This is a genomic window from Niabella aquatica (assembly GCF_054779315.1).
The window spans coordinates 348,098-430,825 of record NZ_BAAGYM010000038.1 but is presented as its reverse complement, the minus strand read 5'-3'; the positions used below and the strand labels follow the sequence as shown (position 1 = coordinate 430,825).

The 82,728-nt window shown below is 43.3% G+C and carries 56 protein-coding genes (1 of these 56 running past the window's edge); 14 read left to right on the top strand and 42 right to left on the bottom strand.

Going from position 1 to position 82,728, the window contains the following annotated elements; translation table 11 throughout:
* Nucleotides 1-400 precede the first annotated feature (400 nt).
* Nucleotides 401-3,316 carry an aminomethyl-transferring glycine dehydrogenase gene (gene gcvP, locus ACYVBM_RS21495; RefSeq protein WP_460687760.1) on the bottom strand — a complete coding sequence of 972 codons (2,916 nt, stop codon included), beginning with the start codon at nucleotides 3,314-3,316 and terminating at the stop codon, nucleotides 401-403.
* A 207-nt stretch (nucleotides 3,317-3,523) separates the two neighbouring features.
* Between gcvP and ACYVBM_RS21490 the strand changes: the two genes are divergently transcribed.
* Nucleotides 3,524-4,450: a sterol desaturase family protein gene (locus tag ACYVBM_RS21490; protein ID WP_460687759.1), complete on the top strand. Its 927-nt coding sequence runs from the start codon at nucleotides 3,524-3,526 to the stop codon at nucleotides 4,448-4,450.
* Nucleotides 4,443-4,922, top strand: a complete 480-nt coding sequence (locus ACYVBM_RS21485) for a YkgJ family cysteine cluster protein (RefSeq protein WP_460687758.1) — start codon at nucleotides 4,443-4,445, stop codon at nucleotides 4,920-4,922. Before ACYVBM_RS21490 ends, ACYVBM_RS21485 begins: the two co-directional genes overlap by 8 nt.
* A gap of 90 nt (nucleotides 4,923-5,012) precedes the next feature.
* Here the strand turns inward: ACYVBM_RS21485 and ACYVBM_RS21480 are convergent, their stop codons facing one another.
* The gene (locus ACYVBM_RS21480; protein ID WP_460687757.1) at nucleotides 5,013-6,311 is read right to left on the bottom strand and encodes a class II aldolase/adducin family protein; all 1,299 of its coding nucleotides are present in this window, start codon (nucleotides 6,309-6,311) and stop codon (nucleotides 5,013-5,015) included.
* A gap of 284 nt (nucleotides 6,312-6,595) precedes the next feature.
* Between ACYVBM_RS21480 and proB the strand changes: the two genes are divergently transcribed.
* From proB to ACYVBM_RS21455, 5 genes are all read left to right on the top strand, one after another.
* Nucleotides 6,596-7,633, top strand: coding sequence for a glutamate 5-kinase (gene proB, locus ACYVBM_RS21475; protein WP_460687756.1), 1,038 nt, complete (start codon nucleotides 6,596-6,598; stop codon nucleotides 7,631-7,633).
* Nucleotides 7,634-7,686: 53 nt separating this feature from the next.
* Nucleotides 7,687-8,928 carry a glutamate-5-semialdehyde dehydrogenase gene (locus ACYVBM_RS21470; RefSeq protein WP_460687755.1) on the top strand — a complete coding sequence of 414 codons (1,242 nt, stop codon included), beginning with the start codon at nucleotides 7,687-7,689 and terminating at the stop codon, nucleotides 8,926-8,928.
* Between the two features lie 123 nt (nucleotides 8,929-9,051).
* Nucleotides 9,052-10,029 carry an acetyl-CoA carboxylase carboxyltransferase subunit alpha gene (locus ACYVBM_RS21465; protein WP_460687754.1) on the top strand — a complete coding sequence of 326 codons (978 nt, stop codon included), beginning with the start codon at nucleotides 9,052-9,054 and terminating at the stop codon, nucleotides 10,027-10,029.
* A 199-nt stretch (nucleotides 10,030-10,228) separates the two neighbouring features.
* Nucleotides 10,229-11,113 carry a 4-hydroxy-tetrahydrodipicolinate synthase gene (dapA, locus tag ACYVBM_RS21460; protein ID WP_460687753.1) on the top strand — a complete coding sequence of 295 codons (885 nt, stop codon included), beginning with the start codon at nucleotides 10,229-10,231 and terminating at the stop codon, nucleotides 11,111-11,113.
* Between the two features lie 185 nt (nucleotides 11,114-11,298).
* Nucleotides 11,299-13,059 carry an AMP-dependent synthetase/ligase gene (locus ACYVBM_RS21455; protein WP_460687752.1) on the top strand — a complete coding sequence of 587 codons (1,761 nt, stop codon included), beginning with the start codon at nucleotides 11,299-11,301 and terminating at the stop codon, nucleotides 13,057-13,059.
* A 133-nt stretch (nucleotides 13,060-13,192) separates the two neighbouring features.
* Here the strand turns inward: ACYVBM_RS21455 and ACYVBM_RS21450 are convergent, their stop codons facing one another.
* The 5 genes from ACYVBM_RS21450 to ACYVBM_RS21430 all read right to left on the bottom strand — a co-directional run bounded on the left by ACYVBM_RS21450 (nucleotide 13,193) and on the right by ACYVBM_RS21430 (nucleotide 17,284).
* Entirely contained in the window at nucleotides 13,193-13,822 is a 630-nt protein-coding gene (locus ACYVBM_RS21450) for a hypothetical protein (protein WP_460687751.1), read from the bottom strand.
* Between the two features lie 211 nt (nucleotides 13,823-14,033).
* Nucleotides 14,034-14,561 (bottom strand): hypothetical protein, encoded by a 528-nt coding sequence (locus ACYVBM_RS21445; RefSeq protein ID WP_460687750.1) that lies wholly within the window; start codon nucleotides 14,559-14,561, stop codon nucleotides 14,034-14,036.
* Nucleotides 14,562-14,572: 11 nt separating this feature from the next.
* Entirely contained in the window at nucleotides 14,573-14,809 is a 237-nt protein-coding gene (locus tag ACYVBM_RS21440; protein WP_460687749.1) for a hypothetical protein, read from the bottom strand.
* A 79-nt stretch (nucleotides 14,810-14,888) separates the two neighbouring features.
* Nucleotides 14,889-15,467, bottom strand: a complete 579-nt coding sequence (locus ACYVBM_RS21435; RefSeq protein WP_460687748.1) for a DUF922 domain-containing protein — start codon at nucleotides 15,465-15,467, stop codon at nucleotides 14,889-14,891.
* A 122-nt stretch (nucleotides 15,468-15,589) separates the two neighbouring features.
* Complete coding sequence (locus tag ACYVBM_RS21430; protein ID WP_460687747.1) at nucleotides 15,590-17,284, bottom strand: hypothetical protein; 1,695 nt, start codon at nucleotides 17,282-17,284, stop codon at nucleotides 15,590-15,592.
* 158 nt (nucleotides 17,285-17,442) lie between these two features.
* Between ACYVBM_RS21430 and ACYVBM_RS21425 the strand changes: the two genes are divergently transcribed.
* Together ACYVBM_RS21425 and ACYVBM_RS21420 are read left to right on the top strand one after the other, a co-directional pair.
* Complete coding sequence (locus tag ACYVBM_RS21425) at nucleotides 17,443-18,804, top strand: dihydroorotase (RefSeq protein ID WP_460687746.1); 1,362 nt, start codon at nucleotides 17,443-17,445, stop codon at nucleotides 18,802-18,804.
* 49 nt (nucleotides 18,805-18,853) lie between these two features.
* Nucleotides 18,854-20,173 carry a MutS-related protein gene (locus tag ACYVBM_RS21420; protein WP_460687745.1) on the top strand — a complete coding sequence of 440 codons (1,320 nt, stop codon included), beginning with the start codon at nucleotides 18,854-18,856 and terminating at the stop codon, nucleotides 20,171-20,173.
* 3 nt (nucleotides 20,174-20,176) lie between these two features.
* Here the strand turns inward: ACYVBM_RS21420 and ACYVBM_RS21415 are convergent, their stop codons facing one another.
* The 3 genes from ACYVBM_RS21415 to ACYVBM_RS21405 form a co-directional block, all read right to left on the bottom strand.
* On the bottom strand, nucleotides 20,177-21,256 hold the full coding sequence (locus ACYVBM_RS21415) for a DUF4856 domain-containing protein (protein ID WP_460687744.1): 1,080 nt from the start codon (nucleotides 21,254-21,256) through the stop codon (nucleotides 20,177-20,179).
* Between the two features lie 224 nt (nucleotides 21,257-21,480).
* A complete protein-coding gene (yihA, locus tag ACYVBM_RS21410) occupies nucleotides 21,481-22,137 on the bottom strand; it encodes a ribosome biogenesis GTP-binding protein YihA/YsxC (RefSeq protein WP_460687743.1) in 657 nt (218 codons plus the stop codon).
* 186 nt (nucleotides 22,138-22,323) lie between these two features.
* Nucleotides 22,324-23,349: a GntR family transcriptional regulator gene (locus tag ACYVBM_RS21405; RefSeq protein ID WP_460687742.1), complete on the bottom strand. Its 1,026-nt coding sequence runs from the start codon at nucleotides 23,347-23,349 to the stop codon at nucleotides 22,324-22,326.
* 418 nt (nucleotides 23,350-23,767) lie between these two features.
* Between ACYVBM_RS21405 and ubiE the strand changes: the two genes are divergently transcribed.
* On the top strand, nucleotides 23,768-24,511 hold the full coding sequence (ubiE, locus tag ACYVBM_RS21400) for a bifunctional demethylmenaquinone methyltransferase/2-methoxy-6-polyprenyl-1,4-benzoquinol methylase UbiE (protein ID WP_460687741.1): 744 nt from the start codon (nucleotides 23,768-23,770) through the stop codon (nucleotides 24,509-24,511).
* Between the two features lie 5 nt (nucleotides 24,512-24,516).
* On the opposite strand, the gene ACYVBM_RS21395 is transcribed toward ubiE, so the two are convergent.
* Together ACYVBM_RS21395 and ACYVBM_RS21390 are read right to left on the bottom strand one after the other, a co-directional pair.
* Entirely contained in the window at nucleotides 24,517-25,632 is a 1,116-nt protein-coding gene (locus tag ACYVBM_RS21395) for a formylglycine-generating enzyme family protein (RefSeq protein WP_460687740.1), read from the bottom strand.
* 303 nt (nucleotides 25,633-25,935) lie between these two features.
* Entirely contained in the window at nucleotides 25,936-28,194 is a 2,259-nt protein-coding gene (locus ACYVBM_RS21390) for a tetratricopeptide repeat protein (protein ID WP_460687739.1), read from the bottom strand.
* Nucleotides 28,195-28,507: 313 nt separating this feature from the next.
* On the opposite strand from ACYVBM_RS21390, the gene ACYVBM_RS21385 reads away from it, so the two are divergent.
* Complete coding sequence (locus ACYVBM_RS21385) at nucleotides 28,508-29,389, top strand: AraC family transcriptional regulator (protein WP_460687738.1); 882 nt, start codon at nucleotides 28,508-28,510, stop codon at nucleotides 29,387-29,389.
* Nucleotides 29,390-29,452: 63 nt separating this feature from the next.
* Here ACYVBM_RS21385 and ACYVBM_RS21380 read toward each other — a convergent pair whose 3' ends face one another.
* From ACYVBM_RS21380 to ACYVBM_RS21325, 12 genes are all read right to left on the bottom strand, one after another.
* Entirely contained in the window at nucleotides 29,453-30,871 is a 1,419-nt protein-coding gene (locus tag ACYVBM_RS21380; RefSeq protein WP_460687737.1) for a sialate O-acetylesterase, read from the bottom strand.
* A 96-nt stretch (nucleotides 30,872-30,967) separates the two neighbouring features.
* A complete protein-coding gene (locus tag ACYVBM_RS21375; protein WP_460687736.1) occupies nucleotides 30,968-31,954 on the bottom strand; it encodes a nucleoside hydrolase in 987 nt (328 codons plus the stop codon).
* A gap of 6 nt (nucleotides 31,955-31,960) precedes the next feature.
* Entirely contained in the window at nucleotides 31,961-32,995 is a 1,035-nt protein-coding gene (locus ACYVBM_RS21370; protein ID WP_460687735.1) for a sialidase family protein, read from the bottom strand.
* Nucleotides 32,996-33,007: 12 nt separating this feature from the next.
* Nucleotides 33,008-34,630 (bottom strand): RagB/SusD family nutrient uptake outer membrane protein, encoded by a 1,623-nt coding sequence (locus ACYVBM_RS21365; RefSeq protein WP_460687734.1) that lies wholly within the window; start codon nucleotides 34,628-34,630, stop codon nucleotides 33,008-33,010.
* 25 nt (nucleotides 34,631-34,655) lie between these two features.
* Nucleotides 34,656-37,622, bottom strand: coding sequence for a SusC/RagA family TonB-linked outer membrane protein (locus ACYVBM_RS21360; protein ID WP_460687733.1), 2,967 nt, complete (start codon nucleotides 37,620-37,622; stop codon nucleotides 34,656-34,658).
* A 22-nt stretch (nucleotides 37,623-37,644) separates the two neighbouring features.
* The gene (locus ACYVBM_RS21355) at nucleotides 37,645-39,768 is read right to left on the bottom strand and encodes an exo-alpha-sialidase (RefSeq protein WP_460687732.1); all 2,124 of its coding nucleotides are present in this window, start codon (nucleotides 39,766-39,768) and stop codon (nucleotides 37,645-37,647) included.
* 35 nt (nucleotides 39,769-39,803) lie between these two features.
* Nucleotides 39,804-40,802: a GRP family sugar transporter gene (locus ACYVBM_RS21350; RefSeq protein WP_460687731.1), complete on the bottom strand. Its 999-nt coding sequence runs from the start codon at nucleotides 40,800-40,802 to the stop codon at nucleotides 39,804-39,806.
* A 41-nt stretch (nucleotides 40,803-40,843) separates the two neighbouring features.
* Nucleotides 40,844-41,755, bottom strand: coding sequence for a ribokinase (rbsK, locus tag ACYVBM_RS21345; protein ID WP_460687730.1), 912 nt, complete (start codon nucleotides 41,753-41,755; stop codon nucleotides 40,844-40,846).
* Between the two features lie 206 nt (nucleotides 41,756-41,961).
* Nucleotides 41,962-42,993 (bottom strand): LacI family DNA-binding transcriptional regulator, encoded by a 1,032-nt coding sequence (locus ACYVBM_RS21340; protein WP_460687729.1) that lies wholly within the window; start codon nucleotides 42,991-42,993, stop codon nucleotides 41,962-41,964.
* A 148-nt stretch (nucleotides 42,994-43,141) separates the two neighbouring features.
* Nucleotides 43,142-44,062, bottom strand: a complete 921-nt coding sequence (locus tag ACYVBM_RS21335; protein WP_460687728.1) for a dihydrodipicolinate synthase family protein — start codon at nucleotides 44,060-44,062, stop codon at nucleotides 43,142-43,144.
* 189 nt (nucleotides 44,063-44,251) lie between these two features.
* The gene (locus tag ACYVBM_RS21330; RefSeq protein ID WP_460687727.1) at nucleotides 44,252-46,027 is read right to left on the bottom strand and encodes an L-fucose isomerase; all 1,776 of its coding nucleotides are present in this window, start codon (nucleotides 46,025-46,027) and stop codon (nucleotides 44,252-44,254) included.
* A 47-nt stretch (nucleotides 46,028-46,074) separates the two neighbouring features.
* The gene (locus ACYVBM_RS21325) at nucleotides 46,075-47,640 is read right to left on the bottom strand and encodes a sodium:solute symporter family protein (RefSeq protein ID WP_460687726.1); all 1,566 of its coding nucleotides are present in this window, start codon (nucleotides 47,638-47,640) and stop codon (nucleotides 46,075-46,077) included.
* A 618-nt stretch (nucleotides 47,641-48,258) separates the two neighbouring features.
* Here ACYVBM_RS21325 and ACYVBM_RS21320 point away from each other — a divergent pair.
* Nucleotides 48,259-50,067 (top strand): hypothetical protein, encoded by a 1,809-nt coding sequence (locus ACYVBM_RS21320; protein ID WP_460687725.1) that lies wholly within the window; start codon nucleotides 48,259-48,261, stop codon nucleotides 50,065-50,067.
* Between the two features lie 492 nt (nucleotides 50,068-50,559).
* Here the strand turns inward: ACYVBM_RS21320 and ACYVBM_RS21315 are convergent, their stop codons facing one another.
* The 3 genes from ACYVBM_RS21315 to aspS all read right to left on the bottom strand — a co-directional run bounded on the left by ACYVBM_RS21315 (nucleotide 50,560) and on the right by aspS (nucleotide 56,940).
* Complete coding sequence (locus ACYVBM_RS21315) at nucleotides 50,560-51,981, bottom strand: SLC13 family permease (RefSeq protein WP_460687724.1); 1,422 nt, start codon at nucleotides 51,979-51,981, stop codon at nucleotides 50,560-50,562.
* Nucleotides 51,982-52,186: 205 nt separating this feature from the next.
* A complete protein-coding gene (locus tag ACYVBM_RS21310) occupies nucleotides 52,187-54,919 on the bottom strand; it encodes a family 78 glycoside hydrolase catalytic domain (protein WP_460687723.1) in 2,733 nt (910 codons plus the stop codon).
* A 194-nt stretch (nucleotides 54,920-55,113) separates the two neighbouring features.
* Nucleotides 55,114-56,940 carry an aspartate--tRNA ligase gene (gene aspS / locus ACYVBM_RS21305; protein ID WP_460687722.1) on the bottom strand — a complete coding sequence of 609 codons (1,827 nt, stop codon included), beginning with the start codon at nucleotides 56,938-56,940 and terminating at the stop codon, nucleotides 55,114-55,116.
* 374 nt (nucleotides 56,941-57,314) lie between these two features.
* Here aspS and ACYVBM_RS21300 point away from each other — a divergent pair, with 374 nt between their 5' ends.
* Entirely contained in the window at nucleotides 57,315-58,352 is a 1,038-nt protein-coding gene (locus ACYVBM_RS21300) for a DUF2157 domain-containing protein (RefSeq protein WP_460687721.1), read from the top strand.
* Between the two features lie 26 nt (nucleotides 58,353-58,378).
* Here ACYVBM_RS21300 and ACYVBM_RS21295 read toward each other — a convergent pair whose 3' ends face one another.
* From ACYVBM_RS21295 to ACYVBM_RS21280, 4 genes are all read right to left on the bottom strand, one after another.
* Nucleotides 58,379-58,999, bottom strand: coding sequence for a hypothetical protein (locus ACYVBM_RS21295; protein ID WP_460687720.1), 621 nt, complete (start codon nucleotides 58,997-58,999; stop codon nucleotides 58,379-58,381).
* Between the two features lie 182 nt (nucleotides 59,000-59,181).
* Nucleotides 59,182-60,126, bottom strand: coding sequence for a glycosyltransferase family 2 protein (locus ACYVBM_RS21290; protein ID WP_460687719.1), 945 nt, complete (start codon nucleotides 60,124-60,126; stop codon nucleotides 59,182-59,184).
* Nucleotides 60,126-60,620: a DUF4199 domain-containing protein gene (locus tag ACYVBM_RS21285; protein ID WP_460687718.1), complete on the bottom strand. Its 495-nt coding sequence runs from the start codon at nucleotides 60,618-60,620 to the stop codon at nucleotides 60,126-60,128. Before ACYVBM_RS21285 ends, ACYVBM_RS21290 begins: the two co-directional genes overlap by 1 nt.
* The gene (locus ACYVBM_RS21280) at nucleotides 60,621-61,889 is read right to left on the bottom strand and encodes a dihydroorotase (RefSeq protein ID WP_460687717.1); all 1,269 of its coding nucleotides are present in this window, start codon (nucleotides 61,887-61,889) and stop codon (nucleotides 60,621-60,623) included. It abuts the gene before it with no gap.
* Between the two features lie 267 nt (nucleotides 61,890-62,156).
* On the opposite strand from ACYVBM_RS21280, the gene ACYVBM_RS21275 reads away from it, so the two are divergent.
* Nucleotides 62,157-63,002: a universal stress protein gene (locus ACYVBM_RS21275; RefSeq protein WP_460687716.1), complete on the top strand. Its 846-nt coding sequence runs from the start codon at nucleotides 62,157-62,159 to the stop codon at nucleotides 63,000-63,002.
* A gap of 68 nt (nucleotides 63,003-63,070) precedes the next feature.
* Here the strand turns inward: ACYVBM_RS21275 and ACYVBM_RS21270 are convergent, their stop codons facing one another.
* The 11 genes from ACYVBM_RS21270 to ACYVBM_RS21220 all read right to left on the bottom strand — a co-directional run.
* Nucleotides 63,071-63,973 (bottom strand): Rpn family recombination-promoting nuclease/putative transposase, encoded by a 903-nt coding sequence (locus ACYVBM_RS21270; protein ID WP_460687715.1) that lies wholly within the window; start codon nucleotides 63,971-63,973, stop codon nucleotides 63,071-63,073.
* Between the two features lie 47 nt (nucleotides 63,974-64,020).
* On the bottom strand, nucleotides 64,021-66,408 hold the full coding sequence (locus ACYVBM_RS21265; RefSeq protein WP_460687714.1) for a DUF4982 domain-containing protein: 2,388 nt from the start codon (nucleotides 66,406-66,408) through the stop codon (nucleotides 64,021-64,023).
* A gap of 99 nt (nucleotides 66,409-66,507) precedes the next feature.
* Nucleotides 66,508-67,404, bottom strand: a complete 897-nt coding sequence (locus tag ACYVBM_RS21260) for a serine hydrolase (RefSeq protein WP_460687713.1) — start codon at nucleotides 67,402-67,404, stop codon at nucleotides 66,508-66,510.
* 370 nt (nucleotides 67,405-67,774) lie between these two features.
* The gene (locus ACYVBM_RS21255; RefSeq protein ID WP_460687712.1) at nucleotides 67,775-70,669 is read right to left on the bottom strand and encodes a sugar-binding domain-containing protein; all 2,895 of its coding nucleotides are present in this window, start codon (nucleotides 70,667-70,669) and stop codon (nucleotides 67,775-67,777) included.
* Nucleotides 70,670-70,686: 17 nt separating this feature from the next.
* Nucleotides 70,687-71,505 (bottom strand): rhamnogalacturonan acetylesterase, encoded by an 819-nt coding sequence (locus ACYVBM_RS21250; protein ID WP_460687711.1) that lies wholly within the window; start codon nucleotides 71,503-71,505, stop codon nucleotides 70,687-70,689.
* Between the two features lie 19 nt (nucleotides 71,506-71,524).
* Nucleotides 71,525-72,463 (bottom strand): glycoside hydrolase family 43 protein, encoded by a 939-nt coding sequence (locus ACYVBM_RS21245; RefSeq protein WP_460687710.1) that lies wholly within the window; start codon nucleotides 72,461-72,463, stop codon nucleotides 71,525-71,527.
* Nucleotides 72,464-72,466: 3 nt separating this feature from the next.
* Nucleotides 72,467-73,477 (bottom strand): glycosyl hydrolase, encoded by a 1,011-nt coding sequence (locus tag ACYVBM_RS21240; protein WP_460687709.1) that lies wholly within the window; start codon nucleotides 73,475-73,477, stop codon nucleotides 72,467-72,469.
* A 19-nt stretch (nucleotides 73,478-73,496) separates the two neighbouring features.
* Nucleotides 73,497-75,107, bottom strand: a complete 1,611-nt coding sequence (locus ACYVBM_RS21235) for a family 43 glycosylhydrolase (protein WP_460687708.1) — start codon at nucleotides 75,105-75,107, stop codon at nucleotides 73,497-73,499.
* 6 nt (nucleotides 75,108-75,113) lie between these two features.
* A complete protein-coding gene (locus ACYVBM_RS21230; protein ID WP_460687707.1) occupies nucleotides 75,114-77,975 on the bottom strand; it encodes a glycosyl hydrolase in 2,862 nt (953 codons plus the stop codon).
* A gap of 260 nt (nucleotides 77,976-78,235) precedes the next feature.
* Nucleotides 78,236-80,338 (bottom strand): RagB/SusD family nutrient uptake outer membrane protein, encoded by a 2,103-nt coding sequence (locus tag ACYVBM_RS21225; protein ID WP_460687706.1) that lies wholly within the window; start codon nucleotides 80,336-80,338, stop codon nucleotides 78,236-78,238.
* Nucleotides 80,339-80,392: 54 nt separating this feature from the next.
* Nucleotides 80,393-82,728, bottom strand: the 3' portion of a protein-coding gene (locus ACYVBM_RS21220; RefSeq protein ID WP_460687705.1) for a SusC/RagA family TonB-linked outer membrane protein. It continues 832 nt past the right edge of the window; only the last 2,336 of its 3,168 coding nucleotides appear in the window; its start codon lies off the right edge, out of view; it ends in the stop codon at nucleotides 80,393-80,395.

The following is an 82,728-nucleotide window of genomic DNA, read 5'->3' as shown; positions in this document are numbered from 1 at the left end:
TTGAATATTGATGTATTGAAAATTGATTATTGAATATTTCCCTCTTATGTATAGCATATCCGAACACTCAATATTCAATGCTCAACAATCAATGTTCAATTTCACCGGGATTGGCCATGAACTATGAACCACTAGCCGGATCAAGTATCCAGCTACCAGCATGCAGCGTAAAAGCCGAAGGCTAAAAGCAGAGAGCTCTCTTTATTACGATTGAATATTGATGTATTGAAAATTGATTATTGAATATTTCCCTCTTATGTATAGCATATCCGAACACTCAATATTCAATGCTCAACAATCAATGTTCAATTTCATCGGGATTAGCCATGAACTATTAGCAGAATCAAGCATCCAGCATCCGTTCACCTCCGGCTCCGGACTTCTCCCCTGTCTCAAAGAGTTACGCTTCGGCGTACATTTCTACCGGTTCGCAGGTGCAAACCAGGTTGCGATCGCCTGCCGTGTTATTGACTCTTGCAACCGATGGCCAGAACTTATTCAGCATCACATAATGCAGCGGGTAAGCCGCCTCCTGCCTGCTGTAAGGATGATTCCATTCGTTGGCAGTAACTACAAGCTGCGTATGAGGTGCATTTTTTAATACATTATCGTTCCTGTCCGCTACTCCTTCTTCAATCGCCCTGATCTCGCCGCGTATGCTGATCAACGCATCACAGAATCGGTCCAGCTCTGCTTTATCCTCACTCTCGGTAGGTTCTATCATAATAGTTCCGGCAACCGGGAAGCTCATAGTAGGTGCATGGAAACCATAATCCATCAAACGCTTTGCGATATCCTCTGCTTCTATTTGCGCTGTCTTTTTAAACGGGCGAAGATCTACAATAAACTCATGCGCGCACAAGCCGCTATTGTTTGTATAAAGAATATCATAATGCTTAGCCAGCCTCGAGCGCATATAATTAGCGTTCAGTATAGCATACTCCGTAGCCGTTTTAAGCCCTTCTGCACCCAGCATTACAATATAGGCGTACGAGATCAGCAGTATGGATGCCGAGCCATAAGGTGCGGCAGAAACAGCCCCGGCCGCGTCCCGTCCTCCTTCAATGGGAAAAGTATTAGCACCACTTTCATCTTCTGAAAACCGGGAAAATACATGCCCCGGCAAATATGCTGCCAGATGGGCCTTTACGCAAATAGGACCAACACCAGGTCCTCCGCCCCCATGTGGGATCGCAAATGTTTTGTGCAGGTTGAGATGGCAAACATCAGCACCGATCAAACCCGGCGCCGTAAGACCTACCTGCGCATTCATATTAGCACCGTCCATATACACCTGTCCTCCATGCGTGTGAACTATTTCAGTAATTTCTTTCACTGTTTCTTCATACACTCCATAAGTACTGGGGTATGTGATCATAATACCTGCAAGCGTGTCTGCATATTGAGATGCTTTTGCTTTCAGGTCTTCCACATCAATATAGCCATTCTCCAAAGCCTTAACCACCACCACTTTCATTCCTGCCATTACTGCCGATGCGGGGTTGGTACCATGCGCTGAAATAGGGATCAGCATCACGTTACGATGACGGTTCCCCTGTGCTTCATGATACGCCTTAATAGTTAACAGCCCTGCATATTCACCCTGTGCCCCGCTATTAGGCTGCAGGCTGCAGGCATCAAAAGCAGTGATCGCACAAAGATATTTACTTAGATTTCCTGTCAGTTCCTTATATCCTCCTGCCTGCTCCAATGGCGCAAAGGGATGTATATTTGCCCAATGCGACCAGCTGAGCGGGATCATTTGTGTAGCTGCATTCAGCTTCATGGTACAGCTGCCTAAAGAGATCATAGACGTATTCAAAGAAAGATCCTTATTCTCCAGATATTTAATATAACGCATCATCTGGCTTTCGCTATGATGGGTATTAAACACAGGATGGACAAGATAAGATGAGGTTCGCACCAGTCTTTCAGGGATACGATAGGTGCCTTCATCTGCATTGATATCAAATGCAACAGGATCGGTATCATTTTCAAAGCAGTTGATGATATCAAAAAGATCTTCTACAATAATCGTTTCATCAATAGAAATGCCAATAAGATGTTCCCCTATATACCTGAAGTTGATCTTTTGTGCTTCAGCCTTTTTCCTGATGCTGCCGGCATCATTTACCTTTACAACCAGCGTGTCGAAAAAGTTTTCAGAAACCAGCTCAAAACCGCGTGCTTCAATTTCCTCCGCAACGGTTTGTGCATATACTGCAATCCTTTCTGCAATAGCTTTAAGCCCTTTTGGCCCGTGATATACTGCATACATAGCCGCCATATTCGCCAGCAAAGCCTGTGCGGTGCAAATATTGGAAGTAGCTTTTTCCCTTTTAATATGCTGCTCACGGGTTTGCAGTGCCATACGCAAGGCACGATTTCCCTGTGCATCTATGCTTATACCTATAATACGGCCGGGCAGCACACGCTTAAATTCATCTTTGGCAGCCATAAAAGCTGCGTGCGGCCCCCCATATCCTAAAGGCACGCCCAGCCGTTGTGCGGAGCCGATCGCTACATCCGCGCCCAGCTCACCCGGAGACTTTAATAAAGCCAGTGCCAGCAGATCAGTAGCCATTGCTACAAAGCCTCCTGCGTTTTGAACATTGCTGATAAAGTTTCTGTAGTCTTCAATACTCCCCAGGTTATTAGGATATTGAACCAGGGCTCCAAAATACGTTTCATCAATATCAGCTGTTTTATAATCGCCTTCTGTTACCTCAATGCCAAAAGGTTGCGCTCTTGTATAAACCACATCCTTTGTTTGAGGAAAAGTTTCCGCATCCAGAAAAAACTTAGGCCTTTCAATACGGTCTGTTTTGTTTTTAAGATGAAAAAACATGGTCATGGCTTCAGCAGCAGCAGTAGCTTCATCCAAAAGAGAAGCATTGGCCAGTGGCAGCCCGGTCATATCGCTTACCAGCGTTTGATAATTCAATAAGCTTTCCAGGCGGCCCTGCGAAATTTCTGCCTGGTAAGGCGTGTATTGTGTGTACCATCCCGGGTTCTCAAAAATATTCCTCAAAATAACCGATGGCGTTATGGTACCGTAATACCCCTGCCCGATATAGTTTTTAAAGATTTTATTCTTTAAAGAAATATTTTTTATATGCCTGAGATATTCATATTCGCTCATGGCCCTGGGGATATTCAGGGCGTTTTTCATCCGGATACCCGAAGGAACCGTTTTTTCCATCAGATCTGACAGGTTATGGAAACCTGTTTCGTGCAACATTTTATGTGTGTCAGCTTCATTGGGACCGATATGCCTTTTTGTAAACTCCTGGTAGCCGAGCTCTAAAATACTCATAGTATGGTAGAAATTAAAAAAATTGTATGAAAGACCCCTTCGGGGAATATGCAAAAATAACGGTTATTGACCAGCTTGTTATGCGCAAGCGATTGTACAGTATAAAATATGTGTATAACTATCCCGCCTGCGTGAAAAATATAAGCAAGCTTGCTGCCCGGTTACATGAAGTTGATAAACCCGGATTAACTTTCTATTTTTGCCGCTATGGATACTGCAAGAGAGCAACTATTAATACTGCTTACAACGCCTCTGTACATTGTGGTAATCGGTGCAGAAATCATCTTAAGCCATTTACGCAAACAGGATACCTATTCGCTGAAGGATACCTTGCAAAATGTGTATTTTATGCTGCTGAACGGCGGCATCGACCTGCTGTTCAGGGCCATTTATGTGGGTGTGATCCTTACTTTCTTTTACGATCACCGCATAGCAACACCCATTGCCAACCCCGTAATTTACTGGCTGGTACTGCTGCTTTTCGAGGATTTTATGTACTACTGGCTGCACCGTGTAGATCATTATTGCCGCCTGTTCTGGGCCACCCATTTCACCCATCACTCCTCTTCCAAATTTAATCTTACGGTAGGTTTTCGTTCATCCGTACTGGAACCGCTTTACCGTTTTGTGTATTTCATACCTATTGCGTGGCTGGGGTTTCGGCCTATAGATATTATCTTTATTTATGCTGCTACACAAATATGGGGCATTTTAGTGCACACCGAAAAAGTAGGAAAGCTGGGAATGCTTGAATACATCCTGGTTACGCCCTCCCATCACCGGGTACATCACGGTTCCAATCCTAAATACTTAGATAAAAATATGGGCATGTTCCTGATTATCTGGGATAAGCTCTTCGGAACGTTCCAGAAGGAATTACCTGCCAGCGACTATCAGCCCATAAAATACGGTCTTACCTCGCCTATTCCCAGGGAGAATGCCTTTACGATCGTATTTTATGAGTGGATCAATATTTTTAAGGACCTGAAACGAAAAAACCTGACCTGGAAACAAAAACTGGGCTATATTTTTGGTCCCCCAGGCTGGAGCCATGATGGCAGCAGGCAAACCAGCAAGCAGATGAGAAAAACAGAGCAACAATACGAGCTCAGCAATCGCCAAACAGATGAGTAAAGACATTTTATATAACTGGGAAAAAAAATCGAAGGAACATCGTAAACAATACCAGCAATTTTTAAAGCGGGCTGATAAAAATAAGGTTTTGAAGCAGCTGCCCGTGCTTGACGAAGAAGCTTACGAAAAAGTAGATTGCCTTACCTGCGCCAATTGCTGTAAAAATTATTCGCCCCGCTTTAAAACGCCCGATGTAAAGCGTATTTCAAAATATCTTGGAATGAAAGAAAGCGTTTTTATCGATACTTATCTACGCGTAGATGAAGAGGGCGATTTCGTGGTAAAATCATCCCCCTGCCCCTTTTTGAACCAGGATAATACCTGCTCTGTTTACGAGCAACGCCCTTCAGACTGCGCAAGGTTTCCTTATACCAATGAAGACGTTATAGTGAAACGCCAGGCCCTCACTCTAAAAAACAGTGAATTTTGCCCCATTACCTATTATGTGTTGGAAAAATTGCTGATGGGCTGACTGAAGTTAACAGGTTTACATGTTGATAAACCAACAGGGAGCAACAACCTCATTTCAATTTATCAGCCTGCCGACTTTTTAACATACTACCTACCCGATAAACTTCTTCCTCAGATCTTCCACCTGCTCATCATTTATAGGGATCAGCTCGCCCAGCGCAGCACCCATCACCAGTGATTTGGCGCTGAATTCGGCCACTTCCAGGTAATCGAAGGTTTGCAACAGGTTTTTACCGGTCACAATGTAAGAATTGTTGCTGATGATCACAGAAGGACGTTGTTGCAGCTCAGCCAGGATCTGTTCTTCCTTATTAATAAGTGTATGAAACGGTAAAGCCTGAATATCCTGCAGGAATATCCAGCTCTCGGGAATGGTACGCACATTGAAGGTTTTACCTGTACAGCCAAAAGCCATTACATAATTGGGTTGCGAAACAATAATGGAGTTAACATCCGGGTTTTGCTCATAAATTTTTTGATGTATCAAAGTCATACGGCTGGGCACTTTACCAGGCTCGCGTTTTCCGCCTTTGATCTGTATGATATCATTAGGCTGAAACTCCCAGCGCGATTTATCTTTTGGCGTTATTAAAAAATCGTTGCCCTTCAAACGGGCCGAAACAATACCATAAGAGCTGATCATCAGTCCCTGCTCGCAGGAACGGCGTACTATTTTGCAGATATCTTCACGCAGGTTCAGTTCTTCCGGCAAATGCTCCACCTTATCCAGTTCAGGCAAATTCATCGCCTGCGTTTTATCGTGATACTCATGTATCTCATTTTCACTCAGTGGTTTACTTTGCCCTAAAGCGCCTGCATTTAATAAGGTAACTGCCACCGATTCGAGGGTTTCAAATCGCTGAAAAGCATTATCCAGGTCAGTTCCCCCCACTACAGTGCCGTGGTTTTCCATGATCACAGAATCAAATCCTTTCTCAAATTCACGAGCGATTTCTTTCCCCAGCGCTTCGCTGCCCGGTAAAGCATAAGGCGCATACCCCACCGCACCACAGGAGAATTTAGCCTGGGACAAAGTATTGGTGTCGGGTATTTTTCTCACTATACTAAAAGCTACCAATCCCGGCGGATGGGCATGGATAACAGCTTTAATATCAGGTCTGCGCTTGTATATAGCACGGTGGAACGGGTATTCGGAAGAGGGTTTATGCTTCCCCTCTATACTGCCATCGGCTCTCACACACATAATATCCGATGGTGTTAAAGAACCCTTGTCCACCCCCGAGGGTGTGATCCAGATGTTCCCGTGATCGTCAATTACCGAAATATTCCCCCCCGATGTAGTTGTAAGCCTTCGCTTGTAAATACGATTAATAATCTCTACAATCTGGCTGCGGGGATGCATTGTAAGCAGGTCTGCGTATTCTAACATAAAATTTAAGTTTAGCAATCAGTTGTAAAACTACGGTATAGCCTTATAAAAGTGTCCTGTACTTACCTGCTGATCGCAGATGTCTTAGCTTCCGGACCCCGCTATACTGCCTGAAAATAAAACAACAGGCATTGCCAGGTGATCATAATCATACCTGCAACTGCCCAATATCATACGGCAGTAAGGTGGTGTGTACAATTCTTGATGACCTGCCAGAATTGTTAAAGGCCGGATGGTTTTTTGTTTTAGAAGAGTAAAGCTAAATTTGCATACATTTTTATTTTATGAGGCATAAGGTTTTAGTGATAAAATTAGGCTCGGCCGTAATTACCAACGCAAACGGCAATATTAACAAAGCTGTTATCAAAAAGATAGTAGAAGATATTGCTGCCCTGAACCAGCATTATAAGATCGTTTTGGTAAGCAGCGGCGCTGTAAGCAGCGGTAAAAAATATATAAAGGATTACAAAGGCGCTCTATTACAACGTAAGGTAGCGGCAGCCATTGGTAATCCTATACTCATTCAGCTCTATCGCCATTACTTTCAAAAAAGGGGCCTTACGGTAGCCCAGGCTTTATGCGAGCGTTCACACTTCAGTAACCGTAAACAGTTTTTACAGTTGCAGGATACCTTTAAAACATTCTGGCAGCATAACGTTATCCCTGTAGTGAATGAAAATGATGTGATCAGCGACCTGGAGCTGAAATTCTCAGATAACGATGAGCTGGCTACCCTGCTGGCCATTGCTTTTGATGCGGAAACATTGGTTCTATGTACATCAATCGGAGGGTTTTTAGATGATAACAAAAATATCATCAGGGAAATAAAATCTATTAATGCCGACGTATTATCGTTGGTGAAGAAAGGCGAAAAATCAGAATTCGGACTGGGCGGCATGCTGTCCAAACTTACTTTTACAAGGCTGGCCACCAACCTGGGCATTAATGTAATCATGTGCGGCCTGCAATCTGACATACCCATCAGCGATGCGCTTCATAAAAAAGCAGGCAGCTTTTTTTACGCGCAAAAGTCCAATTTAAAGAATCGCCAGAAATGGCTGGCCAGCGGGTCCATCACTTTAGGAAATATGAAGCTGGATAAGGGCGCCGCCAAAGCGGTTACTGAACGCAAAAGCCTGTTAACTGTAGGCATTGCAAATATCGAGGGCCATTTTGAAGTAGGCGAAGTAGTACAGCTGATGAACGATGAAGGAGTGATCATAGGTGTTGCAAAAGCAAAATTGGGAAGCAGCGAATTAAAAAAGCATTTAAAAGAAAAGAACATGATAGCGGCTCATGCGAATGATATAGTTTTGATATAAAACCGAACCCGAGATCCCTTCCTAAAAAGAGGAGCACAATTAAATAAAAAATTATGATGTCTATACAAGCCTCGCTTATAAAAGTTAATAAAGCAAAAATCGCGTTACAGCGACTGTCCGAAAAGCAATTAAAGAGCTTATTAAACGCTATTGCAGACGGTATCATCGCTGGTGAAGCAGCTATTATCAAAGCCAATAAAAAAGACCTTGCGGCTAAAGACCCCAACGATCCAAAAAATGACCGCCTGATGCTCAACCACGACAGGCTGAACAATATTGCCGCCGCAATCAGGAACATAGCCAACCTGCCTGATCCTACCGGGGAAGTGCTGGCCGAAAGAGTATTGCCTAATGGCATCAAACTTAAAAAGATAGCAGTATCCTTAGGGGTGGTAGGCGCTATTTACGAAAGCCGCCCTAATGTTACTTACGATATTGCAGCGCTTTGCCTGCGCAGCCGTAATGCCTGTGTACTGAAAGGCAGCAGCGATGCGCTGCATACCAACAAAGTATCTGTAAGCATTATTCAGAAAGCTTTAAAAGCTGCCGGACTGGATGTCCATACCGTTTGCCTGCTGCCGCCACAACGCGAAGTAGTACAGGAAATGTTTACCGCTACCCAATACATAGATGTCCTGATTCCACGCGGTTCGGAAGGATTGATCAATTTTGTGCGTCAAAACAGTCTGGTACCTGTAATTGAAACCGGCGCCGGTGTTTGTCATGTATACATCGAAAAATCTGCTGATCTTCAGAAAGCGGTTGATATTGCCGTTAATGCAAAAGTAAGCCGCCCCTCTGTTTGTAATGCGGCAGATACGATTATAGTGGATGAAAGTATCGCTCCCCGATTTCTACATTTGCTGAAACCTGAATTTGAAAAACACGAAGTCGAGATCTTTGCTGATGCACCATCTTATAAAAACCTTAAAGGATATCCCCTTTTGCAGAAAGCCAAAGCAGCAGATTTTGGCCGCGAATTTCTATCGCTGAAATGCGCCATTAAAACTGTAAAAAACATAGATGATGCGCTGGAACATATTGCAGCTCATTCTACCAAACACTCTGAAGCGATCGTATCAAAAAACAGGAAAGCCTGTGAGCGGTTTATAACCGATGTGGATGCTGCAGCCGTTTATACCAACGCCTCTACAAGATTTACCGATGGTGAGGAGTTTGGATTGGGCGCTGAAATTGGCATCTCTACCCAAAAGCTGCACGCCCGCGGGCCTTTTGCTTTGGAAAAATTAGTTACGGAAAAATGGGTACTGGAAGGAAACGGTCAGGTGCGGTAATCTGAAAATTGTAGTTTAAATCTGTTACATATGAATTCTGCACCTTATACACATATATTTTTTCCTGTTTCTCTCATTCGCCAATTATTCATTAATTTAGCCGCCACATAAAAGCATATAATTATGCCCGAAGTTCAAAACAGGCAATTTCTTGATTTTGAGAAACCGATCAAAGATCTGTTAGACGAAATTGAGTTAACCAACGAGCGACAAATAAAAACGAACATTGATCTAAGCGCCCAGATTGAGCAGCTCAAGAATAAGGTAGACGAAACGCGTAAGACCATTACCCATAATCTTACAGACTGGCAGCGTGTGCAGTTAAGCCGGCATCCGGACAGGCCTTATACCCATAAGTACATAGATCTGATGACGAAAAACTATACCGAGCTGTATGGTGATCGTAATATTAAGGATGACAAAGCAATGGTAGGTGGTTTTGCATCGTTAGACGGGCAGACAATAATGATCATCGGCCAGCAAAAAGGATCCAATACTAAAAAACGGCAGCTCCGCAATTTTGGTATGGCCAACCCCGAAGGATACCGCAAAGCATTACGCCTGATGAAGCTGGCAGAAAAATTTAATAAGCCCGTTGTTACATTAATAGACACACCCGGCGCCTATCCTGGTCTCGAAGCGGAAGAGCGTGGCCAGGGCGAGGCAATTGCACGTAACATTTACGAAATGATGCGTCTTAAAGTACCGGTGATCTGTGTGATCATTGGCGAGGGAGCAAGCGGCGGCGCTTTGGGTATTGGCGTGGGAGACCGGGTATATATGATGGAAAATACCTGGTACACCGTTATTTCACCCGAAAACTGCAGCACTATTCTGTGGCGTAGCTGGGATTATAAAATGAAAGCGGCTGAACAGCTCAAACTCACCTCTACCAAAATGAAAGAGTTTGGCCTGATAGATGGTATTATTCCCGAGCCCGACGGTGGCGCCCATTGGAATTATGAGCAGTCTGCACAGAATTTAAAAAAGCAGATACTGGCAGGGCTTGCTGAAATGAAAAATATGAAACCCGAAAAGCGGGTGGAAGCGCGCATAGAAAAATTCAGCAAAATGGGATTCTGGGAAGAAGTGAATGGTTAGCTGGCTGTTCGCAGATGACAGTTGAGCGTATAATTGTTCCGGGCTTCATTGCTGCTATCACCTTCCTTGCGTCGCACACTTGTGCTAAACAATATATCCCGGCAAACATGTACGATGTTAGGTATACGCCGTAAGTGCTGCTATCTACCATCTGTCATCCAAATCTAATATCTATCATCTAATATCTATCATCTAAAAAATGTCCTTACAACAAAAACTTACAGGTACCGGTATTGCAATTGTAACACCGTTCACTTCTACCGGCGATTTTGACTGGCCCACATTGGAAAATTTAATCAATTTCTGGATCAATAACCAAGCAGAATATTTAGTAGTAGCCGGAACTACCGGGGAAAGTGCTACTCTTACGCGGGAAGAAGAGCAGGTGCTTTTTGATTTCGTAAAAGAAAAAACTGCGGGCCGCGCCGGGCTGGTAGCCGGTATTGGCGGCAACGATACCAGAGAAGCCCTACAGGCACTTGCCACTATGAAACTGGAAGGGTATGATGCTATTCTGTCTGTTTCGCCTTATTACAACAAACCGCGTCAGGAAGGTATTTACCAGCATTATAAAGCTATTAATGATGCTGCACCCCTGCCTGTTATTATGTATAATGTGCCGGGTAGAACCGGTATGAGCGTCAGTGCAGAAACAACTGTACGTATTGCCCGTGATTGTAAAAATATTATTGCTACCAAAGAAGCTTCCGGCAATTTTGACCAGATCAGCTATATCATGAAAAATAAACCGGCAGACTTTATGCTGATCAGCGGCGATGATGGTATTACTTTACCGATGATCGCCCTGGGGGCAAAGGGGGTTATCTCTGTTGTAGCCAATGCCTATCCCGGCGACTTTTCTGAAATGGTTCGCCTGTGTCTTGCAGGTAAATTTGCCGAAGCACTGCCGCTGCATTTAAAATATACCGACGTGATTCTTTCTATGTTCACCGAAGGCAGTCCGTCCGGGGTAAAAGAGTATTTAAAGCAAATGGGGTTATGCAGCACCGATTGCAGGCTTCCGGTAGTACCAGTCAGCGAAAAGCATGCAGCTTATATTAAGCAATTAATGCAGGGATTGTAAATACCCGTTATCTCTTTTCAAAAAGGCTGTATCAAAAATATGCTGATAAATTTTATACCGCTTGTGTACCCGTAATACATTGCCCAGAACGGCAGTATCACCGGCGTTACCCAGTGTATCCCGATCTATTGCGTATCCCCTACAAATAATCGGAGGGTCTAAAATAAAAATCTGTTGTGTATTAGATGAATATTTCGCATACTGTTTTGGCAAATGCCAGTCAATATCCTGATAAACCGGCTGTTTTTTTCAGGAAAAACAACAAATGGGATCATTATACCTGGGCCAGTTTCCGGGATAAGATTTTTCAAACCGCCAACGCCTTAAGAAAGGAAGGCATCAGGGAAAATGATCGCGTTGCGATCTATTCGGAGAATAGTGCAGAATGGGTGATTATGGATCTCGCGGCGTTAAGTGTGGGTGCCATTTCGGTGCCCGTTTATGCTACCAATACCCCGGCGCAGGCGCTCCATATTCTCCGGGATGCAGCAGTAAAAATTGTGTTGGCGGGTAATCAGCTCATTTACGATAGCTGTATTCAAATCATCAATGAAGCTCCGGCTTTGCAGCGCATTATAATGGCATCCCCACATATCAAATCCGGGGATCACCGGTCCGTTTATTTTAATAATTGGATTGCAGATCAGCCCCAAACATTTGAAATGGCAGACAGGAGTGAAGATGATCTGCTCACGCTGATCTACACTTCCGGCACTACAGGCAGTCCAAAAGGCGTAATGCTTTCGCACGGCAATTTCCAGGCAGTAATCGAATCTCATATTTCCTTCTTCAATTTCACCAATCCTAACCAGGAAACCTCACTGGCCTTTCTTCCCTTAAGTCATGTGTTTGAACGCGCCTGGACCCTCCTTATGTTATCACTGGCCACTACGGTTTACCTGCTGGATAACCCACAGGATATTGCGCCCGCTTTGAGAGAAGTAAAGCCCACTATGATGTGTGCTGTTCCCCGGTTATACCAGAAAGTTTATAACGGTGTAAATGATAAAATAAAAAAAAGCAGTACACTTCAGCAAAAAATATTCCACCAGGCTTTAAAAGTTGGTACAAAATACGCTGCTTATTTGAAGGCCGGTAAAACGGCGCCCGCCTTGCTTCGATGGCAATACCAACTCGCGCATCATGTGGTTTTTAAAAAGATTAAAGACCAGATGGGAGGAAAATTATGGTTCATGCCGGTTGGCGGTGCAGCTCTTTCCGAACCTATTGAGCGGTTCTTTGATGCGTTGGGCATTCATCTGACCTTGGGTTACGGCCTTACAGAAACTTCGGCTACCGTATGCTGCCATCCGCTAAAAAATTATACCTACGGTACAGTGGGTATTCCTATGAAGGGCGTAAAAGTAAAAATCGGAGAGAACAATGAAATACTGGTGAAAGGCAAAACGGTAATGAAAGGCTATTACGGCCTGCCCGAAGAAACTGCCAGTGTATTTACAGCAGATGGCTGGCTAAAAACAGGAGATGCAGGAACTATAGATGCGCAGGGAAATATTATTATTGAAGACCGGATAAAGGATCTTATGAAAACCGCTACCGGCAAATATATTTCTCCCCAGCAGATCGAAGGCCAGTTTGCGCACAATCCTTATATCGACCAGATCGTAGTGATTGCCGATAATAAACCTTTTGTATCGGCCCTCGTTGTTCCCAACTTTGAACAACTGAAAGAATGGGCCATAAGCAAAGGTTTAGAGCTATCTGACAAAAAGCTGTTTGTTACTTTGCCAGAAGTGCAGAAACTTTACAGCGACCTTATTACAAGCGTTCAAAAAAGTATGGCCAGGTTCGAGCAGATCAAAAAGATACATTTGGTTTATGCAGAATTTACACAATACTCGGGAGAAATAACCCCCACGCTGAAAGTGAAACGTAAACTGGTAATGGAGCGGTTTGAAAATGAAATTGCACGCATGTATCTTTAACCAGTTTACCAAACAGAAACTTGTGAGCTTTGTGCTTTTATACCGAAGCATTCTCATATATAAAACTCAACAAAGACGTTATCTCAAGATAGTAACCTGACTACCTTTATACCAATCATTAAAATATCAAGCCTTACCAATTCCGGCTCTTTCTAAAGTTTATTATTTTGTCAATATGCTTAATGTATTTCCTCACCTTCGCCTCCCGAAACTCTTTGTAAAAAATAAAAATCTCAAAACAAAATGCATTGTTCCTTTGCATAAAAACAACATGTCCTTTGGAATAAATACCCAGGTATTTATGAAATAAATTCAAGCTATACTCACCGGAAATATTTACTCCCAATTTATAAGATGCAAGAGAATCGTAAAATTTTACTTCATCAAATGAGTTTACTTTATGCTTAATAGTCAACAAATAGTTATTATTCACTTTTCTGCCGGGGAATAAAGCCTGGAACATTCTTGCAGTATCATTTCGTGGATTGAGAGGTGCATAATTAATTCCAATAAAAATGCTTGAATCAATGCTGATGTAACCATAATCCATGTTTCGGAGGAACTTTTGCTTTAAATTGCTATTTAAAGAATCAGGACCAGAGAAAAAATAATAATCCGATGATACAGAAATCTCAACAAATTCTTGGGGCATTGAAAGCTCTCCTCCTAAATTAGCGATTAGCTGTTTAAAAGTGACTGGTTGGGCAAATAAACTGTATGCCAGAAGAAAATAAAAAAGTAAGAAGTAAATTTTTTTTTCCACTTTTATAATAATTTTATTATGCACTTACTCGGTTATTTTAAACTTTCTGCAATACTAAATTTCCTCAATTCTTTAACCAATCTATAGCTTTTCCAAAGCATACGGTCTGACTAATGTTTTTAATATACTAGTATATCCTTGCTTTGACCTCCCGACGCTTAGTGTAAAAAATAAAATCTTGTTCGCCATCTCATAATAAGCAACTTTTATATTATTCATTAAACCTTATGCCATTAACTTGAAAGGTGTAACCTTGCCATATTTCAGATTCAGATATAGTTTTGACGCCATTTGCATCTTCATAAGTGTATTTCCCTATATTTGAATCCCAGCCTGTTATTACTATTGCGTGCATAACTCCGGATCCCATATCTTGCAAAGCTAAAATTGGACTATTACCCGAAGCATGCGTAGCACTACACATATCCTGTACGCTAATAAAACTCATATTGAAAATTCCTTGAGTAAAGTTGTATGGGTCGGAAAATCCTGAAACACCACTTATACCTGAAGCTCCGATAAAACTACTGTAGCCATAAGTTGATCCATAGGTATTCATAAATGCACTGACCGAAATCCCTCCGGAAATATAGTACCTACTTATAATATTCAAGGCTTCAAAATAACAAAGACCATCAATTCCGGAGCCTGCAAACACGTTAGCAGAATCTTCCTCGCTAAGAATATCAAATTCGTCTTGAAGCGATTCAAATTTCAAGCGTTTTAAGGATTTTTTCATATTGATTGAATTTAAAAATTACATATACTTATAACCGCCTTTATACCTTTTTCAAAGTTCACAAATCCGTTTAAAATGGAAATATCCGCCAACCCCTTTATTTCATTAGTTATGTTGGAGATAAAATAGCTCCTTATAAGAACTCTAGTTTTATCAAGCTCTTTATGGGAAAAAAACTCATCAATCCCAAACAACTCATTATATTTCAAAAACATATAAAAAAGCTCTGCAATATTTTCTTCATCCAATAAAAAACTTTTTACTCGAGACCATATCCTACTGATTGAGTGATTGTTTGACAATCTAAAATATGTGCTGAATAAATAACTATAACCTCCTTATCACCACTTTCTTCTTATACCGATCCAGCTCCATGAGCTGGCCGGCGATCTTATCGTCCCATTCATCCTGGGCGGCAAAATCTTCACCGTTCTGGGTATCTGCATCATACAGGCGATGGTACGCTTCAGCAGCTTTAAATTTTGCATTGACAAAGTCTGCAATTTCTTTTTGGTAGTTTTGGGTAAGCTTTAAAGTTTGCAGCTCCCGTGCCGCCTGGCGCGCAAATATTTCAGAAATATCAAAGTGCCTTTGCTCGTGCAGCAGCAAACGATGCTTGACAGAAGGCGTATAATCCAGCACGCGTTCTTTTATAAAAGTATGCTCTTTATGTACAGTAGCCTGCACTGTTATACGAATGCTGACGGGTATACCATTTACTTTTTCCGTGGTAAGGTAATAGGTAATGCCTGTTCGAGTGAGGGCCGCCACATTATCAGCCACCGCTTTTGTGCTGTCGTTCACTACCCTAAAATCCTGCAACTGCAGTTTCTTGCCCTCAGTCCAGAAAATGATACGGCTGCTATTGCCTCCCTGGGCCAAAGCAGTAATGCTAAAAAACTGCATTACTGCCAGTATATATAAACAGGCTGTTCTTATAAGTCGAATTTTGCTATTCAGCATTGCTGCAAAGGAACAGAGCGCTGTATATGCAGAGCTATGAAGTTCGATAGCAGTGCTGCAATTGATTAAAAATAAAAATCCCTTCTTCCAATGTTCCAGCGTAAGCCTACATTAAAAATCGTACTTTTTTTGGTAGGCACCACAGGATCAAGGTATCGTTGTCTTCGGATCATCCCCATCAGCTCCAGGAACAGATTCTCTTTTAACTCATAGGATAAAAGCAGGCTGGCCATGGCTGTATTGGTCTTCCAGCCGCTCCCCACATCATGACCATAATCGCCGGTGCGGGTAGCATTTGGCAAAAACAGGTTGCTTCCAAAGTTTACATTACCGGTGCTATCCAGCCCCTGCGTGTAATACATAGCACGGCCCTCGATCATCCATTTAGGCGCGGGCCTGTACCTTGCCACTCCTATCCATTCATTAAAGTTGGCCATTAAAGGATGTGCCAGCGGCTGATTGTAATGCGAATAGTTGGCTACAGAATCATAATGAGAATAGGTGTAGGGCCTCACCCGGTTCAGCTCCAGTTGCAGATCAAGATCCTTAACAGTGAATGCATCTATATACTTCGCTCCTACCTGGTACCCGAATTTATTAGCCCACCAGCCGTTACCGGCTGTTAATTCCGACAATTTGAACTCATCAAATAATAGTTGCCCGTACAATTGCGCCGTATGAGCCACATTGGCTTTAAAGTCCATACCCACTACCGCATTATCGGGGCTGCCCTGGTCGCGCTCTACGGATCTGTAAAAAATCACAGGCACCAGGTAACCCAGTTCAAAGCGATTCTTACGGCCAAATATCACCCCTTCAAACACTCCTAAGTTTAACCATTTTGTAACATTAATGTCCAAATGGTGCATGGCAGCGTATTTCTTTCCTAATAAATCATCATTAGGATTACTTTTATAGGCATTGGTCAGTTCCATAAACAGGTTCTGGTAATTGAATTTCCAGATGCGCGTATTCAGTTTCAGGAACAGGTTATTATTTCCGAAATCACTCAGGAATAAGCTGCGTTGCCCGTTGCCAATAAAATTTTTATCATAGCCAAAAGTTACATCCACGTATTTGGTAGCGCCGAAAGTAATATAACCCCTGGCATCAAAAAAGTCGCGCCCGCCGGCAGCTTTGAAATCTTTATAAAATCCCGCGCCTGGAACAGCAGTACGTTCCGCCATCCAGTCCTGCACATAAGTTGGGTAACGTTCCTGGTTATCGGTAAGCGTGGAATAAAAGCCTATTTTCTTCGCAATACGTCCGCGTATGGTAATGCCCCTTGTGTTATAAAACAGGTTCTGGTCATTATCCTTTTCATTCATATAGCCGATATTCAGCACCGGGTTGATCACCAGGTCAAAATCTTTACTATGCGTTTCAAACAGGCCTGCCGGGTACTGGTAAAAAGTATTGCCCACCAGTTTTTTGCTCATATAAGCATCCCGTTCCTCCTCGGGTACCCATTCCAGGTTATTAGCCAGCAGGCTTTTAATATAATATTTATCTGCATTCGTAAGATGGGCATCCAGTGCAGAGTCTGCCTGCAGGTAGCTTTTTACCGCCGGCACAAAAAACTCCCGGCTGTAAGGTTTGGTTTTACTTAGATTAAGCAGCGGGTCTTTCTGTGCCTTTATCTCCAGCCGGTCTAAAATAATTTCCTGCTTATCGCCCCTGGGCAGATAGGTTGTTTGCGCCCAGCCTATAAGCGGGGATAAAACAACGGCAAGTGTAGGCAGGTATTTCTTAAATTGCATAGTTTATGAATAAGGTTTAATTAAATTTATTTTTATAACACCGGCTGTTTTGCTACTATCAGCGTATTTGCGTCGCACACTTCAGCTGTGCTGCACAAATTAACTTTAAAACTGACAGGCTCAATGCAAACATCACGGTCAGCAAAAAAACAAAAACCATGCAAATATATCTTTTAAAAAATATCCAGGTAGTAAACGAAGGAAAAACTGAGATAAAGGACATTCTTATAAAAAACGGTCGTATAGAAAAAATAGACACCGGGATCCATACCACTGAAAACACCATAGAAATAAATGGAGAAGGGAAATACTTACTTCCCGGGATAATTGATGACCAGGTACATTTTCGTGAGCCGGGCTTAACCCATAAAGCGAGTATCTATACAGAAGCAAAAGCAGCTGTTGCCGGCGGCGTAACCAGCTTTATGGAAATGCCCAATACCGTGCCTCCTGCATTTACACTCGACCTGCTGGAGAACAAATATAATATCGCGGCCCAAACATCACTGGCTAATTATTCTTTTTATATGGGCACCAATAACACCAATGCTGCAGATGCCCTGTCTGCCAATGCATTTAAAGACCGCATTTGCGGCATTAAAATGTTCATGGGCAGCAGCACGGGCAATTTACTGGTAGATAATCCCCTGGTGCTGGAAAAAATTTTCAGCGAAAGTGAAATGCTGATCGCCACCCATTGCGAGGATGAAAAGATCATTAAAGCCAATATGCAAAAAGCACTGGATTCGGGGCGCGAGCTTACCGCGGCCGATCACCCCGTTATCAGGAATGAGGAAGCCTGCTTTGAATCTTCCTTTTACGCCGTTCAGCTGGCTAAAAAGCACAACGCAAGGCTGCATATCCTGCACATCAGCACAGAAAAAGAATTGCAGCTTTTTTCCAACATGCTGCCCCTGAAGGGAAAAAGGATCACTGCAGAAGTTTGCGTGCATCACCTGCACTTTACAGCAGATGATTATGTGCAGCAGGGTAATTTTATAAAATGCAACCCGGCTATTAAAGCGGCGCCCAATAAAGAAGCTTTATGGAAAGCCTTGCTTGATGATCGCCTGGATGTAATTGCCACCGACCATGCCCCGCACACTTTCGAAGAAAAAAACGGGCCTTATCTGAAGGCCCATGCCGGGCTGCCATTGGTACAGCACTCGCTGCCGCTCATGCTGTACTATTACAGCCAGGGGAAAATATCGCTTGAAAAAATTGCAGAAAAAATGAGCCATGCAGTAGCAGACTGCTTCTCTGTAAAAGAAAGGGGGTATATACGCGAGGGATATTTTGCAGATCTCGTAATTGTCGATACCCGGGCACCGTTCACCGCAGGAAAAGAAAATATTTTATACAAATGCGGCTGGAGTCCATTTGAAAAAGCCGGGGAGGGCGGCAGTGCCTTCACTTTCCCGGCAAGTATTACCCATACTTTTGTAAACGGGCATTTAGTTTATGGAAACGGGCAATGGGATGAGTCTATAAAAGGAGAAAGGCTTTTGTTTGAGCGATAGTGGTGACCGGAGCCAGGGAACCAGCAACTTGTAACCAGCAACTTATACTATGCAGATAGACGATATTTCTTTTAACGATATTTCTATATTTCACCAGGAAGAAAGCTACTCTATTTTTCATAAGCTCAACTTTACACGTACAGAAGGAGGCAAAGAGTGGCTTCGCCATTTTTTCTCCTCTCCCTTCAATGATATCAAAAAGATAACCGGCACCCAAAATGTTCTTAAAAAACTGATAGGGCATGTGGATGAGTGGCCGGAGGAAATCTCTAACGGAACCGTGCTGGTAATGGTCAAGTTCCTGGATTATGCTTTAGATACTATCGGTGATCACCCATCGGGCGTGGATGCGTTTATGTACCGCTTGCTGCACAGCGCGGATTACTCGATGGCTAAGTTTTCCATTAAACATTTTACAGATTTTTTCAGGGGGCTTAAAAAGATCGAAGCTATATTGACCGGGGTAGAGATGCCGGCCTATTTTAAAATTTATATAGACCGCATCAGCCATTTACTTGGCAATATTGAGCCGTTCAGGCAAATGGCCGGGATGGGCAAAGATGAGATGATTTCCCAGCACAAAACCCTGTACTTTGCTACTAATGTGCGCGGCAGCTATAAAATAGAAGTACAGGAGCTGATAGATCTTTACAGCAGGCTGGATGCCTGGTACTCCATGGCATTTGCTGTAAAAAAATACAACCTGCAATTCCCCGAATTTATTGAAAGCGAAAATCCTTTAATTGAAGCAAAAGGCCTGTATCACCTGCTACTGCACAACCCTGTTCCTTATCATTTGCAAATGAGCCCGGAACAAAATTTCCTTTTTTTAACCGGGGCTAACATGGCAGGAAAGAGTACACTGATCAAATCAGTGGGAGCCTGTGTATTTTTAGCCCATATTGGTATGGGAATACCGGCCACGGAAATGAGGCTGACCATGTTTGACGGTCTGATCAGTAATATTAATGTAATGGATAATATCGTTAAAGGAGAAAGCTTTTTCTTTAACGAAGTGCAGCGCATTAAAAATACCGTTCAAAAGATCAATGATGGTAAAAAATGGCTGGTACTGATAGATGAATTATTTAAAGGTACTAACGTAGAAGATGCCATGCGCTGCTCTTTGGCAGTGATTAAAGGTCTGGTTAAAGTAAAAACCTCGCTGTTTATCCTCTCTACCCATTTATATGAAACAGGCGAAGCGCTCAAAGCACTTCCTACTATTGCTTTCAAACATTTTGAAACAACGGTTACAGATGACGCCTTGTATTTCAGCTACCAGCTTAAAGAAGGCATCAGCAAAGACCGGCTGGGATACCTGATCCTTAAAAGGGAAAAAGTAGTAGAGCTGCTGGAACGTTTATAACCGCTATAGGCCGTATACACCTGTGAGCAGTGCCATTGCGGCATTTATACTTTTATAAGACGGATCCTGTACCAATGTATAAAAGTTCTCATCATCAAAGAAGCTCCTGAGCAACCAGTAATTTTCTGCGCTCAGCAGGCTGATGGTATAACGATACTTTAATGCGATGATAAACCCGTAAGCTTTAGAAAGCTCATTGAGCTTGCCGGCGATATCCGTATATTTTTTTGCAGCATCCAAATGAACGGCAGCAGCAGCGGCCAGGCCTCTTTCCAGGTTAAAATAAATAATACCGATATCGGTTCCCGCGATCCGCGAATCGCCTGCATACAGGGCTGTTTTTCCTCTCCGGAAACTTTCATATATTTTACTGCCAAGACGCAGTGAATCCGGCACTTCTGAAAAGCAGCCGGCTATGCTTAAGGGCCTGTCCCGGGGTATGGGCGCTGTTTCATAATTCTTAGCAGGGTCATAGTTCATGGGAAACCCGGTATAATCATACGCCAGCTCCCAGGTTTTACTGGCCGCTGCACTATTCAATTGAGCAAACACCCCCTTTAAAGCCATGGCACCCAGCATGGCATTGGCCCAAACCTCTTTATATGCTTTTCCATCTTTACTAAAAAGCCTTTTAGCAGATACAGGAGTAGTTTGCATTTGCCAGCCAGCCATACCATTGCTCCCTGCAACAGCATAATACCGGCTGTTGGCTACCACCGAATCGGCATACGCTTTAATAGAATCCGCATCAGCTGTTGCCGCCTGCAGGGTGACATTTGTCATCCTGTTCAGGATGCTATCGGCATAAGTAAAATCGGGGACCATTACTTCGGTAAAAGGCTTTCCCCTGTTAGCCCATAACGAATCAACAATATCCTGGTTTAACGTAGTATTAACCGATGTAGCCAGGTAATGCTGCATACCGTGCATCATAATAACTCGGGCTTTGGCAGATGAATCGGTATTTTCATATGGAAAAACTTCAGGTACCGAATAAGCCTTTAAGAAAGGTTCATTCTTCACACAGGATGCCATTCCCAGCGACAGTAAAAAAATACTTATTAATTTAAACAATATATTCATTGGACAATGCTTTGGATAACGGAAAACTTTTCAAAAATACCTGTTTTCTTTAATGAATAGAGCAATTAGGATATCCCTTACGGGAAATTGTAAACCGGCGCTATTTTTACTTAAGAAACATTTCCCGTTGTGACGGGGGAGAAAAAGACTGCATACAGGTATATCGCTTTATTTGTTCACAGAGGTTGCTTTGACAACCGAATAATATAAACGCTCTAAAAGCCTCATATCTTCCGCCCCTTCACCGATTCAAAATCCTTATTCATATCATTGATAAAATCAAGCACTTCTTCCCTTCCATCTCCTCTGATGGCCGAAGTAATAAAATACGGTGGCAGGTCTGCCCAGTTCTCTTTTAATGCTTCTATAAATTGCTGAACATTATTGATAGTAGCGCCCGGTTTGTTCTTATCCGCTTTTGTAAATACAATGGCAAAAGGCACCTGCCACTCCCCTAACTGGTTAATAAACTCCAGATCTATTTTCTGCGGCTCGTGCCTGCTGTCGATCAATACAAATAAATTACCCAGGTTGGGGCGTTTCAGGATATAATCCTCGATCATAGAGGTCCAGCTTTTACGCTGCTTTTGCGAAACCTTTGCATAACCATAACCCGGCAGATCTACCAGGTACCAGCTTTTCCCGGTTTTGGCCTTAGCCCCGCTTTTAGCAATATCGTTTATAATAAAATGGTTGATCAGCTGTGTCTTTCCCGGCGCTCCAGAAGTTTTAGCCAAAGCTTTTTTATTACACAGCATGTTTATTAAAGACGATTTACCCACATTGCTCCTGCCAATAAATGCATACTCCGCCTTATCTGCCGGCGGGCATTGTGTGTATACGGCACTGCTTTTTATATATGATGCGGAAACAATTTGCATGGAAAATATAGAATATTAAATGTAAAATAATGAATGTTGAATTTTAAATGTCGTTACTGGTTTCTGGTTACAAGTTACTGGTCACTGGGTTTCTGGATACTGGACGCTGGATGCCAGATTCATCATTTATTTCCATTAACTTTCTAACTTTTAAACCCTTCAATTTTTCACCCTTCCTCCTATCATCTAAAGGGAAGGCCTCAGCCTCAGGTAAAAAGGGATTTCTACCTGTTTTCTTTTACCTGCTAATATAAGCTGGGCCGCCTGCCTGCCCATTTCCTCAAAATCGGTAGAAATGGTAGTAATACCCTGCAATATCAGCTTTTTAAGGGGGGTTTCGTTATAGCTGATCACCCCGATATCCTTGCCCATTACAAGCTTTGATTCTTTTATTTTTTCTATCAACGTTACCAGGTCGTCTTCCATCAGACTGATATAGGCCGTACCGCTGCTTATTTTCTCCCTGCTGATGTCGTTGACCACATAATCCGAAAAGGCATACTGATGACAGAACCGCTTAAAGCCTTTTGTTATTTCGTTAGGAAAATAAGTGTGTGAAGGCACTATTATTTTAAGATGCTCATATTTCTTTAAACTGTCCAGTGCCTTTTCCAGGGCGCTGTAAATATCTTTTTCAAAATTCTCATATACCGCACTAAAATCGCCATCCACACCCGATACCAGCTTATCCAGCAGGATGAGCTTTTCCTTGGATATCGTATTCAAAATTTCATAAGCATTCTCCCCGCTCTCTATAAAATGAGTTACTACCACATAATGCGAATAATGCTTGCCCGCATTGGTAAGCAGGCGCTTAAAGAAATTAAAGTCATTATTATAAATGTAAAAATCAATGGCGGCATTATCGCCCAGGGTTTTAACGAAGGAGTCGTAAATAATTTTTTTATGAGCGCTTAGTTTATTAAAAAGCAAAAATACTTTGATGTCATTTTTTACATTGGTAGTTTTTACAAAAAAACCTTTTCCCGGCACCGACCCCAGCACGCCCAGCTTTTTCAGGTATTTGTAAGATTTTTCGGCGGTATCCCTTGATATGTCGAACTCAAAGCTCATTTCGTTAATAGACGGCATTACCTCATCGTTCCTGATCTTGCCTACAGCAATTGCCTTTATTACTGATTGAGCTAATTGCAGGTATTTCGGCGTTGACGAAAGTTCGTCTAACTCAATATTCTTAAAAAAATCCTTCATTAGCGTACAATTAGATGCCTAAGTTATGCAAATATAGGCAGGGGGAGCGGAAGAAAGATGACAGATCACGGATGACAGTTGACAGGTAGAAAAGTTGAAAGGTTTATAGTTCCAGGTTCCAGGTTTCAATTTGCAAGCATTGATCATCAGCTAAACAAAATAGCAACTATGTGTCCGGAATGTGATTAACATTAAGCATCAAATGTTGATTATTTGAGTATAGAATTTCTATATCATCTATTTGACTAAGTTTAAAGTTTGAGGCTTCTGTGCAAACAAGCGGCAGTAACCAGTATCCGTTCACATATCTTCACTTTTCCTCCGACTTCCGGATCTATGCGAACTTCCCTACTATTTTACATTCAATATTTAAAATTCTATATTCTACATTTCTAGCCTACCTCTTATCTTTGTGCCCATGCCGGCACAACCACACGACCATATTATACCATTCAGCGAATCTGGTAAAACCAAAAAAGAGCAGGTTGCTGAAATGTTTGACAAAATTGCAGGGAAGTACGATTTCATGAACCGTTTCCTCTCAGCAAGAACCGATGTGCGCTGGCGTAAAAAAGCGATCAACTCCCTTAAAAAGCGACAACCGCAGCATATACTGGATATTGCCACCGGTACGGGTGATATGGCCATCCGCGCCTGTAAGATGCTTCATCCCAAACAGGTTACCGGCATTGATATTTCTGCTCAAATGCTGGAGGAAGGAAGAAAAAAAATCGGGAAGCTCGGCCTGAGCGGACAAATACAGCTGGAAAAAGGAGATTCGGAAAACCTGCACTTTAACGATAACAGCTATGATGCTGTAATGGCGGCCTTTGGAGTACGTAACTTTGAGAACCTGGAAAAAGGCCTGTCGGAAATGCTGCGCGTTATGAAGCCCGGCGGACAATTATGCATCATAGAATTTTCGAGGCCCAGGCCCGCTTTTATCAACAACATTTACCAGATTTATATGAGCATTGTAGCCCCTCAGATTGCCAGGGCTTTTAAGCAGGATAAGCAGGCATATCAATATTTGAACAAATCGGCAAGGGCTTTCCCCGAAAGAAAAGACTTCACTTCGATACTGGATAAGGTAGGCTTTAAAAATTCACGCTATCAGGCGCTAACCTTTGGCATGTGCTGCATTTATTCGGCCACAAAATAAAGAGCTTATTGCGCATCTTTTACACACCTGAAGCCCGTGTGCTCCAAACCCGTATCGGGGCTGCTTTTCATACGGCGCGCTACCCGGTAACCGCTGCAATAGCTGTCATTACATAAAAAGCTGCCACCCCGCAGGCTGCGTTTTAACGTGTAGGGTTCCTGCGGATCGTATGATTTTTCCGGCCCTTGCGGATTTACCGTAAGATTTCCGGCAAGCTGTTTGTAATAATCATGGTTGTATAAATCGCTGCACCACTCCCACACATTTCCTGCCATATCATACAGCCCGTATCCATTCGGGGCAAAGGACTTTACAGGCGCTAATGTGAAATAACCGTCTTTTTCTTCATTCAGATAAGGGAACCTGCCTTCCCAGCTATTGGCCTTGGGAATGCCCTGGCTGATATGCTCATTACCCCACGGATAAATATTATTGATCAACCCTCCCCGTGCGGCAAATTCCCATTCGGCTTCTGTAGGTAAACGCTTGCCTGCCCATTGGCAATAAGCCTGGGCATCGTCCCAGCTTATATGTACTACAGGATAATGATCTTTTCCTTCTATGCTGCTGCCGGGTCCGTGAGGATGCTTCCAGCTGGCGCCCCTCACCCAACTCCACCACTGGCTATTATCGTTCAGGTCTACCGGTCCTTTCGATGGTATAAATACAAGGGAAGCCGCCTGCAGCACACTATCTGGTGGTTTTGGTGTACCCGGCGGAAGGGTCTTTTTTAACTCCTCCCAGTCAGGTTTACGCTCGGCCGTGGTGATATATCCTGTAGCCACTGCAAATTTTTTAAACTGTGCATTTGTTACTTCTGTGATATCCATGTAAAAAGGAGATACCTGCACTTCATGTTTCGGGTACTCATCTTCACTGGCCTGGTCGTTATCTGCCCCCATAGCAAATACACCGCCGGGAATAAGCACCATTCCTGCAACAGAAGTGTCACCGCTAAAAGCGATCCCGGAGGTATCTGCTGATCCAAAACGAGCCGGCACCTTCATACAGGAATGCGAAGCGTCTGCTTTCTGCTGCGCGTGATTATTACTGTTGTTTTTACAGGAGCCCAACAGAAACAATGCAACTGAATATAACAGGATTTTATTTACCGATACCATCTGGTAAAAATAGGCATATTTTTATTCTTATACAGAAGCCTCTACCTTCAGAGATATGGCCACCCTTTTATTTGTTATATGTGTACAGGGAGCAGCGATCCACACCTTCATAATATGCTGTTGTATAGAAAAAGCAGGCTACTGTCATGTCAAGATAAAGTTGCCTGTTATCTTCTTCCGATCACTATCCTAATGGTGTGGACCAATTTCCGTGAATCATCCGTCGGTTGAAGAGTAAGGACAGGTAGGTAACGCGAAAAAATGCACCCTTCACCGAGGGGCTGGCAGCAGGCCGGGAGGAGGTTACTGAACCAATCCTAACTGCTGGTATAGTTGCATAAACCTGCCATCTGCCGGATAGTATTTGCGTAGTGTTTGAGCATAAGGGATCGCATGCTGCGGCTGATTTTGCTGCAGGTACAGTACACAAAGGGCAAAGTTAATATCAGCATCGGCAGGATCTAACGCCAATGCCTGCTTGTAAAGCTTTGCCGCTTCATCGGGTTGCTGGCGCTGTTGCAGCAGCACGCCGTAATTATAATAAACACGCGGATTGGCTGATTTTAATGCAATAGCCTGCTTGAGGGATTTCTCTGTTTGTTCTGTATGGCCCATTTCATTATAAAGCAGGGCCATATTAAAATAAATGCGATCGTTTTTCGGATCGGTCTTCAGGGCATCCTGCAATACCCTGAGGGCATCGTTATTTCTTCCCATTATATTGTACAGGGTTGCGAGGTTCAAACGGGCATAGTTCATCACTGTATCTTTTTGCAGGCCGCGCAGGTAAAAGCTTTCTGCTTTTTCATAGTTCCTCAATTTCATAAAGTAATCAGCAGCCATCACATTACCTGCTGCAAAATCGGTTTGATACATGATGTAGTCATTCAACTCTGCCGAGACTTTGGAGTAAGCAGGGCCATAGTCCTGCTGCATTTGGGTACCATCTGCAGTAATTAAGGCATTGGCTGCCGCAATCCGAACAGCCCTTACTTTATCGCCCAGCAATGGTATAACACTGCCCCGCCATTTATTGGGATCAAAGCTTACCAGCCCTGTAATAGCCCGGTACCTGACCTGGGCATTTTCATGATCCAGCTCACCTAATAATATTTGCAGGCTGGCATCATTGCTTATGCGAGCCATATAATGCACCGCCGTAGCCTGTATAATAGCGGGTGTTGCGGTGTCTTTTATTAATTTAATCAGATGAGCCTGTGCCTGCCCGTCCATCCTGCTTCCCGGAACCAGGTCTTCTGCAAAATGGTATTTACGACCGGGACCATACCATTGATCAACAGCCTGTGCTGCCCAGGCTGCTGTTTTATCTTTATGACAATCATTACACGCATTAGGAGTTCCATTCTTTACAGATAAATCAGGACGCGGCACCCGGAAAATATGATCATGTCTCAAATCATTACCCATATAATACTTGGAAGGCATGTGGCAGTTTTTACAGGCAGCGCCATCTGTATTAACGGCATGAAAAGTATGAGCAGGAACATCATATTTTTCCTTCTGATGGCACTGGCCACAAACCCCGTTCCCGGTTATGAGCAGCTTACCGCTATGCGGGTTATGACAGTTGCTGCATTTTACACCATGCCTGTACATTTCGCTTTGTAAAAATGACGCATAAGTATAATCTTCATCATCCACCTGGCCATCGGCATGGTAATATTCTGTGCTGGGAATTTCAGGAATGAAATTATCCATAATTTCACCGGACTGTATCATGTGTGCACTAATATTACCCTTCCTTGCATGACAGGGAAAGCAGGCTTGTATTTCAGCCTGCTGCGTGCTATACCTTGCCAGGAGCATGAACGACCCGTTATGATTTTTCTTTTGGGGATCGTAGGCTTTGCTGCTCACAAAGTCAATATGGGCTTTGGCCGGGCCATGGCAGCTTTCACAGCTCACTGTTAAATTACTGAAGGTAGTCTTATAGCTGTCGGTTTCAAAGTCATAGTTTTTTTGCAGATTGGTGCTATGGCATTCGGCGCACATCGTATTCCAGTTCTGGGCATTGCCTGTCCAGTGCAGCCAGTCGCCTGCAGCAATTTTCTGACCTGCATACTGATGAAACCATTTATTGAGCCGGCTGTCCCAGCTCTGGCGTGTAACCTGCATGCGTCCCCTGTCAAACACTACCAGGTATTGCTGTAACGGGTAATAGCCGAATGTATATTTGATCTCATAGTCATGGTTTTTACCATCTCCGCCCTGGGTATTGATATAGAACTTCCCGTCTTTCTTAAAAAACCTGGAAGTAATACCATCCGCAGTATAGCTGCTGTTATTAAAATCACCTAATACCGTAGAATCGTTAGCCACCTGCATCGCCTTAAAATGATCTGAGATACTCCACTCCCGGTACTCCTTTGCGTGGCAACTGGTGCAGGCCTGGTCTCCTGCGTATTCATTACCGGCAACAGGCGTCTCTTTTTCCGGCTGCATACAACGCACGCTTATCAGTCCGGCTATTACAAACAAGCTGACAGAAAGAATAACATAAAAGTAAACAGGCCTTATAAATCCAGCGCCAATCATTAGCATGCAAATGTAGTTATTTGATACATCTATTGCTATACCACCATTTTATTATATGACTTCGATCAACATCACCCTAAATCATAAAAACTGATCCGCTGCATACATTCAAACAAGTGAACAGTTCTTTATTTATTGTACGATATTATCCCGGGCAGTCTACGCCCTTATGTTCCGCTTTATGCATTCCCGCTTATGTCATTCCTTACCAAATACAGGCATAGTCTGATTTATAATGTAAATAATTTTTCAAAGAGGTCCCTTTCAGGCAAAAAAATTGACAATAAAATCGTACATTGCCTTTCTCTAAAAGAAACGAATGAAGCCTCATTTTCACAAGGTTGCCGTACCTGTTCAGGATTCTTTTTCGGTTAGACATGACCAGATCAATGGCTTTGGAAAATTACTGCATTATCACCCTGAATTAGAATTGCACTATATTATACGTGGCGATGGCATCCGCATTATCGGGGATAATGTTTCTCATATTAATGCAGGCGAAGTAGTATTACTGGGAGAAAACCTGCCCCATGCCTGGCGTGAGAAGGAATTAAAAGAACATTCACCAGGCGAGATGTTTCAAATTGAAGCGATCGTAATACAGTTTACTCCATCATGCCTGGGAAAAGGTTTTTTTCTATTACCGGAGGCCTATCTCATGCCAAGATTATTTGAACTGGCCAAAAAAGGTATTCTTATAAATGGCTATACTGCAGAAAAAGTAAAAACTTTAATGAGATCGATCGTCAATTGCAGCAAATTTGAAAAAATAATAACGTTGCTTCAAATACTACAGGTGATCAGTGAATCGGAAGAAATAACATCTATAGCCAAGGCATACGCTTACTATAAGGCCGACGAATCTGAAACAGACCGCCTCAATACGATAATCGCTTATACACTCTCCAACTACAACAAGGAAATTAAACTGGAAGAAGTGGCTGCTTTATGTAATTTCAGCGAAACCTCTTTCTGCCGTTATTTTAAAGGCATTACACAAAAAACCTATTTTGATTTTTTAACAGAAGTGCGTATCAGCAATGCGTGCAGAATGATCATAGAAGATAAGTTCTCCCTGTCGTTTATTTGTGCCGAATGCGGCTTCAATAATGTTTCTAACTTCTACCGGCATTTTAAAAGGATCATGTTTATGACACCTTTGGAATATAAACGGAAATATAAAAAGCAATATGCGGCATAAGCCTAAGCTCCGCAACCGGCAATGCCCCGTTATACAAACAGGCAAAAACAACTATTCGTGCAATCACCACTCATCGGTGCGGAATGGCAATGCTGCAATACCATAGCTATTATACAGGTTTCCGTAAGCGTAATTCTTAAAGCAATACCTGGCTGCTACAGGCCGGGCAATATTTTCATTCCATATGGCCACTTCACCATTTTTACTTCCTTTAATGATTGCTGCTCTGGCAGGATAAAATTTTTTATCGCTGCCCGCTATCTCAAACCCTTTCAATCCCATTCCGTAATCTGATAAGCCAAAGCCGGGGTCGGACATTGCAATGATCATTTTTTCATTATCTACCCTCGCTCCAACTAACTTCGGAGCTGCCCCCTTTATAGCATGTATACCGTATGTATCGGACAGGGCCAGAAAAGCCAGCCTTTTCGCCACCGTACGTTTTTCGGGAGGATGGATCGTTGTTTCGGAGCCTATATCAACTGTTGAAACGATAGCCGAACCGGGTATTTTATCCAGGCACTTTTCCTGAACCTCCCGGAACCTGGCTACTTCTGTTCCGTCTGCATGCCAGCCCATGTTTGTATAACCCCAGGGGGCCAGCTGCACATAGTAAAAAGGGAAATCATGATCAAATAACTTTCTCCAGTCAGCCACCATTGCCGGGAAGAGGTTCCCGTATGCCTCGGGCTTTTGTACATTTGCCTCGCCCTGGTAAAACAGCGCACCTTTGAACACATACCTGGCCAATGGAAACAGCATGCCATTATACAACAGCGTTGAGGCCGTATTGGCGTGCATGTAATTTAAAGATTCGTCTTTTATCACCACCTGTTGAAACGGGGAAAGCGCCTGCTCACTCATCCAGGCTTCCACTTTAGAACCACCCCAATAACAACCGATCAAGCCAACCGGTACTTTTAAAGTCTTACTGATTATTTTTCCGAAATTAAAACCGACGGTGCTGAAGGTTTCGACAGACTCAGGCGTAACGGTTTTCCAGCTACCCTTGCTTTCTGCCAGGGGTGCAACACTGAACATTCTGGGTATAGCAAAGAACCTGATGTAAGGATAATCTGCATCGATGGTTTCTTCTGCCGCGTTATACAGGGGCTGATTGGCAAAGCCCCGGGGGCTCATTTCCATGTTCGATTGCCCTCCACATAACCATACTTCACCCAATAGCACATTTTTAATAATTATTTCTTTACCATCGCTGATCTTTATATCGTAGGCAGTAAAGCTGCCGGCTGTTGTTTGCACCAGCGATTCCCATTTGCCTGATGGATCGGCCCAAACAGTGTACCGCTTTTTATCCCATCCTGTTTGAATTTTCACCCAGGATCCCGGATCGGCCATTCCCCATAAACGTATGGTAGTATTTTGCTGCAATACCATATTATCATTAACCAGGGAAGGCAGCCGAACGGCCGCAAATGCAGTGTTGCATAGCAGCAGTAAAAAAAATAGCGTATATTTCATGTAAGTTTTGACGTGCTTATTATTTATGGCCACATAAAATTGCTACAGTAATCCTCGGGGTATTGAAAATCTTATAGTTCATTCATCAAATCATGCTCAACGCATCATTAAGGATTCAATTTCCTTACTTAACTTTCCCGGCGGCATTTTCATTGTAAAATAAAAATGGCTTCCATCCGGCATATTGATCCATCCGTTCCTGCCGTTTTCCAGCATCACCATCCTGCCTGCCACCAAATCGAAATAGGAAGCGCTCCCTCTTACGCCTGCTAACACTGCCGTCTGATCCCAGCTCATTCGTCCCAAAGAATCCATGGGGGCCATAGGTATGCACAGGGCATAAACATCCTTCACCGGGCTGTTTTTTAATTGAGCATTACGGATGACGTTCAACCCGGTTCTTATTTCATTGCCTATTTCCCACCCGCTAAAATAAATCGGGGTGGGCCAGTGGTTAATAACCTGACTTGCCGATAAAACATCTTTGTAAACATTATACTCCCGGCCAACCGGAAACCTCCCGGCCATCGAAACCAGTTTCTTTACTTTTTTCTTAACCAGCGCTGTTCCGGTCATTGAACTTATTTTATCTGCCGGAGAATTCAACAAATCTGACAGGTTGGTCAAAAAGCCAATTGCTATGATTGTAATACTTGAATCTTCAGCCTTAGCAAGAAGCTCGCGATATAATTGGATGGCATCCGGCAACTCATCGTTGGAATTGTAACGATGCGGATAACGATTCATTAATAGCTGGGGCCATTTTTGCGGCGCTCCCATACTTACAGCCAGCAACCGGGGAACACCCACCGGGATACCGGGCCGCTTAAAATAAGTATTCAGCAACTGGATAGTGGGGCCGGTTAAATAATGATGATTGCACGACATCGTAGCCAGTATTTCTGCCTCGCCTTTATCTGCTAAAGCATGTAAAACAGCTATGGCACCCACATCATCATAATCCGGGCCCATATCTGTGTCGAGTATAACTTTAACAGGCCCCTGTGTATTCCCTGTAAAAAACAAACCTCCCATAAAAAAAAGTAACCCCATGCAATGCTTTGCAAGATCTTTGACATTCATATCTTTTTACAATTTAGCAGGATCAACAATCGCAAACTTAATATTCTTCCTGTTCCAGGTATAGGAGATATATACCAACCCGTCTTTACCCTGGATAATGGCAGGATAAGAGAACTCTCCATTTTCACTTTCAAGTGTAAGCACGTTTTTCCAGTTTACACCATCTTTGCTTATAGCAAGATTCAGGGGCGAACGTTTGCCACCCCATTGGTTTCCTGTTTTTCCTACATGATTATAAATCAACAGCTGTGTTCCGTTTCTAAGTGTAACAGCATCTGTTCCCGAATTAGGATTGGGCAAAACCTCTTTTTCTAACTTTGACCACGATACACCGTTATCATCGGACCAGCTGCTTACTACGCCATCATCTTTGCTCCTGGCAAGCAATTGTAACCGGCCGCCTTTATGAAACAGCACACTGGGCTGAATGGCATTGATTGCGGATGCTGTATCGATTTTTTCGGTAATGCTCCATGTTTTACCCCAATCTTTCGTCATCTCAAAATGCATACGCCATCCATTACCGGAAGTCACTTCGGTACTTGAAGGACATAACAACGTACCATCTTTTAATAAAACAGGTTTATTTTTGATGGGACCCAGGATATCTTCCGGAAGGCGCCGCGGTGCAGACCAGCTTTTACCATTATCCTTTGAGGTGATCAGCTCACCCCACCATGTTTGCGGGCTTGGTCCTACTTTATAAAAAAGCAACAACGGCCCACCGGGAACCTGGTATAAAACCGGGTTCCAGCAGGGGTACCTTTTCTTGGTATGCTGTATCCCGTTGGCCACAGACACGGGTGCGGTCCAACGATTGTTCACCCTTCTTTGCACCCATATTTCCACATCAGGGTTCTGTTCTTTGGTGCCGCCAAAATAAGCAATAACCAAACCTGCAGGCGTGTACGCTATTGTTGAAGCATGACATTCTTTAAATGGCGCTTTATCAAATAAAAACTCCTGCTTTAGCACGGCTTTTTGCTGGGCCTGCACCAAAGACGTAAAGAAAAATAAAATAATGATTGTTGTAAACTTCATAAATATTGGATTTTAATAGCCAAGGTTCTGTTCCAGCTTAACGGAGAAATTAGCATCAATAGCGCCCTGGGGAATAGGATATAAATTATGCTTTTCGGAAACGCTGTTACGGGTTTCAGGTTTCATGTTATATTTCTTTACTCTTTCTGCCAACATACCCATCCTGCATAGTGTACGCTTCCTGGGTTCTTCTGCCATTAACTCACGGCCCCGCTCATCCAGGATATAATCTAACGTAACATCTGCCGGCAATACCGGTTTGGCATGTGCCCGTTCCCGTACTACATTAATACTCGCAGCAGCATTTGCTTTATCTCCCTTTCTCAGGTACGCTTCTGCCCTTAGCAAATACGTTTCGGCCAAACGGTATATGATCATATCCTTGCCGCTTCTCCCGTTATTTATATCGTTTTGCCAGGCCTTACCTTCTACTTTCCTTACATAAGGATAAAGGCGCTGCATAGTATCCAGTGGCGTTGTCCTGGCTTCTACCTTTTTACCGAAATAAGCTGAAGCAGGGTTATTATACCAGAACTCTCTTTTTATATTATACCTGGAGTTCCTCATATCATTGTCCCAATCGCTTAACCACAGATCATACAGGAAATAAGGATTGGGTCTCATTACAGCCACCCCGCGAAGCAAACTATCTTTATTTAATGAAAAACCTAATTTTCCCGCAGGGTCTGTGAACTGCACCATGAAAGGCATCCAACCCCTGGGCTGGTGATTGCCATTCAGGCTTCCGCCACCGCCAGGCGTATATTCTTCAAACTGCCAAACCCAGATAGATTCCATATTCCCGGTGCTCCTGTTTTGATTTCCCTGTATGAACAGGTCTGAAAACACATCGCCCGGCTTGTTCTTATCTACACCAAATCTTTCTGTCATCAGCCGGTAAGTACCTGAATTAATGACCCTGTTTGCTGCCTCAATGGCCTTATCATATTCGCCAAGACTTATGTAAGCCTCAGCCAGCAAATGATCGGCAGCGCCTTTTACTATACGGCCTTCTTTATTTTTAGCAACTGTTACCGGTAGCCATTTTGAAGCAAACTCCAGGTCTTCCGCAATCAGTTTATAAGCATCTTTACGCGGCGACCTTACAAAATCAGTTTTAGGTTCTTTATAAAACCGGTCCATTATACAAATATCACCATAAAGATTGGCCAGTATATTATGGCCATAAGCCCTGAAAAATTTAGCTTCGGCAATTACTGCACTTTTTTGCGCCTCTGATGCAAAAGCCGATGCATTTTCGGGCTTGGAAGCCTCCTCAATAATCAGGTTTGCATAGGGTAAAATAGAAGTATAGCACCAGTTATAGGTTCTCGATGCAGCGGCTGTAGCAGGAGTTAAATAGGTTTCGTAATTTACAAATTGGGTTACTGCCAGCTGGCCTGAAGTGCAGAGATCTGTTCCGGTAAACATATCAAAATAGCGGTATACATCGTCTCCGGTGAGCTCGTCTCTTGTGTAGTAATGTAAAGACGTAATTAAATTTTCGTAACCGCTAAAATCCTTTAAAACGTTTTCAGGGCTCAGGTTCGATAATGGCGTTTCTTTCAAAAAGGCATCTTTATTACAGGAAAAGAGTAATAAACATCCTATACAGATAGTAATATAACTTTTCATATTCATCAGTTTAACTCGTTTATTTTTAAAATCCAAGATTAAGGCCAACAGATACAGTTCGTGGCATCGGGTATAAGCTGGTTCTTGCCGTTTCTCCGCTTTCAGGATCAGCTCCTATCCATTTAGTGAAAGTGTGCAGGTTTTTACCAGATACAATCAACTTCAAATTCGATATTCTAAGCCTGTCTAACATGGCTTTAGGAAAGTTATAGGTAAGGGCAACGTCCTGTATCCTTACAAAATCTCTGCTTAAATAGTAATTGTGGCCATATTTGTTTTCATGAAACAGGGAAGGGCGTGTTTGCGATTTATTTTCGGGTGTCCACCAGCCATAGTCGATAAAATTCAGTGAACGTTCCACGGGACCCCTTCCTATTAATCCAAAATCAGAGATCCACCCCTGCATAGCATTTAAAAACACCGATAGCGTAAGCCCTTTATAAGCAAATTCGTTCAGCAAGCCCCATCTTACTTTTGGCTGTTGCCCCTGGCCTATGATGGTTCTGTCTTCTGCGGTAATAGCGCCATCCCCGTTCACATCCTTAATTCTCACATACCCGGGCTTATATCCTGCCGGAATATCGGTATCGCCTTCCTGGTAGATTCCGTCGAAAACATAATCGAAGTATGAATAAATGGGTTGACCAATAAACCACTTATTCCCTATATCGTCATCTTCCTTTCCATCACCATTGGTATCCGATCCATACAGGTGCACGATCCTGTTCTTATTACTGGAAAACGTAAACGATGATCTCCATTCAAAATTCCTGGAGCGTATGTTGGTTGTGTTCAGCGTTATTTCTATACCGCTGTTATCTACCTGGCCCAGGTTGGTCCATACACTGGTAAAGCCCGTCATCCTGGGCAGATCTCTTGTAACCAGCAGGTCTTTCGTTTTCATATAATAATACTCAACCGCACCTCCGATCCTGCCTTTTAACAGCTCGAAATCGAGGCCGATATTAGAGCTGTAAGTAGTTTCCCATTTCAAATTATTATTCGACATATTGCCGGGATAATATGCCAGGCTGGTGGTTCCGCCATCACCAAAAACATATCGTTGTGTTCCTATCCGGCTCAGGGATTGATAAGCGCTTATCGCCTGGTTGCCTACCGCACCATAGGATGCTCTTAATTTTAACAGGCTAACAAACGGACTGTTCTTTAAAAAGCTTTCCTCGGAAACGATCCAGCTTAATGCCGCGGAAGGCAATGTTGCATATTTGTGATTTTCTGAGAATACGGAACTGCCATCTCTGCGGATCGTAAACGTAGCCAAATAGCGGCCCAGCAACCGGTAATTTAACCGCCCCATATAGGATACACCCTGGATCCTTGATGCTGAAGACGATACAGTCTGCGTTTCACCCAGCCCCAGGTTGTTCCATCCTAAAACATCGGTAGACATTAACGAGGCATTAGCCCCTGTAGCTTCTGAGAACTGGGAATTACGGGAATAAAGGAGTGTGACATCTATGTGGTGGGCTGCATTGATCTGTTTATTATAATTCAGGATATTCTCAATCATCCAATCATAATAATTGGTGACCGATTTACTGGCTGACCTGGTATTGTTAGCCAGGCTGGTATCCTGCCTGACAGCATCGTAAGCATTCACCCATCTTATATTAGGACTGGCATTGATGCGGTACGACAGCCCTTTTAAAAAGGGCGCCTGCAGCACCGCATAAAAATTTGCAAACAAATTATTCTGCACCCGCTGGTTAGACCTGTAATAAGGGTTGTACATTGGATTACCTGCTACATTTTCTCCATCCACAACAAACTGGCGCGGTGAGCCGTCTTCTTTATAAATGGTGGCATAAGGGCTTAACTGGTAAAAATAATCCAGGTTAGGCAATACGCCAGAAAAATCCCTCCTTCCATACATGGTATGGGTACCGGCAGTAAGCCAGCTGGTAATTTTATTTTCAAGATTGATCCGGAAAGTAGTGCGCTTCTGGCGATCATTTAAAATAATCCCTTTTTCATCGGCAAATGAAGCAGATATAAAATAATTGGTCCTTTGGGTTTTACCGGCCATATTGATGTCAATTGACCGGATGCCCGCATCTTTCTGGGTAGCGATATCATAAGGGTCTACCGTTCTGCCGGCCAGGTAGTTTTCCGCCTCGTTAGGAGCCATATAGCTGGCTACTTTTGCAGGATCTGCTTCCTGTCCCAGCTCTCTCCTCGCATCTAATATTTTCTGAACATACCGTTCGGGGCTCAGCAATTTAATTTTATACGCGGGAGAAGAAGTACTGGTAAAAGTATTAACGTTAATGGCAGGCTTTTCCGACACACCTTTCCTCGAAGTGATCAATATAACCCCATTTGCAGCCCGTGATCCATAAATGGCCGAGGAGCTTGCATCTTTCAGGATCTCCAGCGACTCAATATCATTCGGGTTAATATCTGACAGCACCCCATTGTAAATAATCCCATCTACAACAATAAGCGGGTTATTCCCTGCGCTTAACGATCTGGGGCCACGGATCAATATCGTTCCATTCTGTCCCGGCCTGCCGTTATCGGTAAACTGAACACCGGCCACTCTTCCGCGAAGAGATTGTGTGATACTTGTATTGGGTATATCCTTCACAATTTCGGCTTTGGTAACGGCACCGGTTACAAATTTTCTCGATTGCTTTCCATAACCTATTACCACTACCTCATCCAGTTTTGTATCGGCCGGAAGCAGGGTAACATCCATTACGCCACCGGCCATAACCGGCAGGGTTTTTTCCTGGTAACCCGTCGCTGAAAAGATCAGCGTATCTGTACGCTGCACACTGATAGAATAAGCGCCATTGTTATCTGCAACAGCAGAAACAGCCCCATCTTTTACTGTAACCGTAGCCCTGGCCAGCACTTCTCCCAAATGATTGGTAACTGTACCTTTTAAGCGTACTACATCTGTTTGCGCATAAGCACCTGTTCCATGCAAAATCAACACCAGGAGCATGAATAAATAATCTCTTTTCATATAACTTGCTTTGTTTTTACTTTTATTTATTTACTACCACCACTGTTTTAGATATTTTTGATGTGCCATCTTTATCTACCTGCACCATTCGCAGGTATAGTTTTGCACGATCCCCTATGTCCGGCGCTATATTCTTCCGGCAGGAAAAAGGAACCATACTCCATACCAATAGCACCGATAGCAGCATCAGCATCTTTCTTCGTTTGAATATAAAACTTACAGCCACTGAAAAACCTAACAGGGAAAGCGACAATGCCGGAATATTGTTCAGCGGGAGTATAAGCTCATAATTCAGCTTAACACCGGAAAAACCATTTTCTGCTTTACTGATCACCCTGCCTGCCTTTTTAAAATTCCGACCGTCCTGAGATAATTCTATATCATAGTAAGCGCAGTTTTGCTCTGTCAAAGTTTCCCAGCGAACATTTATCTGGTTTTGAGACATATCGGCCGCCAGGCTTCCAAACTCAACAGGTAAACTAGCATTCAAAGGCTGATAAGCGCCTGTAAGATCATAAGATAAATAATCAAGATAGGCCTCTGTTGTTGCTGCTGCATTAGACTTTCCGAACAAAAGCTGAACAGAATTCAGATTATCGCTACGATTAATAGTACGAATAAAATTCCCATCAATAAAAAGATACATCTGCTTTTCACTGCGTTTTACTGCCAACCTATAAGTATGATACTGGGTTGCATCAAGATAGTAAAAAGCGCTGCCCCCATTTAGAAAAACTCTATTTGTATCTATACAAAGCAATGTATGAGCCGATATCCCATCACGTGTATAGATATCTATGCCACGACCATTATTTTGTGTTACGCGTAAACGGAATTCTATGGTATAATCTCCTGAAGGATTAAAAACAGCAGGGCTGGAAGGTGTTGCCTGAAAGGTGTAGGATTGTCCTGAAGTACAATTAATGCGGATCTCTCCGTTAGTTGTAAGTGTTCCTGACGCAGGGTCACTAATCAAGCCCTCCAGCCAGCCAGCGTCTAACGGTAGCTTAGTCCCGTCCAGCTGGGGGCTTAAAGAAAGATCTCTTTCTTGCATTCCTACACTACTATCTAACTGAGATAAAGCAAACCTTATAACTTCAATTTTTTCTTTACGTCTTGAAACAACAACATACATGGTATCGTCCTTTATGATAGAATAAGGATAACCAAACTGTCCACCCTTGGCGCGGCCGGAGCTATATTGTATTTGATAAAAATCGTTGGCGATAATGTAGTTCTTATTAAAATTAAAGCCATCATGCGAAGTAGAAAGAACAAGTGGCGTACGATTGCCAAAGGCCAGCGTATCGGGTGTACCTACATAGTAATATTTCCCATTTGGGAGCTTTCCAAAGTGTGCCTTAGTATCATCATTTGTAAACGCAGACTTAATGGGGCTCGACCAGGCCGATCCGTTCTTACTTGATTCCTGCCACATCCACCTTTTGCCGGCATCTCTGAAAAGTGTATAAATGCTATCATTATGCTCCAAGATAGCACCTTCTACCAGACTTGCGGACTGCCCAGGCAGAAAGGGCGAATTTGTTGCCAATGTCCAGCCCGAAAGTCCTGTAGGATCATCGCTGTAATAGAAATTTCTATTACCGGTCAACAGTAGCCTGCCCGATGATAAAATGCTGGGGCGATGACAGGGAAAAATTGAGATGCCAAAATCTATTGGTGTTGACCAGTTAAGACCGTCTGTTGAGCTAATCGCATGTAGCCTCGAGTTTGGATGCGAAAAGTCTGCAGTCGAATCATGCTGTGTATAATATGCGACAAGCAAGTTGCTGTTAGCTACCAGCAAACCTCCAGGAGTTAATTCATAAGCGATACCCAGATCTCTCAATGCAGCAGAAGTAGTCCAGTTCAGAAAATCTGTTGATGCTGAAATTGCCACTCTTTGTCCTGGTTCATCCTCTCCTTCGATTCCATTACTAAATATACAAATAAATCTGCCGTTAAAATAAGCTATTGATGGATGATGTGAGTAGTGATAATCTGTAGGTCCCGGCATATATACCGAAGCTCTTTGTACGTTAAGCCTCGGCGCATCAAAAGGCTGTGCCATATAATTATTGGAAAAAAGCTGTGCCTTAGAATCTGCACATAGTAAAATAAAAATAGTAATCGTTAATACTCTCATAAGTATATTATTTAAAAATGATTATACTGTTTATGTTACCGGCCGGAAAGGATGATAAGTATTAATCCCGTAACAAATAACAGAAACATTAAGGCAAGTTTATTTTTAACGTTGACACCACTGTCTTTAAACTCCTTCCATATAAACACCCCCCACAGTGCGGCGACCATTGTAGCACCCTGGCCCAATCCGTAAGAAATGGCAGCGCCTGCTTTGCCGGCGGCTATTAAATTGAGCGAATTACCCAATCCCCAGAAGAGCCCCCCTAAAATCCCGGTAAGATGTGTGGAAAAACCACCTTTGAAATAATCCCTGTATGAAACGGGTGCCCCTACAAATGGTTTCTTCATCAGCAGCGTATTAAAAGCAAAATTGCTTACGAATATCCCGGTTGAAAAAATGAATACTGCTGTATATGGGGTCATTTTACCGGCTTCCGGAGACTGAAAATTATCCAGGTCCATGGAAGCTGCTATAAACCGGTAGAAGAAAGCCATCAGCACGCCGGCAACAACCGAAATCACAATTCCTTTCGCGGAACTTTTTTGCGCACCACCTTTGGATTTATAAGCTAAGGCGTTCAATACAATGGCCACAACAATAAGCCCTACGCCCAGGAATAAAAACAAAGGATCGCCTTTTTGTGCCCCTATATAATTCACAACAACACCCAATACCAATGCTATACCTACGCCCACAGGAAAAGCTACCGACATACCGGCTATGGCTATGGCTGCAGACAACAATATATTAGAAGCATTGAATACAATACCGCCGATAAATGCGCTAAGGATATTGCTGCTATCGGCCTGACCCAGATCGGCCAGGAAGCTTCGGCCTTCGTTTCCGATACTGCCTAAAGTGAAAGCCGCAACTGTTGAGAACAGTAGTACACCTATAACATAATCCCAGTAAAACAATTCATACCGCCAGGACCTGGCAGCCAGCTTTTGTGTATTGCCCCATGAGCCCCAGCACAGCATAGTGATACAACAAAACAGTACGGCAAGCGCATAACTATTTACAATAAACATGGCAAGTCAATTTTATAATTTGTAGTTTTAAGAAAAAGCGTTTACGCTAACACATCAAGCTCACTCCGGTAAGGCACAGATTTTTGGGCGCCACGCTTTGTTACAGAAACAGCGGATGCATGGCAGGCAAATGTTACCGCATCCACAAGGTCCATACCCTCGCTCAGCGCTACCACCAATGCACCGTTAAATACATCACCTGCGGCAGTAGTATCTACTGCGTTTACAACAGGAGCCTTAATATGTGTAAAAGTAAGCCCATCATAAAGCAAGGCACCTTCTCTTCCCATAGTAATAATAACAACAGCAACTCCTTTATCGGCCAACGCCTTTGCAGCCTTTCTGGCACTAACGGGGTCAGTAACCGCTATGCCGGTAAGCACAGCGGCCTCTTTCTCATTGGGGGTGATAATAGCAACCATTTTGTAAAGTTCATCCGGAAGTGCTGCAGCAGGAGCAGGATTCAGCACTACAGGCACTTTGCTTTCAAAAGCAATCTTTGTGGCGTACATTACTGTGTTCAGGGGAATTTCCAATTGCATTAATACATATCCTGCAGATAAAATGGGTTCACGGGCTTCGTCAATTTGCGCCTCACTTAGCTGTGCATTGCTACCTGGTGCGACAACGATAGTATTCTCTCCGGCATTATTCACGGTAATAATCGCTACTCCTGAAGCTCCTTCGCACTCCGTTTTTATATAAGAGGTATCGATGCCCTCTTTAGTTAATAACCGTACGGCATCTTCCCCAAAAACATCATTCCCTGTTCTGCAAACGAAAACCGCCTTTCCCCCCAGCCGTGCCACAGCAACCGCCTGGTTAGCACCTTTCCCGCCAGCATTCATTAAAAAATCGCTACCAATAACCGTTTCTCCGCGTGCAGGAAAACGCGGTGTACGGATCACCATATCGGTATTGGAGCTGCCAATTATAACAATCGTTTTACTCATGATAAAAGCTATATTTTAAAAAGTGATTTTGTAATTGCGATAACGTTAGCGCAAATTAGTAATATTTATCACAAAAAATAAAGGAGCATACCCCTGTAGTTAAAATCAATAATCCAACTGATTGATTACCAAAATCTTAATATATCAACATTGTCAATATCCTATAAACATTTGAAAATTTTGTATAATGCGCCTGGGGTCTTTCGCTAATTCAAAACACGCACCGATTGCCTGTAAACTGTGCTGGGATTGATCAATAGCTTCATTTGCTGTAGTTTTGTTCCGTTACTACGGGCCTTTATAGTGTCAAGCAATAATTTGATGGAAATATTAGCTATATCATTTACAGGCTGCGCTATGCTTGTCACAGGACACGCTAAAAAGTCAAGATAAGAAGAGTTGTCAAATGTAACCAGGGAAATATCAGAAGGGATTACCAGATTTTCTTCTGCGAGTGCTTTCAAGGCGCCCAACATAATAGTATCGCTTAAAGCAAAAATGGCGCTGGGCCTTTCTTTTTTCTGTATCAGCAATTTTGTCTCTACATACCCGTTCTCCTGCGTAAAACTATTGCCCACTATCTTAACCACTGCTTTTTTATTCAACGCCATCGCATCTTTATATCCTTTCACCCGCAAGTTATTGGCTATAACAGAATGGCTTCCCTGAAGACAGGCTATTTTCCGGTGTCCTGCTTTAATAAGATACTCAGTCATGCTAAATGCCCCCGCATAATGGTTTGTGGCAACATAAGAAACCGGTATATCCTCATAATAGCGGTCAATACAAACAACCGCGATCTCTCTTTTTAGCAGGATATTTATATGCGCGCTCTCCATTCCCGAAGGAATCACAATAACCCCTTCCACGTTCTGTGCCGCCAAAAGCTTAGCAGCCTCAATCTCTATGGTTTCGCTTTCATCACAATCCATCAATACCACGGCATATCCTTTAGCTTTCAGCGAGCGGCTCACAATACTTGCTATATCAGCAAAAAACGGGTTGGAAAGTGTAGGAATAACCAGCCCGATAGAAAAACTGCGGCTCAATCTTAAGCTTACAGCAGCCTGGTTTGGAGTATAGTGAAGTTTTTTAGCAGCTTCCAGTACCACGCGCTGCGTATCTGCGCTTATCCTGTACTTCTTTGCCGAACCATTTAATACCCTGGAAACAGTGGTTAATGACAGTTTTGTAACTTCTGAGATCGTTTTAATGGTAACATGCTTCAATTGCGACATCGTTTGTGCAAAAATAAGCAGAAAGTGCTGGTATCTGTCTTCCCGATGGCAGAATGGTCATAAAATCTTACTTAAAGCTATACACTAAAAAATCAGTCCCGCAATAACGGGACTGATGCACAAAAGATATATGCAGCAGATAAGATTATTATTTCAATATCTGAGCAATGCTGCGATACCTTAAAGCAAGATCATCCATCGCCTTTTTTACCGCCTCAGGCACTTCATTGCTGTTTTTACCTCTTACATAAGCGGCTACAGGCAGCCCGGCTTCCTGTAAAAAGTATTTAGCTGACTGCGGATAATAACGGTGCATCACTTCCATCTCATCTATAAAGAACTGCTGCACCATTTGAACCTGCTCCTGCAATGCAGCGTTGTTATAATGATCACATAACCACACCACCAGTTCGGGGAAGTAATTACCCTGGATACAGGATAATCCTGCCGATCCTGACCTTAACGACTCAACAGCATGAACCATGTAAGCATCATACAAGCCAAAACCATTTATACCGGCACAAAGCCTGTTCTTTTCTCTTACCTGTGCTATATCCAGGCAGGTATCTTTATGATAGGTAACCCTGCCTGTTTGTACTAATTTTCCCAGCAGCTGCGGCGGTAAAACTCTTTTATAAGGAACGGGGCACTCATAAAATCCCAAAGGTATATCACCTGTAAGGGAAAGGAGCTCATTAATACGCTGTTCCAGTATATCATCCCCTTCGCTCTCATTAGCCAGAAGCCCCGTTAATATGATCACGGCACTCACGCCAGTATCATGCACCTGCTTTACAAACCCTGCCTGCTCCCGGATCGTATTTCCAAAATTACCCGCTGCTACAACAGGCACTTTGGCCTCTGCAACCTTAATTACATGAGCAATGATCCCGATACGTTCTTCAGGACTCAGATCAAACATTTCACTGGACTGACAATTGGCAAACAAACCTTTTGCCCCGGCATCCAGGTAAAAATTTGTCAATAGGGTTAATCCGCCAAAATCAATATTCCCGTCTTCATGAAACGGTGTTAACATAACGGGCACAAAGCCTTTTTTCTCTCCCATCTTTTATACTATTTTAATACATTTCAAAAACTGAATCGCTTTATTTCATCATCATTTACACTATCAACGAAGCAAAGCCATATAAAAACAGCCCTCACAGAAACCGCAGACTTATAAATAAAAAATTCTGTGGTTTCTATATCTTCCGGGAGATAATATATTTGTATGCTTTCGTCTTAAACAGTCACATCATTTATACAATGGCCCATAAGCCATACAGGCCCTGTAATCAGCCCCTTCTTTATCCATACCATAAGCATCCCAGGCAGAAGGCCTGAATATATTGCTTTCATCCACGTTGTGCATACATACGGGAATACGGAGCATGGCAGCCAGGGAAATAAGATCGGCGCCAATATGTCCGTAACTGATAGCGCCGTGGTTAGAGCCCCAGTTAGCCATCACACTATATACATCCCGGAATGGCCCGTTGCCTGTAAGCCTGGGTGCAAACCAGGTAGTAGGCCATATCTTATCGGTACGTTCATCTAATATCTTATGCACGTTTTCAGGGAGATCAATAGTATAGCCTTCCGCGATCTGCAGCACCGGTCCCTGCCCTTTTACAAGGTTCACCCGGCACATGGTTACCGGCATTCCACCTTTGGTGAGAAAGGTGGAGGAATAGCCTCCGCCCCGCATATAATCGCGGTTAGAGGGATGAAAGGTGGTAGCCTCCAGGCATGCAGCGGCTTCCTCCCCTGTTATCTCCCAGTAAGGTTTCATAACCGGATGGCCCTCTCTGGTTTGTCTTCCCGTACCATCCAATGTTGCTGAACCGGAATTGATAAGGTGTATGAACCCCTCTTTTGCCATACCTTCCGGTTTCCAGCCGGATACTCTTTCTGTGGCTTCTGCACTCCAGTAGGTACGTACATCAGCAAATATCTGGGCTGTATTGGTGAGCAGATAATTAAACAACATCGAAACGCCATTCAGGCAATCGTTTTCGGTAGCTACTATATAAGGGGCACGTACTCCATTCCAGTCGAAAGAAGAATTTAATAATGCTTCCGAAAAATCCCCATCGGGTAAAAAATCAGTCCATTGCCTTTGCCCCTGAAAGCCCGATAATATTGCATGATGCCCCAAAGCCTCTTCGGCAAATCCCTTTTGAGCCAGCCTGGGATTGCCCACCATCATATCACGGAATATCAGGGTCATTTTTGTTACAAACTCCCAGTCTTTATCCTTGTCTTCTCTTGATTTTATTTTTTCGGGGCGGTTATAATCGGGACCTTCCTTACAATTTTTTCTTATCCATTCAATCGCTTTCTGATATTCTTCCTCATCATAGATCTTTTGTTCTATACGGCGCAGTATTTCAGAGGAATCTACGTATTCATTACGCATGCCCAGATACTCCTGGAAGAAATCGGGATTCACCACAGAGCCTGCAATACCCATCGACACAGAGCCAATAGCCAGGTACGATTTACCTTTCATCAAGGCCACGGCCAGCCCGGCTTTTGCAAAGCTCAGCAATCTTTCTTTTACATCACCGGGTATAGCCTCATCTCCCATATCCTGCACCTCTCTTCCATAAATGCCAAAAGCAGGCAAGCCCTTTTGATTATGTGCGGCAAGGGTTGCAGCCAGATAAACAGCGCCCGGTCGTTCTGTACCGTTAAAACCCCAGATAGCTTTGGGAAGCTGGGGGTTCATATCCATCGTTTCCGAGCCATAACACCAGCACGGAGTAACAGAAAGTGAAACACCAACATTTGAACCGGCAAATTTTGAAGCGCAATCCGCTGCCTCTTTTACACCCCCGATACAGCTATCCGCAATCACGCAAATCACTGGTGTTCCATCGGGATATTTTAAAGTATCTGAATACAGCTTTGCAACCGCCATGGCCATATTCATTGTTGTTTCTTCCAGCGACTCCCTGATACCGCCTAAACGCCCGTCAATAATGGGCCTGATACCAATACGGGGATATTTTGACTGATTTGCATCCATTGTACAGCATATTTTATTGAAAAGAAAATAATTGATATTTTGTTCCATCAGTTTTTGGCTGGCGCACTGCTTTTACTTTTTGTAAACAATACCCCTACCAGGAAGATCACTAAAGTGCCTACCACAATGATCATATTTGCATGAAGCGGATTTCTTAAGAAAGCATATTGTTCGGGAATCAGGTAAGAAAAGGTCATCCAGAGAATTACCAGTATACCTGTAATGGTCCCTGTCAGGGCTGCATTATTGCCCGATCTTTTTGAAATGATCCCCAGCAGGAACAGTCCCAGCATGCCCCCTGCAAAAATGCCTGAAAGCTGCCACCAGATATCCAGCACGCTTTTGATACCGATCATCATTACACCAGCGATCATTCCCAGCAAACCAAATACCACAGTGCCTGTATGCAGTAAGCGCAGACCCTGCCTGTTGTTCAGGTGGTTATTTATATAACGTTTATATACATCCTCTGCAAACACCGTAGCAGATGCATTCATGCCCGAACTGATGGTACTCATTCCGGCAGACAGTATAGCAGATATAATAAGACCTAAAATACCGGCAGGTATCATGGTTACCATAAAGTGAGGCATCACTTTATCACCAAAATCCTCGGGTTTTAACGAAGCCGCGAGCGCGTTCAGTTCAGCTACAGGAGCACTGCTTCCCAGTCGCTCTACAGCAGCCTGCATGCGAACGGGCTCTAACAGCTCGGGGTTGAGCTGGTAATACGCATACAGGCAGGAGCCGATAACAAAAAACAAAAAGGATGCGGGAATGTATATCCACACACAGAGCCAGATGGATTTGGCCGCCTGCCTGGGTGAAGTGGCCGTATGATACCGCTGCACATAGTTCTGGTCCATACCAAAGTTATTCAGGTTGATAAAAAATCCATACAGCAATACCACCCAAAATGTCGATGCCGTAAAATCTGGCGCCAGGTCGCCCAGGCTGAATTTGTTATCCTTTATGCCAATATCGATAATCTTTCCAAAGCCACCATCTACATGTGATACTACGAGGTATACAATCAATACAGCACCTACAGTTTTTAAAATACCCTGCACTACTTCTGTCCATATCACCGCTTCGATGCCACCCATTACAGTATACAGTATAATACAGGCACCTGTAATAAACATGATCATTTTCATATCATAACCGGTGAGCGCCTGAATGGTGAGCGAAAGCCCAAAGAATATAGAGCCCATACGGGCAATCTGGGTTAAAATAAAACATACAACCGCATAGGTCCTGGCCCAGGGGCCAAAACGTTTTTCGAGGTTGGTATAAGCCGAAACTTCGCCCGTACTCCGGTAAAACGGAACAAAATATTTCGCGGCCACCCAAGCAGCCAGTGGCATGGAAAGACTGAATGCAAATGCGTTCCAGTTAGAACCAAAGGCTTTTCCCGGCACACCCAGAAAAGTATTGCTGCTTAAAAAGGTAGCGTAGATAGACAGACCGATAGCCCAGCCCGGTATACGCCCGGAGGCTTTTGTAAACTGGTCCTCACTTTTATTTTTCCTGGAGAAAAAGTAGCCTACATATACCATTGCTATCAGATAGAATATAATAACAACAACATCTATTAGTGGCAAAGCATTCATTATTACTTTTTTTATAAACGATACCTGGTATTATGAAAAAACAAACCTATATCATCCTTCAGAAACCTGGTTATGAAATTTTTCCAAACCATTGTACTATCTTAACAACGTAGCTTTAGTTATACTGCAGCCTACAAGAAACGGAACAGCAGGAATATGCTAAAATGGGAATATCACATATAAAAATCATCCTTTTTATGTAAGGAATAAGTAAATGACCTGATCATATCAGAGCAATAAATACTTAAAATTATACGCTATAAAGAGCTCATTAACGTCTACATTAAAGTAGATTTCATATCTCATTTATTTTGAAGCAAAAAATATTAAAGACGTCATTTTGATGACTTTGAGCTGCAAATTACCTTACCACCGGGCAGTATGACGGGAATAAAAAGGGATTATTGCTACAAAATCACATAATTGCCGATCTTCCCTAAAACAGGTTATTTTTTATAGTTATATAGTATCCATTCAGGTATACTTTTTCCATCTGAATTCACAAGCCGGATAATGTAAATATTCATAAATATGCGGATACTTGATTTTAATCATATACTTTATAAATTTAAAACCCCATATTCGCAGGCACTTTAACGCATAGTTACCGAAAATATCATGATACATACAAAGCATCCGATGCATTCCTTTCATATACCCGTTATGGGATTGGCCTATACAATTGATACTCCTATCAAAGTAGCGCCGTTCGGCATTTCCTCAGTATTATCCATTTGTGACGACGAATTAATAGAAAAGATGAGGGCTTTTTATAGCAGTAAGTTTGAATTACCGTATGAGGAGATTTCCCGGAAGATACATGATTATCGTGCAAAGCGAATTACACAGTATCTGAACATGGTAGACATCATTGTAAAGAAAAAATTCCAGATTTTTAAAAAGGAATTAACAGAAAGCAGAAAGGCATTGGAGCATTATATTGCTATGCTATCTAACAAATCTGAATTTAAAAAATGCATTCAGAACTTTATTAAAGACAGCAAAACGCTTAAGGAGCAGATTGAAAACTATATCGAGGAGCATTTATGTCCCGGTAAGATCGACGTAAATATCATGACCAAGGTAGATAAGGATAATTTTGAAAATGATAAACAATTACCAATCATCTATAATGATGCTCATGCATCACTTCGCGGCTTTGCCAATAGTACTTTAGACGCATCTGTTGTACTTTCTGCAGGCATGAATCCACGGCTATACAGCTATTTCGAAAATTTCGGGGATTTCTATCCGGATCAAAATGACCACCTCAAAAAGAAGATCACTTTAAAGGTAAGCGATTACAGGTCGGCCTTTATCCAGAGCAGCTTTTTAGCAAAGAAAGGGCTTTGGGTTTCGGAGTACCGCATTGAATCAGGGTTGAATTGTGGCGGTCATGCCTTTGCTACGGAAGGATTGCTGATGGGGCCTATATTAAAAGAGTTCCGGGAGAAAAAGGAAGAGCTGATCTTATCTGCTCACCGTTTAATGACAAGCGCCTTAAAAGATAAAGGTCTGCCGGTACCCACTTCACCGTTACCATTAAAGATCACTGCACAAGGCGGGGTGGGTACTGCGGCAGAACATTCATTTTTACTGGAACACTATAAGCTGGACAGCATAGGATGGGGTTCCCCGTTTTTACTGGTACCGGAAGCGACCACGGTAGATGCAGCAACCCGCGAACTTCTTTGTAACGCCCGGGAAGATGCTTTTTATTTAAGCAATATTTCGCCCCTGGGCGTACCTTTTAATTCTGTAAAAGGCGTTAGCAATGATTTTTGGAAACAAAAGCGCATCGATGACAATAAAGCAGGAAGTGCCTGCCCTAAAAAATTCCTGTCCTTAAGTAAAGAATATGGAAACCAGGGAATCTGCACGGCATCTAAAAAATACCAGGACATCAAACTGGCAGAGCTGGAAACTGAGAAGAACCTGATCCCAGCCACTGAATACCAGAAAAGAAGGAAAGCCGTTACGGACAAAGCCTGCCTTTGCGTTGGGTTGGCTAACGCCGCTTATATGGAGAACAATATAGATATCAAAGGACAGGCACAGGGAGTGGTTATTTGTCCGGGGCCCAATCTCGCCTACTTCGACAAACAGGTATCCTTAGCTACCATGACCAGGCATATTTACGGCAATACCAATGTATTGACTGTAAAGAACAGGCCGCATATGTTTATAAACGAGCTGAAAATGTACATCGATTATTTCAGAAAAGGCGTTGCTGAATTACAGGAACACCCGTCCGCTTCTCAAATAAAAAAATGGAATACTTTTAAAAACAACATGCTGAATGGTATTGCTTACTACAAATCATTGTTTAGCTCTGCCAACTATGCCGATGCTGACAGCAGTTTGCTGCTCGAACAACTGGAAAATAACCAAGTGGAATTAGAAAAAGTTAACGGAAGGTTTCTATAACCGGTTTTAAACCCTTTAAATGGAAGTAAGCTTACTTTTGCCTGTTTTTACAGATAACTCGTCGTCTTTCTCCTTTTTAAGACAAGCTCAAAATAAAAAAGGTCCTTCCGTAGAAACGGACTGACCTCTAACGATTGCTTGCCATATGAAAAAACTTAAAAACTATTTTTATTCAACGCTTCTGATCCTGTGCCTCTTTTACTTAAACATGCTCTCCAGCCTGTTTTGTTACACAAAGATAATTGTAATTTATACTGTTATAAAGCCAATGTTTTGTTATTTATATGTTACCCAAAACCCGAGTTATTGTTAAAAACTGTTTAAAAACAATTATTTATGAATATATAATTCGTATGTTCAACACATAAAAACCCTATGAATAACGTTTCTCCGGAAGGAGAATAAGGAGCTTCTCCGGTAATATCACCAATAGGCCGGCCGGCACCTCTTGTTTGAAGGAGAGGGCCTGATAATTACAGCCGTAATATTTTTCTAAAAAATAATGAACATCAGTACCGCTATAATTAAAGGCGCAATTCCCCCCAGCAAAAAGCCTATGGGCCTGAAGTCGGAAGCGTGCAAAATACCGGTTCCATAAGCCATTGCATTGGGCGGAGTGGAAATGGGCAATATCACTGCTGTAGAAACGGACAGCGCTATTAATGTACAAACGGCAACGGTATGCTCCGGCAACAACGTAGCCCCGATAGGAATAAGAATGCTGGCAGCAGCTGTAGTGCTCATAAAATTAGATACCACACTGCAGATATAAGCCAGGATAATAAAAATAACCAGCACCGAAGCGGATCCGAAATTAATAGATTTTACAAAATATTCTGCCAGTCCGGTATTGGTTACTGCCATACCCAGCGTAAGACTACCGGCTACCAGTATCAAAGTATCCCAGGGAAGCTTGGGTATATCTTCGGCAACAATAATACCTGTAGCGGTATAGCAAACAATAGGCAGGAAAGATATCACTGCCAACGGTATATTGATGTAGCTGGAAAAGATCCACAGAACAATTGTGGCAAGTGTTGTAAGAATCGCAACGCTTTGCCTTAAAACGCCTTCACTATCAAGCGGTTTTTCTTTATTCACTGCCAGCAGCTCATCAATATTTACATACTCGCGGTCTGAACGGTACATATATTTCAGAAATACCCAGAGCAGGTACACAAAGCCTACACTGAGTGGTATTCCAAAATACAGCCATTCCGAAAAACCCATGTTCAGCCCTTTAGACTCAATGACACCTGCAGCAATAAGATTGGCGGGAGTAGAAATAACCGTACCCATACCGCCAATGGCTGCCGTAATAGCCACCCCTAAAACCAACGACCTGGAGAGGGGATCTGACTTTCCCAGCTTATCGGTTAAAGGAGTTACGGTCATTAACATAAGTGCGGCTGTTGCCGTATTGGACATAAACAGGGAAAGAATCAAGGTAATAAGCATTACGCTGAACAATACCCTGTCGGGCTTTTCCCCAAAGCGTTTTAATACATTCCGGGCAAAGAGCTTATCAAGCCCGGTATTGGCAGCGCCCTGGGCCAGGAAAAAGCCACCCATAAAAAGCCACATCATAGGGCTGGCCCAGGTGTTCACATATTCCTGCCAGTGGCCTTCTGTATTTTTATCCGCTACAAAAGCTACAGCAAAACCCATTATCAGCAGGCTTACAGCAAACGGAGGAATAGCTTCCGTAACCCACAGCCCTGTGGCCAGTATTAAAAGAAACAAGGCGTTTCGGGTTTGCAGGGGCAGATCGGTAAGATTCAGCAAAAAAATGGCAAGCGCTGCAAACAGGCTTATTTTAGCAAGATTGTAGATATTTCGTCTTAAGGGGGATTTCTTATGCTTCCTTTGTATATACTTCCAGCTTTTTTTTAGCGATCTAAAAACGTTAACCATGGCCAACTATATTCATTTGGCAAAATATACTATGCTTCTTCCACATAACCAAAATTATACAGCAATTCAGGGAATAAGGAGCTTTTTGCATAAAATCCGGGCTATGGTTGAGACCGGAAAATAATCTCCATTTTCATTCAACAGTCATTCGGCAGGCCCAAAAACAACGACCTCAATGACCTTTGGAGACTGCAAGACAAACAGATTAAGGATGCGCTCCCAATACATAGTGCCCTGGCTGAAGTTCATATACTATCTTTCCATGCTCAGTGGCCCGCTTCTTTATTACTCCCTGCTGCTCTGTCACGATCCCGGAATCTTCCGGCGGCAATTTTAACAGGCATACACTATTAGGAGGAACGGTTATAGATAACGATAACCGGCCATTATTTCTTTTCCAGTTATTTTTTATAAGGCCAACGGGAGCATCCAAACCGGCATCTACCCATTCAACACCCGTTTCCTTTGCTGCGGGAGGCTCAATAATGAACCGCGTATATCCCGGCTTATCCGGTTTTATCCCGGCAAGCCCATCCATATACCATGCTCCCGGGTATAAAAAAGAGCTATGCAGCATAGAATGCCCGGGAAGGTCTTTCTCCCACATTTCCCATAATGTGGTAGCGCCGTTCTCTTTCATGAACCCCCAGCCCGGATAAGTGGTCTTTGAGGTCATACTATATATCAGGTCATTCCTGCCCTGCTCTCTGAGCCACCTGAATAGTAATGCCCCACCGGTTATACCGGCATGGATATGTCCTTTCCGGTTCACCAGGATTTCGGTTTCCAGGCTTTTCATTACTTTTCCCCGGTCAGCAGCCGGCACTACATCTGCTAATAAAGCGGTTGCCAGGTTTGCCATAGATCCATCTGCATATATACCAGTTTCCTTATTATAAAAAGTTCTGTTGATCGCAGCAGCAGACCGGTCGGCCTGGCCGTTCCATTTTTCTGCCTGTTCCATATCTCCCAAAACTCCGGCTATCCTGGCTGCTGTTCTCAGGTTAAAGACCCGGTAAGCATTATTCAGGCATAATGTTTCTGGCTGATCATTGTTCATACCTTCGGCAGTGGCATTAGGCCACAGCCAGTCTCCCAGGAAATCCCAGGTACCTCCAAATCGTTTCATCAGGTCATTTTCCACATGGGAATCCAGGAAGGTTAACCAGTCTTTCATCATTTGATAATTATCGGCCAGTACATTTTTATCGCCATAGTGCTGGTACATGAACCAGGGCAAAGTAATCACAATACCTCCCCATGCAGGGCCTCCCCCGCCCCAATAGGTAGGCGCTGTATGAGGCAGGATACCGTTATTAAATATCCTGCCGCTTGTTACCACTTTGCGGGCGTAATTGGTATCGCGCATATTACCCACCATCGGTTCGGTTCCCTGCACGTCCCGCCAATCCTGCATCCATTTGGTGTAAAAAGCCCCCATGTGATAATTGAGCAATCCTGTTTCACTGGTAGCATGTGCATCTCCACCATATCCCATACGCTCCCGTTGCGGGCAGTCAACGATCATACCACCAATGGAAAGATTTTCAAACGTCCACTTCACCTTATTATATATCCAGTTTTGCAGCGTATCAGAACTCCTGAAGTGGCTGGCATTCTCATAAGCCGTGCGTACCATCCAGCCTTTAATATCGCTGAGAGCAGGCTTTGTTTTCAAACCTTTGATGGTGATCCACCTGCCTGAGCTATAATTGAACCTGTTTTTAAAAGTCCCTTTCCCGGTTTTGCCTATAATAAAAGCACTGCGAAGATTAAAGGTCATTTCGTCCTGCGCTCTTTCGGAATAATAAAACTCAACGCGATCGCCGGGGTTTCCCGTCAATTTCACTTCTGTCCATCCGGCAAAGTTCACTCCCATATCCACCCGGAATGAGCCATCCGGCCGCTCTTCTATACGCACAGGATTAATTTCTTTGATCAGCCTGTTGCCTTGTATATTTTGCGCAGACAAACGTAATTCAGCAGGATAAATGGCCGCATGCTGCCAATGGCCGTCATCCAATAATGGACTTGCCCAATTATCCATTGCCTTATTATCATCCCACAACTCCCCGCCCATATTTCTGAAATCCCATGTACCTATGAGCTTATTGGGACTTGCATAATATTTCCATGAACCATCGGTTACCAGCGACAAGAAAGGCCTGGATAGCGCTGGGTTTTCTTCACGGTACATATCTACCTGTGCTGTAACCATAGGAGTTAAAGGTCGTGAACCGTTTACATCATATCCTGCAAAAATGGACCAGGAGGCTCCCAGCCAGATGCCGATTACATTTTTTCCCTTTTTCAGCAATTTCTCAATATCATAGGCTATGTATCTGGCTCTTTTGGTATGATCTGTGGCTACCGGTGCCAGCACTTCATCCCCAACACGTTTACCATTAACATACAGCTCATGATACCCGATAGAAGCCACAAACAGGGTAGCTTTCTTCGGCACCGACTTTAAATCAAATTCTTTTCTCAGCCAGGGGTCCCAAATGTTATTATCTCCTGAAACCGGGTTAAAAAGCTCGTTCCCGCCAATCCACAGGCCTTTCCATTGATTGAAGATTCCAGTACTCCATCTTGCCACAGTGCTCCAGTCCGACACCTTATTGTCCTGGTCTTTGATGGCCACTTTCCAGTAATAGGTACGATCTGAAAGCAAAGGTGCTCCGGCAAACAAAATCTGGTTCATATCAGCTGCACTCACCCAGCGTGAATCCCACACATCGCCAACCTCTTTACTGATCAGGCTCTGAGTGCTTGCTACCATAATTCTATATGCCGTCTGACTTTGGGCAAAGGCTCCTTTATGCTTCGCTTCCAATACCCAGCTAAAACGCGGTATTTTAACATCCAGCCCCTTCGGGTCAACCCGGTATTCTACTTTTAACTTAACCGGAATTAAATCAGATTGGTCTTGTGCCATGCAGATAACCGGCAGAATTAAGAGAGAAAGGATTACAGCTATTTGTTTCATATTGTCCTGACAAATCGTTTACAAAAATATTTAAATAGCCGTGGCGCCGGTACTCCATTCCGGACCGTATATGGTAGTTCCTTGCCGGGCATTTATAGTTCAGCTGCCCCAACTAATAAATCCACTACTATGAACTATAAGCGCTACTTCAGGTCCAGCTTTATCTGCAGCTCTGCAAATTGTTTTTCATCAATTACAGCAGGTGCATCTAACATTACATCACGGCCACTATTGTTTTTGGGGAAGGCAATAAAATCGCGGATGCTTTCGCTGCCACCTAAAATAGAGCAAAGCCGGTCTAAGCCAAACGCAATACCCCCGTGAGGCGGCGCGCCATATTCAAATGCCCCTAACAGGAAACCAAATTTGTGCTGCTGCTCCTGCTCATCCATTCCCAGTGCTTCAAACATTTTTTGCTGCAGCTCTTTTTGATAGATACGGATGCTGCCACCGCCGATTTCGTTACCGTTCAGCACCATATCATACGCATTAGCTTTGATATTAGCATACGGATGCTTCAGGTATTCGGCAGCGTTTTCAATAACCGGGTTATTATTGATCATCGTATCAATATCCGACGGTTTGGGCGATGTAAAAGGGTGATGCCTTGCTACCCAGCGATTCTCTTCTTCCGCATATTCAAATAACGGGAAATCTAATACCCATAACAGTTTAAACTCATCATCTTTTCTTAAGCCTAAACGCTTGCCCATTTCCAAGCGCAGCTCGCTGGCAGCTTTACGGGTGCGTTCTTCTGCACCCGCCAGTATGAGCACTAAATCGCCGGCTTTTGCGCCTGCTGCATCTGCAATAGCTTTTAATCTTTCTTCGCTGTAAAATTTATCTACACTGCTTTTGTACGATCCATCTGCGTTACACTTGATAAACACAAGACCCTTCATACCTATTTGCGGGCGTTTTACCCACTCTGTCAGCTCATCGGTTTGCTTGCGGCTGTACTCGCTGCAGCCGGGAACTGCAATGGCCACTATTGTTTCGGCGCTATCAAATACCTGGAAATCAGCGCCACCTACCAGGTGCGCATTCTCTTCTCTCTCGGCAAAAACATGTTTAGGATATTTGATATTGAGCAATTTTATCCCAAAACGGATATCCGGCTTATCGTTGCCATATTGCCACATGGCTTCCTGCCAGCTCATACGTTCTACAGGCTCATTATAATCTATGCCCTTAACCGCCGTGAAAATATACTTGATCATGCCCTCGAACATAGCCAGCACATCTTCCTGCTGTACAAAAGCCATTTCGCAATCTATTTGTGTGAACTCCGGCTGGCGGTCGGCACGCAGGTCTTCATCCCTGAAACATTTTACGATCTGGTAATAACGGTCATAGCCGCTCACCATCAGCAATTGTTTAAAGGTTTGTGGCGATTGCGGCAACGCATAAAATTCACCGGGGTTCATGCGGCTGGGCACTACAAAATCCCTTGCCCCTTCAGGAGTTGATTTTATCAGGAAAGGAGTTTCTATGTCCATGAAATTTTGCTGGTGCAGGTAATCGCGCGTAGCACGGTTTACTGCATAGCGCAGCTCCAGGTTCTTTTTAACAGCATTACGGCGCAGATCCAGGAAACGGTATTTCATGCGCAGGTCATCTCCTCCGTCTGTATCATCCTGAATGGTGAAAGGGGGCGTAATACTTTTATTTAAGATGCTAAAGCTTTCTACCAACAGCTCTACTTCACCGGTCGGAATATTTTTATTTTTATTACTGCGCTCGTTTACCTTACCGGTAGCCTGCAATACGAACTCACGGCCCAGCGGGTTTTGATCCAGCTGTGCATTTAAAGATTCTGAAAACAATAATTGGGTAATGCCATAACGGTCGCGCAGGTCCACAAAAGTGATGCTTCCGAATTTACGGACGGTTTGTACCCAACCCGCCAGGGTTACTTCTTTATTAACATCCGAGATTCTTAACTCGCCACAGGTATGCGTACGAAACATAAAAAAATTTGAACTTTAGAATTTGGAATTCATTTTACGGGCTGCAAATATAACCATGATTGGCTGATTTGCAGCTTTTACGTTACAGGTAAAATATTGAATATAGAATATTAGATTTTAATGATGCAAAGGCCGGAAGCCAAATACAAAAGACCGGATACCTGTTCCAGGACTTGAGCTGGTTTTTTATGCATCATACATCTACCTTCGGCTTCGGGGATTTCGTTCATTTTTCCTGAATATGTATTATTGCCCGGCCGGCAGGGACTTTTGATATTCTGCCTGTAGAATTCCCCTTCTGTTTGTGTAATTTTGGCCTGAAAAATGTAATGATTGCTTGGATAAGCATTATTTATGTAGTATCTTGAATATTCATGCGAGTTAACAAAAAAGAAGCCCGGTTACTGGAAGAAGCTATTGAACAATGGCAAAAGGATGAGCTGCTGGATGAACAGAAGGCGGATCAGCTTAAAAGATCGGTTTCTTCTTACAGGAATGAATTTGATTCTGTGGCTTTTTATGCTGCTATAGCAGCTGTATCCTGCGCGTTGCTGGCCTTTGGGGCCCTGGTACTGGATGAAAAATGGATTGAGCGGCTAAGAAAGCTTTTTGCTTTTTCTGAATTTGTTATTGGTTTTATTTTTGGAGCAGTGGCTGTTTTTCTAACATGGATCGCTAAAAGAAGAAAAAAGAAATTTCCTTATGCCTTACTGGCTAACGAGAGCTTTACCATCCTAATTGCGCTGGCCACAGGTATTTCCATCGCATATTTTACCAGGAGTTTTACTACAGACTATCATTATTACGGCCTGGGTATATTTATTACGGCCTGCATTTATGGCTTACTCGGTTTTTACTTAAGCTCGAGGCTGCTGTGGACCTGTATGATACTGGCACTTATCAGCAGCTGGGCCACTCAAACATACGCCTGGTCGGGCGATGCGTCGCAATCTTACTTTCTGGGAATGAACTATCCGCTGCGTATGGTGTTATTTGGGGCAGTAATGGTAGCAGCTTCTTATTGTTTACAACGATGTCCGGCCACTCAAAAATTTTATCCGTTATCATGGTACAGCAGCTGGATATTTTTTCTGTTATCCGGGCTTTTTTTATCAGTGTCAGGTAACCTCAGCTATGATGTATGGGCTGCTATAAAGCAGGGCAAATTATTGATGTGGGCTATAGCTTATACGCTGTTGTTAATAGTCATTCTGATCTATGCAATAAAACAAAAAGATGAGGCCCTGAGAGATATTGCTATTGTTTTTTTCTTACTCAATATTTATACCCGTTATTTCGAATATTTCTGGGACAGGACCAACAAGGGTTTGTTCTTTGCATTACTGGCACTATCCTTTTGGCTGATAGGGAAAAAAGCAGAGCAGCTTCGAAAAAGTGCGCCGCCGGAATAGTTTTTTTATTCCTGTTTTTTCACTCATCAAAACATAAAACCCAGGCCCACATTAGCTCCGAGAGCCGTATTATCACCAAAACGCTGGGCATTAAAATTAAGCGAAGGCAAAAAGGAAACGGTAGAACCTAAAGGAACCCGGTAAGCTGCCCCAAGTTTTACCAAAGCGCCCCCGTTGAAGCTTACCTTATCAAACTCATTTTTAATTTTAAGAAGTGGTGCATAACCCACATCCAGAATAAACATGAGACTATTGTTAGACCCGTTGGGGTAGTACCTGAAATCTGCAAATATGGGCAGTAAGGTCATGCTATGGCGGTCTTCAAAATAACCTGCGGGAAAGGTACTGTCGGGTGTAAATGAGGCCGGACGCGCTTTGTAGCCGGTAAACTGTATACCCACGCCTAAACCTACAGATAAACTGGGATTTAAAAAATATCCGTTAATAGTGCTTAACGAGAAGCCAGCCGTTTTTATATACGCGGTGGCAAATTGCAAATCGGATGAATCTATGGACTGAAGGTATTGGGGTTCGGCTATATTGGTTATATTAAAGTAGCCTTTTCCTTCTTTTGCCCTCAACTGGGCGAACAATAAATGGCCACTTAAAAGCAAACAGCATAGAAACGCGAGCTTGTATATTTTCATTAAAGGAAATGATTTTAAACAGTTTTGACAACCCTTTAAAGTTACAGCATTTTATTGAATAAAGACAGCGAGCAACCCATACACGTTATATTTTTGTACTTTATGAAACACCTGCCGGTGCCAGAACCTGTTATACTCCGACTTTATCCTTGACCATTTTTACTTCCTCGCCGTTACAGCCACTACTCCAAACCTATACGGTCTTCTACCAGATAGGCATTGCGGTTGACTGAGTTGCGTGAAATAAGCTCGCTGAGGAAACCAGCCAGGAATAATTGCACCCCAATTATAATAGCAGTAAGCGCTATATAGAAAGTAGGGCGATTGGTAATAGCATACTCGGGAACAATGATTTTGGAAACAATCAGTATCACAGAGGTAATAAACCCGACCAAGAAAAATATCATGCCCATCAAACCAAAGAAATGCATCGGTTTTTTGGAGAACTTTCCTACAAAAGTTATGGACATCAGATCCAAGAACCCGTTAATAAAACGGTCCCAGCCAAATTTGGTAACGCCATATTTACGCTTACGATGCTCTACCACCTTCTCTCCTATTTTCCTGAACCCTGCCCATTTGGCAATTACAGGAATGTAGCGGTGCATTTCCCCATACACTTCTATGCTCTTCACTACCTTTTTGTTGTAAGACTTTAGGCCACAGTTGAAATCATGCAGCTTTATCTTTGATATACGGCGGGTGACCGCGTTAAAAAATTTGGAAGGAATGTTCTTGGTGAGCGCATTATCGTAGCGTACTTTTTTCCAGCCGCTTACCAGGTCGTATTTATCTTCTGTGATCAGCCTTCTCAATTCGGGTATTTCATCGGGGCTGTCCTGTAAATCGGCATCCATAGTGATCACAACATCACCCTGCGCCGCTCTGAATGCCTCATTTAAAGCAGCAGATTTACCATAATTACGCTGGAACCGGATGCCCTTTACGTTTTCATTTTTAGCCCTGAGCTGCTGTATAACACTCCATGAGCCATCGGTACTGCCATCATCTACATAAATAACCTCGTAGCTGAATCTGTTATCCCTCATCACGCGCTCTATCCACTCTGTAAGTTCGGGTAAAGATTCTTCTTCATTTAGCAAGGGTATAACAACAGATATGTCCATTATGATTTTTTGTTACGCAAATATAAAGACCCTGCCGTTGCCATTGTAACAACCACCCCGATAAATAGGTACTGAAAGATGGCTCCTGAAGCGGCCATTAAAGGAAAGTTCTTTTTGCCGGTTTCAATCATAGCATCTATTTCCTGCGGTGTACGGCTGGTTTCGGTTTTTAAAAGCTCCTGCCTGGTGAGGGCTGCTTTTTGTTCAATGAGGCCGGTATTGGCTTTATAAAAAATAAAGGTGTACAATGCCATAATAAGCGTTACTACCATAAAGCACCTGAAGCCCTGGTTGAACAATTGGCTAAACGTAAGCGCCCCTTTTTTCTGTGCTGCAAAGGCCGCTATGCTCCATACGATACCAATGCCGTAAACAAGGTACCCCGCATATTGTATCGCAGACCGCTCATCCGCCTTACCCCAAAACAGGCCCAACCCCACAGCAACCATCAGCAGCCCGGTTATTAATCCTTTTATTGTAGATGATACTTTCAATTAATGTTTATTTAACGTGAGGGTGTTTTTATGATAAATCCCTAAAGGCCTGCCGGTAAATGGCTTATCAATAAACGGTGAATTTTTACTTACCGATAAAATGTTCTTTCTTCCAAAAGTCCATTCCTGCCCCGGCAGGAACAGGGTAAGCGAAGCTTCATTACCTTCTGCAATTGTTGGAACATCCATGTTTAAAATACGCCTGGGGTTCACACATAATAGCTCTACCCAACGTTCCTGCGGCACTCCGGGCAAGGTACTATTGACCGCAGCATAAGTGGTTTGCAGGCTGATCATACCATTTTTGGCATATTCAAACTCCACCATTTTATGGTCTTTGTCCTGTGGTATGTGGTGTGACGCTATACAATCTACTGCTCCCTCTGCCACCGCCTTCTGCAAGGCCTTCCGGTCTTTTTTGTTTCGCAAAGGAGGATTTACCTTCAGGTTCGTATCGTAAGCGGTAACATCCTCATCACAAAAAACGAGGTTATAGGGGGTTACAGAACAGGTTACTGTGGTTTTTTTCTGCCTTGCCTCTTTAATTAATTTTAAAGAAGCCTCTGTGCTCACTCCTGTAAGATGCAGCTTCGATTCTGCATAAGCCGCCAGCTTAATGTTTGAGGCTACAGCGATCTCTTCGGCAATTTCCGGACGGCCGGGCAGTCCCATTTGGGTTGAAGTAATGCCTTCATTCACCAGACCATTCGGACTAATACTTTTATCATCAGGCACCTGTATCAATACCCCGTTAAATGACTTGATATATTGCAGCGCTTTTACTAAAATACCGGCAGACTGCAAGGGGCTTTTACCATCGCTGAAAGCTACTGCCCCGCTAAGCCTCATATCGTACATTTCGGCCAGCTCCTTACCTTCCGAACCACGGGTAATGCTTCCTAACGGATGGATTGTTACAGGCAATTGCCTGGATTTTTGCACGATATATTCAACTACCGATTTTTGGTCAATGGCCGGCATGGTATTGGGTACAATGCACACATCGGTAAAGCCACCGGCCGCAGCCGCGTTTGCACCGGACTCAAGGGTTTCCCTGAACTCAAAGCCCGGATCGGCAAAATCTGCAAAGATATCTATCCAGCCGGGAGATACATGCAGCCCTTCTGCTTCAAGGCTTTTTACACCTTTAGCCGAAATATTTTTACCAATTGAAATAATTTTGCCGCCGGCAATATGTATATCAGCAATCTGACCGTTGTAAGGCGATGTAGGGTCAATAATTTTTGCCTGCTTAATGATGATGTTCATTAAGTTGCGAAGATAAGGTATGGAAATTTATGATTGACTATTTATCGTTTAAGATTTGATGCAGCATCCCTTTTTTACGAGTCTTTTGAATATATAAGAGCGCTAAAGGGGTAACTAACTGCTGTAAAAGCGGCACTGAAAAAGATGGCCTGCTTTTTTCGATAACACGTATCGCAATATCAGCTGCAGCAGCATCTTATCCTGACCAAAATCAGCTCTTTCTGGCTAAAAATCAAATATCTTTAGGGTATAATACAACCATCCAATATGAAAAATATAATGGTTCTGACAGATTTTGGAGCAGTTGCCCGGCACGCTATCGATTATGCCTGCCATTTATGCAATGATGTACGTATAGAAAATCTATACCTGCTCAATACGTTCGAAGCCATTCCTTTATACGATGCCAGCGAAGCAGGAGTACTTGCTTTAAACGCCGAACAAACCGAACAGGTGGAAGAAAGCCGCCTTGAAAATCTTAAACAGCTAAAAAAGGAAGTGGCGCTTTGGCTGCATACTACCCATATCATAAGCTTAATAGCTACCGGCGACCTGATCGATACAGTAAACGAGATCTGTAAAGAAAAAAACATAGACCTTGTGGTTATAGGCGTAAAAGCTAAAGAAATGCTGGAAGAGGTGTTTTTTGGCAGCCATACTTATAAGGCTATCGAACATATCCATACCCCTGTTTTGGTGGTTCCGGCACAGGCTGCTATCCAATCGCCTGAAAATGTATTACTGGCAGCTGACTTTGATAACCTGGGCAGCAGCACTACCATGCAAAAGGTTAAATCTTTTTTGGAAGGATTTAAAACTCAAAAACTGGCAGCAATACACAAAATTGCTGATAGCGGCAATGCCGGGCGTACCCGCAAACATGCCGAAGACCTGGAATCTTATTTTAAAGATCATCAGTGCGAAGTGAACCTCATTGATGAAGATACATATTTGCCTAACGCTATCAACGATCATGCAAAGAGAAGCAATGCTTCTTTAATTATTACCATTCATAAAACAAGGGGATTCTTTTCGGGCCTTTTTCATAAAAGCATGACCAAACAAATTGCCTGGCACAGCACGTTGCCGGTTTTGGTATTTCATGTAAAATAAAGATTTATAGATTTTGAGAACCTATAAAGTCTATAAGGAGAACGTTCGAAAACGGGAAAAAGCGGATTTTATTTTTTCTTCTTTAGTGAAGCGCGGATCTTCTTTACAAAACTTACAGGAGTTTCGGCAATACGGGCCACCTCCTGATCTTCAAGTCCAAGTTCAATGATCAGGTTTTTTACTATTTGCTCCTGCATTTCTTCCCTGCCTTTTTCCATACCCCTTTCCTCCGCAGTTTTTAATACGGAGTACTCTGTCCACTTATCCAAAAGGTTTTTCTCGTATAACATATATTCTTCCTTTTTTAAATTCGCTACTTCAGCTATTTTAAATAGTTTTTGAAAAATCCTCTTATTCAAAATTACAGGAATTTTCTCCAATTCCCCCATATTACGCAATACGTATAGCCAACGTTCAAGATCGGTTTTGATATCTTTTTCTTCCAGCTTAAAGTTCGGCAGTTCTAAAAAGATGAAACCCAATTTATCATAAAATACGCGACCGGTTTCCTCTTCCATCAGCTGTACCCAATGCAGGTATTTACCAGGCTGTGTATCATCGAAATTAAAGTCCATCAACCCAATAAAATAGGTTTCTTTCAAACGAAAATCCCAATCTCTTTTACCCTTCGGCCCTTGTTCATACAATTTACCGGAAGTATAATAGATCGCCCTCTCGGTAAAATATTTTTGATCAGCGCGTTGCATCTCTATAATAAAGGTTTCGCCATCAGCCCCAGTACACGTAAGATCAAAAATAGCTTTTCGATAATGCTTCACGGGGCCATTATTTTCCTGTGGATTATATACCAGATCGCGGATCACTTTACGGCCTTTGAAAAGCTCATTAAGGAATGCAATAAGCAAATCTTTATTGGGTTCTGTTCCGAAAGTCCTTTTAAACCCAAAATCGGTTAGCAGGTCAATATACCGGCCAATTGACAGAGCGGTACTCTGTTCTGTGTTTTTCATAATCAAAGGTAGCGTTAAATATTACCGCCCTTATAGGTCTTGAAAGTCTATAAAAGCGTTACTGTTTTCAAAGCGATCTTGCCGGCCTTCAGTCCTTTGCCTGTAACGCTCAATTCAACAGAGCCTTCTGCTGTATCGGATTGTACCAATACGACCAGCTTTCCGCTAAAGGTTTTCATCGTGGGCAGGTGAAACCGATCTAACGAAGTGGCATCGCCATTGCAGGCCGCCCTGAAAATACCATTTCCCTTAACACTGAATTTTAATTGTTCAGCGGCTGTGGGACAAAGATTACCGTTTTTATCAACTACAGAAACGGTAACAAAACTGATATCTTTTCCATCTGCCTTGATAGTAGCTCTGTCCGCTTCTAACTGCAGCGCATAAGGTTTACCGGCAGTTACCACCGTCTTTACAGCCGCAGGTTTTCCTTCTTTATCGTAGGCTATTACTTTTACAGTGCCGGGCTCGTATTTCACATCCATCCACATCAGCCGGTACCGGTTCAGATTGGATTCCTTATGTTTTTTTTGCACGCCCATACTTTTTCCGTTTATAAACAGTTCGGCGCTATCGTAGCTGGTGTAAACAAATACGGGTGTAATTGCGCCTTCACGGCCCTGCCAGTTCCAGTGCGGCAATATATGCAATGTAGGCTCCTGCGTGTTCCACCTGCTCCGGTACAGGTAATACCGGTCTTTTGGCAGCCCTGCCAGGTCGTTAATACCGAAATAGGAGCTGCGGGAAGGCCATTTTTCGTCATAGGGTGTTGGTTCGCCCAGGTAATCAAATCCTGTCCATACAAATTCTCCTATCACCCACGGCTTGTCATCCTGCCAAACAAAATCATCATCCGGCAAATTAGACCAGCTGCAATACTCCAGATCGTAAGAAGAAGACTGATGATCGTCGTATTGCTTTTGAGCAGCTTTTATAACCGGGAATTTATAAACGCCCCTCGAACTTACAGTGGATGCCGTTTCTGATCCCAAAAGAAATCCCTGGGGAAATGTTTTATAAGCCTCTTCATATAAAGGCAGCCTGTAATTAAGGCCCGGAATATCCAGTACAGCCCCAAAGCCATATTTCATGGCATTCTGCACCTGGTCCATCCCTACCGTAACCGGCCGGGTCGGATCTTCCCTGTGAAAGATGTCCTGTATGCGCTTTGCTCTTTTAGCGCCTTCAAAACCCCACTGGTCGGGCACTTCATTACCGGCGCTCCACATTACAATACAGGGATGATTACGTGTGGCACGTACCAGGTTTGTCACATCTTTCTCCATATCGCCGGCAAAATAGCGGTTATACCCATTTTTTACTTTGGGCCGTGCCCATTCATCAAAGCTTTCTGCCAGAAACATGAAGCCCATTTCATCGCATAGCTCCAGCTGTTCCATAGAAGGCATATTATGTGAGCTGCGGATCGCATCGCATCCCATATCCTTTAATATCTGTAACTGACGACGTAATGCCGCTACGTTAACAGCGGCGCCCAAAGGCCCGAGGTCATGATGCAGGCAAACACCTTTAAATTTCCGTGTATGCCCGTTCAACCGGAACCCATTTTCAGCACTATAATGGATCTGCCTGATACCAAAACGCGTGATGACTTCATCCTTCAGCTGCCCACCTACATACAGCCGCGACACCGCTTTATAAAGATGAGGGGTTTCGGGACTCCACAATTTGGGATCGGTTACCGCAATGTTCTGATCGAACTCATTGCCAAACATCTCCTGTATGGAATCAGCAGCTACTCTTTTACCTGTATTATCGAATATGTCTGTAACCAGCATAGCATCAGATGCAGACACTTTGGTCTTCACATTTACTTTTGCTATTTCATCGGTAATAAACGGCGTTGTGATCGTAGTGCCCCATTGCTCAATGCTTTCCCTGTCTTTTACAATAATACTCACCTTACGGTACAAACCAGCCCCGGGGTACCACCTTGAGGAAGCCTCCCTATTATTAAGATGTACTGCCAGCAGATTCTTTTGCCCGGCTAACAATGCGTCTGTTATATCAAAATAAAAATAGCTGTAGCCATAATTCCATTCCCCGATCTTATTACCATTCAGATACACTTTAGGTTCGCTCATAGCGCCTTCAAACAGCAGGATGGCTTTTTTGCCTGGCTTAAAACCAGGTAATGCAAATTCCTTTCTGTACCAGCCATCGCCCGTATAAGGCAAAGCCCCGGTACGCCCGGTTTTTTCGGTGGGAATTTTTTCCCCGTTCTGCTCTATGGCTATTACCTGTTTATCGATCTCTTTGTCAAAAGGTCCGTATATGGCCCAGTCGTGCGGCACAGCAACCATCTGCCACTTACTGTCATCAAACGCTGTTTCAAAGGCACCCGGCTGCTCACCACGGGCGAATTTCCATCCGTCAGTTAATACATCCACTGTTCTGGTTTGAGCGAAAGACATAGAAGAAATAATACAAAATGCAGATAATAATAATACACTACTGATACTTTTTTTATACGGTTGCATTGGCAGAAAACAGATAACAGATTCAGACAAAAATTAATTAATAGCAGGATAAGCCACAAACGGATGCCTGTGCTCATAATGATTCCAGATCAGCCCTGCAATTTTTCTCGTAAGCACTTCGGCTTCGTTATTATCGGTCCAGCTTTGATCTTTATTATTTTTGGTAAGGATACAAAATACGATATCGCCTCCCGGAGCATTTACGAGCACTACTTCTCCACGGGCAGCGTCTACCGACCCTGTTTTGGAAATAGTGGCTACAGTGGGCGGAAGCTGAGATAAGGAACGTCCATTATAAAACTGGTTTTTGAGATAACGATACATTTTGTCGGAGTAACGCGCGTCAATTACTTGTCCCCGGCGGATCAATGTAAACAGTTTGGCCATTTCGCGGGGCGTAGTCTGCCCCCAGCCATATTTTTCCCATATCTGCCGGCGTCCTTCTGTACGCGAATTTACTTTTGTATTTACCAACCCAAACTCATCCATCAACCGGTTAATGGCAGCACCGCCGCCACTTAGCTCCTGCAGCCAGATGGAAGCCACGTTATCGCTGTAAGTCAACATCAGGGAGATCATAGTGGAAAGATCTGTTTTTGCACTGTCCCTGTAAAACTGCATCAATCCTGAACCGCCATATACCCGGCCTGTATCATACACCAACTCCTGGGAAAGCTTTAATTCACCCCTGGAAATTTTATCAAATACACCCACCAGTATAGGTACTTTCACTATGCTGGCTGTAGGAAAAACCGTATCGGCATGAATAGCAACCATTTTGTTTTTGCGGAGATGGTGTACATAAATACCTATATCCCCGTTAAAGCCTGCTATTTCTTTTTTTATAGCTGTTTCCAGTTTATAATCCGTTTTCTGACCAAACAAAGAAAATGTAATAGTAACAAGTAGTATTAAAAAAACAGGTCTCATAAAAAATAAGTTAAGGGTCATCTCCTCAAAGATAAAAGTTAATAGCCAACTGTGATACTGCATAGCATTTTTGAGGATGTATATTTTACCACAGAAAAAGCGGAGCAATACGCAGCGTATGCCAGGGCCATCTCCGACTAAAAAAATCTGTGTGTATTCTGTGGCTTCAGTGAGCACCATTCAGGATATTCCCAATTCCTTTGGCTCTCACAGATTATACGAAAGATCACAGTATTACAGTATAGCCTCAGTGAACCCTGCGGTTCTTAAATGTTATGTGTGCTGTTACAAATCGGCCCTCCCATTTATTTTATTAATCGCACAATAGTTCGAGGCGGGCCTGACCCGAACAGCGGCAGCTCATTATATCTTACAATCTTTGTCCTCCCGGCTTCAGCTCATCAGGGCTGTCTTTTGTATAAGCATCAAAAATAAACTTAGACGGCGAAACAAAAATATCGTTTATCACACCAAGATCTATTTGCTGTTGTGGGTTGAACGCGTCTGATCGCATATAATTTATTAAGCTGTGCCGGAACTGCCTCGCTGCTATTCTTTTATCCAGGTCTCTATTAAGATCAGCGCTTGTTACCATCAGCTTTCCTTTGCCCACCTTTGCCTCAAAAACCAGCGCCAGCCTGCGGTTCATAAACCAGGTGTCTATGGGTTGTACCAATGGCCTGAATCCTTTCGGAAAATCTTCCAGGTGCATCACCCGGGCATTGTTAACAATTTCCCACCATTGCAGATCGCTGTGGTAAGCCGTAGGAAAATCGTGAAATGCCGGATGCCGGGGATCTGCCAAAAACCCTAATGTATGAGGGGGTCTCATTTTAAACCAGGAGGTGTTCCAGAATACCGGCAAAAATCTTTGTACCACTTCCTGCCCTTTCACTACTTTGTCCGCAGCCTGCAAAAAAACCTTGCCCCCGTTATTCAATATATCAACAGCTTTTGCATCCAGCGTATCCGTTTCATAAATATCATTTTCAGGAACAGCAGGCAGAACCGACGGGTATACCCAAAAGTCCCATTCATTGTTATACGCTGTTCCTTCAACCCAAACTTTTAAAGTAAGTTGGGCCGGATATTTGATAGAAGCCAGATCATAATTTATCCCCCCTGCTTTATGCAGACTTCCTGTTCCATATATTCTTTTATCAAATTTGCCTCCTGCTATAACGTTATGACCATTCGTAACGATCTGCCAGCTTACGGGAACATTCAGCTTATACGGCCCATAATTAAATAATTCAACGGCAACAGAAAGCAACTCATTATTGGTATAAACAAATTTTTTAAACCTTGCCAGAGGTACCACCCGGTTATTAAACCGGCTAAATTCCCGGGCATTGCCATAGCCTTTCTCTTCATAAAAAGCATCCAGCACCCCTACCAGTGCCGTCCCCTGACCGGGAAAGTCCTGCAGGCCTAACAACTGGAACCCGCCAAGACCTGGTGTTCTGAGCGACCGTTCTATTTCATATTTATAACAAAGCCATTGCAGCTTACCGGAAGCCAGCATAAAACTATCGGCTAATGTACCCATGCCCTGCGATTCCAGATCAGCTTTAAAGATTTCAAAATTGGTAGCCCTGTAAGCTCCTGTGTACTTCTTTATTTCTTTAAAATTGGGAAATACGCACCATTGCCCCTGCTCGTGAGTAATATAAGGTACGGTGAAGTTTTTTATAGCATCAGCATAATCATCATCGGAGGATGGCGGCCTGTCGTTCCAGTTCAAATTACGCGCACCAGACTTGATCATATACTCATTGGCAGGGATCAGGGGCCAGCTCATAGCTACAGCAGCTCCAGTGTAAATACGCCTCGGGTCTTTTTCTTTCCAATAATTAATAAACCCTGTAAGATAAGGCACCTGCTTGCTGCTGCGAGGCTCATTGCCCGCTGCCAGCATAGCATAAGAGGCATGATTACCATACCAGTGCTCCATACGATTGGTTTCCTCATAAATATACCCGTCAATGAACTTTCCTTCACCCAGAGAGGTAGAGTGGTTAGGCCATGTAGGGCCTTCGGGCTGGAGGTAAAACCCCGTTCTATCAGCAGCGGTAAAAGCCGCTTCGGGCGGGCACCAGGAGTGAAAGCGTACATGATTAAATCCATACGATTTCATTTTCAGGAATATCTTTTCCCAGTGCTCCACCTCCATGGGAGGGAAGCCGGTTAGCGGAAACTCACAATTATTGAGGTTCCCGCGGAGAAATACAGGTTGTCCATTCACCAAAATCTGCCTGCCGTACACCCCGATTGCTCTCATTCCGAAAGTAGTTACCTGCTCATCGGCTGAAGCACGACCGTTGCCCAATCTTGCGGTCAATCTATACAGCGCGGGAGTAAATTCGCTCCACAACTGCATCTTATCGCCTACAGGCACCTTTACATCTACCCAGGATGTATCACAGGCGGCTACTGCAATATTCGCGGTAACGGGATTTACAATATGCGACAAAGGGGTATTAAACGAAGCCGCGTCGAGCCTTATTGTACCTCTATATAATTTTTGACCACTGTTAACTACAGCCACTTTTACACGGGCGCATTTTTGCTGAACATCAGGATAAACTTTTATATTGCCGATATGAGCATCTGGCAAAGCCGTAAGCGCTATACGGCCGATAATACCATTCCAGTTACCCTGGGTGTGATCTGACACACTATGCGCATTAGCGCCTACATCGGTATCCTTAATACTGTTATCTATACGTACTGTGATTGTATGCTTGCCCGGTTTTAAGCCTTTTACCACATAAACATGCGGCGCTACCAGTGAGTTTTGCTGTGTGCCTGCTTCTATACCATCAATCCATACGCGGCTCTTAATATGCACCCGCTCCAGGAAAATTTCGATCATCTTATTTTCCCAGCCAGCAGGCAAAACCACCTCTTTCTGATACCATGCTGTTCCTACGTAGTGCTTATCGGGCATGAGCCAGAAAGGCACTTTAAAATTACCCGGCTGCCGGAAGCGCTCAAAGCGGGGCTGAAAAAAATAAGAGCTGTCGTAAATACTGGCCGTCCATTGCGTATGCATACCAGGCTGATCCCCTTTCCCGTTGCTGTTCATAGAACCCGGCAGCATAATAGTTTCATCCAGGCGCTTTAAGAACCATCTTTGAGTAACCCCTTCATTGTTCCTGTCAATAGCAAACCGCCATTCACCTGCCAGCGAAATCTTCTCCCTGCTAAAGCTGCACAGTAGCAGTATAAGCAACAAATACAAAAGGTTCGCGCTATATTTCATTATTCCTGTCATTATTTTTATCTGGCAAATGCATCTGCCACTCCTGATAAATCCGGCTGTCCCTTTTTCAGAAAAGACTTTAACTGGCATTTTCGAAGGCTTTTAATACCTGCTGCTACTTTACCTGCATTTAATTGAGACCCTTCCAGGTTGGGATGTGTATGATCTTTAGGAAAGAATGTCTTCACCGCATCTTCGCCCATTTTATCATACGCATCTGCAACCAGTGCATTCAAATCAATAAAGTAAGCTCCTGTTTGCTGTGCTACCTGCTTTGCCCAAAGACCATAGCTTTTATCTTCTCTGGCTACGCTACCATTCCTGAAATTATTTCTTGGAACAGGTGAACATATAACAGGTATTGCTCCTCTGGCCTTCGCATCGTTTACATATTTGCGCATATAGTAACCATAGGTATACACGGTTTCATTTATTTTCCTGATCGGATTGTAAATGTTCCGGCTTTCGCTTCCTATGCCTTTTATAGTGCCCCGTGCCCGTGCGGTATCATCTAACGGCCCTCCATCATTATGACCAAACTGCATGATCACATAATCACCTTTTTTCAGCGTTTTTAATATAGCATCCCATCTTCCTTCTGTAATAAAAGTGCGGCTGCTGCGTCCCCCGATAGCATGATTGCGGATACTGATCTTTGTGGTATCAAAATAAGCATCGATCAAACTACCCCAGCCCCATAGCTGGTCGGCGCCGTTTCCGCTTCCGTTCTTAACGGTGGAATCACCGATAATATACAGTACCGGCTTTTGCTTTAAGTAGCTGAAAGAAAAGAGCACTACAGAAACAAACAAAAGCGTATAAGTGATTTTTTTCATTCTATTTTTTGATTTAAGATTATTGTAACTGATCCAATTCTTTTTGTGTAATGGTAAAAACAGTGCCATGCCGTAAGCCTGGGGGCATACTGATCTTTTCAGAAATATCTACCCATGATTTAAGATCGGTGGACGAGAGGGCGCCGTATTTATGGTCGCGGTATTTATCAAAATACACAATCCACTCTTTTCCTTTTTGCAGCACCGTAGGGCCTTCTGCCCAATAATTACCGGTTATAGGCGCTGAAGCATCCGTATATTTTTTATTCATAAATTTACTGGTAGCAATCTTCAGATTTTTTTCGGGCCTGGGCAATTTGGTCTCGTCTTTCAGGAACATAACATACCGCCTGCCATCCTGTTTTATAGTAGCATCAATTACGATAAAGCCTTTATCGTACAGGATTCTCGGCCTGGTGAAAGTTTTAAAATCTTTTGTAAATACATAATACATCCGGTGGTTGTAATTCCCATCGCCTGAAGCATCCGTTCCGGGAAATTTCCCGGGGATGGTAGAGGCCCAGTAAATCATATACCTTTTTTTCCGGGCATCATAATTTATTTCAGGTGCCCAGCAGTTCAGGGCATTTTCATGCTCCATTAACGGGATATATTGCTGTTCGCTCCAGCTCACCAGGTCTTTTGACGAGGCATAGCCAATACCCTTTTCATTCCAGCTTACCGTCCATACCATGTGGAACAGTCCATCGGGTCCTTTAATAATACAGGGATCGCGCATCAGCTTATCCTTACCTGCTGCGGGCGTAAGGAATGAACCATCATTTTTTAACGCCTGCCATTTCAGCCCATCGTTGCTATAGGCCAGGTGCAGCCCATCCTGCCCGTTATTTTTAAAATAACTAAACATGTAAACAGGCGCCTCGCTTTGCGCAAAGACATCGCAGCTGATACATACAACTATTAATACGCCAATCCAATAATTCACCTTCCTGCTCATCTTTTATTTTTTAGTTTTTGGACGCTTTAGCTTCAGATATACCGGCTGATCCCTGTTGCAGATTATCTCACCGTTTTCATGCTTTAATTCAGCTATCTGTATCACACTTCTTTTATGTCCGAAAGAACCCGGAGCAGCTGGTTTATCTTTGTCTCTGCCGGGATGTGTAAAATAATAAATATATGCCCTGTCCCCGTTTACCACTACATCGCAATGTCCGCCAATAGCCTGATCATCGGTTCCTTTGCCCGGATACTCCAAAATACGATTCGCCTGTTTTTTCCAATGCAGCAAATCATCGCCTGAAAAAACCTCCATTCCCTTCCAGGCATCTACAATCATAAAATATTTATTTTTCCAGTAAAAAACTTTAGGTCCCTCGCCTCTTGTTGCAAGGGCTTTTCCTTTATCTTCCCAGTGATACAGATCCTTGCTATCGGCATAATAAATACTTTTGCCATCCCGCTCATTATTATACCACATACGCCAGAGTGTATCAGTGACCTTGTACACAGCAGCGTCTATTACTTTATCATTTACCAGCTTTAGCACAGACTGGTATTGCCAGTCTTTCAGGTTACTACTAGTTAAATGCACGATAGACCGTGGATGATTCCAGTCTTTGAAGGTTCCCGGCACATACGTCAGGTACATGTGATAGAGTCCTTTTTCTTCTATTACATCCGGCGCCCAGAAAGTATATCCCTCATCAGGACGATAACTGATATTTGCCGTGTCTACATATTTCCAGCTTTGTCCATCGCTGCTTTCTGCAATACCAATGCGGGTTCCATGCACCCATTCTACCGTAGTATCATTTACAGCCGCACGCCTGTTGGTGTACAACATCCACCAGCATTTTTTTTGGTTGTTGTAGACAATTACCGGATCGGCTGCCCCATGATAAACCGGATCGTCAAACAAAGGCTTAGGCGCTGCCTTCTTTTGCGCGCCGGCAGTTACAGCAATACCGGTTGCCGCTGCCAGCAGCACCATTGCTTTCAAATATCTCATCTTTCTAAACATATCTTTATTATTCTCTTACCAGTGTTACATCATCTATATAACAAAAAGCATCCGCCTTTCCTTCGGCATTAAAACCAATTTCCACTTTACCTTTTGTTATATATATCTTTTGTATTTTAACAGGACGCCAATTATAATTTTCCCCGATCACATCTATACAGGATGTTTTACCATTGCTCTCTGCATACAGGCTAAGCCGGGAAAAGCGGCTGCTGTTCTTTACCATTGCCGTTAATGCATAATACCCGTCTTTTAACGCTACATACGGCGATGAACAGATCACCTGTGATACTTTTCTTTTGAAAGGGATCTTATCTGTTATATACAGGCTTTTCTCGCCTACTACCCATTTCCTGTCAGCTTCAGTATTAAAGTGATTCAGCACAGGAGATGTAGCGCTGTCTAAAGAAACTGCGTTTCCTTCCAGCACTTCTGTATTCCACCCCAGCAGTTTTGTTTGCACAGGCTTTATATGACTTGGAATATGATTACGATCTGCTTCAAAGCTGCCGTTCCTTGCATAGTTATTATCATCAGCCACTTCCCATTCACCGGTTACTGCATCCAGGTTCCAGGAGCTTAACGAATTAAAATAAGGTATATCTCCGTCAAATGATAAAGGGAGCCACTGGTTATAACCCCATCCATTTCCGGCAAAATTGGCCCACCTGTCTCCGCAATAGATAACCGTCTCCCGGCGGATCCCTTTTACATTCACAAAAAAGCCGGTTTGCGTGACATGCGCATAATCATTTTCAGTTCCCTGCATGACCAGCATATCATCAGCCGGGCGATAAGGCCCGCGGATATTGTCTGCCACCATATAATAAGCATAAGACGCATCCCAGCCATAAATATTGGAAGCCGCCATATAATACCTGCCCTTATATTTAAACATGCAATTGCCTTCGCGGCTGGCTCCTTTAAAAACCTGGGTACAGTCCAGCAATCCCACCTTTCCGTCTTTTACCCCGATTTCAGAAACATAGATCCTGTTCCTGCCTTTCCCGTAAGAATACACCAGGTAGGACCTGCCCGTATCTTCGTCTGTAAATACGGTCTGATCGCCGGTATTGGTGGTACCAATCATCGGCTGCATATTGATACGCTGGTGCCATGTAAATGTTGCGGCCGGCGCATCGGACAAGGCTACCAACACCTGGTTGCCGAACTGTACAAACATAGCATATTGCTTCAGCTTCTTTATATAAGCCACACCCAAACGTCCTACCCAGGTTACACGCATACTCTTTTCAAGATCAGCTCTTGTCAATACATCTCCCTCAAAAGTCCAGTTAACCAGATCGGTAGAAGTATAACAGGTTACGGATTGAAAAGTATCGTGCGCGTAAGTTACAGAAGGATCAGCACGATATGCCTCCGCTTCTTTATAATAAGCGCCATACCAGTAATATTTTTCAATACCTGTAACAGGATCTTTAAACCTGGAAATGCCACCGCCCTGGCTGTAAACAGGCTGCCCGTCTTTCGTGTTCCAGAACTGATCATTCTTTATATTTTGCATCTGTGCACCTGCAGTATAAACGACACATGCTGCTACCAGGCTAAATATCATCAGCCTGAAAGAAAAAAAATAATATATAATTTTGTTTATCATTATTATTTATTGCAGGGGCGTTAAAGTAACAGGCCCCGAAAGCCCTGATGCGACCGGTTTCCAGTGCGATGCATCAAATAAGCCATTCTTCACATTCTCCGGCTTTCGTGCCGGCATATTGGTATTGTAAAATATTTTCCAGGGGATATGATTCCTGTCCATATAGGATATCCTGTTGGCCATTAAATTAGCCACTACGATTTCCAGCTTATTCTTTGGCTGAAAGGCTGAAGCAGGAATAGTAACCGTAAACGACGGACCGATCAGTATACCTGCCTTTTTACCATTTAATACTATTTCAGCCGTTTCATGCACATTACCGAGGTTTAGCAGGTACGCTTTAGCCGGATGCGGCTTATCAAATTCATATGTATATTTAGCTATACCTGAAAAGTTCTTAACCGCTTCCCCTTCCAGCGCTGTCCACGGGCCGGGTTTGTCAAGCAATACTGAAGGAGGTAATGCCGGGCCTCCTTCCATAAAGTCAAGCTTCCATTTACCATTTAAAACCACCGCTTCCCCAGCAGGAGACTGGTAAGGATAAAGCGAACCTGTTTTCCTGGCATGATAGGCCTGCACAATTAACGATGCGTAAGGTTCTAATTGCACCCATACTTCTATACCTCCGTTAGCTGCTTTCCTGGTTTTTGCTATTCCTTTCTGATCACTTGCAGGATCGAATAAAGCCACGGAAGCCGCATGATCCGCCAGCCTTATCCACTCTTCAACCTTATGATCCGTACGGTTATTGATAAAATAGAAATGTCCCTGCTGGTTTTTGCGGCGCAATACATATACGGATCTGTCACCGGGTTTTTCAGCCCTTGCATTCGCATAGCGCATTAATGCTTCGGTATCTCCACTTATAAATATTTTTCCTTTTCCAAAAGCAGCTTTAGTGGCGATACCTTCTTTTTGAAGATTCAGCTGAGCTAAAAATGTGGTCAGCTTTTTCCGCCGTTCGGGCACGTTATTCAACCCCGGAACATCAGCAGGAAAATTTTTATACACCAGCAAGGTAGCGCCGGCCTGCACCAGCTTTATTATTTTGTCGAGAGATGCGTCATTGATCAGTTGATTACCCGGCAACAGTATAGCCTTGTACGCATTGCCGCCAGTAATTATTTTACCACCAGAAAAATTAAATTGCTGCAGTTGCCTGTCTGAAAAGAAATCGAAGCTATATTCTTTCTCTGTCATTTCCCGGGATACGTGCTCAAAACCTGTCTGTTCAAAATTCTTCTCCATACCATCAAAGTGCTGCAGGAGGTCTTTGCCCGGCCGGGCATACCGATCGGTAATGGGATAATACAAAAGGATATCATTATCAGGTTTCCCGCTTTGTAAAAAAGACTGCACCCTTGCCACATATTTATTCAGCGCATGAAAGTGACGCCATTGAGGGTTTTCGGGCTGAAAATGAACTGCGGCATAAAACAACCAGCCGGGCCATGCGGCCTCTTTGGGCGAATATTCCGTACCGTGATAAAAGATATGGTTAACACCTCCCAGAAAGAAAAGATCCAATGCCTTTTTTACATCGCCCCAGGATGACAAGAAATGTTCGTTCAGCCATGTTGCCGATTCTGACGAGACCAACTGCTTGCCGGTAACATTGGCGGCAGATGTGGCAAACTTAAAACGCAGCACATCATTGCCTTCTGTTTCGGGAATATCGACCACGCTATACAAATCTAAAGTATTAGCAGGTGACCCATGACTTTGATTGCGCAGCATTTTACCTTTACCTCCGGCCCATTTTTTCCATTCAATTGTAAAATGTTCCAACAGCAGCTCGTCAATTACAGAACGATAATCGTAAATAACACGGCTGTTCCTTTCGGCATCGGAACGCCCGAATAAAGCCGGCAATTCGTTCCGTAAATCGTAGCCCCTGCGGTTTTCAAACTCCTCAAAAAAAGCAGGGGTCCAGTTCGCATCGCCGCGGGCATCATCCACTTCGTAAGAATCATTAAAGAAAGATCGCAGGTAGCTGATGTCATATCCTTTAAAAGCTTCATCGAAGCGCTTAAAATAATGCTGCGCTGCCTCCCTGGAAAAATGGTCGATGGCATAGCCCTCTCCGCCCGGCGCTGCACGTTCTACCATTTTACCATGTAATCCTTCAAATAAAGCATACAATGTCCATTCCGGCGAAGTAGCAGGAGCCACCCACTGCAGTTTCCCCGCAGCATCTACCTTATCCGTAAGATTGATCGCTTTGCCGCACTTATCATAAGCCATTAAAGCCACAAGCGGCAGCCTGCCCGGGAACTGAACCTGGTCCAGCGCCAGCTCCTGTAAATTTGTATTTTCAGTAAGCGGATTTTTTACCGTTTCAACATTCACGCGCCTTCCATTAGCCGTTCGAACAAATCCTTCCCGTTCAAACACCACCGGTTCTTTTAGCTGCTGTCCTGCGTCTACAGTGGACACTTTATTAAAGATACTCTTACTGGCATCAGCATCTTTTACCCAGGGGCCACCAAAAGGCCAACCGGTTCCATTGGCCAGGTCTACACCCAAACCAAGCCGCTTACTTTCTTTAAGCGTATAAGCAAAAAGCTGCATCCAGCGTGGTGACAGAAACGGTACAAAGTTTTTTTCCTGGCCATAAATACCATAGATAGGTGTTATTTCCACCCCGCCAAGCCCCGCATCCTGGTATTGTTGCAGGTTCCAGCTGAGGCCGGCTTCGTTTACCGCACTGCCTTCCCACCACCAGCGTGTCCAGGGTTTATTCTGCTGCGTAACAGCAGGCCATTCTATTTGCGCATTGCCCTGTACCAGCATAAAAAACAAGAATAAACACCAGCCCGCTTTCAGGATCAGGATATGCGTGCCGGGTTTTGATCTTATATCAGCCATTACTCAATAGATTTAATTTTTCAGCGCTGCATCTGCAAAACAATTCATTACACTTGAAAGTACGTTTATCCTATATCAATACTCCCGGGGAAACAACAGCAATAATCGTTTTACTTCAATATCATCTATACAACATTTTAAACTGTTGCCTGTACGTAAAATTAAAGTTCCTGTCAAAACAGCAATCCTGAACTGTCCTGTTTCTTTTAATATGAAAAATGCCGCCTTTTAAAGCGGCACTTTTTATTGAGTTTACCAGTTTAATAGCCCGGGTTTTGCCAGGCTTTTTTCTGATCAGCCGATAAATTACTTCCGTCTTCATTTAATAAGCCATCAATAAAGGATTGTGGAACAGGACGCAATTCGTGTTTGTTCGTTGTGATATTAGGTGCCGCTTCAGGATTAAAGGCTTTGGCACGCTTGATCAAAGTTCCCGTACGGGATAAAGTTTCCCAACGTTGCCACTCTCCTAATAATTCGCGGGTGCGCTCGTTAAGAATAAAGTTTAAAGCACGGTCGAAATTACCTGAAGCGCCGATTTTTGCAAGAACTGCTTCATCCTCTGCCGGCAAATTTGCAGGAAAAGATGTTAGCAATAAGTTGGATGCTGCTGTAGTTACCGGAATTGTGGGATTAGACAAATAATACGTATTCATATCCAAGTTAGAATTAATAAAATTTGTTGCAGCTGATCCTGTATTTAAAGAATTTACTTTAAAAGCCTGCGAGCCATCGCTATAAAAAGACCTGTTTTCACCACTTTTCCATTGTGCCCGTGCCCGAACAACATTGATGTCAGCCATGGCCTCACCATATTTTTCCTGGCGTGCGTAACATTCGGCGCGTACCAGGTAAGTTTCTGCCAAACGGGCCATTGTTACATCACGATGCGCATCTCCTCTTTCGGCAGTTCTGGAACCATCATCTGTTTTATTGATACCGGCAAAAAAATTACAAATAGGCTGATTTTTAAATGTTGGAGCAACATATTGACCGTTTTGATAAAGTACCAATGAGTTGGGCGCATATTGCCCCACTTTAGTGGTCAGCGATCCTGCTGTTGCAGTTTGACGAGATCCTACCTTCCACTCAGGCAAACGGCTATTGTCATCTTTCCAGTTAGGCACCTGTATCGCTGCGCCAAACTTATACCCATCATAAGTGCGATCATCCTTTGTATTTAAAATCATAACAACAGCCGGATCGCCTAATTGAAGTCCTTTTTCATTGGTACCTACAATGGTATTTATTCCATAAACCGTTTTAAAGGTTTTCCACATACGCGCATCGTTTACATGATCGTAAACGGCATAACTATACTCGGTAGGACGGCAACGCTGAAAGTCCATGCTGCCTATCCATACGCCACGTCTCACCCAACCTCCTGAGAAACTGGAAAACTGGGGAGAGAAATAGTTATAGGTACGGTTTCCAAAACGTCCCACTGTGCTCGCATCTGCATTATGGCCTGCGGCCATTAATATTTCATCCAGTTGCTCGTTAGGACAATCAACACCCGTCCAGTTAGCGTACAAATCGCTATAATTAGGGGTTAAAGCCCCTCTTGCATTTATTGCGTAAGTACAGGCAGCAATTGCTTCCGTAAGATCTGCCTGCTTATACTGGCTGTTCCAGCTACTGCAACGTTCTGAGGCACGGAATAATAAGGCTTTAGCCAGGAAATGTGCTGCAGTAGCTTTAGTCCAGGTAATTCCTTTGCCATATGTATATACTTCCCCTTCAAAAAGTTCATACGCTTTACGAAAATCTGAAATGACCTGGGCCCAGGATTGCTCTTCGGTAGAACGGGTAAAATTGCGTACAACACTTTGTACAGGTTCTGTTTGAAGCACTACACCACCATACTGCGCCGTAAGGCGGTAATAGTTATATCCGCGTAAAAAATGTGCATGGGCTAAACAACGGTTACGTATTTTCTCATCGGTAATATAAAGTGGCGCATAGGCAATAATAGTATTGGCAGATGCAATGCCATAATACATTTCATCCCAAAGCGCTGCCGGAGAGGTTGCATTTCCATTGGCGGCGCCCATGGCGGTAGTTGCATGTATAGGGCCGAAACGGTTGTCATAGGTGTTCCACATTTCGTTGGTTAAATCATTGGCATTCGTAAACTCATCTGTTCCGTAAAGAGTAGTGCCATAAGCCCATTCAAAACCAAAGTGCCATCGGATATTACCATAAAGGGATATCGTTAATGCCTCAATACCTTCAGGTGTTTTTAAATAATCTGTTGAGTATTGATGGTCCAATACCTCATCAAGAAAGCTTTTTTTACAAGCGCCGAGTGACAAGGCCGTAATGAATAAAAGACCCAATTTTATATTTTTAATCGTATTCATTTTCTTTGTTTTTATATTATTCCTTTACTGCTATTTCGCTATATGCTACATTCGCTAAAAGCCAACCGAAAGCCCTACAACAAAACCGCGGTTGAAGTAGGTGGCATCTGTATCAAAATCATACCAGCTTAACGATTGATAAATATTACCTGGATTTAATGCCTGGCCGTATAATTTTACATTATTGAGCCCGATTTTTGAACACAGGTTTTTAGGTACGTTATAACCTAAAGAGATATTGCGAATTTTAATAAATGAAGCTTTCTTAAATCCGAGAAGTCCAGAAAACTGGTCCTGAGACCCCGAAGATGCCTGTCCTAAAATAGGTTTCTGGAACTCGGCACCGGGATTATCAGGAGTCCAGTAATCTACTTCGCGTTGATTACTATGCGCTGTTAACGCTTCGCCTCCCACATTAGCAGTATACCCCATACGACCGTAAAGACTCATTGCCAACTCAATATTTTTAAAGCTAAAGGAGTTGTTCCAGCCCAGGGTCCACTTCGGATTGTTGTTACCAAGTACCACTCTATCATCGATAGTCATTTTGTGATCGCCATTCTGATCTTTGGGTCGAACATTTCCAGGTGTAAATTTATATCCATTAGCATTCCATAAAGCCATTTCTGCCAGATCTTCCGGTGTGTCTTGCCACAATCCCAGGTTATCATACCCATATAGCACATTGATCGATCTTCCAATAAACCAGGCATTATCCACCATATCATTTTTTCCGTAAGCCAACTCCACTATTTCATCCTGTTGCCATGCTGCATTAAAACTGGACTCCCATAAAAAGCCACTTTTTGTTTCTACAGGAACAAAGTTTAAGGTAACTTCTACGCCGTGATTCTTTGTTTTACCTATATTGCTGTAGATGTTAGGAAAACCCGTTAATGTAGGGATGTTTACCAGCATCAACAGGTCAGAGGTATTGGATTTGTAGACATCAATACTCCCCCCCACTCTGCCTTTAAGAAAATTAAAATCTAAGCCCAGGTTATACTGGGTGGTTTTTTCCCATCCTAATCTAGGATTGGCCAAAGTAGTCTGGCTGGCTGAGTAATAAGGTTCGTTAGTAGTAAAACCAATCTGGTTGCTCATACCGTTAAATGGAAGATAGATAGAAGAAATAAGTCCTCTTGTACCATACGGGTCCACAGCAGCATTACCGGTTGTACCAAAACCTAAACGTAGTTTCAGGTTATCAATCCAGCTAATATTTTTAATAAATTCTTCATTATCCAAACGCCAGGCCAGTGCTGCGGAAGGGAAAAAGTCTATTTTACTTGTACTGTCTCCTAATTGTGAGGCCCCATCCCAACGGCCCGATACGGTTAATAAATAACGGTTATCAAAACCATAGTTTAAGCGAACCATATAAGAGCTCAGCTGGCGCTGATTAATCCCTGAACTCATCCCTGCTTTATTGTTAGGGTTAGTTATATCAACCGATCCCATGGCATTCCATAGAAAGGAAGGTTTAGAGATGTTGCTGGCCGTCATTGATGAGTTTTCGATATTCCAGGAAGAAGCTGTCTGTAATAACGTAGCCCCTACCTTATGTATGCTGGCAAAAGTGCGGTCGTAAGTGATCATATTATCCAAAGTCCATGAAAAATCACGGCGGTTCTGCAGGCGTGCATAGTTAACGCCGGCACTTCCGTTCGCGTTTACTCTTAAAGAAGAAGTGCCGTCAATATAAACACCTTCCCTCCAGTGGCGGAAATCAGGTCCAAAATTCAGTTTATAACTCAATCCCTTTAAAGGGTCCCATATTTTTCCAGCTTCCAGCGTAGCGGAAAAATTACCCAGGGCACGTAATGTTTGTGATAGCTGTGTGCTTTTTTCCCATTCATTCATTATGCTGTAAATGGCGCTTTCTCCACCCGGATTAATAACCAGGTTCCCATCATTATCAAAAGGTACTGACATATTGTAGAGCGACTTAGCTGCTCCGTAAATAGCATTAGGCGCTGTTCCACTACGGGCGCCCAATGTAGACATACCATAGTCCTGCTCGCCCCACGAAACATTTAAAGATGCGGCCAGCTTGAACCAGTCAACCGGAGTAATATTGATACTGAGTTTAGTGGTATAACGTTCGTATGACTGTCCTCTTTGAGTACCTTTATTATTTAAATATCCAAATGATCCGTAGGCATTCATTTTATCCGAACCGCCGCTTGCGCTTAAAACATGCTCGGAAGTAATACCGGTTTGCGTCACAAATTTAGTCCAGTCGGTATTGGTTACTTTTGAAGGATCCCAGGTACCTCCGGCCCATCCTTTCAGCACATTATCCCTGGATGTCTGACGGTCTAACGGGCTATCAAAAATCAATTTATCATTTGCCTCTGTTGGGGCATTGGGGTTTGCATAAAGCGTTG

Coding starts and splice junctions, on each gene's coding strand:
- ACYVBM_RS21470 (WP_460687755.1), top strand. CDS start 7,687: ATGATGTCTATACAAGCCTCGCTTATAAAAGTTAATAAAGCAAAAATC.
- ACYVBM_RS21300 (WP_460687721.1), top strand. CDS start 57,315: ATGCGAGTTAACAAAAAAGAAGCCCGGTTACTGGAAGAAGCTATTGAA.
- gcvP (WP_460687760.1), bottom strand. CDS start 3,316: ATGAGTATTTTAGAGCTCGGCTACCAGGAGTTTACAAAAAGGCATATC.
- ACYVBM_RS21425 (WP_460687746.1), top strand. CDS start 17,443: ATGCAAATATATCTTTTAAAAAATATCCAGGTAGTAAACGAAGGAAAA.
- ACYVBM_RS21290 (WP_460687719.1), bottom strand. CDS start 60,126: ATGGACATATCTGTTGTTATACCCTTGCTAAATGAAGAAGAATCTTTA.
- ACYVBM_RS21315 (WP_460687724.1), bottom strand. CDS start 51,981: ATGGTTAACGTTTTTAGATCGCTAAAAAAAAGCTGGAAGTATATACAA.
- ACYVBM_RS21360 (WP_460687733.1), bottom strand. CDS start 37,622: ATGAAAAGAGATTATTTATTCATGCTCCTGGTGTTGATTTTGCATGGA.
- dapA (WP_460687753.1), top strand. CDS start 10,229: ATGTCCTTACAACAAAAACTTACAGGTACCGGTATTGCAATTGTAACA.
- ACYVBM_RS21320 (WP_460687725.1), top strand. CDS start 48,259: ATGATACATACAAAGCATCCGATGCATTCCTTTCATATACCCGTTATG.
- ACYVBM_RS21385 (WP_460687738.1), top strand. CDS start 28,508: ATGAAGCCTCATTTTCACAAGGTTGCCGTACCTGTTCAGGATTCTTTT.
- ACYVBM_RS21405 (WP_460687742.1), bottom strand. CDS start 23,349: ATGAAGGATTTTTTTAAGAATATTGAGTTAGACGAACTTTCGTCAACG.
- aspS (WP_460687722.1), bottom strand. CDS start 56,940: ATGTTTCGTACGCATACCTGTGGCGAGTTAAGAATCTCGGATGTTAAT.
- ACYVBM_RS21445 (WP_460687750.1), bottom strand. CDS start 14,561: ATGAAAAAATCCTTAAAACGCTTGAAATTTGAATCGCTTCAAGACGAA.
- ACYVBM_RS21255 (WP_460687712.1), bottom strand. CDS start 70,669: ATGAAATATAGCGCGAACCTTTTGTATTTGTTGCTTATACTGCTACTG.
- ACYVBM_RS21270 (WP_460687715.1), bottom strand. CDS start 63,973: ATGAAAAACACAGAACAGAGTACCGCTCTGTCAATTGGCCGGTATATT.
- ACYVBM_RS21230 (WP_460687707.1), bottom strand. CDS start 77,975: ATGGCTGATATAAGATCAAAACCCGGCACGCATATCCTGATCCTGAAA.
- ACYVBM_RS21275 (WP_460687716.1), top strand. CDS start 62,157: ATGAAAAATATAATGGTTCTGACAGATTTTGGAGCAGTTGCCCGGCAC.
- ACYVBM_RS21435 (WP_460687748.1), bottom strand. CDS start 15,467: ATGCAGTTTTTTAGCATTACTGCTTTGGCCCAGGGAGGCAATAGCAGC.
- ACYVBM_RS21250 (WP_460687711.1), bottom strand. CDS start 71,505: ATGAAAAAAATCACTTATACGCTTTTGTTTGTTTCTGTAGTGCTCTTT.
- ACYVBM_RS21420 (WP_460687745.1), top strand. CDS start 18,854: ATGCAGATAGACGATATTTCTTTTAACGATATTTCTATATTTCACCAG.
- ACYVBM_RS21340 (WP_460687729.1), bottom strand. CDS start 42,993: ATGTCGCAATTGAAGCATGTTACCATTAAAACGATCTCAGAAGTTACA.
- ACYVBM_RS21490 (WP_460687759.1), top strand. CDS start 3,524: ATGGATACTGCAAGAGAGCAACTATTAATACTGCTTACAACGCCTCTG.
- ACYVBM_RS21465 (WP_460687754.1), top strand. CDS start 9,052: ATGCCCGAAGTTCAAAACAGGCAATTTCTTGATTTTGAGAAACCGATC.
- ACYVBM_RS21395 (WP_460687740.1), bottom strand. CDS start 25,632: ATGGTATCGGTAAATAAAATCCTGTTATATTCAGTTGCATTGTTTCTG.
- ACYVBM_RS21480 (WP_460687757.1), bottom strand. CDS start 6,311: ATGTTAGAATACGCAGACCTGCTTACAATGCATCCCCGCAGCCAGATT.
- ACYVBM_RS21295 (WP_460687720.1), bottom strand. CDS start 58,999: ATGAAAATATACAAGCTCGCGTTTCTATGCTGTTTGCTTTTAAGTGGC.
- ACYVBM_RS21380 (WP_460687737.1), bottom strand. CDS start 30,871: ATGAAATATACGCTATTTTTTTTACTGCTGCTATGCAACACTGCATTT.
- ACYVBM_RS21330 (WP_460687727.1), bottom strand. CDS start 46,027: ATGGATGCAAATCAGTCAAAATATCCCCGTATTGGTATCAGGCCCATT.
- ACYVBM_RS21390 (WP_460687739.1), bottom strand. CDS start 28,194: ATGCTAATGATTGGCGCTGGATTTATAAGGCCTGTTTACTTTTATGTT.
- ACYVBM_RS21370 (WP_460687735.1), bottom strand. CDS start 32,995: ATGAAGTTTACAACAATCATTATTTTATTTTTCTTTACGTCTTTGGTG.
- ACYVBM_RS21430 (WP_460687747.1), bottom strand. CDS start 17,284: ATGCAATTTAAGAAATACCTGCCTACACTTGCCGTTGTTTTATCCCCG.
- ACYVBM_RS21355 (WP_460687732.1), bottom strand. CDS start 39,768: ATGAGAGTATTAACGATTACTATTTTTATTTTACTATGTGCAGATTCT.
- ACYVBM_RS21485 (WP_460687758.1), top strand. CDS start 4,443: ATGAGTAAAGACATTTTATATAACTGGGAAAAAAAATCGAAGGAACAT.
- rbsK (WP_460687730.1), bottom strand. CDS start 41,755: ATGAGTAAAACGATTGTTATAATTGGCAGCTCCAATACCGATATGGTG.
- ACYVBM_RS21265 (WP_460687714.1), bottom strand. CDS start 66,408: ATGTCTTTCGCTCAAACCAGAACAGTGGATGTATTAACTGACGGATGG.
- yihA (WP_460687743.1), bottom strand. CDS start 22,137: ATGCAAATTGTTTCCGCATCATATATAAAAAGCAGTGCCGTATACACA.
- ACYVBM_RS21310 (WP_460687723.1), bottom strand. CDS start 54,919: ATGGCACAAGACCAATCTGATTTAATTCCGGTTAAGTTAAAAGTAGAA.
- ACYVBM_RS21455 (WP_460687752.1), top strand. CDS start 11,299: ATGAATATTTCGCATACTGTTTTGGCAAATGCCAGTCAATATCCTGAT.
- ACYVBM_RS21325 (WP_460687726.1), bottom strand. CDS start 47,640: ATGAATGCTTTGCCACTAATAGATGTTGTTGTTATTATATTCTATCTG.
- ACYVBM_RS21245 (WP_460687710.1), bottom strand. CDS start 72,463: ATGAGCAGGAAGGTGAATTATTGGATTGGCGTATTAATAGTTGTATGT.
- ACYVBM_RS21240 (WP_460687709.1), bottom strand. CDS start 73,477: ATGAGATATTTGAAAGCAATGGTGCTGCTGGCAGCGGCAACCGGTATT.
- ACYVBM_RS21235 (WP_460687708.1), bottom strand. CDS start 75,107: ATGATAAACAAAATTATATATTATTTTTTTTCTTTCAGGCTGATGATA.
- proB (WP_460687756.1), top strand. CDS start 6,596: ATGAGGCATAAGGTTTTAGTGATAAAATTAGGCTCGGCCGTAATTACC.
- ACYVBM_RS21260 (WP_460687713.1), bottom strand. CDS start 67,404: ATGAGACCTGTTTTTTTAATACTACTTGTTACTATTACATTTTCTTTG.
- ACYVBM_RS21280 (WP_460687717.1), bottom strand. CDS start 61,889: ATGAACATCATCATTAAGCAGGCAAAAATTATTGACCCTACATCGCCT.
- ubiE (WP_460687741.1), top strand. CDS start 23,768: ATGCCGGCACAACCACACGACCATATTATACCATTCAGCGAATCTGGT.
- ACYVBM_RS21335 (WP_460687728.1), bottom strand. CDS start 44,062: ATGGGAGAGAAAAAAGGCTTTGTGCCCGTTATGTTAACACCGTTTCAT.
- ACYVBM_RS21350 (WP_460687731.1), bottom strand. CDS start 40,802: ATGTTTATTGTAAATAGTTATGCGCTTGCCGTACTGTTTTGTTGTATC.
- ACYVBM_RS21375 (WP_460687736.1), bottom strand. CDS start 31,954: ATGAATGTCAAAGATCTTGCAAAGCATTGCATGGGGTTACTTTTTTTT.
- ACYVBM_RS21225 (WP_460687706.1), bottom strand. CDS start 80,338: ATGAATACGATTAAAAATATAAAATTGGGTCTTTTATTCATTACGGCC.
- ACYVBM_RS21365 (WP_460687734.1), bottom strand. CDS start 34,630: ATGAAAAGTTATATTACTATCTGTATAGGATGTTTATTACTCTTTTCC.
- ACYVBM_RS21415 (WP_460687744.1), bottom strand. CDS start 21,256: ATGAATATATTGTTTAAATTAATAAGTATTTTTTTACTGTCGCTGGGA.